Source organism: Aeromonas sp. BIGb0405 (assembly GCF_024807335.1).
GTDB classification, from domain to species: domain Bacteria; phylum Pseudomonadota; class Gammaproteobacteria; order Enterobacterales; family Aeromonadaceae; genus Aeromonas; species Aeromonas rivuli.
In genome coordinates, this window is record NZ_JANUEP010000005.1 from 170760 (window position 1) to 286102 (window position 115343).

Annotated in this window: 102 protein-coding genes and 2 pseudogenes (1 of these 104 only partly in view); 41 read left to right on the forward strand and 63 right to left on the reverse strand. The window is 61.4% G+C overall.

The window, feature by feature from the left end; genetic code table 11:
• The first annotated feature begins 270 nt into the window (after window positions 1-270).
• Window positions 271-2904, forward strand: a complete 2634-nt coding sequence (gene ppc / locus M2366_RS13755) for a phosphoenolpyruvate carboxylase (RefSeq protein WP_042044280.1) — start codon at window positions 271-273, stop codon at window positions 2902-2904.
• Between the two features lie 500 nt (window positions 2905-3404).
• On the forward strand, window positions 3405-3869 hold the full coding sequence (ybaK, locus tag M2366_RS13760) for a Cys-tRNA(Pro) deacylase (protein WP_042044281.1): 465 nt from the start codon (window positions 3405-3407) through the stop codon (window positions 3867-3869).
• A gap of 106 nt (window positions 3870-3975) precedes the next feature.
• Here the strand turns inward: ybaK and M2366_RS13765 are convergent, their stop codons facing one another.
• Genes M2366_RS13765 through M2366_RS13775 form a run of 3 tightly spaced genes read right to left on the reverse strand, consistent with a single transcriptional unit; the run spans window position 3976 to window position 5643 of the window.
• A complete protein-coding gene (locus M2366_RS13765) occupies window positions 3976-4725 on the reverse strand; it encodes a GNAT family N-acetyltransferase (protein WP_042044282.1) in 750 nt (249 codons plus the stop codon).
• A complete protein-coding gene (locus M2366_RS13770) occupies window positions 4715-5164 on the reverse strand; it encodes a rhodanese-like domain-containing protein (RefSeq protein WP_042044283.1) in 450 nt (149 codons plus the stop codon). The genes M2366_RS13765 and M2366_RS13770 overlap by 11 nt, the downstream gene beginning before the upstream one ends.
• Window positions 5161-5643 carry an OsmC family protein gene (locus tag M2366_RS13775; protein ID WP_259269977.1) on the reverse strand — a complete coding sequence of 161 codons (483 nt, stop codon included), beginning with the start codon at window positions 5641-5643 and terminating at the stop codon, window positions 5161-5163. The genes M2366_RS13770 and M2366_RS13775 overlap by 4 nt, the downstream gene beginning before the upstream one ends.
• Window positions 5644-5778: 135 nt before the next feature.
• Between M2366_RS13775 and M2366_RS13780 the strand changes: the two genes are divergently transcribed.
• Entirely contained in the window at window positions 5779-7245 is a 1467-nt protein-coding gene (locus tag M2366_RS13780) for a PLP-dependent aminotransferase family protein (RefSeq protein ID WP_259269978.1), read from the forward strand.
• A gap of 69 nt (window positions 7246-7314) precedes the next feature.
• Here the strand turns inward: M2366_RS13780 and M2366_RS13785 are convergent, their stop codons facing one another.
• Window positions 7315-8196, reverse strand: coding sequence for a LysR family transcriptional regulator (locus M2366_RS13785; protein WP_042044286.1), 882 nt, complete (start codon window positions 8194-8196; stop codon window positions 7315-7317).
• A 125-nt stretch (window positions 8197-8321) separates the two neighbouring features.
• Here M2366_RS13785 and M2366_RS13790 point away from each other — a divergent pair, with 125 nt between their 5' ends.
• Window positions 8322-8717, forward strand: a complete 396-nt coding sequence (locus M2366_RS13790) for a CidA/LrgA family protein (RefSeq protein ID WP_224431369.1) — start codon at window positions 8322-8324, stop codon at window positions 8715-8717.
• Entirely contained in the window at window positions 8710-9399 is a 690-nt protein-coding gene (locus tag M2366_RS13795; RefSeq protein WP_224431370.1) for an LrgB family protein, read from the forward strand. Before M2366_RS13790 ends, M2366_RS13795 begins: the two co-directional genes overlap by 8 nt.
• Window positions 9400-9601: 202 nt before the next feature.
• Here M2366_RS13795 and M2366_RS13800 read toward each other — a convergent pair whose 3' ends face one another.
• Together M2366_RS13800 and metB are read right to left on the reverse strand one after the other, a co-directional pair.
• The gene (locus tag M2366_RS13800) at window positions 9602-12049 is read right to left on the reverse strand and encodes a bifunctional aspartate kinase/homoserine dehydrogenase II (protein ID WP_259269979.1); all 2448 of its coding nucleotides are present in this window, start codon (window positions 12047-12049) and stop codon (window positions 9602-9604) included.
• 56 nt (window positions 12050-12105) lie between these two features.
• The gene (metB, locus tag M2366_RS13805) at window positions 12106-13272 is read right to left on the reverse strand and encodes a cystathionine gamma-synthase (RefSeq protein WP_259269980.1); all 1167 of its coding nucleotides are present in this window, start codon (window positions 13270-13272) and stop codon (window positions 12106-12108) included.
• A 172-nt stretch (window positions 13273-13444) separates the two neighbouring features.
• Between metB and metJ the strand changes: the two genes are divergently transcribed.
• Window positions 13445-13768, forward strand: a complete 324-nt coding sequence (gene metJ, locus M2366_RS13810) for a met regulon transcriptional regulator MetJ (protein ID WP_005891844.1) — start codon at window positions 13445-13447, stop codon at window positions 13766-13768.
• A gap of 378 nt (window positions 13769-14146) precedes the next feature.
• Here metJ and M2366_RS13815 read toward each other — a convergent pair whose 3' ends face one another.
• Complete coding sequence (locus M2366_RS13815) at window positions 14147-14569, reverse strand: DUF417 family protein (RefSeq protein ID WP_042044421.1); 423 nt, start codon at window positions 14567-14569, stop codon at window positions 14147-14149.
• Between the two features lie 29 nt (window positions 14570-14598).
• A complete protein-coding gene (locus tag M2366_RS13820; RefSeq protein WP_259237282.1) occupies window positions 14599-15138 on the reverse strand; it encodes a carboxymuconolactone decarboxylase family protein in 540 nt (179 codons plus the stop codon).
• A gap of 113 nt (window positions 15139-15251) precedes the next feature.
• On the opposite strand from M2366_RS13820, the gene M2366_RS13825 reads away from it, so the two are divergent.
• Window positions 15252-16091: an AraC family transcriptional regulator gene (locus tag M2366_RS13825; protein ID WP_259269981.1), complete on the forward strand. Its 840-nt coding sequence runs from the start codon at window positions 15252-15254 to the stop codon at window positions 16089-16091.
• Between the two features lie 86 nt (window positions 16092-16177).
• Here the strand turns inward: M2366_RS13825 and cysQ are convergent, their stop codons facing one another.
• Both cysQ and nudE read right to left on the reverse strand, forming a co-directional pair.
• Window positions 16178-16996, reverse strand: a complete 819-nt coding sequence (gene cysQ, locus M2366_RS13830) for a 3'(2'),5'-bisphosphate nucleotidase CysQ (RefSeq protein WP_259269982.1) — start codon at window positions 16994-16996, stop codon at window positions 16178-16180.
• A gap of 34 nt (window positions 16997-17030) precedes the next feature.
• Entirely contained in the window at window positions 17031-17615 is a 585-nt protein-coding gene (gene nudE / locus M2366_RS13835) for an ADP compounds hydrolase NudE (RefSeq protein ID WP_259269983.1), read from the reverse strand.
• Between the two features lie 106 nt (window positions 17616-17721).
• Between nudE and yrfG the strand changes: the two genes are divergently transcribed.
• The gene (yrfG, locus tag M2366_RS13840) at window positions 17722-18390 is read left to right on the forward strand and encodes a GMP/IMP nucleotidase (RefSeq protein ID WP_042044295.1); all 669 of its coding nucleotides are present in this window, start codon (window positions 17722-17724) and stop codon (window positions 18388-18390) included.
• A 128-nt stretch (window positions 18391-18518) separates the two neighbouring features.
• On the opposite strand, the gene tyrS is transcribed toward yrfG, so the two are convergent.
• Window positions 18519-19787 carry a tyrosine--tRNA ligase gene (gene tyrS, locus M2366_RS13845; RefSeq protein WP_259269984.1) on the reverse strand — a complete coding sequence of 423 codons (1269 nt, stop codon included), beginning with the start codon at window positions 19785-19787 and terminating at the stop codon, window positions 18519-18521.
• 142 nt (window positions 19788-19929) lie between these two features.
• Between tyrS and M2366_RS13850 the strand changes: the two genes are divergently transcribed.
• Complete coding sequence (locus M2366_RS13850) at window positions 19930-20739, forward strand: helix-turn-helix transcriptional regulator (RefSeq protein WP_259269985.1); 810 nt, start codon at window positions 19930-19932, stop codon at window positions 20737-20739.
• 60 nt (window positions 20740-20799) lie between these two features.
• Here M2366_RS13850 and exeN read toward each other — a convergent pair whose 3' ends face one another.
• From exeN to exeC, 12 genes are all read right to left on the reverse strand, one after another.
• On the reverse strand, window positions 20800-21555 hold the full coding sequence (gene exeN / locus M2366_RS13855) for a GspN family type II secretion system protein ExeN (RefSeq protein ID WP_259269986.1): 756 nt from the start codon (window positions 21553-21555) through the stop codon (window positions 20800-20802).
• Window positions 21552-22043, reverse strand: a complete 492-nt coding sequence (exeM, locus tag M2366_RS13860; protein WP_259269987.1) for a GspM family type II secretion system protein ExeM — start codon at window positions 22041-22043, stop codon at window positions 21552-21554. Before exeM ends, exeN begins: the two co-directional genes overlap by 4 nt.
• Window positions 22040-23224, reverse strand: a complete 1185-nt coding sequence (gene exeL, locus M2366_RS13865) for a GspL family type II secretion system protein ExeL (RefSeq protein WP_259237281.1) — start codon at window positions 23222-23224, stop codon at window positions 22040-22042. The genes exeM and exeL overlap by 4 nt, the downstream gene beginning before the upstream one ends.
• 88 nt (window positions 23225-23312) lie before the next feature.
• On the reverse strand, window positions 23313-24326 hold the full coding sequence (gene exeK / locus M2366_RS13870) for a GspK family T2SS minor pseudopilin variant ExeK (RefSeq protein WP_259237271.1): 1014 nt from the start codon (window positions 24324-24326) through the stop codon (window positions 23313-23315).
• The gene (exeJ, locus tag M2366_RS13875; protein WP_259269988.1) at window positions 24310-24975 is read right to left on the reverse strand and encodes a GspJ family T2SS minor pseudopilin variant ExeJ; all 666 of its coding nucleotides are present in this window, start codon (window positions 24973-24975) and stop codon (window positions 24310-24312) included. The genes exeK and exeJ overlap by 17 nt, the downstream gene beginning before the upstream one ends.
• A gap of 36 nt (window positions 24976-25011) precedes the next feature.
• The gene (gene exeI / locus M2366_RS13880) at window positions 25012-25395 is read right to left on the reverse strand and encodes a GspI family T2SS minor pseudopilin variant ExeI (RefSeq protein WP_259237280.1); all 384 of its coding nucleotides are present in this window, start codon (window positions 25393-25395) and stop codon (window positions 25012-25014) included.
• Between the two features lie 11 nt (window positions 25396-25406).
• Window positions 25407-25964: a GspH family T2SS minor pseudopilin variant ExeH gene (exeH, locus tag M2366_RS13885; RefSeq protein WP_259269989.1), complete on the reverse strand. Its 558-nt coding sequence runs from the start codon at window positions 25962-25964 to the stop codon at window positions 25407-25409.
• Between the two features lie 40 nt (window positions 25965-26004).
• Entirely contained in the window at window positions 26005-26436 is a 432-nt protein-coding gene (exeG, locus tag M2366_RS13890; RefSeq protein WP_259269990.1) for a GspG family T2SS major pseudopilin variant ExeG, read from the reverse strand.
• A 76-nt stretch (window positions 26437-26512) separates the two neighbouring features.
• Window positions 26513-27733 carry a GspF family T2SS innner membrane protein variant ExeF gene (gene exeF, locus M2366_RS13895; protein ID WP_042044305.1) on the reverse strand — a complete coding sequence of 407 codons (1221 nt, stop codon included), beginning with the start codon at window positions 27731-27733 and terminating at the stop codon, window positions 26513-26515.
• A 9-nt stretch (window positions 27734-27742) separates the two neighbouring features.
• The gene (gene gspE, locus M2366_RS13900) at window positions 27743-29251 is read right to left on the reverse strand and encodes a type II secretion system ATPase GspE (protein ID WP_042044306.1); all 1509 of its coding nucleotides are present in this window, start codon (window positions 29249-29251) and stop codon (window positions 27743-27745) included.
• Window positions 29251-31284, reverse strand: coding sequence for a GspD family T2SS secretin variant ExeD (gene exeD, locus M2366_RS13905; RefSeq protein WP_259269991.1), 2034 nt, complete (start codon window positions 31282-31284; stop codon window positions 29251-29253). The genes gspE and exeD overlap by 1 nt, the downstream gene beginning before the upstream one ends.
• 20 nt (window positions 31285-31304) lie before the next feature.
• Window positions 31305-32171 (reverse strand): GspC family type II secretion system variant ExeC, encoded by an 867-nt coding sequence (gene exeC, locus M2366_RS13910; protein WP_224431382.1) that lies wholly within the window; start codon window positions 32169-32171, stop codon window positions 31305-31307.
• Window positions 32172-32357: 186 nt separating this feature from the next.
• On the opposite strand from exeC, the gene hslR reads away from it, so the two are divergent.
• The 7 genes from hslR (at window position 32358) to M2366_RS13945 (ending at window position 39467) form a co-directional block, all read left to right on the forward strand.
• The gene (gene hslR, locus M2366_RS13915; protein WP_042044309.1) at window positions 32358-32756 is read left to right on the forward strand and encodes a ribosome-associated heat shock protein Hsp15; all 399 of its coding nucleotides are present in this window, start codon (window positions 32358-32360) and stop codon (window positions 32754-32756) included.
• Between the two features lie 102 nt (window positions 32757-32858).
• Window positions 32859-33743 carry an Hsp33 family molecular chaperone HslO gene (hslO, locus tag M2366_RS13920; RefSeq protein ID WP_042044310.1) on the forward strand — a complete coding sequence of 295 codons (885 nt, stop codon included), beginning with the start codon at window positions 32859-32861 and terminating at the stop codon, window positions 33741-33743.
• A 148-nt stretch (window positions 33744-33891) separates the two neighbouring features.
• Window positions 33892-35517, forward strand: a complete 1626-nt coding sequence (gene pckA, locus M2366_RS13925) for a phosphoenolpyruvate carboxykinase (ATP) (RefSeq protein ID WP_259237268.1) — start codon at window positions 33892-33894, stop codon at window positions 35515-35517.
• A gap of 165 nt (window positions 35518-35682) precedes the next feature.
• Window positions 35683-36348, forward strand: a complete 666-nt coding sequence (locus M2366_RS13930) for a GntR family transcriptional regulator (RefSeq protein ID WP_042044312.1) — start codon at window positions 35683-35685, stop codon at window positions 36346-36348.
• 34 nt (window positions 36349-36382) lie between these two features.
• Window positions 36383-38185 (forward strand): aminopeptidase P family protein, encoded by a 1803-nt coding sequence (locus M2366_RS13935; protein WP_259269992.1) that lies wholly within the window; start codon window positions 36383-36385, stop codon window positions 38183-38185.
• A gap of 173 nt (window positions 38186-38358) precedes the next feature.
• Window positions 38359-38820: a GNAT family N-acetyltransferase gene (locus tag M2366_RS13940; RefSeq protein ID WP_259269993.1), complete on the forward strand. Its 462-nt coding sequence runs from the start codon at window positions 38359-38361 to the stop codon at window positions 38818-38820.
• Between the two features lie 182 nt (window positions 38821-39002).
• The gene (locus M2366_RS13945; RefSeq protein WP_042044314.1) at window positions 39003-39467 is read left to right on the forward strand and encodes a glycine zipper 2TM domain-containing protein; all 465 of its coding nucleotides are present in this window, start codon (window positions 39003-39005) and stop codon (window positions 39465-39467) included.
• Between the two features lie 85 nt (window positions 39468-39552).
• On the opposite strand, the gene M2366_RS13950 is transcribed toward M2366_RS13945, so the two are convergent.
• The 3 genes from M2366_RS13950 to M2366_RS13960 form a co-directional block, all read right to left on the reverse strand.
• Window positions 39553-41544, reverse strand: a complete 1992-nt coding sequence (locus M2366_RS13950) for a bifunctional 2',3'-cyclic-nucleotide 2'-phosphodiesterase/3'-nucleotidase (protein WP_259269994.1) — start codon at window positions 41542-41544, stop codon at window positions 39553-39555.
• 114 nt (window positions 41545-41658) lie between these two features.
• Entirely contained in the window at window positions 41659-42279 is a 621-nt protein-coding gene (lysE, locus tag M2366_RS13955) for an L-lysine exporter (protein WP_224431387.1), read from the reverse strand.
• A gap of 242 nt (window positions 42280-42521) precedes the next feature.
• Window positions 42522-43304 (reverse strand): LuxR family transcriptional regulator, encoded by a 783-nt coding sequence (locus M2366_RS13960; protein ID WP_259237263.1) that lies wholly within the window; start codon window positions 43302-43304, stop codon window positions 42522-42524.
• 59 nt (window positions 43305-43363) lie between these two features.
• On the opposite strand from M2366_RS13960, the gene M2366_RS13965 reads away from it, so the two are divergent.
• From M2366_RS13965 to M2366_RS14000, 8 genes are all read left to right on the forward strand, one after another.
• Window positions 43364-44020 carry an acyl-homoserine-lactone synthase gene (locus tag M2366_RS13965; protein ID WP_259269995.1) on the forward strand — a complete coding sequence of 219 codons (657 nt, stop codon included), beginning with the start codon at window positions 43364-43366 and terminating at the stop codon, window positions 44018-44020.
• Window positions 44021-44225: 205 nt separating this feature from the next.
• Window positions 44226-45119, forward strand: a complete 894-nt coding sequence (locus tag M2366_RS13970; RefSeq protein ID WP_224431389.1) for a LysR family transcriptional regulator ArgP — start codon at window positions 44226-44228, stop codon at window positions 45117-45119.
• Window positions 45120-45233: 114 nt separating this feature from the next.
• Window positions 45234-47255, forward strand: a complete 2022-nt coding sequence (locus tag M2366_RS13975; protein ID WP_259269996.1) for an exoribonuclease II — start codon at window positions 45234-45236, stop codon at window positions 47253-47255.
• Window positions 47256-47942: 687 nt separating this feature from the next.
• Complete coding sequence (locus M2366_RS13980) at window positions 47943-49871, forward strand: PTS mannitol transporter subunit IICBA (protein WP_259269997.1); 1929 nt, start codon at window positions 47943-47945, stop codon at window positions 49869-49871.
• A 35-nt stretch (window positions 49872-49906) separates the two neighbouring features.
• Entirely contained in the window at window positions 49907-51049 is a 1143-nt protein-coding gene (locus M2366_RS13985) for a mannitol-1-phosphate 5-dehydrogenase (protein ID WP_259269998.1), read from the forward strand.
• A gap of 61 nt (window positions 51050-51110) precedes the next feature.
• On the forward strand, window positions 51111-51632 hold the full coding sequence (locus M2366_RS13990) for an MltR family transcriptional regulator (protein WP_259237259.1): 522 nt from the start codon (window positions 51111-51113) through the stop codon (window positions 51630-51632).
• Window positions 51633-51768: 136 nt separating this feature from the next.
• Entirely contained in the window at window positions 51769-53580 is a 1812-nt protein-coding gene (locus M2366_RS13995) for a sodium:proton antiporter (protein ID WP_259269999.1), read from the forward strand.
• 38 nt (window positions 53581-53618) lie between these two features.
• On the forward strand, window positions 53619-53867 hold the full coding sequence (locus M2366_RS14000) for a hypothetical protein (protein ID WP_042044327.1): 249 nt from the start codon (window positions 53619-53621) through the stop codon (window positions 53865-53867).
• A gap of 105 nt (window positions 53868-53972) precedes the next feature.
• On the opposite strand, the gene M2366_RS14005 is transcribed toward M2366_RS14000, so the two are convergent.
• Window positions 53973-54497, reverse strand: a complete 525-nt coding sequence (locus M2366_RS14005) for a mechanosensitive ion channel domain-containing protein (protein ID WP_042044328.1) — start codon at window positions 54495-54497, stop codon at window positions 53973-53975.
• 2 nt (window positions 54498-54499) lie between these two features.
• Window positions 54500-55465, reverse strand: a complete 966-nt coding sequence (gene zntB / locus M2366_RS14010; RefSeq protein ID WP_259270000.1) for a zinc transporter ZntB — start codon at window positions 55463-55465, stop codon at window positions 54500-54502.
• Between the two features lie 149 nt (window positions 55466-55614).
• Between zntB and M2366_RS14015 the strand changes: the two genes are divergently transcribed.
• The 9 genes and pseudogenes from M2366_RS14015 (at window position 55615) to M2366_RS14055 (ending at window position 66637) form a co-directional block, all read left to right on the forward strand.
• Window positions 55615-56067: a YaiI/YqxD family protein gene (locus tag M2366_RS14015; protein WP_042044330.1), complete on the forward strand. Its 453-nt coding sequence runs from the start codon at window positions 55615-55617 to the stop codon at window positions 56065-56067.
• Window positions 56068-56279: 212 nt separating this feature from the next.
• The gene (locus tag M2366_RS14020) at window positions 56280-56771 is read left to right on the forward strand and encodes a metal-dependent hydrolase (protein ID WP_259270001.1); all 492 of its coding nucleotides are present in this window, start codon (window positions 56280-56282) and stop codon (window positions 56769-56771) included.
• A 568-nt stretch (window positions 56772-57339) separates the two neighbouring features.
• Window positions 57340-57681: pseudogene (locus M2366_RS19915) on the forward strand (Ig-like domain-containing protein); the annotation flags it as partial.
• A 36-nt stretch (window positions 57682-57717) separates the two neighbouring features.
• On the forward strand, window positions 57718-60390 hold the full coding sequence (locus M2366_RS14025; RefSeq protein WP_259270002.1) for an S-layer family protein: 2673 nt from the start codon (window positions 57718-57720) through the stop codon (window positions 60388-60390).
• Window positions 60391-60576: 186 nt separating this feature from the next.
• The gene (gene dbpA, locus M2366_RS14030; protein WP_042044331.1) at window positions 60577-61956 is read left to right on the forward strand and encodes an ATP-dependent RNA helicase DbpA; all 1380 of its coding nucleotides are present in this window, start codon (window positions 60577-60579) and stop codon (window positions 61954-61956) included.
• A gap of 91 nt (window positions 61957-62047) precedes the next feature.
• Window positions 62048-62338 carry a YkgJ family cysteine cluster protein gene (locus M2366_RS14035; RefSeq protein WP_259237254.1) on the forward strand — a complete coding sequence of 97 codons (291 nt, stop codon included), beginning with the start codon at window positions 62048-62050 and terminating at the stop codon, window positions 62336-62338.
• Window positions 62339-62400: 62 nt separating this feature from the next.
• Window positions 62401-62481, forward strand: a pseudogene (locus tag M2366_RS14040) (YkgJ family cysteine cluster protein); the annotation flags it as partial.
• A gap of 380 nt (window positions 62482-62861) precedes the next feature.
• Window positions 62862-64289, forward strand: a complete 1428-nt coding sequence (locus M2366_RS14050; RefSeq protein ID WP_259270003.1) for a PepSY domain-containing protein — start codon at window positions 62862-62864, stop codon at window positions 64287-64289.
• 380 nt (window positions 64290-64669) lie between these two features.
• Window positions 64670-66637 carry an LTA synthase family protein gene (locus M2366_RS14055; RefSeq protein ID WP_259270004.1) on the forward strand — a complete coding sequence of 656 codons (1968 nt, stop codon included), beginning with the start codon at window positions 64670-64672 and terminating at the stop codon, window positions 66635-66637.
• Between the two features lie 73 nt (window positions 66638-66710).
• On the opposite strand, the gene M2366_RS14060 is transcribed toward M2366_RS14055, so the two are convergent.
• Window positions 66711-67181, reverse strand: a complete 471-nt coding sequence (locus tag M2366_RS14060; protein ID WP_042001133.1) for an Lrp/AsnC family transcriptional regulator — start codon at window positions 67179-67181, stop codon at window positions 66711-66713.
• 538 nt (window positions 67182-67719) lie between these two features.
• On the opposite strand from M2366_RS14060, the gene M2366_RS14065 reads away from it, so the two are divergent.
• Window positions 67720-67893: a hypothetical protein gene (locus M2366_RS14065; protein WP_198135319.1), complete on the forward strand. Its 174-nt coding sequence runs from the start codon at window positions 67720-67722 to the stop codon at window positions 67891-67893.
• A gap of 77 nt (window positions 67894-67970) precedes the next feature.
• Here M2366_RS14065 and M2366_RS14070 read toward each other — a convergent pair whose 3' ends face one another.
• Window positions 67971-68474: a GNAT family N-acetyltransferase gene (locus M2366_RS14070; protein ID WP_042044335.1), complete on the reverse strand. Its 504-nt coding sequence runs from the start codon at window positions 68472-68474 to the stop codon at window positions 67971-67973.
• A gap of 229 nt (window positions 68475-68703) precedes the next feature.
• On the opposite strand from M2366_RS14070, the gene M2366_RS14075 reads away from it, so the two are divergent.
• The gene (locus M2366_RS14075) at window positions 68704-68979 is read left to right on the forward strand and encodes a hypothetical protein (protein WP_042044336.1); all 276 of its coding nucleotides are present in this window, start codon (window positions 68704-68706) and stop codon (window positions 68977-68979) included.
• A 113-nt stretch (window positions 68980-69092) separates the two neighbouring features.
• Window positions 69093-69959: a neutral zinc metallopeptidase gene (locus M2366_RS14080; protein ID WP_259270005.1), complete on the forward strand. Its 867-nt coding sequence runs from the start codon at window positions 69093-69095 to the stop codon at window positions 69957-69959.
• 69 nt (window positions 69960-70028) lie between these two features.
• Here the strand turns inward: M2366_RS14080 and M2366_RS14085 are convergent, their stop codons facing one another.
• The gene (locus M2366_RS14085; protein ID WP_259270006.1) at window positions 70029-70736 is read right to left on the reverse strand and encodes an adenine nucleotide alpha hydrolase; all 708 of its coding nucleotides are present in this window, start codon (window positions 70734-70736) and stop codon (window positions 70029-70031) included.
• Window positions 70737-70889: 153 nt separating this feature from the next.
• Between M2366_RS14085 and M2366_RS14090 the strand changes: the two genes are divergently transcribed.
• Window positions 70890-72206 carry an MFS transporter gene (locus M2366_RS14090; protein WP_259270007.1) on the forward strand — a complete coding sequence of 439 codons (1317 nt, stop codon included), beginning with the start codon at window positions 70890-70892 and terminating at the stop codon, window positions 72204-72206.
• A 145-nt stretch (window positions 72207-72351) separates the two neighbouring features.
• The gene (locus M2366_RS14095) at window positions 72352-73047 is read left to right on the forward strand and encodes a MarC family NAAT transporter (protein ID WP_042044340.1); all 696 of its coding nucleotides are present in this window, start codon (window positions 72352-72354) and stop codon (window positions 73045-73047) included.
• Window positions 73048-73121: 74 nt separating this feature from the next.
• On the opposite strand, the gene tldD is transcribed toward M2366_RS14095, so the two are convergent.
• From tldD to M2366_RS14220, 25 genes are all read right to left on the reverse strand, one after another.
• A complete protein-coding gene (tldD, locus tag M2366_RS14100) occupies window positions 73122-74570 on the reverse strand; it encodes a metalloprotease TldD (RefSeq protein WP_259270008.1) in 1449 nt (482 codons plus the stop codon).
• A 234-nt stretch (window positions 74571-74804) separates the two neighbouring features.
• Complete coding sequence (locus M2366_RS14105; protein WP_259270009.1) at window positions 74805-75611, reverse strand: carbon-nitrogen hydrolase family protein; 807 nt, start codon at window positions 75609-75611, stop codon at window positions 74805-74807.
• A 33-nt stretch (window positions 75612-75644) separates the two neighbouring features.
• A complete protein-coding gene (locus M2366_RS14110; RefSeq protein WP_259270010.1) occupies window positions 75645-79541 on the reverse strand; it encodes a YhdP family protein in 3897 nt (1298 codons plus the stop codon).
• Window positions 79541-81010, reverse strand: a complete 1470-nt coding sequence (rng, locus tag M2366_RS14115) for a ribonuclease G (protein WP_042044344.1) — start codon at window positions 81008-81010, stop codon at window positions 79541-79543. The genes M2366_RS14110 and rng overlap by 1 nt, the downstream gene beginning before the upstream one ends.
• 86 nt (window positions 81011-81096) lie before the next feature.
• The gene (locus M2366_RS14120) at window positions 81097-81684 is read right to left on the reverse strand and encodes a nucleoside triphosphate pyrophosphatase (RefSeq protein WP_259270011.1); all 588 of its coding nucleotides are present in this window, start codon (window positions 81682-81684) and stop codon (window positions 81097-81099) included.
• Between the two features lie 2 nt (window positions 81685-81686).
• Window positions 81687-82172 carry a rod shape-determining protein MreD gene (gene mreD / locus M2366_RS14125; protein WP_042044346.1) on the reverse strand — a complete coding sequence of 162 codons (486 nt, stop codon included), beginning with the start codon at window positions 82170-82172 and terminating at the stop codon, window positions 81687-81689.
• Window positions 82172-83056, reverse strand: a complete 885-nt coding sequence (gene mreC / locus M2366_RS14130) for a rod shape-determining protein MreC (protein ID WP_042044347.1) — start codon at window positions 83054-83056, stop codon at window positions 82172-82174. The genes mreD and mreC overlap by 1 nt, the downstream gene beginning before the upstream one ends.
• A gap of 41 nt (window positions 83057-83097) precedes the next feature.
• Complete coding sequence (locus M2366_RS14135) at window positions 83098-84138, reverse strand: rod shape-determining protein (protein ID WP_005308111.1); 1041 nt, start codon at window positions 84136-84138, stop codon at window positions 83098-83100.
• A 216-nt stretch (window positions 84139-84354) separates the two neighbouring features.
• On the reverse strand, window positions 84355-88659 hold the full coding sequence (locus M2366_RS14140) for a DUF6701 domain-containing protein (RefSeq protein ID WP_259270012.1): 4305 nt from the start codon (window positions 88657-88659) through the stop codon (window positions 84355-84357).
• A 25-nt stretch (window positions 88660-88684) separates the two neighbouring features.
• Window positions 88685-89095, reverse strand: a complete 411-nt coding sequence (locus M2366_RS14145; protein WP_396021403.1) for an MSHA biogenesis protein MshP — start codon at window positions 89093-89095, stop codon at window positions 88685-88687.
• A 43-nt stretch (window positions 89096-89138) separates the two neighbouring features.
• Window positions 89139-90008 (reverse strand): type II secretion system protein, encoded by an 870-nt coding sequence (locus tag M2366_RS14150; RefSeq protein ID WP_310508874.1) that lies wholly within the window; start codon window positions 90006-90008, stop codon window positions 89139-89141.
• The gene (locus tag M2366_RS14155; RefSeq protein ID WP_259270013.1) at window positions 90008-90580 is read right to left on the reverse strand and encodes a type II secretion system protein; all 573 of its coding nucleotides are present in this window, start codon (window positions 90578-90580) and stop codon (window positions 90008-90010) included. The genes M2366_RS14150 and M2366_RS14155 overlap by 1 nt, the downstream gene beginning before the upstream one ends.
• Window positions 90567-91043, reverse strand: coding sequence for a prepilin-type N-terminal cleavage/methylation domain-containing protein (locus M2366_RS14160; RefSeq protein WP_259270014.1), 477 nt, complete (start codon window positions 91041-91043; stop codon window positions 90567-90569). The genes M2366_RS14155 and M2366_RS14160 overlap by 14 nt, the downstream gene beginning before the upstream one ends.
• A gap of 57 nt (window positions 91044-91100) precedes the next feature.
• A complete protein-coding gene (locus M2366_RS14165) occupies window positions 91101-91538 on the reverse strand; it encodes a prepilin-type N-terminal cleavage/methylation domain-containing protein (RefSeq protein ID WP_259270015.1) in 438 nt (145 codons plus the stop codon).
• A gap of 25 nt (window positions 91539-91563) precedes the next feature.
• Window positions 91564-92232: a type II secretion system protein gene (locus M2366_RS14170; protein WP_042044354.1), complete on the reverse strand. Its 669-nt coding sequence runs from the start codon at window positions 92230-92232 to the stop codon at window positions 91564-91566.
• A 67-nt stretch (window positions 92233-92299) separates the two neighbouring features.
• Entirely contained in the window at window positions 92300-92782 is a 483-nt protein-coding gene (locus tag M2366_RS14175) for a hypothetical protein (RefSeq protein WP_259270016.1), read from the reverse strand.
• Between the two features lie 148 nt (window positions 92783-92930).
• Window positions 92931-94154: a type II secretion system F family protein gene (locus M2366_RS14180; RefSeq protein WP_259270017.1), complete on the reverse strand. Its 1224-nt coding sequence runs from the start codon at window positions 94152-94154 to the stop codon at window positions 92931-92933.
• 3 nt (window positions 94155-94157) lie between these two features.
• Window positions 94158-95867 (reverse strand): MSHA fimbrial ATPase MshE, encoded by a 1710-nt coding sequence (mshE, locus tag M2366_RS14185; protein WP_259270018.1) that lies wholly within the window; start codon window positions 95865-95867, stop codon window positions 94158-94160.
• Window positions 95868-96079: 212 nt separating this feature from the next.
• A complete protein-coding gene (locus M2366_RS14190) occupies window positions 96080-97255 on the reverse strand; it encodes a tetratricopeptide repeat protein (RefSeq protein ID WP_259270019.1) in 1176 nt (391 codons plus the stop codon).
• Between the two features lie 94 nt (window positions 97256-97349).
• Window positions 97350-98240: an ExeA family protein gene (locus M2366_RS14195; RefSeq protein WP_259270020.1), complete on the reverse strand. Its 891-nt coding sequence runs from the start codon at window positions 98238-98240 to the stop codon at window positions 97350-97352.
• Window positions 98241-98293: 53 nt separating this feature from the next.
• Window positions 98294-99970, reverse strand: coding sequence for a pilus (MSHA type) biogenesis protein MshL (mshL, locus tag M2366_RS14200; protein WP_259270021.1), 1677 nt, complete (start codon window positions 99968-99970; stop codon window positions 98294-98296).
• A 121-nt stretch (window positions 99971-100091) separates the two neighbouring features.
• Window positions 100092-100388: an MSHA biogenesis protein MshK gene (locus M2366_RS14205; RefSeq protein ID WP_310508876.1), complete on the reverse strand. Its 297-nt coding sequence runs from the start codon at window positions 100386-100388 to the stop codon at window positions 100092-100094.
• Between the two features lie 7 nt (window positions 100389-100395).
• On the reverse strand, window positions 100396-101037 hold the full coding sequence (locus M2366_RS14210) for a type II secretion system protein M (RefSeq protein ID WP_259270023.1): 642 nt from the start codon (window positions 101035-101037) through the stop codon (window positions 100396-100398).
• A gap of 70 nt (window positions 101038-101107) precedes the next feature.
• Window positions 101108-101701, reverse strand: coding sequence for a PilN domain-containing protein (locus M2366_RS14215; RefSeq protein WP_042044431.1), 594 nt, complete (start codon window positions 101699-101701; stop codon window positions 101108-101110).
• A 227-nt stretch (window positions 101702-101928) separates the two neighbouring features.
• A complete protein-coding gene (locus M2366_RS14220; protein ID WP_224431420.1) occupies window positions 101929-102792 on the reverse strand; it encodes an MSHA biogenesis protein MshI in 864 nt (287 codons plus the stop codon).
• Between the two features lie 69 nt (window positions 102793-102861).
• On the opposite strand from M2366_RS14220, the gene M2366_RS14225 reads away from it, so the two are divergent.
• A complete protein-coding gene (locus M2366_RS14225) occupies window positions 102862-103764 on the forward strand; it encodes a 1-aminocyclopropane-1-carboxylate deaminase/D-cysteine desulfhydrase (protein ID WP_042044362.1) in 903 nt (300 codons plus the stop codon).
• 94 nt (window positions 103765-103858) lie between these two features.
• Here M2366_RS14225 and M2366_RS14230 read toward each other — a convergent pair whose 3' ends face one another.
• Window positions 103859-105781 (reverse strand): EAL domain-containing protein, encoded by a 1923-nt coding sequence (locus tag M2366_RS14230; RefSeq protein ID WP_259270024.1) that lies wholly within the window; start codon window positions 105779-105781, stop codon window positions 103859-103861.
• Between the two features lie 493 nt (window positions 105782-106274).
• On the opposite strand from M2366_RS14230, the gene M2366_RS14235 reads away from it, so the two are divergent.
• On the forward strand, window positions 106275-107798 hold the full coding sequence (locus tag M2366_RS14235; RefSeq protein WP_259270025.1) for an EAL domain-containing protein: 1524 nt from the start codon (window positions 106275-106277) through the stop codon (window positions 107796-107798).
• 126 nt (window positions 107799-107924) lie between these two features.
• Here the strand turns inward: M2366_RS14235 and M2366_RS14240 are convergent, their stop codons facing one another.
• From M2366_RS14240 to M2366_RS14250, 3 genes are all read right to left on the reverse strand, one after another.
• Window positions 107925-108935, reverse strand: a complete 1011-nt coding sequence (locus M2366_RS14240) for a sensor domain-containing diguanylate cyclase (RefSeq protein WP_259237229.1) — start codon at window positions 108933-108935, stop codon at window positions 107925-107927.
• Window positions 108936-109279: 344 nt separating this feature from the next.
• Window positions 109280-109993 (reverse strand): SIMPL domain-containing protein, encoded by a 714-nt coding sequence (locus M2366_RS14245; protein ID WP_042044366.1) that lies wholly within the window; start codon window positions 109991-109993, stop codon window positions 109280-109282.
• 185 nt (window positions 109994-110178) lie between these two features.
• Entirely contained in the window at window positions 110179-111123 is a 945-nt protein-coding gene (locus M2366_RS14250; RefSeq protein ID WP_259270026.1) for an AraC family transcriptional regulator, read from the reverse strand.
• Window positions 111124-111198: 75 nt separating this feature from the next.
• On the opposite strand from M2366_RS14250, the gene M2366_RS14255 reads away from it, so the two are divergent.
• Complete coding sequence (locus M2366_RS14255; RefSeq protein ID WP_259237227.1) at window positions 111199-111597, forward strand: VOC family protein; 399 nt, start codon at window positions 111199-111201, stop codon at window positions 111595-111597.
• Window positions 111598-111864: 267 nt separating this feature from the next.
• On the opposite strand, the gene M2366_RS14260 is transcribed toward M2366_RS14255, so the two are convergent.
• The 3 genes from M2366_RS14260 to recD all read right to left on the reverse strand — a co-directional run.
• Window positions 111865-112344, reverse strand: a complete 480-nt coding sequence (locus tag M2366_RS14260; RefSeq protein ID WP_259237226.1) for an N-acetyltransferase — start codon at window positions 112342-112344, stop codon at window positions 111865-111867.
• A gap of 410 nt (window positions 112345-112754) precedes the next feature.
• Window positions 112755-113588: a tetratricopeptide repeat protein gene (locus M2366_RS14265; protein ID WP_259237225.1), complete on the reverse strand. Its 834-nt coding sequence runs from the start codon at window positions 113586-113588 to the stop codon at window positions 112755-112757.
• A gap of 52 nt (window positions 113589-113640) precedes the next feature.
• Window positions 113641-115343, reverse strand: partial view of an exodeoxyribonuclease V subunit alpha gene (recD, locus tag M2366_RS14270; protein ID WP_259270027.1) — the 3' portion only. The gene runs 352 nt beyond the window's last position; only the last 1703 of its 2055 coding nucleotides appear in the window; its start codon lies off the right edge, out of view — the gene reads right to left on this strand; its stop codon occupies window positions 113641-113643.

Below are 115343 nucleotides of genomic sequence, written 5' to 3' on the forward strand. Positions count from 1 at the left end.
ATTCGCAACAGGTGCAACCGAGCGCAGGGAGGCGCAACCGGATATGTAGGAAAGTTACATGACAACGAGGGGGACGAAAGGAGTCGGCCATGCCAGGGAACTATCGAAAATACATGTTCTTAATTGGCTTGTTATTTGACCTTGCGCAGACAATCTGGGTAGATTGTCCCCCTAAGATGACGGAGCATATGTTGTAATCGCACAACAATAAGTGGGGCAGCCCCATGCCGAGGAGCGGCGGCCGGGCACCAACAAAAATAAGGATGTGGAATGAACGATACTTACGCAGCACTACGCGCCAACGTAGGCATGTTGGGCCAGTTGCTGGGCAAATCCATCAAGGACCATCAGGGCCAAGCCTTCCTCGACAAGATCGAGACCATTCGCCAACTGGCCAAGTCCTCTCGCAAGGGTAATGAAGCAGACCGTGAGCGGTTGCTCGACATCCTGCGCAATCTCTCGGACGACGAGTTGCTGCCCGTGGCACGCGCCTTCAGCCAATTCCTCAATCTGGCCAACGTGGCCGAACAGTTCCACACCATCTCCCGCCATTGCGAAGAGCATATTTGTACCCCGGATCCCCTGGAGGAGATGTTCGCCAAGCTCAAGGCGTCCAACCTCTCCCAGGAAGCCATCATCCAGGCCGTGCGCGAGCTGGATATCGACCTGGTGCTGACCGCTCACCCGACCGAGGTGACCCGTCGTACCCTGATCCACAAGCATGTGCAGCTCAACGACTGCCTGGAAGCCCTTGAGCTCTCCGATCTGTTGCCCCGCGAGCGGGACAAGATCCAGAGCCGCATCGAACAGCTGGTCAATCAGGCCTGGCACACCAACGAGATCCGGGTGCAGCGTCCGACCCCGGTCGATGAAGCCAAATGGGGCTTCGCCGTGGTGGAAAACAGCCTCTGGCCCGCCATCCCCGAATTCATGCGCAACCTGGACGAACGGCTGCAGCAGCACCTGGGGGTGCGCCTGCCCCTGGACGCCGCCCCGGTCAAGTTCACCTCCTGGATGGGGGGTGACCGTGACGGCAACCCCTTCGTCACCGCCAAGGTGACCGCCGAGGTACTGGAACTGGGCCGCTGGATGGCGGTGAGCCTGTTCTACAAAGACATCAAGGAGCTCACCTCTGAGCTCTCCATGTCTGACTGCACCCAGGCCGTGCGCGAGCGCGTGGGCGACAGCGCCGAACCCTACCGTGCCCTGATCCGTGAGCTGCGTGAGCAGTTGCGCGAGACCCAGGAGTTCCTCACCGCCAAGGTGCAGGATCAGGCGAGCGAGAGCCGGGATCTGGTCAAGACCACGGCCCAGCTGCGCGAGCCCCTGGAGCTCTGCTACCACTCCCTGCACGCCTGCGGCATGGGCAACATCGCCGACGGCATGCTGCTGGACGTGCTGCGCAAGCTGGCCTGTTTCGGCATCCATCTGGTCAAGCTCGATATCCGTCAGGATGGCGAGCGTCACGGTCAGGTCTTCTCCGAACTGACCCGTTATCTGGGCATGGGCGACTACGCCGAGTGGAGCGAGGACGACAAGCAGGCCTTCCTGCTCAATGAACTCAACTCGCGCCGCCCCCTGCTGCCCGTCGACTGGGAGCCGAGCGCAGAGACCAAGGAGACCATCGACACCTGCAAGGTGATCGCCGCCCATGATCCGGACGCCTTCGGCATCTACATCATCTCCATGGCCGGTGCCCCCTCGGACGTACTGGCGGTGCAACTCTTGCTCAAGGAAGCGGGTTGCAAGTTCCGCATGCCGGTTGCCCCCCTGTTCGAAACCCAGGAAGACCTGATGGCAGGCACCCAGGTGATGGATCGCCTGCTGTCGGTTGACTGGTATCGCGGTTACATCCAGGGTCGCCAGTACGTGATGATCGGCTACTCGGACTCTGCGAAAGATGCGGGCATGATGGCCGCCGGTTGGGCCCAGTACGCCGCCATGGAATCCCTGGTGGCCCTGGCCGAAACCAACAAGGTACGGCTCACCCTGTTCCATGGCCGTGGCGGTACCGTCGGTCGCGGTGGCGCCCCCGCCCATCAGGCTATCTTGTCTCAACCGCCAGGATCCCTGCGCGGCGGCCTGCGGGTCACCGAACAGGGCGAGATGATCCGCTTCAAGTTCGGCCTGCCGAAAGTCGCCATCAACAGCCTGAACCTCTACACCAGCGCCGTGCTGGAGGGCAACCTGCTGCCGCCGCCCAAGCCCAAAGAGAGCTGGCGCACCGTGATTGAACAGGTGGCCGAGGCCTCCTGCGAACACTACCGCAGCATAGTGCGCGGCCACCCGGACTTCGTGCCCTACTTCCGCGCCGCCACCCCCGAGATGGAGCTCGGCAAGCTGCCGCTCGGTTCCCGCCCCGCCAAGCGCAAGCCCAATGGCGGCGTCGAGAGCCTGCGCGCCATTCCCTGGATCTTCGCCTGGACCCAGAACCGCTTGATGCTGCCGGCCTGGCTCGGTGCCCATGAGGGCCTGAAGCAAGCCATCGACAGCGGTCACCAGTCCGTGCTGGAAGAGATGAGCCGTCAATGGCCCTTCTTCCGCACTCGCCTCGAGATGCTGGAGATGGTGTTCCTCAAGGCCGATACCTGGTTGGCGGAGTACTATGACACCCGTCTGGTACCCGAAAGCCTCTGGCCGCTGGGCAAGCAGCTGCGCGCCGAACTGGAAGCGGCCGCCGAACTGGTGCTGGCTCTGCGTCCCCAGGGAGACTTGCTCGACGATCAACCCTGGATCAAGGAGTCCATCAAGCTGCGCAACCCCTACACGGATCCCCTCAACGTGTTGCAAGCCGAGCTGCTCAACCGCTCGCGCAGCAACCCGGGATCCCTGCACGAGGAGATCGATCAGGCGCTGATGGTCACCATCGCCGGTATCGCCGCCGGTATGCGCAATACCGGTTGATAGACGGGGCTATCAAGCTCCCCGCAATGACAAAGGGCGCCACAGTGGCGCCCTTTTTATTTCCACGAATTGTCTCGCCTGATGCAGCCTCTCCTCTGGATGCATGTTGTCGTAGGAACATTGGTCGTTAGGCGTTGCCGTGCAATCGTAGGGTCGATTAGCCGTCAGGCGTAATCGTCCGTTCCGCGGGTTGGAATGGAATGGCACGGCGTCGCCGTGCAGGACACGAGGCCGCTGGCCTCGACTGGGTTTCGCCCGCCCTTAGAGCCGGGGCGAGTGACTTCTTGAAGGCCCAAGAAGCGCGTAGGGTGCAATAAGCGCAGCGCATTGCACCGCAAAAAAGATGAGGCTGCTGGCCTCGACAGGATTTCGCTGGCCTCGGCGAATCAGAGGGGGATCAATACCGTCCCCCTCCAGGAAACGACGAAAGCTGCGGAGCCTTGCATAGCCACTCGTCTGGGAGCAGACTGTTTGACCTTGCCAAGGCTCGAGGAAATCTGATGACCCCCGCTATCAACTTGCTGAAAAAGCTAAAGATCCCCCATAAGCTCTATCCCTACGAGTGCGAGGCCCACGACGATTTTGGCAAGCATGCCGCGACTCAACTTGGCCTGCCCGAAGCGCAAGTGTTCAAGACCCTGATCGCCCATCACGACAAGCAGGCGGTGGTGGCTATAGTGCCCTCATCGGGCCTGTGCAGCCTCAAGCAGCTCGCCAAGGCGGCGGGCCTCAAGAAGGTGGAGATGATGAAGCCTGCGGAGGCCGAGAAGCTGACCGGTTATAAGGTGGGGGGCATCAGCCCGCTGGCCCAGAAGAAGCTGTTGCCCACAGTGCTCGATGACTCCGCCCTGCAGTTTGATGAGATCCTGGTGAGCGGCGGCAAGCGCGGCCTCTCGGTCGGGGTGGCGCCCCGAGACATGCTTCGCCTTCTGAAATGGCTAGCCGCGCCCATAGGTGAACACTAAGGGACGAGCACCATGATGAGGTCGCAGAGGTGATAGCAAAGAGGCCCCGACATCCGGGGCCTCTTTGGTTTTATCGGGTGTTGCCAGCCAGGACGCCAACCGACGCTCAGGGCATTTTATCTGCCTGAGCGCGGCAGGCCGCCGTCAAGTCGGAGAGCCGCAGCCGCTGGCGCCCCTGCCCATCGAAGTTGTCATCGGCCAGCCAACCCTCGAAACTGGCCGCCAGTGCGGGCCACTCGCTGTCGATCACCGAGAACCAGGCGGTATCGCGGGAACGGCCCTTGTCGACCCTGGCCTGGCGGAAGGTGCCCTCGTAACTGAACCCGAGCCGCAGCGCCGCCTGGCGGGAGGGCAGGTTGAGCTCGTTGCACTTCCACTCGTAGCGACGATAGCCCAGGGCAAAGGCCCGCCCCATCATCAGTGCCATGGCGGCGGTCGAGAGGCGGGTGCGCTGCATGGCGGGGGAGAAGTGCAGCCAGCCCACTTCTATGCTGCCAGCGGCAGGATCGATACGCAGGTAGCTGGCGAGCCCCAGCGCCTTGCCGCTCGGCTCATCGACAATGACATAGAACTGGGGATCGACCTTGGCAGCGCACTGCTGCAACCAGGCCAGCATGGCCGACTCGTCCGCGAAGGGGCCGCTGGTGAGGTAGGTCCACATGGCCCCATCATCGGCACTGAACGCCTGCCACAGCGGGCCGCCGTGCAGCCCGGGGTCAAGGGGCTCCAACCGGCAGCCCCAGCCACTCATCAGCTGATGAGGGGGAAACTCGGCCCCCGTCCAATCCGGCACCACAGCGCCCAGGGGTTGATTGAATTCGTTAGTGATATGAGAGGTAACGTTGTTAGCAGCCACAGGCTATCCCTCCTTCTTGCAAGACACCGGCCTCGCTGCCGGTGGCGACGGCGAAACCGTCCTGACGCCACCAATGCAGGCCGCCGATCAGCTCCTTGACCTGAAAACCCAGCGCGGCCAGCTTATGGGCCCCCTGGGTCGAGCCGTTGCAGCCGATGCCATCGCAGTAGCAGACATAGACCTTGTCTCGCGCCAGCCCGGCCGTGGTGACCGGGCTCATGGTGCGATGGGGAAAAGAGACGGCCCCCGGAATATGGCCCTCGGCATAATGTTCAGGGGAGCGGGTGTCGATGACGACGATGCGCCCCTCCTCACCCGCCTCTGCGTTTAACAGATCGGCGGCGAGATCGGCCGGGTCGGTGCGAAATTTCAGCTGGGCCTCGAAGAAGGCGCTGGCCTCCTGCGGGCTGGCCACTCCCGTGCTCAATACATGACTCATACCGGCTCCTGATATAGCGCGACTTCTGTGGTGATCTCGGTTCTCACCGAGTTGGCGATAAAGCACTGCTCGTGGGCCTGATGGTGCAGCCGCTCCAGTTCGACCAGGCTCGGCTGGCGCTCACCAGCAAACAGTACCCGGGGGCGCAGGGTGACCCTGGTGATCGACTGGCGGCCCCGCTCGTCCGGCTCCATGACCCCGACCGCCTTATCGCGGTAGTCTTCCACCAGATAGCGCGCCTTGGCCGCCAGCCAGAGGAAGGTCAGCATGTGACAACTGGAGAGCGAGGCGACGAAGGCCTCCTCCGGATCGACATGCTCCGCCACCGAAAAGGGCAAGGGCACCACATGGGGGGAGGAGGAGGCGGGCACCCTGATGCCGCCGTCAAACTCCCACTCATGGGCCCGACTGTAACGCTGGTCGACGAAGGGCTCGCCAGCCCCCCGTTGCCAGCTGATGAGGGCACTGAACTCTGACATCCCGACTCCTTGTGGTGGTTACACTCCATTCTCTGACCCTCAATGTAGCGCCATAATGGCCTTGCCACGCCGACCAATTTTGCCAATATAAGCAGACCAATTTTGATGGGCTGACAGCCCTGTCCGGAGACTGCCATGACCGCCCTGCCCACCCTGTTTGCCGACCAGCAACAGAACGATCTGCCGCTGCATGAGCAGCTGGTGCGCACCCTGCGGGAAGCCATCCTGGCCGGTCACCTGCCCCAGCACAGTCGGCTGCCCGCCAGCCGCATGCTGGCGCGGGATCTCGGCATCTCCCGCAGTACGGTGGAGCTGGCCTATGGCCGACTGGAGGCCGAGGGCTATCTGGTGCGCAAGGTGGGGGCCGGCAGCTTCGTCGCCCTGGCGGCGGTGCGGCCCACTCCAAGGCCGCCCCAGTCGGCGGCCGGACTATCCCGTCGCGGTCAGGAGATGGCGGCAGGCGGTGCCTGTCACGATGCCCCCGAGGTCGGCGTCTCCTTTGCCTCCAGCCAGCCGGATCCGCGCATCTTTCCCCAGGCGCTCTGGGGCCGCTTGATGCAACAGCAGTGGCGCCAGCGCGCCAGCCAGTGGATGAACTACGGGGATCCGCAAGGCTTAGGGGAGCTGCGCGCCGCCATCAGCAGCTATCTGGTGCAGTCGCGCGGGGTGCAGTGCGAGCCGGAGCAGATCCTGATCCTCACCAGCTCCCAGCAGGGGATCTTGCTGGCAACCCAGCTGCTCATCGACGCCGGCGACACCGTCTGGGTCGAAGATCCCGGTTATCCGGGAGCCAGAACCGCACTGGAGAGCGCCGGCGCCCGCATTCACCCGGTGCCGGTGGACGAAGAGGGCCTCGACCCGGCGGGGGAACATCCGCAGCCCAGGCTCATCTACTGCACCCCGGCCCATCAGTATCCCCTCGGCGTACCCATGAGCCTGCCACGGCGGATGGCATTGCTGGCCGAGGCCGAGCGGCACGGCGCCTGGATTTTGGAAGACGATTACGATGGGGAGTATCAGTATGATCAGCGCCCGCTGCCCGCCTTGCAGGGACTCGACAGCCAGGGGCGGGTCATCTATGTGGGCACCTTCAGCAAGGTGCTGTTTGGCTCGTTGCGCCTCGCCTATCTGGTGCTGCCGCGCCCGCTGATGGAGGCCTTCAGCCGGGCCCGCGCCGCCTTCGATGGCCACAGCAACCAGTTGCAGCAGGCGGTCACCGCGGACTTTATCCGGGCCGGCCACTTCGCCACCCACCTGCGCCAGAGCCGCCTGCTCTACCAGAGTCGCCGGGATCTGCTGCTGAGCGAACTGGCCGAACACTGCCCCCAACTGACCCCTATCCACAGTGGCGCCGGCCTGCAGTGCGCCGTGCTGCTGCCCCCGGGCGGCGAGGCCCGCTGGACCCAGGCTGCCAATGCCCTGGGGCTGGGGCTGCGCCCCTTGCGTCAGTTCTATCTGGGGGAGCCCAGGCTGGAGGGCTGGCTGCTCGGCTTTGGCTGCCTCGACAATCAGACCCTGCGCCAACTCTGCCGACGACTCGGGGCCCTGATGCGCACTGCGTCATATGGATTGATGGACACAGCAGATCGGGACAAGTCCTGATGGATAGCGGCGTAGAAAGCGAAGTGGCCGAGCAAGAGAGCCTCAACCCTGCGGATCCAACACCCAGCCTTAGCCTGCCTGGAACTCACGGCAGAGCGCCAGCCAGGCTTCGGCACTGCGTGACAGATAGCGGCCCTGGGGCCAGATCACCCCGAGTTGCCAGCTCAGCTCCGGCAACAGGGGTCTGAGCAGCAGACCCTCCGGGTTCAGGCGACGGCAGACGGGCTCTGGCAGGAAGGCGACCCCCATGCCACTGCGCACCATGGCGGTGAGAAAGTCCCACTGACTGCTGCGGGCCGCCACCTGAGGGCTGAACCCTGCATCCAGACAGGCCTGCTCGATGCGATCGCTCAGGGTGAAAGCCTGGGTATAGAGCAGCAGCGGCTCGTCGCGCAGATCCGAGAAACGGACGCAGGCCCGCTCGCGCCAGCGCGGCTCGGCTGGCAGCACCACCTGGATCGGATAGCTGGCCAGTACCAGGGCGTTGAGTGCCCCCGTCTCCCGGGTCGGCAACATGGTGATGGCCAAGTCCAGCTCCCCCTCCAGCACCGCCTGTTCGATACGACGCCCGCCATATTCCACGATGGAGAGCTCTATGGCCGGGTAACGCTGGCGATAGGTACGGATCAAATCGGCATAGACATGCCCCACCATGGGGGGCATGCCCAGCGCCAGGCGCCCCCCCTTGAGACTCTGCAGATCCGCCAGTTCGGTCTCGAGCTGCTGCATCTGCGTCAATATCTCCTGGGCACGGGCGAACAGCACCTGGCCGCTGTCGGTCAGGGTGAAGCGGCGCCCCTCCCGGTTGAGCAGCGGCTGACCGAGCTCCTCTTCCAGGCTGCGGATCATCTTGCTGATGGTGGGCTGAGTGACGAACAGCTTCTCGGAGGCGCGGGTGAAGCTCTGCTCCCGCACCAGTTCGACGAAGTAACGCAAGGCACGGATATCCATGATTCCTCCTCCAGGGGCAAGGTCGTATCATGCCAATTTGGCATGAATTTTATAATTTAAATTCATTTTTTGCAGGTTTAGTCCGGCGGTAGACTGAAAGCCTTCTTACCGAATGGCCCTCTCTCATGGCTCTGCCCCTCTGGTTTATCACCCCCTTGCAGGTCGCCCTGCTGGCCGCCATCTGGTGGCTCGCCGATGCGGCAGTGCGCCTCTTTCATCTGCCTTTGCCCGCCAATCTCACCGGCATGCTGGTCCTGCTCGCCCTGATCCTGACCGGCATCGTCAAGACCCGCTGGTTTAGCGCAGGCTCGCGCTGGCTACTGGCCGAGATGCTGCTGTTCTTCGTGCCCGCCGTGGTGGCCGTGGTCAACTATCAGGATCTGCTGCTGCATCAGGGGCTGCGCATCCTGCTGGTGATAAGCCTCAGCACTGTGCTGGTGCTCGGCACCACGGCTCTGGTGGTCGACAGGGTCTACCGGCTCGAGCTCAAACTGGCTCGCAGGCAGCGCCGTCATGACTAACCAGACCCTGAGCCTGCTCTGCCTGGCCCTCACTCTGCTGTTCTATTACCTCAGCAAATGGCTCTATGGCCGCAAACGCATACTGCCGCTGATGCCCCTGCTGCTGGCCCCTGCTCTCCTGATCGCCCTGGTGCTGTCGTGCCACATCCCCTATGAGACCTATATGGCCGACAGTCACTGGCTGCTCTGGCTGCTGGGCCCGGCCACGATCGCCTTCGCCATCCCCGTGTATGAGAACAAGGCCCTGATGCGCAAACACTGGCTGTCCCTCTCCATCGGGGTTCTGGCCTCAGTGGTGATGGCGGTGGGCAGCTCAGTGCTGCTGGCTCGCTGGCTCGGGCTCTCGGATCTGCTGCAACGCAGCCTCGCCATGCGCTCCATCACCACCCCCTTCGCCGTCGAGGCGAGCAAGAGCGTAGGGGGTCAGAGCGACCTGACCGCGCTGTTCGTGGTACTGACCGGGGTGATAGGCATGGCGGTGGGGGATGGGGTGCTGCGCCGTCTCGCCATCCGCAGCAAGCTCGGCAAGGGGGCGGGTTTTGGCGCATCGGCCCACGGGGCAGGCACCGCCAAGGCCTATCAGCTGGGCAACGAGGAGGGAGTGGTGGCCAGCATGGTGATGATGATTGCGGGCATGGTCACCGTGCTGCTCGCTCCCCTGCTCGGCCAGCTGCTGTGGTGAGTCAGGCCAGCCGGTTAGCGCCATGCAAAGAGGCGCCCGAAGGCGCCTCTTTGGTGGTCAGTTGGCTGGTTGCAAGGGATCAGCTCGCCACCATCACCTTACAGGCTGACGCAGCGCTGTCGGAGATCTCACTGAGGTGTGGCTGCTGCCAGTTCACCGTTCACCGTTCACCGTTCACCGTTCACCGTTCACCGTCATAGGCTTACAGCTCGGCGCAGATCTGCCAGAGATCGTACTGGATGGCGCCGGCGGTCACTTCCCGCCCCGCCCCCGGCCCCTGAATGACCAGGGGGTTGCTGCGGTAGCTGTCGCTCTCGATGGCGAACACATTGTCGCAAGGGAGCAGATTGGCGAAGGGGTGGTGCGGCGCCAGGGCCTCCAGTCCGACGCGCGCCTTGCCGCCTCGTTCGAAACGGGCCACGAAACGCAGCACCTTGCCGACCCGATGCGCCCCCTCGAACGCCGCCTGCAGCGGGCCGTCCAGCTCGCCCAGCCTGTTCATGAACTCCTCGACCGACAGCTTGCGCAGGGCCGCTGGCACCAGATTTTCCAGCTCGATATCGGCAGAATCCAGCTCGAAGCCCGCTTCCCGCGCCAGAATGAGCAGCTTGCGACGCACATCCTGGCCGGAGAGATCCTCGCGCGGATCCGGCTCGGTCAACCCCTGCTGCCAGGCGTCGTCCACCAGCTCGGAGAAGGGACGACTGCCGTCATATTGCTGGAACAGCCAGCTCAGGGTGCCGGAGAAGATGCCGGACACGCCCTGGATGCGATCCCCGCTCTGGCGCAGCATCTGGATGCTGGACTGGATGGGCAGCCCGGCACCGACGGTGGCGTTGTAGCGCCATTGCACCTGATGATCCCGACAGCTCTGCTTGATGCGCTGATAGAACTCGCTCTCGGCGGCACCGGCGAACTTGTTGGCGGCGATGATGTGGCAGCCGAGCTGGGCAAAGTCGGGATAGTAGCGACTCACCGTCTCGCTGGCGGTCAGATCCAGGGCGATCAGACTGTCGAAACTGTGCTGTTCGAGCTGATTTAGCAGCTCTGGCCAGATGAGCGGGCTGGGCTCGAAGTGTTGCTGCACCTTGACGGGATCCAGCCCCTCCTCGTCCAGCAGCCCCCCCTGGGAGTTGAACACCCCATAGAGGGTGAGCGCCACGTTCAGTTCGCGCTCGAGACGAGCCTGCTCGCGGCCATAGAGGTTAAGCCACTGGCTGCCGATGTTGCCCTTGCCAAACAGCACCAGGCCGACCCGGGTCGGGCGGCTGAACAGGGCGCTGTGCAGGGCTATCATCAGCGGCTCCAGCACCACCTGACGCAGCACGGCCACCAGGCTCAGGCCATCTTTGGCGACCTGCACGAACTCCTGGGGCTGATCCGAGAGCAGTTGATAGAAGCGATGACACTGCTCGGCGTTGTCCGTCACCCCGGCTCCCACCAGGGCGACCAGGCTGTAACCCTCTTTCTGGATAAGGCCGGTGAAGCCCCCCTGCAGCTGGAAGTCCCGCAGCAGGTCGTAGGCGCCGACCGCCACTTCCAGGGTATAGGCGAGGCGCAGCACCCGCCTGTCCGGCTGACGTTGCAGGGTCAGCGGGCTGAGACGATGACGGTCCAGATGGGCCTCTATGGTCTTGACCGCCTGCTCGAAATCACCCTGAGGCAACACCTTGAGCTCGATCAGCGCAATCTGATCCACCGAGTTGACGATGCGGGCACCGTTGCTGCGCGGCGCGCGGCGCAAGATATGGGTGCAGCCCTCGTCGGGGTTGTAGCTGCAACGCAGGGTGAGCCGCTGGCGGCTGTCCGCCACCGGTTGCAGGGTACGCGAATGCAGCACGGAGGATCCCAGGCGAGCCAGTTCGTTGGCCTCGGCCAGACTGAGCCGCTCCAGCAGGCGCGCCTCCTTGACCCGGCGCGGATCCGCGCTGTAAACCCCGGCCACGTCGCTCCAGATGGTGGTGGAGTCGCCATCGGCCAGCAGGGCCAGCAGGCTGGCACTGTAGTCGGAACCATTGCGGCCAAGCAGCAGGGAGCGCCCCTCCATGTCGGCGGCGATAAAACCTGTCACCACGATGCGACCCGCATGCTCGGCGAGCCGCGCCTTGAGCAGCTCACGGGAGAGCACCTCGTCCACCTTGACCAGGGCGCCATCCTCTGCACGCAGGAAGCTGCGGGCATCGAGCCAGATGGCGGGTTCGCCACGGCTGCTGAGCAAGGCGGCCAGGAGGCGCGCCGACCAGACTTCCCCGAAGGCGAGCAGGCCGTTGCGCTCGAAGCGATCGAACTGCCCCTCCAGGATCAGGCCCAGACTGCTGATATCGCCGTTGAGCTGAGCGGTCAGGCTCTGGTGCAAATCCCCTTCCAGCAGGCCGTCGATCAACCCTTGCTGATAGGCACGCAGGGCGTTGAGCGCCTCACCGGCCGCCTCGTCCCCCGCCTCGGCCAGCTCCACCAGCTGGATCAGCCGGTTGGTGGTCTTGCCCGCGGCCGAGACCACGATCAGTTCGCTGCCGTTGCCCTGTTGCTCGACGATGGCCGCGACCCGGCGATAACAGACGGGATCCGCCAGGCTGCTGCCACCGAACTTGTGTACTTGCCGATGCTTAACGTTGACCGTCACCTCGGCCTCCTTGACCATTTCACTCATCTTGGTGCTATCCGTTGTGGCTTGGCCACCGAGGACGGCGGCTTGACTGCTCTGACTCATTGCGCGGCCACCTGCCCGGCGACCGCCAGGGCCTGGGCCAGATCCGCGACCAGATCCTCGCCGTGTTCTATGCCGACCGAGATCCGCAGTAATTGGGGACTGATCCCCGCCGCCTGCTGCGCCTCGGCGCTCATGGCCCTGTGGGTCATGCTGGCCGGGTGGGCCACCAGGCTCTCCACCCCCCCTAAAGACTCGGCCACCGAGAAGTGGTTGAGGGCGCCGAGGAAGGCGCGCAGACCCGCCTCGTCGCAATCGAGCTCGAAGCTCAGCATGGCACCGAAGCCGGACTGCTGGCGCAGCGCTATCTCGTGGCCGGGGTGAGTCGGCAGACTGGGGTGATAAATGGTTTTCACCAGGGGCTGGGTCTGCAGGAAGGCCAGAATGCTCTGGGTATTCTCCTGATGGGTGCGCAGACGGGGCCCCAGGGTACGCAGGCCGCGCAGGGTCAAATAGGAATCGAAGGCGCCACTGGTCAGCCCCAGGCAGTTGGCCCACCACAGCAGGCTATCGGCCAGCGCCTGCTCCTTGGCGATGGCCACCCCCCCCACCACGTCCGAGTGACCATTGATGTACTTGGTGGTGGAGTGCACCACCAGATCGGCGCCGAGGGCCAGGGGCTGTTGCAGCAGCGGAGAGAGGAAGGTGTTATCGACCGCGACCAGAGCGCCCACGGCATGGGAGGCATCACAGATGGCGGCCACATCCACTACCCGCAACAGCGGGTTGGAGGGGGTCTCGACCCAGACCAGCTTGGGCCCCTCGGCCAGGGCGGCGGCCAGGGCCTGCTCATTCCCCTGATCGACGAACTTGACCCTGTAGTTGCCCTTTGCGGCCAGGAATTCAAACAGGCGCCAGGTACCGCCGTAGCAATCATGGGGGGCAATCAGCAGATCCCCCACCTGCAACAGGGCCTGGGTCACCAAATGGATGGCCCCCATGCCGGTGCCGGTCACCACGGCGCCCGCTCCCCCTTCCAGGGCCGCCAGCGCGTCCGCCAGATTGCCACGGGTCGGGTTGCCGGAGCGGGCATAATCGTATTGACGGGGCACGCCGAAGTCGGCAAAGGTGTAGTTGCTGGAGAGATAGATGGGCGGCACTACGGCACCATGCTGAGTATCTGTCTCTATGCCGGTGCGTACCGTCAGGGTTGCCTTATGGGTCATCTCTCTCTCCTCATCCTTGTGCGAGTCCATCCTCGCCATTGCACAAGACATTACGCCACCCCAATAAAGCCGTCAACACTTCTAGACGTCTAAATGGCTTTGCTGTTGGATTGCCATTGATTTCCTTAAGGGTTAAAATCCGCGCTCAAGGCCAAATGAGAACAGGTGAATCATGGGTACAGAGTGGAACGGCGACTACGTCAGCCCTTATGCGGAACACGGTAAGAAGAGTGAACAGGTCAAGAAGATTACCGTCTCGATCCCGCTCAAGGTGTTGAAAGTGTTGACCGATGAGCGCACCCGTCGCCAGGTGAACAACCTGCGCCATGCGACAAACAGCGAACTGCTCTGCGAGGCCTTTCTCCATGCGTTCACCGGCCAGCCACTGCCCGGCGACGACGATTTGCGCAAGGATCACCCGGACAGCGTTCCGGCTGAAGCCCGAGCCATCATGGAAGCGCTCGGCAAAGAGATTGAAGATTACGACGCCGAGTGAGTTTTCACTCAATGGCTCAACAAAAACGCGGCTCTCAGGCCGCGTTTTTGTTGTCTGAATATCGAAGCCCGCGGCTCTCCGTCATGGCAGCGCTCGGCAAAGAGATTGAAGATTACGACGCCGAGTGAGTTTCCACTCAACGGCTCACGAAAACGCGGCTCTCAGGCCGCGTTTTTGTTGTCTGGATATCGAAGCCCGCGGCTCTCAGTCATGGCAGCGCTCGGCAAAGAGATTGAAGATTACGACGCCGAGTGAGTTTTCACTCAACGGCTCACAAAAACGCGGCTATCAGGCCGCGTTTTTTTATTGTCAGGCGCTGGCGACAACCATAAAAAAGCGCCTCATCCTGAGGCGCAAACAGTAGGTGAAAGCTTGAAATTACAAGGCCCGGCTACGGTTGATCACGGTCAGCGAGACCCCTAGCAGCACCAGATCCTTGAGCAGGAAGAAATCGACTATCGGCATGCCATCCACCCAACGCCAGGCGCCGGGCAGGGTAAAGATAAAGCTCAACGTCATCAGGAAGATGATGCAGGCGCCCAAACCGCCGTAAACACCCGCCAGGCGATAGCGCAGGGAGAGCAGCAGGGCCAGGGCGACCACCAACTCGGCGATCCCCACCAGATTGGAGACCCCCTGCACCGACCAGATGCCATAGAGCCAGCTCATCAGTGGATGGCTCGCTACCAGCGGCCTTATCGCCTCCGCCTCGGTGGGAGTGAACTTGAATATCCCGAGCCAGACGAGGATGAGCAGCACCCCCGCCAATCCCACCAGATAACCGCTCTCTTCCCGGGTCACGGGCTTGGCCCGTGCCAACCAGCCGTCCCTCATGGCTGCACCTCAACCAGGGGGAAGTCGATCTCGGTACCCGCCACATGGTTGCTGTAGTTGGTGAAGGTGTTGAGGGCGACCTGTCCCAACACTTCGATGAGCAGTTCATCGTCCACCCCGGCGGCTCTGGCCGCGGTCAGCTGGCCGTCATCGATGACGCCCCGCTGACGAACCAGCTGGATTGCCAGCGAGATCAGCCCCTGATCCAGCGGATCCTCGGCCTTACCCAGACGGGCTTGGCGGATCTGCGCCGGGGAAAAACCGGCCTTGTTGGCGCCCAGCACATGAGCGCTCAGGCAGTATTGGCAAGCATTTTCCTGGCCGATGGCCAGTGCCAGCAGCTCCCGTTGGCGGGCACTGAGTCGCCCTTGGCCCAGGGTCTCGGCAAAGGCCAGATAGGCCTTGAACACCGTGGGGGAGTTGGCCAGGGTGGAAAACAGGTTCGGCACCATGCCGAGTTTGCCCTTGATGGCGGTGAGGGTCGTGGCGGCGGCGGGTTTGGCCTGGGCTATGGTCAGGGGATGGATACGTACCATGGACATTGTCCTCTCGTGTTAATGGATTGGCTGGTCAACGAGAGGGAGTATTTCAAAAAGCATGATACGATTTATCACCAACAGTCCAAAAATAGTCACCTATCGTATCAATCATGGATTCCTTGTCGGTACTGCTTCATCAATACGCGCCCCGGGCCCGGCTCTTCTACGCAGGCAGCCTGTGTGGTCGGGCCGATTATCAGGGCTCGGACCCTGGTGGCCACCTGCACCTGCTTCGCGCGGGCACCCTCAGACTGAGCAGTGACGGGGAGGCTAGCGTCACCCTGGATGAGCCGACCCTGATCCTGTTTCCAGCGGGCTGCGGCCACCGCATGCAGAGTCGGCTCGACTGCGATCTGGTCTGCGCCAACGTCCACTTCGGCCGCACCCACAACAACCCCCTGGTTGCGGCGCTACCGAGCCGCCTGATCATTCCCCTGGCCAGCGCCCCCGGCCTGGCTCCCGTGTTGGAGCTGCTGTTTCAGGAGGCGGCTCAACCCGGCTATGGCCAGAGTCAGGCGATGGATCGCTTGCTGGATCTGCTGCTCATCCTGGTGTTGCGCCATGTGCTCGATGCCGGGCTCTACCGGGGGGGCGTGCTGGCGGGGCTGGCCGATCCGAGGCTGGGCAAGGCGATCATCGCCATGCAGCAACAACCCGAGCATCCCTGGACGCTGCAAGGGCTGGCTGCGCTGGCGGGCATGTCCCGCGCCCGCTTCGCCGCCCACTTCCATCAGCTGATAGGCAAGACGCCACTGCTCTATCTGACCGAGTGGCGGCTGACCCTGGCCCAGCAGCATCTGTTGGCGGGGGAGCCCCTCAAGCTGATTGCCCCGACGGTGGGCTATGGCAGCAGCGCCGCCCTGACCCGCGCCTTCGCCAAAGCCTGTGGCTTGACCCCTGGCCAGTGGCTGCGCCAGCAGCAAACCGTCGCAGAACCGCCTCTTGATTGATGGCAGGCGAGCTCCCCCACCCGCTGGCGATATCAACGAAAACGGCGACCCTGAGGTCGCCGTTTTTATGCCGATACAAGATACGGTCAGTCGCGGTGCAGCACTATCTGGGTCCAAGCCAGACGAGGATCCCCCATCACGATAAAGTCGGGATTGCCAAGGGATTCTGTCTCGTTATAGCTCAGCGGCTGCAGTGCCAGACTGAGAATACGCCCCCCAGCCGCCTCGACGATGCACTGAGCCGCTGCGGTGTCCCACTCGCCGGTAGGGCCGAGTCGCACATAACAGTCGGCCGCCCCCTCGGCCACCAGGCAGGATTTGAGGGAACTGGAACCCAGCGGCACCAGATCGTAATGGATGCTCGGGTTGAGACGACGCGTCAGACTCACCTGTTGCTGACGGCGGCTGATGGCGATCACCAGGGAACTGGGGAGATCATGTTCATGATGCTGGGCGCGAATGGGCTTGCTCTCGCCATTTGCCTCCTTGAAGGCACCATGACCACGCACCGCCCAGTAAAGCAGATCCGCCTCGGGGGCATAGATGACGCCGAGCACGGGCACATTGTCCCGCACCAGGGCTATCAGGGTGGCGAAGTCACCACTGCCGGCGATAAATTCCCCCGTGCCATCCAGAGGATCCACCAGCCAATACTGCCGCCAGTTTGATCGCTGGCTGAAGGGGACATCCGCCGCCTCCTCGGTCAACACAGGAATATGGGGGGTGAGCGCCGCGAGCGCCTGTTTCAGGTAGGCATCCGCGGCCAGATCGGCACTGGTGACCGGGGTCGCATCCTCCTTCAGCTCGCGCTCAAACTGGCCGCCTTGATAGATGTCGTGAAGGATACGCCCCGCTTCGCGGGCTATCTCCTTGACCCCGGGAACCCAGCTCAGTAGTTCCTGCATCTTGTCATCCTCTGTGTCACTCGCCGCTCTGGCGTTATTTTTCCTGCTCTGCCAACCACTTGATGGTCAATAGCAGGGCGCTGATGCTACGTGATTCGGTGAAGTCCTCCCGCTCGAGCAGTTCGTCGATGCGATTGAGTGGCCAGGGGATCACTTCCAGGGGCTCAGGCTCGTCACCGACCCGCTGTTCGGGGAAAAGATCCCGGGCCAGCAAGATGTCCATCTTGCTGGCGAAATAGCCAGGGGCCAGGGAGACCTGTTTGAGGGGGGTCAGGCGGTTGGCGCCAAAGCCCGCCTCCTCCATCAGCTCGCGGTTACCCGCGGTCAGGGCATCCTCACCGGGATCGATCAGCCCCTTGGGAAAGCCCAGCTCATAACTGTGGGTGCCAGCGGCATATTCACGGATCAGCAGCAGGGTGTCGGCATCGAGCATGGGCACCACCATGACGGCACCCCGGTTGCCGCCCCGCATCCGCTCATAGACCCGCTCCTCGCCGTTGGAGAACTTGAGATGCAGGGATTCCACCTTGAACAGGCGGCTTTCGGCCACGATGTCAGCCTTGATGATGTCGGGTTTGCGCTTGTTGGGATCCATAGCCGGGCCACTGGCGAGAGTCATGACTCAAGAGTAAACGAGTCGCAAGACGAACACCACGGGCCAAGGCCGGGAAAGCGACCCTAAAAATCCGTTATAATGGCGCGCCCTTTCAACACCGAGATACCCCATGCCGACCCCGCTTCCCTGGCACCAGATAGATACAGTCCTGCTCGACATGGATGGCACCCTGATCGATCTCCATTTTGACAGCTACCTCTGGCAACGGCGGGTGCCCGAGTGTTATGCCGAGCGGCGCGCGCTGTCGCTGGCCGAGGCCAGGGCGCAGATCGATGCCCACTATCAGGCGGTCGCCGGCACCCTCGACTGGTATTGCGTGGATTACTGGAGCCGGACCCTGGGGCTGGACATTCGCGCCCTCAAGCAGGAGCTCCTGGAGAAGATCCAGTGGCGGCCTCATGCTCTCCCCTTCCTGGCCGCCTTGCGGGCGGCGGGCAAGCAGCTGGTGCTGTTCACCAATGCCCACCCCGCCAGCCTCTCGGTCAAGGAGGCGCGACTCGGACTGGCCGACCATCTGGATCTGATGATAAGCACCCATGAACTGGGTTGGTCGAAGGAGAGCCAGCACTGCTGGCAGGCCCTGGCAGAGCGGCTGGCGTTCGATCCGGCCCGTACCCTGTTTGTCGATGACAGCGAGCGCATCTTGCAGGCCGCCGCCGATTTTGGCATCGGCTATCAGCTCGCCATCCAGACCCCGGACAGTCAGCAGCCCGCGCAGCGGATCACCGCCTTCCCGGCCATACACGACTATGCCGAGTTGTTGCCGCTAGCGGGCTGACTCAGCGCAAGATGGGGCAGAGTCCCTCCTCTCCATCATGGCGCGAGCTGCCCCATGAGTCGCGCTGGCGATTGAGGGTGACGGACGGTCAGCACCATGTCACCCCTGTGGCGTCTATCAGGGACGGCTCAGTCCAGCCACTCCACCAGCCGGTACTGCTTCTTGCCCCGGCGCAGCAGCAGGTAGCGGCCAAACAGCCGATCGCCAGGGGCCAGCCACTCATCCTGCGTCGACACACCATTGAGGGAGATGGCCCCCGCCCCTAGCAGCTCGCGGGCGATACGCTTTGAGGCCGCCAGGCCACATGCCACCAGCAGGCTCGGCAGATCCTGCTGCCCCTGCACTTGGCAGCTCGGCATGCCATCCTGGGCCAGTTGGGCCAGATCGCTCTCCCCAAGGCGAGCCGCATCGCCGCAAAACAGCAACTCACCGATGCGCCGCGCCGCCGCCAGCGCCCCCTTGCCATGCACCAACTCGGTCAACTCATCGGCCAGCACTTGCTGGGCCAGCTTGCGCCCCTGCCGGCTGGCGTCTTCTGCCTCCAGTGCATCAATCTCGGTCAGCGCCATAAAGCTGTAGTAGCGCAGCAAGCGATGGACATCCTCGTCCGCTGTGCCGAGCCAGAACTGATGGAAGGCATAGGGCGAGGTGAGCGCCGGATCCAGCCAGATGGCGCCCCCCTCGGTCTTGCCGAACTTGGTGCCGTCCGCCTTGGTGATAAGCGGCAGCGTCATGCCAAACACCTGGGCCTGATGGCGGCGGCGGGTGAGATCCATGCCGCTGAGGATATTGCCCCACTGATCGTTGCCGCCAATCTGCAAAGTGCAGCCGAGCCGCTGGTGCAACTCGGCGAAGTCCAGGGATTGCAACAGGGCATAAGAGAACTCGGTGAAGGAGATACCCTGATCCGGGCGGGCCAGCCGCTGGCGCACCGACTCGCGCGCCAGCATGGCATTGACCGAGAAGTGCTTGCCGACATCCCGCAAGAAATCCAGGGCCGACATCTGCCCCAGCCAGTCGCCGTTGTTGACCAGGGTGGCCGCCGCCAGCCCCTCAGCGGCAGGTAACAGGGCGGTTATCTGGGCCGACAGGCTGGCGACCCAGCCCTGTACGGTTTCATTGCTGTTGAGGCTGCGTTCGGTCGCCTTGAAGCTGGGATCGCCGATGAGGCCGGTGGCGCCGCCGACCAGGGCCACCGGGCGGTGCCCGGCGAGCTGGAAGCGGCGCAGCATCAACAGCGGCACCAGATGACCGATGTGCAGGCTGCCCGCGGTGGGGTCGAATCCGCAATAGAGGGTACGCGCCGTGGCGAGGTGATCGCGCAGGGCCGCCATGTCTGAGTGCTGGGCGATGAGGCCACGCTCGGTCAACTCATCGAGCAACCTGGGGTCTGTCATGGGATCTCCGAAACGGGGGAAAGGTCGCTATCCTCCCCCTCTGGCAGCCCGACGGCCATGTCCCTCAGGGGACAGTTTTCTCACCCCGTGCTAGCATCTCTGCTCAAGTGACTCAGCCCCTCCCCAGGAAGCCAAGCCCGTCATGACCCACGCCACCCTCACCCCCGATCTGACCGCCACCCTGGATGCCCTGCACACCAGTGCCTTCCCGGCCATGCTGGTGCGTCTCATCCAGCGGCAAGTGGCATTCGACTGCGCCCTGCTGCTCGGGATGGGGCAGCGGCCCGTCTACCTCTATGACAATCTGGAGCACCGGCGAGCCCTGTTGTTTGATCGCTACCTCACCAGCCACTTCGGTCAGGATCCCTTCATGCAGGCATTGGCCGCTGGGTTGCCCGCAGGGGTCTGGACCCTGGCACAAGTATCACAGGGCAAGCTGGATCCGGACTATCAGCAACGCTTCTATCAGGCCACCGGCTGGCAGGAGGAGGTGGGGCTGATCCTGCCCATCCATGCCGGGCTGACCCTGGTGCTCTTTCTCGGGCGTCTCGGCAAGCGCCACCCCCTGAGTCAGGGCGAACGAGTCAAGCTGGAAGAGCTGTTTCCGCTGGTGCACGCTCTGTGCCGCCAGCATTGGCCACAGGCCATGCCCTTGATGGCAACCAGCACCACATCGGCTGACGGCGCCACGGTCAAGGCCGCGGTGGAGCTGGCGATGGACACTGTCGGCGGGGATCAGCTCACCCCCAGGGAGCGCCAGGTTGCCCGCCTGCTGTTGCAAGGGCTGGATACCGAGGCCATCGCCACGGCGCTCGGGATTGGCAGCGGCACCGTGAAGAATCACCGTAAACATCTCTATGGCAAGCTGCGGCTCGGCTCGCGCGCCGAGCTGTTCAGCTTCTTTCTTAACCATCTCATCACGGCGCCCGGCGACGGCGAACCGACGGCCTGATCAGCCCCATAACGAAACACCCCGCCGAGGCGGGGTGTTGTCTATTCGTGCTGCTGCGGGTCAGATGCGGCCCTGATAACGCAGCGGGAAGCGACCCTGACTGTCTGGCTGACCGAGATAGGGCAGCCCCTGTTTCATCTGCTCCGGCAACTCGGGACCGGGCTTGAGACTGCCCTGGAACAGGTACTGGCGATTGGCCTGCAACTCCAGCTTGCCCAGTACCTGCACCGCCTCCGACCCCTGCTTGAGCTCGGCCACCAGCTTGGAGTCGAGACAGGTCAACTTGACCTCGGGATCCCCCAGTTTCAGCTTGCCCGCCGGGGTGTCGGCCTCGGCATCGTACCAGTGGAGGTTGCCATAGAGGCTATCGCACCAGGGCTGACCCTGACTGAATTCATCGATCTTGAGCTGTAACTGGCCCGTTGCCGTGATCGGGAAGGGCAGGCGCAGGGGCAGCCGGCTCAGCAACCAGGGGGCAGGAGCGTTGAGGGTCAGGTCACGGCCAAAGGCGGCGCTGCCCCAACCCACCACCCCTTGGCCATTGAGGCCATCCCGCTCGCCGAAACGCACCGCCAGCTCGGGAGCAAAGCGCAGCAGCGACCAGCCATTGAGATCCCAGCGCAGCCGGGTCACAGACTCGCTGGCATATTGCAGACGCGCCACTTCCCCCTGCCAGAGGGTGCCACTCACCCCTTCCAGTTTGACCATGGGCGGCAGCGGCAGATGGCGAGCCACCAGACTGGCGGGCACGCTGGTCAGCAAGAAGCCCAGCCAGGCCAGCATGAAGACGACGACTATCCAGATCTTGCGTTTCATTGCGGGCGACTCACCTGTAAGCGTCTCACCTTGACCATGCCGGCGGGCAACTGCTCGCGGGCCACCTCAATCACCTTGACCTGGACGCCGTATCTGTCCGACAGCTCGGCCAGCCACATCAGCAGCCCATCGAAGGGGACTGCGTCTATCCATACCTGCAGCTCCTGACCCTGGGGTTGCAGCCGGGTGATCTTGATCTTGTGGTTGAAGGCGGTGCGGTTGACGACCCCATCCAGGGTGCCCCCCAAATCGATGTTGCGACCGCTGCCCGCCTGGGCCGCCAAGACTCGCTCACCCTTCTCTTTCAGCCAGACCAGGGTCTGCTGCTGGTTCTTTACCTGTCGCTCCCGCTCCGCGATGCGATTGCCGAGGGGTTGCCACACCAGCCAATAGAAGAGACCGATGATCAGCAGAGTACCGCCAATGGCCACCAGTCGCTGCTCCCGGGCGCTGATGCCGCGCCACCAGAGTTCGAATCTTGTCATCATGATGATTTACCCTTGAGCACCAGTGCCCCCTCGACCCGACCTTCCGTGCTGCGCACCTCGCCCTGTTGCACCTCGAAACCCTTGCCCGCCAATTCGCGGAATCGCTCCATCTCGGTAAAGCCGGGGGCCGTGACTTGCAGCCTCAGCTCTCCCCGCTCCACATCAAAGCGCAGCACCTCGGGCTTGAGCCCCGGCACTTCGGCAAAGGTGGGGGCCAGTTCGGTCAAAAACAGCAAGACGCCACTCTGGGGCGCACCGCCCAGCAGCCTCAGATGCTGCTCCACCTGACTGCGTACATTCACTATCCGGGTCTCTCCCGGGAAGATACGGGTATAGACCTCCCGGATCTCGGCCTTGAGCGCCTTGTCCTGCTTATCGAGCTGATAGAGGGCCAGGCCGCGCTGCCCCAGGGTGACCAGCAACAAGGCCACCGCCACCACCACCACCTTGCGCCACTGCAACCAGTGACGACTGTACTCGGTCTGTGGCCGGAAGGGCCCCTGCAACAGGTTCACCTGACCGCGCAGCGCCTCCCGGGCCAGCAGCAGCATGGGCAGTTCGGGATCGGCCCCCTGCCAGTTCGCTCCCGCCAGGGCGGGGGGGGGGGTATGGCTGTGAATGGTGACAGGCTCGGGCTGCGCGCCCAGCAGCAGGCCGAGCAAGACTTCGTCCGCAACCAGTCCCTGGTGAGGCCCTTGGCGCAACAGCCAGACCTTGCCCAGCTGCAGCGCCGACCAGCCGTCGCTCGCCTGCGGCAAGGCCAGCACATCCGGCAGCAGTTGCAGGCTCTTGAGCCCCGCCGCCTCCAACCAGCCGAGCCAACGCAGCATCTGCTGCCGGTCCACCGCCATCAGATCCACCTCCTGGCCCTGATGAGACAGCACGACCAGATGCAGGGACTCCACATCGGAGGCGATCTGCTCCTCAAGCAGATAAGGCAGGGCCGCCGCCGACTGGCGGTTGTATTTGCCCGGCAGCCGCACTCGCCGGAAGATAACGGCGCTGCCCGGCACCAGAACGACCACGGGACGACCTCCGGCCCGTTCACGCAGCTCATGCAGTTCATGGGCCGAGGCCAGGGTCCCGGAGGCGATGATCTCCTCCTCCCCCTTCGACCAGACCAGCCACTCGACCGGCTCTTCCTGGGTCGTCCCCAGACGGATGACCAGACTCTCGTTCAACACACTCTCTCCTTGGCCTTGGCCGAATCCTGTCGACGGCTGACCCTTGATATGGACAGCGAGATGCCGTCGCGCGTCGAGGCGAGCTTCACTCAGCCCCCCCATTGACCCGCCGCAGCACCACCGCCTTGTTCTCTTTACTGCGCTGGAAGTAGGTCTCCAGCCTGGCCCGGGTGTCGGCCACCTCGGCCAGCAGATAAGCCACGAAGTAATCGCTCTTGACGTCTATCGCCTCATTCAACCCCTTGATGCCGGAGCCCGCCGCCAACGCAGGCAGGCTCGTCATCTCCGCCTTGCTTTGCCAGCCTTTCCTGGGGCGATCCTTGAGCACACCCTTGGCGTCATCCACACTGATTTTTCCCAGGTAGAGCGCCGCCAGCAGCTCGGGCTGATCCGGGGATATGGTATTGATATTCACCAGTAACTTGTCGTTTGGCAGGGCGCAGACATAGGGCGCCAGCCTGGCATATAGCTTGCCGCTGACCCCACGCACCGCCCGCAACTCATCCACCCCCAGCATCTTCTGATTGGCGGGCAGATAGGGCTGACCCAGCCCTTCATAATAAGCATCTTCGGCCCCATAGCTGGAGACCAGTACCGTATCGCTGTCGGTCCAGTCACGCACCGCATCCGTCAGCTGGGTTGCCTCGTATTCGTCGATCTCAAGCAGGGTCAACAGGGTGCGGAACACCTTGACGGGATAAGGCTGGTTGGCCAGATCGTCCCCACTGTCCCCCTGCTGCCCTACGCTCAGGCTGTTGAGGTTGAAGCAGCTTTGCAGGTCACGCACCTCTCCCTTGAGGGTGCCATCCTCGACCGGAAATATCACATCCTTGCGCGCCCAGTACTGGCTCAGGCTGACCACCTTGGGGTCATCCTTGAAGTCCTGGGCCAGTATCTTGCTGACCAGCGCCTCGGTGGAGATGGCATACCACCATGCCTGCTTGCCGGTGCTGAGGTTGGCGGTGCGCCTGAGCTCAAGCTGCAAGCGGCCACTCATGTTGCTGGCGATGATCACCATGACCGAGAGGATCAACAACACCACCAGCAGTGCCATGCCCCGGCTTCGTCCCGGCCCGGCGCCTCTATTGTGTCGGTGCATCTTCGAGCCTCTGGCCGCCGGCCCCAATCAGAAACTGGCGACGTATGGTGCCGTAATCGTCCAGATCCAGTTCCACCGCCAAGCCGTCAGGCAAGCGCTCCTCCTGGGTCCACTCCGACTTCCAGCCCCCCTCGCTGTAGAAGAAGAGGCGCAGCCCCGTCACCCGGTCGAGCAACGCTTGCACCCTGGGCTCGGTGCCTATCACTGGGTCCGGATAGAGATAGCTGAGCCGCTCCAGCTGGTGATCCTTGAGCCGCCAACCGACCCGCTGCAGGCCAGATCGCGGCAAGATGCCATCCGGGTTGAGCCAGCCCCCCCGGATGAAGGCCATGCCCCAATCATCACTCTGCTGGCCAAACTGGCTGGCAGCCAGCAACACCCGGTTATTTTCACCCTCGATGCGGCCGGTACGCGGCACCATCTGGCTCACGTCCCGCTCCAGCACATCGAAGGCGCGCTGTAATTGGGCCAGACGCACCTCTTTCTTCCTGGCCACCTCATCGCTGGTGAGCACCCCCTGCAACACCTGATAGGCGCCCAGACTCAGGCCGGCGAAGATGGCGATCGCCACCAGCATCTCCAGCAGGGTAAAGCCCCCCTGCTTGCTCAGATGCCGAACCTGCGGCCCTGACGCGGACGATGACCTCATTGGTGTCTCCAGCGGCAGGCACCGCGAGCGGGTCGTTTAGCGGCTGACATAGGTGCGCATCATGGCCACGGGACTCTCGGATTTGGGGGCGGTACGCACCTCCAGATCCAGTGCCTTGAAGTTGCTGTCGGCGGTAGCGACACCGCGATAACGCCAATACCAGCGCTGTCCCGCCATCTCTTCATCCCCCTCGACCCAGCTGTCGCTCGGCCAGGAACCTTCGAGTCGCTGCTGCACCAGCTGGTTCTGGACAACCCAGGTCGCCAGGGTCTTCTGTTCCAGATAGCTGAGCCCGGAGAGGTGTTCGCTCGCCGTCTTCATCACCGCCAGCCCGGCGATGGCAAACACCACCAGGGCCACCATCACCTCGAGCAGAGTCATGCCCCTGGCCTGGCGAAGCCCACCATGGCGCAGCGCCATGCGCGGCGTCCTCATTGCTCTTCCTCAGGCCGATCGCTATCCAGGGTGAGATTGCCAAACTCATCGGCCCACACCACACGGAAGTAGCGCTCCTCATCGACCTGCTGAGTGAAGGTCAGCACGAAGGGGGTCAGCTCGTCACCGGGAAAGATAAACACCTGGGGGCTGGCCACCTTGTCGTCCTCCCCTCGTTCGTCTTCATCCGGCTGCCAGGCCAAACCGCCCAGTTCGACGCCGAGCTGGATATCCTCCGGCAGCTGCACCGGCCCCAGCACCTTGTCATCACCCAGGGCCGTCCAGTTGCGATCCTTGCCTTGGCGCACCATGAATTGCCAGCCGTGATCCTCGAGGCGCAAGCCCAGCAGACGACCATCCATCACGGCCTGCTCCTGGGCTTGCTGCAGGACGGCCATGAAGCGACGCGCCTGCTTGTCCAGCTCGCGATCCCCCTTGGCGCCGCCCATGCTGAGGGTAACGGCGGTGGCCACCAGTCCCATCAACATGGCGACCAGCAACACTTCCAGCAGGGTGAAGCCGGCTTGGCGATGACGAGACGACGCGCCGATCACGCCAGCCTCATCCACAGCACCTGGATGGCAGTACAAGCACTTACTGGAAGTCCTTCAGATTCCAGTTGCCGATGTCGTCATCGGTGCCCGCTTCGCCATCTTGCCCCATGGAGAAGACGTCGAGCTTGCCGAATTGGCCTGGGCTGAGCAGCTGATAAGGATTGCTCCAGGGATCTTGCGGCAGGCGCTTGATATAGCCCCCTTCCCGGTAGCTGCGCGGCTCGGGGGCCGAGCTCGGTTTATTGACCAGGGCATCCAGACCCTGCTCGGTGGTCGGGTAGCGATTGTTGTCCAGCTTGTACATGTCGAGGGCGTTTTCCAGCGCCACTATGTCGGAGACCGCCTTCTGCTGATCGGCTTTTTCCTTGTTTCCCATCAGGTTGGGCACCACCAGGCTGGCCAGTATCCCCAGGATGACGATGACCACCATGACTTCCAGCAGGGTGAAACCCGATTGACGACGCTTATGCATGACTTACTCCCTCACAAAATAAGATGGTCTGTACCATCAGCGATTGACCATAGTGAGACCCGGCGGGCGGATCCCGTTACATATTGACCATGTTGTTCAATTCCAGGATGGGCTGCAGGATCGACATCACGATAAAGAGCACCACCCCGGCCATGGAGACCACCAGCATGGGTTCGAACACGCCAAGGGCGATGTTGACCTGGCTTTCAAACTCCCGATCCTGGTTGTCCGCCGCCCGCTCCAGCATGCTGTCGAGCTCGCCGCTCTGCTCGCCGGAGGCGATCATGTGCAGCATCATGGGCGGAAATATTTTGGTTTCATTCAGAGACTTGCGCAGACTGGTCCCCTCGCGCACCCGTTCGGTGGCCTCGAGGATGCGGGCCCGGGCGAAGTCATTGGAGAGCACTTCGCCGGAGATCTTCATCCCCTCGATGAGCGGCACGGCGCTGGCATTGAGGATGCTCAGGGTGCGGGCAAAACGGGCAGTATTGAGGCCGCGGCTGACCCGGCCAATCACCGGCAGACGCAGCAGGATCCCGTGCCAATGGCGACGGCGCAGCGCATCCCCCAGCCACCAACGCCAGACGAAACCACCCAGGAAGATCAACAGCAGGAACCAGAGGCCATAGTTCTGCATCAGTTCGCTGGTGCCGATCAGGAAGCGCGTGGTCGCGGGCAGCTGCTGCCCCATATGTTCAAACTGGGCAACCACCTTGGGCACCACGGCGGTCAGCAAGATGGAGATGACCCCCACCGCGACCAGGGTCAACACCATGGGGTAGATCATCGCCTGCATCAGCTTGGTGCGCATATGCTGGCGCTGTTCGGTGTAATCGGCGAGCCGGTTGAGCACCTTCTCCAGGTGGCCGGATTTCTCCCCGGCCGCCACCATGGAGCGGAACAGCTGATCGAACACATGGGGGAAGGCGCCAAGCGAATCGGCCAGACTGTAACCCTCCACCACCCGGCCACGCACTGTCGCCACCAGGCTGCTGAGATGGGCCTTCTCACACTGCTGGGAGACCGCCTTGAGCGCCTCCTCTATGGTGAGACCCGCCCCCACCAGGGTCGCCAGCTGGCGGGTGATCAGTGCCAGCTCGGCGGTACTGGCGCCACGGCGAAACAGTCGGAACTGGCCTGCCTCACGCTTGGCCTTCTCGGTGGTTTCACTCACCTCGAGCGGGGTCAGCCCCTGCTCGCGCAGTTGCTGACGCACCTGGCGCGCCGAGTCACCCTCGGTCACCCCCTGCTTCTGGCGCCCCTTGTCATCCAGGGCCTTATATTCGAATGCTGCCACGTCCTATCCTCAATCTTCCCGAGTCACACGCAGCACTTCTTCCAGGCTGGTCTGCCCCTGGAGCACTTTGTCGATACCGTCGCGGCGAATGCTGGGGGTGTGGGGGCGGATCAACCGCTCGATGGCGAGCTCACCGCTCGCACTGTGAACCGCCTCGCGCACCGCCTCATCGACCACCACCAGTTCATGGATGCCGGTCCGGCCACGGTAGCCGGTGTGGTTGCACTGTTCGCACCCCACCGGATGCCAGAGCTGACTGGCCCTGTCCAGGCCCTCGATGCGCATCAATGCCAGCTCTTGCTCCGTGACCGGACGCGCCTCCTTGCAGTCGGGACAGAGGGTACGTACCAATCGTTGCGCAAGCACCGCCAGCAGGGAGGAGGAGAGCAGGAAGGGCTCTATGCCCATGTCTCGCATCCGGGTGATGGCGCCAATGGCGGTATTGGTGTGCAGGGTCGACATCACCAGGTGGCCGGTGAGCGACGCCTGTACCGCTATCTGGGCGGTATCCAGATCCCGGATCTCCCCCACCATGACCACGTCCGGATCCTGACGCAAGATGGCGCGCAGGCCACGGGCGAAGGTCATGTCGACCTTGGCGTTGACCTGGGTCTGGCCGACCCCTTCCAGGTCATATTCGATGGGATCCTCAACAGTGAGGATGTTGCGATCCCGGGAGTTGATCTCCGAGAGCGCCGCATAGAGGGTGGTGGACTTGCCCGAACCGGTCGGCCCCGTCACCAGAATGATGCCGTGGGGTTTGCGAATGAGCTCGCTGATGATGTTGCGATTGGCCAGCGTCATGCCGAGCTGCTTGAGCTCGAGGCGAATGTTGTTCTTGTCGAGCAGTCGCAATACCACCCGCTCGCCGTAGCTGGACGGCATGGTCGAGACCCGCACGTCCACCGCCCGGCCACCGATGCGCAATGAGATGCGGCCATCCTGAGGCAGACGCTTCTCGGCGATGTCCATGCGCGACATGACCTTGATGCGCGACACCAGCAAGGAGGCCAGCTTGCGATGGGGGCGCAGGATCTCCCGCAGCACGCCATCGATGCGAAAACGGATCACCAGCACCCGCTCGAAGGTCTCGATGTGGATGTCGGACGCCTCCTCTTTTATCGCCTCGCTCAACATGGCGTTGATGAGGCGAATGATGGGCGCGTCGTCATCGGCGTCGAGCAAGTCCTCGCTCTGGGGCAGCTCTTCGGCCAGGGCGAAGAAGTCCATCTCGTTACCGAGATCTTCCATCAGCTGACGCGCCTCGGAGGAGTCGCGCTGGTAGTGGGCCATCAGCAACTGCTCGAACGCCTCGCCCTCTATCTGCTCGACAGCGAAAGTGGCACCCGCCACCCGCTGCACCTCGAGCAGGGTCTGGGGGCTGACCCCGGGCCGGCAGATCAGCACGGGGGCACCGGCCCGCTCGGTCAGGATCACCCCGAAGTTGCGGGCAAAGGCGAAGGGCAGCTCGGGCAGGGGGGCCGACAGTTCGCTGCCATCAAGCTGATAGGCCGCCATCAGGGCTTGCTCTGCACGAAGGGTTGCACGCTCGCTGCCGTGGCCTGCTGCTGGCTCTTCATGGCCTGGATCTGCCTCTGGACCTCGGGGGAGACCATGATGTCCTGGCCATATTCGGGTAACACCTGGCGCGGTGGCGAGGTGAGGTAGCCCTCTTGCGCCGCGCGATCCAGCTGCTCGGCCCGGAACAGGGTGTACTTGCTGCTGGAGATGCCGGAATAGACATTGGCATCGCGCAATATGGTCGGCCGGATGAAGATCATCAGGTTGCGTTTGGCCGTGGTGTTGGAGGTGGATCGGAACAGATAACCCAGCACTGGGATGTCGCCGAGGATGGGCACCTTGGAGACCTGCTCCTTGGTCTGCTCATCCATCAGACCACCCAGCACCACGGTTTCGCCACTCTTCACCAGCACGGCGTTCTTGACGGTACGGGTGTCGAAGGTGGGGCCAAGATCGGCCGTACCCGCAGCCTGAGCCTGGGCGACGCTGGAAACCTCCTGCTCGATGTTGAGCAGCACGGAGTCCCCTTCGTTGATCTGGGGAGTGACCACCAGCTTGGTGCCCACCGTCTTGCGCTCTATGGTGTTGAAGATGTTGTCTCCCGAGGTGGAACTCTGGGAGCCGGTCTGTACCGGCACCTCCTGACCCACGTTGAACGACGCCTCCTTGTTGTCCATGGTGACGATGCTCGGGGTCGAGAGGATATCGTTCTTGGTATTGGTGGAGAGCGCCGTCACCAGCATGGCCCAGTCCCCTTTGTAGAAACCGGCAGCCATGCCACTGAAGCCACCCAGCAGGTTCTCCAGCCCCTCGGTATTGCCGTTGTCCTTGTAATCCTTGCCCGCGATGATGGCAGGCCCTATCGGCAAGCCGGTATTGGTAAACTGGGTACCGCCGCCATTGGCATTGCCCCACTGCACCCCGAGATTGAGGCCATCGCCGTCCTGCACCTCGACGATGATGGCTTCGACCAGCACCTGAGCCCGGCGGATGTCGAGCTTAGCGATCACCTGCTCCAGCTCGGCCATGACGTCCGGTTGAGCGGTGATCACCAGGGCATTGGTGGTCTCATCCGCCGAGATGGCCAGCTGACCGCCGCCTATGCTGGTGCCAGCCGTGGCACCTGCGGCATTGCCCTTCTTGTCGGCCTCGATGCTGGAGCTGACGCCCTTGAGCACATCCACCAGATCCTTGGCCTTGCCATATTTCAGGTAGAAGACCCGGGTATTGCCCTGACTCTGCAGATCCCGATCGAGCTGATGCACCATCTGTATGATACGCGCCCGCGCCTTGGGCTCACCACTCACCACCACAGAGTTGGTGCGCTCATCCGCCACCACCTTGGGAGTGAGCTGGAAGCCGGCGTTGCCCCCCTGGGCCGCACCATCCTTGTTGAGGTTGCTCACCAGACGCACCATCTCGCCAGCGGAGGCATATCTCAACTTGATGATGTCCACATCCTGATTGCCCGCCTTGTCGACCCGGCGCACCACCTCGACCAGGCGGTTGACCACGGCGGCGCGGCCGGTGATCAGCAGCACGTTGGAGGGCTCGTAATGCACCACGTTACCGCCGCCCGCGTTGTCATTGAGCTGACGCAGCAGGGGAGCAAGCTCGCGCACCGAGACATTGTGCACCGGGACCACCCGGGTCACCATCTCGTCGCCAATCCCGGGGTTACGGTCGTCGACCACGGGAATGGCCGAGGTCTTGGCGTCCTTGGCACGCACCACCTTGAGCACCCCGTTGTTCATGGGCACCACGGCGAAACCGTACACATCCAGCACGCTCAGGAAGAATTGGTAGTACTGATCCTCGTTGAGCAGATCGTAGCTGCGCACATTGATCTTGCCGCGCACTGATGGCTCTATGATTATGGTTTTGTTGAGGTTTTTACCAACTGTGTTGATGAACTCTTCGATCTCTGCATTCTTGAAGCTGGCCGAATACTCGGTCGCCCAGACGGATCCCGTCATCAGCAAGGCCGCCGCCACAGACGCCAGGCGCCAGCCTTTCCCTTTATTTCTCATGCGTGCACTACTCCGGATCATTATTCTGACAAGCCGACATAGACGTCATACAGCTGTCCTTGCCGTTCGACTGTCACTGTCATCTCGGTGGCACTCGCCACCTGCTGCATTGCTTGCATCGCCTGAGCATTGTCGCGCAGGTCGAGCCCATTGATACTGACGGCCAGGTCATTGGCGACCAGGCCGAGCTGGTTAAAGAGTTCAGGATCCCGCCCAGGGTTGAGGCGATAGCCCGCCATGCGGCCATCAACCCGGACCGGGGATATATTGAGGTAATCGGTGAGTTTGCCCGGATTGCTCATCAGCTCGCCACGCACCTCGCCCAACTTGTCTGTCGCGTTGCCCTTGGCTGGCAACGGCTTGCCGTACTCTTCACCATCGAGCATCAGGGTCTCATCACGACTGTTGCGCGCTATGATGACGCGATCGGCAAAAATCTGTCGCAGCCGGGCCTGGGTACCATCTATGTAGTCACCAATACCGTAGGAGTTCTGGGTGCCGTTATGGGCGATGATGGCGATGGATTTGGCGGCATTGGAGCTCGCCAGTACCCCGTTGAGCTGGGCATTGAGCTGGGTCTTGGGGGCATCGGCCGCCACCTGGGCCTGGGCCTGGATTTGCTCCGCACGACCAAACAGACCCAGGCGAGTGAGAGGCGCCAGATCAGTGCCCTGACTCGCCGTCTCCGCCACGCCCGTGCGGGGTTGCCAGGCAGTCTGCGGCTCCGGACTCGCCAACGAGAACAGGCGCCAGGTCAAACCGGCGCACTGGTGAGCCAGCAGCAGCAAGAGTCCCCAGAACAACCAGTGGCTGAGACGGGCAAGGGGCAGCCGCTTGCCCTGGGCAAGCAAGGCAGACAGCAAGTCATCCCTGAACGGTAGCGTCATGTTTCTCAAAATAATTTTCTATCCAAATCGGTCCGCCATTGTGTACGGCAATGGCGCCTGAGACAACTGACCTAAAGCGCAAGATGGTCAAAAATGCTCGTGCCATCACTCCAATGCAGCCCGGATTCAATCCAGGGCCCCGGCTCTGGTATAATCGGTCACCATGTCACATCGTCGGAATCCGTCATGAGTAAAGCCGTTTCGCCCGAATCCTCCCTGCGTCTGGACAAGTGGCTATGGGCCGCCCGCTTCTACAAGAGCCGCAGTCTGGCACGGGAGCAGATCGAAGGGGGCAAGGTGCACTATAACGGCCAGCGCAGCAAACCCGGCAAGGCGGTCGAGCTCGGCGCCCTGATCCGTTTCTGGCAGGGTCAGGATGAGCGGGAGGTGCGAGTGCTCACCCTGAGCGAGCAGCGCAAATCGGCCCCCCTCGCCCAACTGATGTATGAAGAGACCCCCGAGAGCCTCAAACGCCGGGCCGATAATGCCGAGGCGCGCCGCTTCAACAGCCAGTTTGCGCCCAGCCCCGAGCGTCGCCCCGACAAGCAGGAGCGCCGCCAGCTGATCCGGGTAAAGCAATACTGACCTGAGTCCATGACCCCTGTATGACGACATGCACGCCAGAAAGTTCACACCCGACCCAAGATGCCGGGTGCCCAACCTATTACCACCCCGAAGGAAGATGAGATGAGTCACCAAGATCTGCTGTATCGCTATCTGTTTGAAGAGTACGAAGTGCGGGGTGAGCTGGTCCAGCTGGATAGCACCTATCGCCACGTGATCGAGGCGCAGAGCTATCCGGTTCAGGTACAACAGCTGCTGGGCGAACTGCTGGTCGCCACCAGCCTGCTCACTGCCACCCTCAAGTTCGAAGGCTCCATTACCGTGCAATTGCAAGGGGATGGCCCGGTGCGTCTGGCCGTCATCAATGGCGACAACAACCAGCAGCTGCGCGGTGTCGCCCGTCATGAAGGGGAGCTGCCCAGCGATGGCAAACTGCAGAGCCTGATAGGTAACGGCCAGCTGGTCATCACCATCACCCCCGAGCAGGGTGAGCGCTATCAAGGCATCGTTGCCCTGGAGGCCGATACCCTGGCCGGCTGCCTGGAGCAGTATTTCGCCCAATCCGAACAGCTCGCCACCAAGCTCTGGATCCGCACCGGACACCATGAGGGCCAACCCCGCGCCGCCGGCATACTGCTGCAGGAGCTGCCATCCCAGAGTGAGGATCACAGCATCGACTTCGACCACCTGACCCAGCTCACCAGCACCATCAAGGATGAAGAGCTGTTCGGTCTGGAGGCCGAAGAGATCCTCTATCGCCTCTATCACCAGGACAAGGTGCGCGTGTTCGATCCCCAGGCCGTCGCCTTCCGCTGCACCTGCTCGCGGGAGCGCTGCGAGGGTGCCCTGTTGCAGGTAGAGAAGGCAGAAGTGCTGGAGATGCTGCAGGAGCAGGGCAAGATCGAGATGCACTGCGACTATTGCGGCGCCCAGTATCCCTTTGATGCGATCGATGTCGAAACCCTGTTCAGCGGGGCTCCCGGTAATGATACAAACCAGTTACACTAAATGAAGGCGGGGAAACCCGCCTTTAACTTAAATAACAAAAAAATACCCTACTTTATAAAGTTTGATGAAGGTCGCTAAATTCTACCACCTAAGTGGTAGAGTTGATGCCAGATAGAACCCTACACACCTCTGAACCCAGGAGAATACAATGACAATAGTGGCAGAACCCACCCTGGCCCAACAGTTACAACTGGAGCAATATGGCATCCATAACGCCGTAGAAATCCTGCGTAACCCCTCCTATGAGCAGCTTTTCGCAGAAGAGACTCGCCCAGACCTGGAAGGATTCGAACGCGGTACAGTAACTGAATTGGGCGCCGTCAATGTCAATACCGGTATCTTTACCGGCCGCTCCCCGAAAGATAAATATATCGTCAAGGACGCCACTACCCAGAATACTGTGTGGTGGTCTGACCAGGGCAAGAACGATAACAAGGCACTGAGCCCGGAAGTCTGGTCACATCTAAAATCCCTGGTGACCAAACAGCTCAGTGGCAAGCGACTGTTTGTCATCGATGGCTACTGCGGTGCCAACCCGGACACCCGTCTGGCGGTGCGTGTCATCACAGAGGTGGCCTGGCAGGCCCACTTCGTCAAAAACATGTTCATCCGCCCCAGCGAGGCCGAGCTGAAGACGTTCAAGGCTGACTTCGTGGTGATGAACGGTGCCAAATGCACCAACCCGAACTGGCAGGAGCAGGGTCTCAACTCCGAGAACTTCGTCGCCTTCAACCTCACCGAGAAGATCCAGCTCATCGGCGGCACCTGGTACGGTGGCGAGATGAAGAAGGGCATGTTCTCCATGATGAACTACTTCCTGCCCCTGCGCGGCATCGCCTCCATGCACTGCTCCGCCAACGTGGGTCAGGAGGGCGACGTGGCCATCTTCTTCGGCCTCTCCGGCACCGGCAAGACCACCCTCTCCACCGATCCCAAGCGTGCGCTTATCGGCGATGACGAGCACGGCTGGGATGACGACGGCGTGTTCAACTTCGAAGGGGGTTGCTACGCCAAGACCATCAAGCTCTCCAAGGAGGCCGAGCCGGACATCTTCAACGCCATCCGTCGCGACGCCCTGCTGGAGAACGTGACCGTGGCCGAAGACGGCACCATCGACTTCGATGATGGTTCCCGCACCGAGAACACCCGGGTCTCCTACCCCCTCTATCACATCGAGAACATCGTCAAGCCGGTCTCCAAGGCCGGTCACGCCAACAAGGTGATCTTCCTGACGGCCGATGCCTTCGGCGTGCTGCCCCCGGTCTCCAAGCTGACCAAGGCACAGACCAAGTACCACTTCCTGTCCGGCTTCACCGCCAAACTGGCCGGTACCGAGCGTGGCATCACAGAACCGACCCCGACCTTCTCCTCCTGCTTCGGTGCGGCCTTCCTCAGCCTGCACCCGACCAAGTACGGTCAGGAACTGGTCAAGCGGATGGAAGCATCCGGCGCCGAGGCCTACCTGGTCAACACCGGCTGGAACGGCACCGGCAAACGCATCTCCATCAAGGACACCCGCGCCATCATCGACGCCATCCTGGATGGCTCCATCGAGCAGGCGCAGACCAAGATGCTGCCCATCTTCAACCTGGAAATCCCGACCGCCCTGCCCGGCGTCAACCCGGCCATACTGGATCCTCGCGATACCTATGCCGAGGTCGCCCAGTGGGATGAGAAGGCTCAGGACTTGGGGATGCGCTTCATCAAGAACTTTGAACGCTTCACCGATAACGACGAAGGCAAACAGCTGGTAGCCGCAGGCCCTCAGCTGTAACAGCCCCACCGCACTGCCATACCGGTCAGCTCTGCTGGCCGGTATTTTTTTGACCAACATCTGGCAATTGGTCCAGCGCCACCTTGCCTTGCCGGCGCGAGCGCGTTAGATTCAGCCAAACTTTATACAATATACAATTTTGCAACCTGCCCCCATGACACAACCATGACGCCTATCTACAAGACCCGCACCCAGATGGTGATGGACAACCTCAGAGCCAGGATACTGCGCGGAGACTTCCCGGCCGGCGCCCCCTTGCGCCAGGACGCCATCGCCAAGGAGCTGGCGGTCAGCCGCATTCCGGTGCGGGAGGCCCTGATGCAGCTGGAGGCTCAGGGGCTGGTCAAGTTCGAACCCCATCGCGGCGCCGTGGTCACCCGACTCGATAGCGAGTCCGTGGCCGAGCTCTTTTATTTGCGAGCCCTGCTGGAAGCCGATACCCTGTTTCACGCCGTCGATCTGATGACGGAGGAGACCTTCGTCAACGCCCAGGCCATTCTCGATCAGTTCGATGCCGCACTCGAGTCAGGGACCCGGGTCGAACATTGGGCCCAGCTCAATCACAGCTTCCATGCCACCCTCTATCAGGCCGCCAATCGCCCCCAGGCCATGGAGCTGATCGCCCAAATCAATCTGAGTTGCGACCGTTACGTGCGCTTCGAGCTGCTGTTTGCCCAAGGTGGTGTAGACAAGGCGGAGCGCGAACATGCCGAACTGCTGGCCCTGTGCCGGGCGAGGCGAAAACACGAGGCTGCCGTGCTGCTCAAGCAGCATATACAGGCGGCAGGCCTGTCCATCGGACAGATCCTCAGCCACGGTCAGCCCGGCTGAACCGCTCATCGAACAACTATCTGGCAATTACGACATGAACCATTTCGAGATCATTGAAACCCGCGTCGCCCAAATCAGGACCACCCTGGCCCAGCAGGAACTGGACGCGTTCATAGTGCCCCACGATGACGAACATCTGGGGGAGTACATTCCGGCCCACGCCGAGCGCCTGGACTGGCTGACCGGCTTCAATGGTTCGGCGGGTCTGGCCATCATCCTGGCCAAGCAGGCCGCACTCTTCGTCGATGGTCGCTACACTGTCCAGGCCCGGATGCAGACCCCGGCCCACCTCTTCAGCTTCTTGCACCTCAATGAGGATCCCCATGTCAGCTGGTTGGCGGATCAACTTGAGCCGGGCAACCGGGTCGGCTTCGATCCCCGTCTGCACAGCCTGACCTGGTACCAGCATGCCAATGCCCAACTGAGCGAGCGCGGCATCACCCTCGTCGCCATCACCGACAATCCCGTCGACCAGCACTGGCTGGACCGCCCCGCCCCCGGCAAGCACCCCGTCATGTTCTACAGCGAAGAGCTGGCCGGCCAATCCAGCCAGGCCAAGCGCGAGCTGCTGGCGAGCGACCTGCGCAAGCGTGGTCTGGACGCCGTGCTGCTGACCCAGGCCGAGCCCATCAACTGGCTGCTCAACCTGCGCGGTCGCGATGTCGAGCGTCTGCCCGTGGTACTGGGATTCGGTGTGCTCTATGCCAACGCCAGCATGGATTTCTTCGTCGATACCGACAAGCTCGACTGCATCGCCTTCAGCCAGCATGTGGGGCAGGATGTCTCCGTCTACCCCACCGACAAGTTGGGAGCCCTGCTCCAGCGCATCGGTGAAGATCAACAAAAAGTCCTGGCCGACCCCAACACCGCCAACGCCTGGGCCCAACTGACCATGGAAGAGGCGGGTGCCATCCTGGTCGCGGGTCAAGATCCCACCATGCTGCCCAAGGCCTGCAAGAACGAGACTGAGCTGACGGGCATGCGTGCCGCCCACCTGCGCGATGGGGTGGCCGTCACCCGTTTCCTCGCCTGGCTGGATCGCCTGATCGTCTCCGGTGAGTTCGACGGAGTCGATGAAGCCAGCCTGGCGGATCAGCTCGAAGGGTTTCGCAAGGAACAGCTGCACTATGTCGAACCCAGCTTCGACACCATTTCGGCGCTCGGTCCCAACGCCGCCATGTGCCACTACCGCCATACCAACGGGGTGCCACGCGGCTTCGGTCAGGACGCCATCTATCTGGTCGACTCGGGGGCTCAATATCTGGACGGCACCACCGACATCACCCGCACCGTCAAGGTGGGTGAGGTGACCGAGGAGCACAAGGCCATGTTCACCCGCGTGCTGCAGGGTCATATCGCCCTGGATCAGGCTCGCTTCCCGCGCGGCACCTCGGGCATCCAACTCGACGTGCTGGCCCGCATGCCGCTCTGGCAGGCCGGGTATAACTACGACCATGGTACCGGCCACGGTGTGGGCCACTTCCTGAGCGTGCACGAAGGCCCCCAGCGCATCGCGCCCAAGGGCAGTCTGGTACCGCTGATGCCGGGCATGGTGCTCTCCAACGAGCCCGGCTACTACCGGGAAGATGCGTTCGGCATTCGCTGCGAGAACCTGGAGATCGTGATCGAACTGCCCCGTCAGGGTGAGCTCGACATGCTGGGCTTCGAGCGACTGACCTATGTGCCGTTCGACATTCGCCTGATCGATCGCAGCCTGCTCAGCCAGGATGAGTTCCGCTGGATCAACGAGTATCATGCCGAGGTTTATCGTCGCTTGAGCCCCTTGCTGGAAGGCGAGGATCTCGCCTGGCTGGAGCAGGCCACCGACCTCATCTGATTGCAGTCAACCTCATAAAAGCAGGGCCTCATGGCCCTGTTTCGTTTCTTGCCCCCGGCAGCCACATAGACAACGCCACACTTACCGCCACCTCGCCGCCGCTTGAATCCCCTCTCGACTAGGGCTACCCTTGCCGACCATTTCTCGCGCACTCGCCAACCAGCGGAGCCTCAATGACCCCGACCCTCAGACTTGCCACCCCGGCCGACATGCATGCCATCTGGCAGATTGAATCCCAGGTATTCGGCGACGCCGTCTACCCCGACTTCTTCTTTCGCCAGGCCATGGATCTGTGGCCCGAACTGCTGCTGGTCGCCGAACGCGAGGGGCAGTTGCTCGGCTACGGCTTGGGGGGCGTGGGACAGCACAGAACCCAGGGCTGGCTGCTCTCCCTGGCGGTCCTGCCCCAGGCCCGCGGGCTCGGACTGGCCAAAGCCATCATCGACAATCTGGAGCAAGCACTGCTGGCGCAAGGTTGCCTGCAGGTGCGACTGACCGTCGATCCGGCCAATCCGGCCAGGCGCCTCTATGAGCGGCTCGGCTATCGCGAGCTGGCGCTGGAGCCCGCCTACTTCGGACCGGGGGAGGATAGGTGCCTGCTCGAGCACCAGCTAGTCCCATCCCCCTCCCCGTAACAGGCAGTAGAGCGCGATCCGACAGAGGCTGACGGAGCTATGCCAAAACCCCTGCCAAGACCTCGGAGTGAGCCAGCTTGGATACAACATACTTGGTTACACTTTGAGGGTGCCATCATGGTGAAGAGAGGGGTAGAGTGACCCAGGATGCCCAATTTGTAGTCAAATTCAGGAGAACCATTATGTTGCAACGACTGACCCTCATCGCCCTGCTGGCCACAGCCATCACCGGTTGTGCCAACAGCGATGTCTATTCTGGCGATGTCTACACCAAAGACAGGGCCAAGCAAGTGCAGACCGTCAACTACGGCACCATCGTCTCCACCCGTCCGGTCAAGATCCAGGCGGAGGAGAACTCCATCCTCGGCACCATAGGAGGCGGTGTGGTCGGCGGCCTGCTCGGCAGCACCATTGGGGGGGGCACCGGGCGTAGTATCGCTGCCGCAGGGGGGGCCATCGCGGGTGCCGCCGCGGGCAAGGCCGCCGGTGACAAGCTCAATCAGGTCGATGGTGTCGAGCTGGAGATCAAGCAAGATAACGGCGGTTCCATCGTCGTGGTGCAAAAGGCCGATCCCAGCTTCCAGCCTGGTGCCAAGGTGCGGCTGACCCAGGGCAACGGCAGCGTCAACGTGGCTGTGGTGCCCTGATGCAATCCGAGGAGCCGCCTGTGGCTCCAAAAGAAAAAGCCCTCGCATGCGAGGGCTTTTTTACGGGTCTGCGACCGCGCCTGAATTACTGGCGGATCAGCCGGTAGATGGCGTAACCGGGATGCTTGGCATCGTCCATCGGCAGGGTGGACTGGTACTCAAGATCCGCACCGGCCAGGGCCTTGGCCTCATCGCTCGGCGAGGAGTAGAGCCGCACGTCAACCCCCGCTGGTAACGCCTTCATGTGCCAGTTGTTGTTGGCTGCCGGGCTGAAGCCCGCCGGATTGGCAGCAGACTGGGACTTGAGGTACTGGGCGATGATCTCCCGCGTCTCGAAGGGATCTTCATGCACTATGTTGCTGCCATCGATCCCCGGGAAGTGACCGCCGCCGCTGGCGCGGTAGTTGTTGGTCACCACGTAGAACTTCTGGGCCGGATCCAACGGCTGGCCGTTGAAGGTGAGGCCGCTGATGCGCTGACCGTCACTCACCCTGGCGCCCTCCTTGCTGTAACGGGCCGGCTGGGTGATATCCACTTCGTAGTTCACACCATCGATCACGTCGAAGTTGTAGGTGGGGAAACTTTCGTTCACCAGCCACTGCACCCCGCTCTGGGCGGTGTCGATCCGGTTGAACTGGCCGGCACTCATCTCCAGCCACTCCTTGACCGTGGCCCCGTTCACCTCGACCACCTGCAGGGTGTTCGGGTAGATGTAGAGATCCGAGACGTTGCGCAGGGAGATGTCCCCCTGGGCCACATAGGTGAAGTCATTGATGCCGTTACGCCCGCCGCGGAAGGGGGCCGCCACCGACAGGATCGGGTAGGACTCCTTGAGCAGACCGTCTTGTTGCAACTGCTCGGCATGTTGGCGCTGGGCATCGCTCACCAGCTGCACCGAAGGATCGTCCTGCACCAGGGCGAAGAAGCTGTGAATGGGCGAGGTTATCTTGCCCAGCGGCTCGTCCAGCCACTGGTTGGTGGCATCGTGGTCTGTCTGCACCAGATCGACCACCCGCTGATCCACGGCGCTGTCTTCGCTGGAGTCAATCTTGCGTAGGCTGGCCTGGCTCTGCTTCACCTGCCACTTGCCGTTCACCTGCTCCAGCTTGAGATCGATGATGCCCAGATGATTGCCCCAATAGCCGGGCATCACGGTCGGGATGCCGCTCAGGGTACCGGCCTGGTTGTCCACCTCCGGCAAGTCCGGGAAGTCGCCCGGGAAGTTCTTGTGGGCATGACCCAGCATCAGGGCATCCACCCCCTTCACCTTGGCCAGATGCCAGGCGGAGTTCTCCATCATGGCCTCGTAGCTGCTGGCGTTGATACCGGTGTGGGCGACCACTACCACGATATCGGCGCCCTTGGCGCGCAGCTCGGGCACATAGTGGTTGGCGGTCTCGACCATGTCGGCCACCACCACCTTGCCTTCCAGATGACGCTTGTCCCACTGCAGCACCTGGGGTGGCGTCAGTCCGAGGATGCCGACCTTGATGGTCTGGGACTGACCCTTGTCATCGGTCACTTGGCGATCCAGCAGCAGATAGGGGGTGAACCTGTTGCCGCTCCAGTCGATTTGCCCCTTGGCATCGCGCTTGAAGGCACCCGCCTCGAACACGTTGGCGTTCACGTAAGGGAAGTTGGCCCCCGCCAACACCTTGCCGAGGTACTCCAGCCCGTAGTTGAACTCGTGGTTGCCGAGGTTGCCGGCGTCATAACCGAGCTCGTTCATGACCTTGAACACCGGGTGGGCCTGTTTCTCGAGGTAACCGGCGCCGGACTGCTCGAAGATATAATCCGCCAGCGGCGTACCCTGGATCAGGTCACCGTTGTCGAGCAGCAGGCTGTTGGGGTTTTCGGCGCGGGCGGCGCGGATCAGCAGCGCGGTACGGGAGAGGCCGAACTTGCGGTCTTCCTTGTTCTGGTAGTAGTCATACCCCAGCACGTTGGAGTGGATGTCGGAGGTCTGGATCAGGCGCAGGGAGACGGCTCCCGGCTGCGCCTTGCTGTCATTTTCATTGCTGCAGGCAGACAACAGCACAATGGCTGCGATAGCGCCCAGCTTCGTGGCTTTATTCACTGTTTTTCCCTTTTATTATGAGTATTGCTTTACCAGCAACGGGAATTTAACAGACGAATATGTCAGCAGATGGAACCTGGACTCATTTTTATGAAGCTCGACACAAAAATAGCCTTATGAGGCCGTCAGTGCGCCAATCGCCAGCTGCAGTGCCAGGGCAATCATGATTAAACCCACAACAACATCAATAGCTTGCTGTACCTTTCCCCGGGCAAGCCAAGGGGAAAGTGCCGCCGCGCCAAAGGCCAGACCATAGAACCAGACCAGGGATGCCAGCATGGCGCCCGCGGCGAAGGCCGGTCGCAGCTCCTCGGCAAACTGGCTGCCGAGGGAGCCGAGCAGCATCAGGGTATCCAGGTACACATGGGGGTTGAGCAGGGTGACGCCCAGGGTCATGGCCAGCACGCTCCTGACCCCCATCAGTTGGGCCGAATCCGCCAGGGCCGCCCCCTGCCCGCGCCAGGCGCTGCGCAGGGAGCGCACACCAAACCAGCTCAGGAATAACACGCCGCCCCAGGTCAGCAGCGCCAGTCCGAGTGGATTGGCCGCCAGCAAGCTGGCGCCGCCGAATACGCCAATCCCGATCAGCACGAGATCGCACAGGCAGCAGAGTGTCGCCGTCAGCAGGTGGTGGTTGCGGTGAATGCCCCGGCTCAGCACAAAGGCATTCTGGGCTCCGATTGGGATTATCATGGCAAGGCCTAATACAAAGCCCTGCAAGCTGGTCGCCATCATGGGTTCAAGGTCTCTCAGTGAAGATGGCGGCAGTATGCGAGATGGGGTTATTTAAGAGAAATTCATTAAATTTCTCATTGATTCGAAAATTTAATAAAAGGGCTCCGACCTGAACGTGACGGCGATCGGCTTCTGGCTGTCAATTGCCAGATCTGACAATGGTCGAGGGCGAGATCCCTCCCGATAATGCAGGCCGCCTGGGCCCTATGGAAGAGAAAGAGATGAGCTCTGCTGAATGCGGGTTATTGCAGCTGACGCGGAAAATTGGTGACCACGACCTCTTCCAGATTGGGCACCAGTATGCCGCTGCTCATGCCCTTGGCGATGGCCTGATAGCGATTGATGGAACCCGTCTTGCGGGTCACCTGATTGAGATGGTAATTCACGGTTCGCTCGGTGATGCCGAGGATGCTGGCGATTTCACCGGACGTTTTACCCTCGCTGGCCCAGGAGAGGCACTCGGTCTCGCGCCCCGTCAACACCTCCTGCTGGACCCCTGCCGGCAATCCGAGTCGCACGGTGCGCAGCGCCGCATCGAAGATGTAGGTCGACATCCAGGAGAGCACCGGGGAAGACTCCAACAACAGGTCACTGGAGGCTCGTTCCCGGGTGATGAAGGAGAGAATGCCGCTCTCACCGGTCGGGCCATGGAGCGGGAAAGAGATGCCGTTGCGCAGACCGAATTCGGCGGCCAGGCTCATCACATCCAGACTGCCCGCTTGCAGGAAGCTCGCCTTCTCGTCGAGTTGGTTCCAGTAGATGGGCAGAGTCTGATGGCGGGCGAGTTGGATGATGGGATCCCGAGCCAGCATATGGTGGGCCGTATAAGCCTGGATCCAGGAGTCGGGGCAGCGGTTGAACAGCACCACCTTGGGACGCTGCATCGACATCGGCAGTATCAGCGCGAAGCGATAATAGTCATACCCCATGCCGAGCGCGAAACGCCCAATCAGCTCAGACAGTTGATCTCCATCCATGACCCTGGTGAACAGTTCAAGGTATTCCAGCAGTTGAGCCTGTTTCATTTCAATCCCCTTCCCGAGTCCGTGAGTATAACGCCCTTCCTGGATATGGAGTGAGCAGAATGCGTGTTTTCAAGGGAAAACTGAGCAAACATCGAGATAAATCCGTAGAAAATTCCCTATATACCTTTAGAAACCGAGTTTTCAACGAAAGGCTTCAGTGGGATGTCGAATCCCATTCCGGCCTGGAGCGAGATAATTTCGATGGTCCTGACACTCACTGGGTTCTGATCGAAGATGAACAGGGTCTGTGCGGCTGCATCCGCCTGCTCAGCTGTGCCCAGGACTACATGCTGCCCACTATCTTCCCCGCCGCCCTCGCCGGTGAGGCCCCACCTCGTCATCAGGATGTCTGGGAGCTGACTCGGCTCGCCATCGATGCCAGCCGGGCGCCGCGACTCGACAATGGGGTGAGCGAACTCACCTGCGTCATCTTCCGTGAGGTGTATGCCTTCGCCCTCGCCCAGCAGATCCGTGAGCTGGTCGCCGTGGTCAGTCTGCCGGTGGAGCGCATCTTTCGTCGACTCGGCCTGCCGATTGAGCGGCTCGGCCACCGGCAAGCCGTTGATCTGGGTGCCGTGCGCGGCGTCGGTATCCGCTTCCTGCTCGACGAACGTTTCGCCGCTGCCGTCGCGCGTCCGCTACGCGGCCACTATGCAGACCAGGGCACGGCGGCCCATTCCGACCCCATAAAAAATCCCGGGAAGATCCCGGGATAAAGCACTCACGCTAGGTCCGATCCCACCCCACGCAGAAGCGGACACAAAGGAGTATCTTCTTTTGGATCCCTGACAGCTACTGTCACTTTTAACAGTGTTAAATGCGGCCATCATGGGGCAGGGCCGAACACCACAGTCTGCTTGCCTCCCCCTCGATGCCGATAGTAGAGTGACTTCTGAATCGTCATATTGATAAGGGATATTGATGAAGGCTCTGGACTACAAGTTGCTGCTGGCCCTGGATGCCGTGATGCAGGAGCAGAACTTCGATCGTGCCGCCCAGCGCCTGCACCTCACCCAATCCGCCATCTCCCAGCGCATCAAGCAGCTCGAACAGCAATTCGCCGAGCCCCTCATCATCCGCAGCCAGCCGCTACAGGCAACGCCACTGGGCCAGAAACTGCTGGCCCACTACCGTCAGGTACGTCAGCTCGAACAGGAGCTCAGCAGCGAACTGACCCCCGCCAGCCCCCAGGCCCCGATCCGCATCAGCATAGCGGTCAATGCCGACAGCCTGGCCACCTGGTTTTTACCGGCCCTGGCCCCCCTGCTGGAGCAGTTTCCCATCGAGCTTAACCTGCTGGTCGATGATGAGAGCCGCACCCTGGACAAGGTACGCGAAGGCCAGGCATTCGGTGCCGTCAGCCTGCATCCGCAGCCACTGCCTGGTTGCAGCGTCGATGCGCTCGGCCAGATGTGCTACGTCCTGACAGCCAGCCCGGCCTTCATGGCTCGCCACTTTCCAGAAGGCCTCACTCCTCAAGCTCTGGCCAAGGCCCCCGGGGTCGCCTTCGACCCCCGGGATGACATGCACATCAGTTTCTTGCGCCGCGAGTTTGGCCTCGAGCCCGGCGGCTACCCCTGCCACATAGTCCACTCCTCCGAAGCCTTCGTCGCCATGGCCGAGCAGGGGCTGGCCTACTGCCTCATCCCGGAGTTGCAGATCCGCGCCCAGCTCCAGTCCGGCCGCCTGCTGGATCTCTGCCCGGACCGTCACCTGATAGAGACCCTCTACTGGCATCGCTGGCTGCTGGAGCGAGGTCTGCACAAACAGATCTCCCAGCGTCTGATAAGCCAGGGGCAGGCCGCCCTGAATTGAGCACGGCTAACCCCTGACCATCCCGGGATCGGCCCAGTCACCTTGGCTTTGCGGGGTGAAAAACGTATAGTGCTGGGCGATTCTTCATCAGGTTTTCACTCAGGTTCCTCACATATGTTCCAAGACAATCCCTTGCTGGCCCAGCTCAAACAACAGATCCGCGAAAACATCCCCAAGAAAGAAGGGGTGATCCGCGCCTCCGATCGGGGATTTGGCTTCCTGGAGGTGGATGAGAAGACCAGCTACTTCGTGCCGCCCCCCTACATGAAGAAGGTGATGCACGGGGATCGCGTGAGTGCCCTGATCCGCACCGAGAAAGATAAGGAAGTGGCCGAGCCGGATGCCCTGCTGGAGCAGGCGGTGACCCGCTTCGTCGGCCGCGTCAAGATGTTCCGCGACCGCCTCAACGTGGTGGCAGATCATCCCCTCATCAAGGATGCCATCAAGGCGCGCACCAAGAAGGGACTGGACGAGAAATCCTTGAAGGAAGGGGACTGGGTGGTCGCCACCCTCAAGCGCCATGCCCTGGCCGACGGTAATTTCTCCGCCGAGATCACCGAACTCATCGCCGACAAGGACGATCACAATGTGCCCTGGTGGGTGGTACTGGCCCGTCACAATCTGGCCCAGATAGAGCCGGCTGATCTGCCCGAGTGGAAAGTCATTGAAGAGGAAGAGCTGCCGCGCACCGACCTGACTCAAGTGCCCTTCTTCACCATAGATGGCGCCAAGACCAAGGACATGGATGACGCCCTCTCCATCCGCAAACTGGACAACGGCTGGGAGCTGCTGGTCGCCATCGCCGATCCGACCGCCTACGTGGCCGAAGGCAGCGAGCTGGATAAGGAAGCCGCCCAGCGCGCCTTCACCGTCTATATGCCGGGCCGCAACGTGCCGATGATACCGCGCACCCTCTCCGATGAGCTCTGCTCCCTGAAAGAGGGCGAGGAGCGCAATACCCTGTGCGCCCGCCTGCTCATTGCCGAAGATGGCCTGCTGCTCGAAGAGACCGAGTTCTTCGCCGCCCGCATCAATTCCCACGCTCGCCTCAACTATGACGAGGTCTCCGACTGGGCCGAGCACGGCAAAGCACTGGACATAGACGCAGGCGTCATGGCCCAGCTGCCGCTGATGAAGGCGATGACCGAGGCGCGTATCGCCTGGCGTACCGAGCACGCCCTGGTGTTCCCGGACCGCCCAGACTACGACTTCGAGCTGGGTGAAAACGGCGCCGTGCTGGCCATCCACGTCGAACCGCGCCGCATCGCCAACCGGATGATCGAAGAGTCGATGATCGCCGCCAACATCTGTGCCGGTCGCGTGCTGGGCAAGCAGGTTGGCTACGGCATCTTCAACGTCCACACCGGTTTCGATGAGGAGTCCCTCGACGGTGCCATGGAGCTGCTCAAGACCGCCGAGGCGCCGTTCGAGAAGGAAGATATCGCCAGCCTCACCGGTTTCTGCGCCCTGCGCCGCTGGATAGACAACCTCGATACCCGCTGGCTGGATGGCAAGATCCGCCGCTTCCAGAGCTATGCACTGATGTCCGCCGAGCCAGGTGCCCACTACGGCCTGGGGCTGGATGCCTATGCCACCTGGACCTCGCCAATTCGCAAGTACGGCGACATGGTCAACCACCGTCTGCTCAAGGCCGTCATCGCAGGCAAGACCCCGGGCCCGCGCCCCAGTCTGGAGCTGACCGAGCACCTGACCGCCTGCCGCCGTCTGCACCGCATGGTGGAGCGCGGTATCGGCGACTGGCTCTATGTCCGCTTCCTGCAGAGCGCCGCGGGTACCGAGCAGATCTTCAATGCCGAGATCATCGATGTGATGCGGGCCGGGCTCAAGTTGCGGTTGCAGGAGAATGGCGCCGTGGTCTTCATGCCCGCCCGCCATATCCTCGACAACAAGGAGAGGTTGGAGTGCAGTTGGGACAACAGCCGCGTCTACCTCGACAAGACAGAGGTGATCTATGAGCTGGGCCAGGTCATCGAGGTCAAGCTGACCGAAGCCGTGGAAGAGACACGCTCCCTCATTGCCAAGCCCGCCGTGGCGCTGGTGCCAGGCCCGGCCCCGGTGGCTGTGGTCAGCGAGAGTACGGAAGCACCGGCAGAGACCGCCCCCAAGGCCGAATAAACTCGAAGCCAACAGCTCGATTTCCAAAGCCCGCAACCCTGCGGGCTTTTCTATGGCCGCCATAAATCCATCGCCGCGATGACGATGACCTCAACGCTCGGTGGCCAGCTGATGTATTCGGCATGCAGGGCCAGGGTGGGGCAATGCCCCCTTGAGCCCGTACTCGCTGACCGGGACTGAACGCCTCACCATGGACCCAAGTGGACTTCAAATATGCAACGAGTCTGGCGAAACGCCCGAGGGGAGAAACTGAAAGTGGGTTACAAAATAAGTGATTCATTGGTAATTAGCAGTCAATGCCGATCTATCCATCGGTGTGAGCACTAGATAATGCACCGCACACACTGTCTCGATTGAATACAAATAATGGATGTGTGACCACCATCACGTTGACATGAGGTTTTCGAAAACGAGATAAGGAGGCGTGGATCACATTAAAAAGCCACTCATGGCAGAAAAGATCGAAATGTAGTCAAGGCACAGTGAAGAGATGTGATCGACATCACTGCTGTGGGAGGGGGGTAGGCCAGGTATTTGAGAGGCGGGTCACAAGACACCCCGTTTTCAGCCCAATCAGAAAATGAAGTGGTAGATTGAAGTTGCTTAGACGACAGGGATGAGGGTTCGGCAAAACCCGTTATCCCGACTACCACTTTTAATCACACAGGCTCAAAACGGGGTGCCGTCATGTTATCACCGGATACCAAAGTCAAGATACAGAATTTTGGACGCTTCCTGTCCAATATGGTCATGCCCAACATAGGGGCATTCATCGCCTGGGGCTTCATCACCGCCCTCTTCATTCCCACCGGCTGGCTGCCCAGTGAGACACTGGCCAAGCTGGTTGGTCCCATGATCACCTACCTGCTGCCACTGCTGATTGGCTACACCGGCGGCAAGCTGATGGGCGGTGAACGGGGCGGCGTGGTCGGCGCCATCACCACCATGGGTGTCATCGTCGGTACCGACATCCCCATGTTCATGGGTGCCATGATGGTCGGCCCGCTGGGTGGCTGGGTCATCAAGCGTTTCGATAAGGCGATGGAAGGTCGGGTCAAGAGCGGCTTCGAGATGCTGGTCAACAACTTCTCCGCCGGCATCATCGGCATGTTGCTCGCCATCCTCGCCTTCTTCGTGATCGGCCCCTTCGTCAAGGTGCTCTCCGGCCTGCTGGCGGGTGGCGTGGGTTTCCTGGTGGAAAACCACATGTTGCCGCTCACCTCCATCTTCGTTGAACCGGCCAAGATCCTGTTCCTCAACAACGCCATCAACCACGGTATCTTCTCGCCGCTGGGCATTCAGCAGGCAACCGAGCATGGCCAGTCCATCTTCTTCCTGATCGAAGCAAACCCGGGCCCGGGCATGGGCGTGCTGCTGGCCTACATGGTGTTCGGCCGTGGCGCGGCCAAGCAGTCTGCTGCTGGCGCCTCCATCATTCACTTCTTCGGCGGCATCCACGAGATCTACTTCCCCTACGTGCTGATGAACCCGCGCCTCATCCTGGCGGTGATCGCCGGTGGCATGACCGGGGTATTCACCCTGACCCTGTTCAATGCGGGTCTGGTCTCCCCTGCCTCGCCGGGATCCATCTTCGCCGTGCTCTTGATGACGCCGAAAGCCTCCCTGATCGGGGTCGCCCTCTCCATCATCAGCGCCACCCTGGTCTCCTTCCTGGTTGCCGCCGTGTTCGTTCGCGCCCAGCAGCCAGAAGCCGACCAGGCCGACGCCCTGGGTGAAGCCACCCGTAAAATGAAAGCCATGAAGGGCGGTAAAACCGACACCGTCGCCGCCAAGCACCCGAGTGGCGAGCTGTTGACCGTACGCAATATCGTGGTCGCCTGCGATGCCGGCATGGGATCCAGCGCCATGGGCGCCGGCATGCTGCGCAAGCGGGTACAGGCCGCCGGCCTCGACATCAGTGTCACCAATCGTGCCATCGACCAGCTCGACGACCAGGTGGACTGGGTCATTACCCACCAGGATTTGACCGAGCGAGCTCGTCGCCACGCACCGAATGCGCGCCATATCTCCCTGACCAACTTCCTCGACAACGGCCTCTATCAGGCCATGGTGCAGGAGCTGAGCCAGACCCAGGCCGCCAACGACGATGTGGCCCACCCCACCTTGCTGGTTGCGGCCAACGACGACAACTATGAGCCGCAGGATGCCCAGGTGTTCACCCTGAGCCGCCAGGATATCCAGCTCGGTCTCATGGCCGACAGCAAAGAGGCTGCCATCAAGGCCGCCGGTGCCCTGCTGGCCGAGCGCGGCTATGTCGAGGCCAGCTATGTGGATGCCATGCTGGAGCGTGAGCAGTTGGTTTCCACCTATCTTGGCGAGTCCATCGCCGTGCCCCACGGCACCATAGCCGCCAAGGAGAAGGTGATCCGTACCGGCATCGTCATCTGCCAATATCCGGCTGGCGTCGCCTTCGGTGAAGCCGCGGACGAGGTGGCCCGCCTGGTGATTGGCATCGCCGCCCGCAACGATGAACACATTCAGGTGATAACCCGCCTGACCAATGCACTGGATGAGCCCGGTCTTATCGACCGGCTGGCCAGCACCCGGGATCCTCAGGAGTTCCTGGACCTGCTGGGTGGCGAACAAGCTGCCTGATCCTGCCCACATCATTGGTTCAAGAGGTTGATTTTATGAAAACATTGCATTTTGGTGCCGGTAACATAGGCCGTGGCTTCATCGGTAAACTGCTGGCCGACGCCAACCATCAGGTTACCTTCGCCGACGTCAACGAAACGCTGATAGATCAGCTAAACCACAGCCAGGAGTACAAGGTGCATGTGGTGGGAGCGGATCAGAAACTGGACACAGTGCGCAACGTCGCGGCGGTCAGCTCCTCAGGTCCGGAGGTGATCGCCCGTATCGTCACCGCCGACCTGGTCACCACCGCAGTGGGTCCCAATATACTGGACAAGATTGCCAGTACCCTGGCCAAGGGATTGGAGGCCCGCTTCGTGGCAGGCAATCTCAGCCCGCTCAACGTCATTGCCTGCGAGAACATGGTGCGCGGTACCACTCACCTCAAGCAGGAGGTACTCAAGTACCTGCCGCTCGCGTATCATGCCACCCTCGAATCCTGTGTCGGCTTCGTGGATTCGGCGGTGGATCGCATCGTGCCTCCCGCCGCCGCCAACGATGATCCGCTGGAGGTGACGGTGGAGAGCTTCAGCGAGTGGATTGTCGACCAGACCCAATTCAAGGGAGCACTGCCCCAGGTGGCGGGCATGGAGACCACGGACAACTTGATGGCCTTCGTCGAGCGTAAACTCTTTACCCTCAACACCGGTCACAGCATCACCGCCTACCTCGGCAAGCTGATGGGCTACCAGACCATTCGCGAGGCCATCGAGGATCCGGTGATCCGCAGCAAGGTGCGCCGTGCCATGGAGGAGAGCGGGGCCGTACTGGTCAAGCGCTACGGCTTCGATCCGCGCCTGCACGCCGCCTATATCGAGAAGATACTGGCCCGTTTCGCCAACCCCTATCTGGTGGACGAAGTGGACAGGGTCGGCCGCCAGCCCCTGCGCAAGCTGGGAGAGCACGACAGATTGATCAAGCCCCTGCTCGGTACCCTGGAATACGGCCTTCCCAATGAGGGATTGCAGGAAGGGATTGCGGCGGCGCTGCGTTATCACAATGACGAAGACCCGCAAGCCGTCGAACTGCAGGCCGCCATTATCGCCGATGGCGTTGCCGCCACCCTGGCCAGGGTGGCGGGATTGGACCCGCAGAGCCCATTGATCGCCGCCATCACGGCCCGCTACCAGGCACTCTAACCGGACTCGCAGAGAGGGAATCCTCCCTCTCTGCTCATGACTAGCTGGACCCTATCGATTTATGACCACACACCAGGAAGATGAGGTACTGGAACGACTCAACGAGCAGGATGGCCCACGGGGCTTCTTTCTCGAGGTCGTCACCCTCCTGGAAGAAGCGGTGGACTCTCTGATGCGCCGAGCCTTCCGTCAGGAAGAGTATGCCGTCAAATACGCCATCGAACCCCTGCTCAACCAGAGTGGCCCCCTCGGCCAGATAGAGGTGCGCCTCAAGCTCATTTTTGCCCTCGGTCTGGTCTCCCTCGAACTTTATCAGGACATAGACGTCTACCTGAAGATCCGCGATTTTCTGGTACGCGACCCCAAGGATTACCGTTTTAGCGACAAACCCGTTCGCGATCTGCTCGATAGACTGCACGGCATCAACCGCGCAGGCCTCCACGCGTTGGAGCCGCCCGCCTCGGAAGAGGATTGGACCTTCTATCAGATGCAACTCGCCCGTCAGGATCAGATGGTGCGATCTTCCCTGGTGCTGGCCGTCGCCCACTGCGTCGGCGAGCTCCACAAGGAGAGTCCGATCTAACCGCGTTGACACCCACTCCCCATCCCCAGGACTCCCTCCTCTTATCACGGATCTAGTTGTCTCATTCGAGTTAGGGTGTCAGGCTGACATATAGTCATCTTGTTATTCCTTTCTACTCCCTTTTTATGAGGTAACCATGACCGCACTCTCGTTAGCGGGGATCGCGCTGATCTCCCTGCTTGCCCAGTGGCTGGCCTGGGCCCTGCGGGTCCCCGCCATACTGTTTCTGCTGCTGACCGGCCTGGTGCTTGGCCCTGTGACCGGCGTGCTCAACCCGGACCTGCTGCTCGGCGAGCTGCTATTTCCCCTGGTCTCGCTCTCGGTGGCCATCATTCTGTTCGAGGGAGCCCTGACCCTGCATCTGGCCGAGCTCAAGGGCATAGGCAAGGTGGTGCGCAATCTCTGCTCCATCGGCATGCTGACCAGTTTCGCGGTGATAGGGGCGGCCAGCTACTTCCTGCTTGGTCTGGACTGGCGCGTCGCCATGGTGCTCGGTGCCGTGCTGGTGGTGACGGGACCGACCGTGGTCGCGCCCATGCTGAACGTGATCCGCCCGGTCAAGGAGGTGGACAAGATCTTGCGCTGGGAGGGGATCGTCATCGATCCCATCGGTGCCCTGTTCGCGGTATTGATCTTCGAGGCTGTACTGCTCGGCAGCCAGCAGGAGATGGTGACCCATACCCTCTGGGCCCTGGCCAAGACAGTCGGCATAGGTTCCTTCATCGGGGTGGCGGCAGGCTGGATCACCACTCTCATCATCCGCAAGGACTGGCTGCCGGTCACGCTGCACAAGTTCGGGGTGCTGGCGCTGGTACTCGCCACCTTCACCCTCTCCGACTGGCTCAGTCATGAGTCTGGCCTGCTGGCAGTGACGGTTTTTGGCATCTGGCTCGCCAACCAGGATGGTCTGGATCTGGAAGAGGTGCTGGCCTTCAAGGAGGATCTTGCCGTCATTCTGATCTCTACCCTGTTCATCCTGCTGGCCGCGCGCCTCGACCTGGGCCAGCTCTGGCAGCTCGGCCCCATGGTGCTGGTCTTGCTGTGCGTGGTGCAGTTCGTGGCCCGCCCGCTCTGTATCCTGGTCTCGACCCACGACTCAACCCTGCCCTGGCGAGCCCGCGCCCTGCTCAGCTGGATAGCGCCACGGGGCATAGTCGCCGCTGCGGTCAGCGCCTCTTTTGCCATCAGTCTCAGTGAAGCCGGGATCCCGGATGCGGGTAAGTTGGTACCTCTGGTATTCGCCGTCATCATCTCGACCGTGGTACTGCAGAGCCTCACCTCGGCGCCGCTGGCTGGCCTGCTCGGCATGCGCCAACCCACTCCCAACACCTGGCTGCTGATCGGCGCCAACTCGGTGGCGCGCGCCATCGGCAAGGCCCTGGCGGATCAAGGGGTGCCCGTCTACCTGTCGGACCCGGCCTGGGAGAACTGCAAGCTGGCCCGCATGAGCAACCTGCCCTGCTACTTCGGGAATCCCCAGTCGGAGCATGCTGAACTGCATCTGCCACTCACCAGCATCAGCACAGTGCTGGCGCTCTCCCCCAGCCGCCACAACAATGCCCTGGGGGTGCTGCACTTCTCCCACCAGTTTGGCGAAGAGACTATCTATTCACTGCGATCGAGCGATCAACATGGTAAAGCCAACCGGGAGAGTGCCACCTTCCGAGCACGCCAGGTGCTGTTTGGCAGCGACGTCAACTTTGCCCGACTGAGCGGCATGTTGGCCCGGGGTGGACAGATCAAGGCGACCCGACTCTCGGAGACCTTCGATTGGAGCGCGTACCAGACGGCCAACCCAGGCGCAGTCCCCATGTTCATTCTGGATGCCAAACAGCATCCGCGAGTGGTCATTGGCAACATAGCGCCCGTGCCGGGGGAGTTGGTCATCGCGCTGCAACCCCCCAAGGAAAATGGGGTGAAAAGCGAAGCCAATCCCGGCAGAGACTAGACTTGTCATGGTGGCGCGTCGCTCAGAAGGAGGTCGATATGACAGTCAGTGAACTACGCCAGCTTTATCGACAACAGGGCATACAGGAGGCAGAAATCGTACACGATGCCATGCTGCCTGGCTGGATTGTCGAGTTTCGCGGGGAGGGGGGACGCCTGTTCGAGTTGACCGACAGCTTCGGCCTGCCGCTCAGTTTCGGCACAGTGGACGAAGCGCGGGATCACATCCACAAGGTCGCCGACTGCCCGATCCAGGTCGAACATCTCTATCACTTCTTTGAGCGCTGAACCAAGGCACTCAGCCCCTCATGACCCAGACCCCGCCACGGCGGGGTCTTTTCGTTAGCCTCAGAGAGAAGACGAGGTTGCAGATAATGGATAAGGGCTCTGCCCCTATTCCGGTTGGTCAGGCACTTGGGGATGAGGTGAAGACTCCAGTCTGCGTACCGGTCTTTGCAGGAACAGATTGGCCGGATAGGTGACCAGATCACCCTGATCATCGCGCACCTGCACATAGAAGAGTCCTATCTCCAGGATAACCCCCGTAACGGAATCATCCTTGTCGAGAATGCGGATCCTGTCTCCGATCCGATATGGAAAGGCGAAGAAGATGGTGATGCTGGCGGTGATGTTGGAGAGGATCGACCACTGGGCCACCATGGCGACTCCGAGTACCGCGAAGAAGGAGGAAGCCAGTACCACCAACCGGGAAAAGTCGAGACCCCAGACCCCGGCCAGCACCAGCAGAGTGGCGCTGCCAAGCAGGAAGTGAAATACATGCTCAACGTAGCCGACCCGGCTCTCGCTCACCTGCTTGCTGCGCCCCAATACCAACAGACTGCGCCTGATGATGCGCCGGATCAGGCCATGAGCCAGCAATACCAGCAGGGTCAGCCCAAAAGATTGCCAAAGGGTCATGGTCACCACCAGCGTCGATGTTTGAGCCAGAGGGCGAGCACCACGGCCAGACTGGTCAGGGATGCGCAGAACACCCAGAAGGCGAGCGGACTCTCGGCACCCGGAATGCCCCCCAGGTTAATGCCGAACAGGCCCGTCAGGAAGCTGGCAGGGAGAAACAGCAGTGCCATGACCGACATCTGATAGGCGCGGCGATTTGTCGCCTCCGCCACCATGTTGTTGATCTCGTCCGCCAGCACACTGGTGCGGGCGACCCCTGCATCCAGATCGTCCAACCAGCGCCGCAAGCGGTCGGCAATATCGAGCAGACGGCGCCTGTCGTCCTCCTCGAACCAGCTGATCTTCTCGCTGGCGAGACGCGCGATGAGATCCCGTTGAGGGGAGAGGTAGCGGCGGATCATGATCAGCTGTTTGCGAATGCGGGCCAGCTTCCCCGTGGTCGGCAGATCTCGCTCCAGCACCTGCTCCTCAAGCTCCAGGATCTGATCGTGCAGCTCTTCGACGAACTCGCCGGCGCGATCGGTCAGGGCATCGCAGATCTCCACCAACCAGTCAGCCGGGTTATCCGGTCCGCCACCCAGCTGCAACTGTTCGAACACATCCTTTTCAGACAAGAGAGGGCGACGACGGCTGCTGATGATGAGATCCGGGGTAATGAAAATACGCAGGGCGACCATCTCTTCGGGTTTGTGATGCTGGTTGTGGTTGATGCCGCGCAGGATCAGCAGCACCGTTTCCCCCATCCGCACCAGCTTGGGCCTATTGCTCTGGCCGAGCAGCGCCTCGCGGGCCACATCCCCCAGCAAGGGAGTCTGCAGTAGCCAGCGGGCCGCCTCAGGGTTACCGTAATCCAGGTGCAACCAACTCGGTTGCTGGGCCGGTAACTCGGCGCCCGCCCCCAGCGGATGCTGGCCACCCTTACCGTCCAGGGCCAGACCATAGATAACATCATTGGGTACCAGATCCACGACACCTCCTCTCAATTGCGCCGGATGACATTGTTCGCCTCTGCCGTAGCATGGCGGCAGTCGCCCAGCTTACACCAAAGCGGGCCCCGACTCAGCTTTGCCCCAAGCCATGATAAGATGAGACATCTTCATATTCTGGATACCAAACCATGCCCATCTGGGTCGATGCCGATGCCTGCCCCACTCCGGTCAAGGAGATCCTCTACCGCGCCGCTCATCGCGCCAAGATGCTGACCACCCTGGTCGCCAATCAGGGACTGAGGGTCCCCCCCTCTCCCTACATCAAGACCCAGCAGGTAGAAAAGGGCTTTGATGTGGCGGATCACGTCATCGCCCAGCAAGTCGTGCCGGGGGATCTGGTGATCACCGGGGACATCCCCTTGGCTTCATGGGTAATCGACGCCGGTGGCGAGGCGCTCAATCCACGGGGCGAAATCTATACCAAGGAGACCATCAAGGCCCGGCTCGGCATGCGTAATCTGATGGAGGAGCTGCGATCTGCCGGGGTTCAGACCGGTGGCCCCGCACCTTTCAACCAAGCGGACAAGCAGAACTTCGCCAATGCCCTCGACCGTTGGTTGCAGAAGGGACGCCTCGGCTGACAGGGGCTTGAAGCCGGCAGCCATAAGAGTCATCGCCAGCCACGCTGGATTGATCACCCCATGACTGGCTAGATAGGAGGGCAGAAACCGGTCAGCGATGGTTCATGATTCGAGCACTCGATGATCCGAGCCGCACCTGGTTTCAAATAGTTGCCGACAAACACTGTTGAGCTGCTAATATGCGCCGCCTCTCACCTCGCACCCCGGTTACCATGACAGCCCAAGGGCACCTGATCTTCTCCGTCACCTGCGCCCTGCTCGCTCACAAACTACCGCTCACTCCAGCCCTGGCCGATGCAAATCTGGCCCAGACGGTGCTTGCCGCACTGGTGAGTTCGCTGCTGCCTGATCTGGATCACCCCAACTCGGTTCTGGGTCAGCGCCTGCGCTGGATCTCCATTCCCCTCTCCCGCCTGACGGGGCATAGGGGCTTCACTCACAGTTTGCTGGCGGTGGCATTATGCGTCTGGGGACTAAGCAGCGACCTGATGGCAGGCAAGGTGCCTGTCGCGGTTAAGGATGCGCTCATCATTGGCTATCTGAGCCACTTGCTTGGCGACTGGCTAACCCCTGCCGGCATCCCGCTGTTCTGGCCACTTAAACAGCGCTACCGCCTTCCAGGCTGGTCACTCCAGAGCGGTGGCGCCATTGAAACAAGCTTCTGTACCCTGAGCCTGCTGATCGCTGGTTATTGGGTCTACTGACTCTCATCTCCGTCGTGGCCCTCTGGTTGTTCTGATCGCTACCTCTGCCAGCAACGCTAGCCCTCCTCTGCAGCAAAACCGCACTCCCGTGCTCCCCGGGCAGCCTCACCATAATGCCTAAAAACCAGCACTGCCCCGAAGAGGGCACCCACCACTGATATAACTAATAACTGCACTTTTCTTAAAAAAACACTAGTTTTTATTCTATCAGTAATGCGTGGCAATATTTGAAGACCTCGCCTAAACATATAAAACAAATTAATGTTTTTAATATCAATAGATGGATATCGAACACCAAAACAGATCGATTTATTAATCAGCCCTCCCAGTTAAACCCTCCTGACAGATATGTTGGAACATGATGATAAATAACCACTCAAGGCATAAAAAACCAATGAAAGCATCATAAAAAACCAAAAATTATCATTGTAAATCATCGTCATAACCATAAAGAGTTATGTGCGGCATCACCAACCTTATTATACGGCTATTCACGTGTTACCAAACGCATATTAACCATTTAACCCATGCAAACGCAGGGTGTATAAGGGGAAATTCCATGAGCAGGATGCTTAATATTTTTCTTCCGCTACTGTTTACTCTGGCTTTATTCGCCTGTGGCGGAGGGGGTGGAGGCGGAGACGACAGTAACGCTCCCGATCCAGGCCCTGCCAAGAAATTAACCAGCCTCCAAATCACCACCAATCCCGTTGGCACCCAGGCTCGGGCCGAGGTAGATCCCAAGATACCCCTCGGTATCGACACCCAATATCAGGCGACAGGCGCCTACAGCGATGGCAGCACGGAGGATCTCACGACTAAAGTGAGCTGGAGCAGCTCTGTCCCCTCAGTGGCCACCATAGATGAGAGTGGGCTGGCTAAAGCGATGGCGTTGGGACAATCCACCATCACCGCCAGCTATCAAGGAGTCACGAGTAACAGCTCTATGTTTGAAGCCACCAGCGCCATCGTGACCAATATTCAGATCACAGCCCCCGCATCCAAGCTGGCCAAAGGGCTCAAACTGCAGCTAAAAGCCATGGCTACCTTCTCTGATGGCAGCAGCAAGGATATCTCTGCTCAAGCCAGCTGGATCAGCAATCAGCCGACCCTGCTGACAGTCGATGCCAAAGGAGAAGTCACCGGCAAGGCAAGCGGCACCGCCATTGTTACTGCCCACTTGCAAGAAGCGACGGGGCAGATAAGTCTCTCCATCACCAATGCCACCGTGAGTCAGATCCAGATCACCCCCGCCAGTCTGACCCTGGCCAAGGGGCTGACGAAAAAACTGACTGCCGTTGCCACCCTCAGCGACCAGAGCACTCAGGATGTCTCCAGCCAAGTCGCCTGGCTGAGCAGCAATACCAGCATCGCCACTATCAGCGCTCTGGGCCTTGTCAACGCCGTGGCGACTGGCAGTACCACTCTGTCCGCCAGCCTGCTCGGCGTCACAAAGAGTCTCAGTCTCACCGTCACCAACGCCACCCTCAATCAGGGCGGTCTGACCATTACCACCCCCCCCCTGACCCTCCCCGCTGGCCTGACAGCTCAGCTCGCCGCTACCGGCAGCTATAGCGATGGCACCACTGTGGATGTCACGGCCTCCGTCAGCTGGGTCAGCAGCGATCCCGCTGTCGCCACCGTCAGCCTGACCGGCCTGGTCACCGCCGTCGGCCCTGGCACAGCCACCATCACCGGGACGCTTGATGGACAAACCGTCACCCTGGTGGTCACCGTCACTAGCGCCACCCTCAACCAGAACGGTCTGTCGATCACGACGCCTCCCTTGACCCTGGCCGCTGGCCTGACAGCTCAACTCGCAGCAACGGGCAGCTACGATGATGGTAGCAACCGGGATGTGACTGCCAGTGTCAGCTGGAGCAGCAGCGATCCTGCTGTTGCCACCGTCAGTCCCTCTGGCCTGGTCACCGCCGTCGCCCCTGGCAGCGCCACCATCACAGGTGCCCTGGATGGCGAAACCGCGACTATCGCGGTGACTGTCACCAGCGCCGTACTCGTCAACAATGGTCTGGATCTCACCACTGGTGCCCTGCTCAATACCCTACCAATGGGTACTACTACCCAGCTGACCGTCACAGCCACCTTCACCGATGGTACCAGTAGCAATGTGACCACCTTGGCGGCACTTGTCAGTGACAACACAGGGGTCGCCACTGTCTCACCCAGCGGTCTCATTACCGCAGTGGCTGCCGGCACGGCAGGCATTACCGCCAACTATGGCGGCCAATCGAAGTTACTGACCATCACGGTCACCCCGACCCTGCTGACCGGCATACAGATCACACCACCCGTCATCAGTCTGGTTGAGACGCTGACCCAGCCTTTGGTAGCCATAGGACTGTTCGATAATGGCACCACCTCGGACATCACAGATCTGGTGACTTGGACTGTGGCACCGGTTGACGCGGCCGTAGTGGATGCCGATGGTCTGCTGACCGCCCTGCTACCAACAGTAGGAGGCACAGTCCAGGCCACGCTGAACGGCGTCAATAGTAACCTGGCTCAGCTGGATATCAGCTCGCCCACCCTGCTTAACCTCGAGATCCTGGATGTGCCCGTCAACCTGATTGCCGGACTGCTCTCCCAGCTCAAGGTGAATGCGGTCTATGACAATGGTCTGGTCGTGGATGTCACCAATCAAGTGACCTGGAGCAGCAGTAATCCGCTGCTGGCGACTGTGGTCAATGGTCTGGTCACCAGTCTGTTGCCGGGCTCCGTCACCCTGACGGCCCAGTTGGGGGTTATCGATGAAACGGTTACCCTCAATGTCAGCAATCCCACTCTGGATCAAATGACGGTACAGGGAGACCTGAGTGACTTGCCTTTCGGGATCCAGCGCCAGCTGAAAGCCTTTGCCAAGTACTCCAACTCGCCTACCCCGGTTGATGTCACCGATCAGGCCCAGTGGAGTAGCAGCAACCCAAGTGTGATTTCAGTAGGCAATCTGTTGAACAAGGGACGGATCGAGGCCAAGGCCAGCAGTGGCACGGCAACCATCAGTGCCAGTCTCAATGACGTCAACAGCCAGCCGACTGCGCCCATCACGGCAGCCCCCTCCACGGTGAACTCGGTCGCGATTCAAGGAGGCGCCTCCGGTACGCTGGTGACAGGCACCAGTGTGCAGCTCTCGGCACAGGCCAGCCTGAGCGGTGTGGTTTCGCCACAAGATGTCACCAATCTGACCAGCTGGACCAGTAGCAACACCGCTGTCGTGACCGTGACCCCACAAGGCCTGGTCACCGCCGTTGGCACGGGCACGGCCACCGTCACGGGTACTTACTCTGGCGTCAGTGGTAGCCAGGTATTTACCGTGTCGGCCGCCTCACTGAGTAGCCTAACGGTGACCTGCACCAAGGGGCTGGTCGTCGAGTTGCTGGGGATCCCGGTTGCCAATCTGATCACCCTGCGGGCCACGGGCACCTACAACAATGGCTCGACTCAGGATCTCACCAACGTGGCGGGCTGGACCGAGAATGGTACGCTCATCGGTATCAACCTTGGCTCGACCAGAACGGTGCTGTTGAGCGATAACATCATCTATGTCGCCAGTAAAGATGGTATGACTGGTACTGTTACCGCCCTCAGCGGTTGTAACTAACCGTCGTCCCTCCTCAAGCAAAGGGCTCCGTGATGGAGCCCTTTTTTTATCCTCATCGCCTCACTACCATGCCCTTCAGCATCGCCACTGAATGTTCAAAAATCCGCCACATTTCATGCCCACTTCTGGTACAATGCGCGCCCTTAGCGCCACGCGCCCCCCATTTTTCCGAAATAGAGTCCTTTTGTGAACAACAGCGAATTTAGCAGCCTCAACCTCTCTCCTGCCCTGCTTGAGAACCTCGCCAGCCTGGGCTATCTGCAGATGACCCCGATCCAGGCACAGAGCCTGCCCCTGGTGCTCGATGGCAAAGACCTGATCGCCAAGGCCAAAACCGGCAGCGGCAAGACAGCCGCCTTCGCCCTTGGCCTGCTCTCCCGACTTAATCCAAACCGTCTCGACGTGCAGGGGCTGGTGCTCTGCCCGACCCGCGAGTTGGCGGATCAGGTGGCTCAGGAGATCCGTCGACTGGCCCGTACCTTGCCCAATATCAAGCTGGTGACCCTGTGCGGCGGCACGCCGACCGCACCGCAATCCGCCACCCTGGGGTTTGGTGCCCACATCGCCGTCGGCACCCCTGGCCGCATTCTCAAGCATCTGGAGCAGGGCACTCTGGAACTCTCCAGCCTGGAAACCCTGGTGCTGGACGAAGCGGATCGCATGCTGGACATGGGCTTTGGCGAAGACATCAACAAAGTCATCAGCTATGCCCCCGAGCGCCGTCAGACCCTGCTCTTCTCCGCCACCTACCCGGAGGGGATCGCCCAGATGAGCCGCGGTGTGCAGCGCAATCCGGTCGAAGTCAGCGTGGAATCTCTCCACGAAGGCAGCGCCATCGAACAGAAGCTGTATGAAGTGCCCGCCGGTCAGCGACTCGAGGCCCTCAGCTGGCTGCTGAGCCACTACCAGCCAAGCTCCTGCGTGGTGTTCTGCAACACCAAGCGCGCCTGCAACGACGTGGCCGACCATCTGGCCGCCAAGGGATTCTCGGCACTGGCGCTGAATGGCGATCTGGAGCAGCGCGAGCGGGATCAGGTGCTGGTACGTTTCGCCAACGGCAGTACCTCCATCCTGGTTGCCACCGACGTGGCCGCCCGTGGCTTGGACATCAAGGAGCTGGGTGCGGTCATCAACTTCGAGCTGACCTATGACCCCGAGATCCACGTGCACCGCATCGGCCGTACTGGTCGCGCCGGTCAGCAAGGCCTGGCCCTGAGTCTCTATCAGGGGAACGAAGCCCAGCGCGTCAACTTCATCGAAGAGTACCAACAGGCCCCTATCCCCCATGGCGATCTAGCCAGCATTGGCCGCGAACTCAAGCCGATCGCGCCGCAGATGGTGACCCTCTCCATCGATGCGGGTCGCAAGAGCAAGGTGCGGGCCGGTGACATCCTGGGCGCCCTGACCGGTGAGGGCGGCATAGCCGGTAGTGACGTCGGCAAAATCCAGGTCTCCGAGCAGTATTCCTATGTGGCCGTCAAGCGCCAGGTGGCAAGCGCCGCCCTCAAGCAGCTGCAAGAGGGCAAGATTAAAGGCCGCACCTACCGTGCTCGCAAGCTGGGCTAAGGTTCAGGTTATCGTCAGCCCCATAGAACACAGGCGCCCGTTGCAGGCGCCTGTGTCATCTTCAACCAAGCCAGCCCCCATGAGATAACCCATGTCCCACGCTAATCCACCCGAAGTCAGCTGCCAGAACTGCGAGGCCTGCTGCTGTCGCCTCGAAGTGATGCTGTTTACCGACACCGGCGTGCCGGATCGCTATGTGGACGAGATAGAAGGACAGGTGCCCGTGATGCACCGCCTGGAAGATGGTTGGTGCGCGGCGCTGGATCGTAACACCATGATGTGCCGCATCTATGAAGTTCGCCCCCTTATCTGCCGCGAGTTCGAAATGGGCGAGCCCGACTGCATCGACGAACGGGACAAATGGTTTATCAAGCTGGAGTGAGCCCGCCCCGATCGCCGCTGGATCGCCCTCATCAATGAGGTGCCACCGCTACGAAGTACACCCCCCTCATCTGCCGCGAGTTCGAAATGGGCGAGCCCGACTGTATCGACGAACGGGACAAATGGTTTATCAAGCTGGAGTGAGCCCGCCCCGATCGCCGCTGGATCGCCCTCATCAATGAGGTGCCACAGCTACGAAGTACACCCCCCTCATCTGCCGCGAGTTCGAAATGGGCGAGCCCGACTGCATCGACGCACGAGATAAATGGTTTATCAAGCTGGCCTGATCTGCCAAACCATTGCTCCGCCAGATACCTGCCCCGAACTTCTTTGAAATTTTCCACTGTTGCCAGGCATCCCCGCAAATCAGTCCCTCCTTCAGAGCCTGAGGTAGAGCCTCGGCTCGCGGCCTGGACCCGGCGGTAATCTGTACAGTTGCGACTGACAAAATATTGCTGTTATCATGCGCGCGCCAAACCTTCCACTAGCAAGAAGGTTTATATTTTTTTGCCGAGGAGTGTCATGTGAATAATAAGGACGTGAGTCATTACCAAAGGATCTGGCGCTGGCACTTCTACGCAGGTCTGTTTGTTGCCCCCTTTCTGATCCTGCTCTCCCTGACCGGGATCATTTATCTGTTCCAGCCCCAGCTGGATAGACTCATGTATTCCGAGCAACTCGTTGTCGTGCCGGGCGAACCCCGTATGGATGCGGACTTTCTGGTCAACAAGGCCCATGGCTCCTTGCCTGATAGCCAGATAGTGAAGTACATCCCGGCCCCGGCTCCGGATCGCAGCGACCAATTGGTGGTACGCCAACAGGATCGGGAACTGACTGTCTTCATCGATCCCATTCGTGGCACCCTGCTCGGCACCCAAGACAATCACTATAACCTGCAGGCCATTGCCCGTGCTCTCCATGCCGAGCTCATGCTGGGCACCATAGGCGATCGACTGATCGAGCTGGCGGCGGGCTGGGGGCTGGTACTGCTTGGCACAGGTCTCTACCTGTGGTGGCCACGCAAGGGACCCGGCATGCAGGGGCTGCTCTGGCCGAGGCGGGATCAGCGAGGCCGTCTCTGGTGGCGGGATATGCACGCAGTCGTCGGCTTCTGGGGGGCAGGTTTCCTCGTGTTGCTGCTCTTGACCGGCATGACCTGGACAGGTTTTTGGGGAGCTAAGTTCGCCGGGGCATGGAATAGCTTCCCGGCCCAGATGTGGGATCAGGTACCAAGCTCAACCCCGCTGGCTCGCAGCCTGAATCACGCTCACGAACAGACGGTTCCCTGGGCGGTGGAAACCCAGCCGATGCCGACATCGGTTGCTCACGACCAGGATGCAAACCAGGCACAGAACGCCGCCACGCAGGAGTCTCCCGCCCACGATCATAGCGCCATGAGCCATGCGAGCGGCCCGGCCGAGCCCGGTCGCATCAGCTGGCAGCAGGTGCTGGCAACTGCCGAGGGCCGCCAGGTGCAACCCGGCTATAGCATCACGCCGCCTTCAGGTTCCAAGGGTGTCTTCACTCTGGCGCTGTTTGCCGATGATCCCCGTCACGATGCCACCCTCCACCTGGATCAATACAGTGGCAAGGTGCTGGCAGATGTACGCTGGCAGGACTACAACCTGATCGCCAAGACGGTGGAAACTGGCGTCATGCTGCACATGGGCAAGATGTATGGCTGGCCCCACCAGTTGGCCATGCTGCTCATCTGCCTGATGGTCTTGCTGAGCGCGGTCAGCGGCCTCTGGATCTGGTGGCGTCGCCGCCCGGCTGGCCGACTCGGGGCACCTCCCCTGCCGACTCCCCTGCCCTCCCTGCGCGGAGCCCTCCTCTTGCTGGCCTTGCTCGGTCTCGCCTTCCCTCTGGTCGGCGCTTCCATGCTGGTCATCTGGCTACTCGACAGCCTGTTGCTGAGTCGCCTCGGGGCTCCCCTGGCCAGGTTGCGATGACCCCAGGTTGAAACGGGCCCCTTATGGGGCCTTTTTTATCCCTCCAACGCCAGAATTTGTCCGCTTTCACACTGCGCCCGCACGGGCATATGCCGGCAACCGCCCCTGCATCCCGAGGATGCGAACCCGTTCACTCCTCTCGGTCACTTTATCCCCACCATGAACACTGGGCATGGAGGGTATTTTCCCCTATGGTGGCGAGCACGCAGGGATGTGTAACTGCAAGCCTGACCTGGAGGATGGGGGTAGCATGAAAATGCGAATAAACCACTGTTTCGCCTCCTCGATTGCAACCTTTGCCCTTCTGCAGTGTCTTACCGACGACAATAAAATAATGCCTGAGGAAACAGGCATATACAGGCTCATATCAGGAACCCTTAATGAAACAGCTCAAACAGTGGCTAGGCCCTTTCTGGCCTTTTGCCTGCTTCTCTTTACTCGCTCTCGCCATGCTCAGCCTCTCTCGAATGGGACTGGCCCTCTGGCAGGAGGATCGCGTCAATGCCGTCGCTGGCTGGGGTCCCATGCTGCTGCAGGGGATCCGGGTCGACTTCGCCACCCTCTGCTGGCTGTGGGGTGTCCCCGCCATGTTCACCATGCTGCTGGCAGGTCCCCATGGGATAGGTCGCGCCTGGCTCGGGCTGATGCGTGTCTGGCTGACTCTGGGATTGTGGTTGATGGTCTTTCTCGAGATCTCGACACCCTCCTTCATCACCGAATACGGTGTCAGACCCAACCGTCTCTACATCGAGTACCTCATCTATCCGAAAGAGGTGCTCTCCATGCTGTGGGCCGGCCGCAAGGCCGAGCTGCTGCTTTCTCTTTTGATCAGCCTGTTGACCCTCTGGGGAGGCTGGCGCCTGGCCGGGCATCTGCTCAAGGATCTGGCGCTGCCCCGCTGGTACCTGCGTCCTGCCTTCGCCTTGCTGATCCTGGCCATAGGTTTCCTTGGCGCTCGTTCCAGTCTGGGCCACCGCGCCCTCAATCCGGCCATGGTCGCCTTCGCTGACGACCCCCTGGTCAACGCCCTGACAGTCAACTCCTCCTACTCGCTGTTCTTCGCCATCAAGCAGTTAGGCAACGAGGAAGATGCGGCCAGCATGTATGGCAAGCTGCCGGATGAGCGGGTCATCGAGCTGGTCCGCGCCGAGAGTCGTCGCTCTGCTGCCGCCTTCGACTCGGCCAGTCTGCCGAGTCAGAGCTTCAACCCGGCCAGCCACCAGGGCAAACCGAAGAATCTGGTCATACTTCTGCAAGAGAGTCTGGGTGCCCAGTTCGTGGGTTCCCTCGGTGGTCTGCCGCTCACCCCCAATATCGATGCTCTAAGCAAAGAGGGTTGGGCCTTCAACCAGCTCTACGCCACCGGCACCCGCTCGGTACGCGGCATAGAGGCGGTGGTGACCGGCTTTACCCCTACCCCGGCTCAAGCCGTCGTCAAGCTGGGCAAGAGCCAGACCAACTTCTTCACCCTGGCGGATCTGCTCAAACAGCGTGGTTACAGCACCAGCTTCATCTATGGGGGTGAGAGTCATTTCGACAACATGCGCAGCTTCTTCCTCGGCAATGGCTTTAGTAAAATCGTCGAGCAGAAAGACTTCCTGAACCCCGTCTTTGAAGGTTCATGGGGCGCGTCGGATGAAGATCTGATGGCCAAGGCCAATGACACGTTCGAGGCCCTGCATAAGGAAGGAAAACCTTTCTTCAGCCTGGTATTCAGTTCCAGCAACCATGATCCCTTCGAGTTTCCGGACAACCGCATCGAGCTGTTTGAGCTGCCCAAGGCGACTCGCAACAACGCCGCCAAATATGCCGACTACGCTATCGGTGAGTTTTTCAAGCGAGCCAAGCAATCCGACTACTGGAAGGACACCCTGTTCCTTATCATCGCAGACCATGACAGCCGGGTCGGGGGCGCCAGCCTGGTCCCCATCCCTCGCTTCCATATTCCGGGCGTCATAGTGGGTGACGGCCTGATGCCCAAGCAAGATGCACGCATCGTCAGCCAGATAGACATGGCGCCGACCCTGCTCTCCCTGATGGGGGTCAGCGCCAGTTACCCCATGCTGGGGCAGGATCTGACCCGCACGCCAGACGACTGGCCCGGGCGAGCCATCATGCAATACGACAAAAACTTCGCCCTGATGCGGGGCAAGGACGTGGTGATTCTGCAACCGGAGCAACCGGCCGAGGGGTTCGTCTATGACGCAACCAGGCAGACCCTGACCCCGACGCCCCAACCCGATACCCTGAAAGAACAGGCACTGGGATTGGCGCTGTGGGGCAGCATGGCCTATCAGAAAGGACTCTATCGCACCGCACCTGAGGCTGAGACGACGCTCAAGAAATAGCAGTCAGGAGGGCCATGGCCCTCATCAATAAAAAACCCGCCAACTGGCGGGTTTTTTATTGATCCGAGCTGGCTCAGGTTGTCAGAAAGCAGGGTAAAGAGCGGCTGAACCTGTGTTCGAATACCAGGGATGTCTCGAGGTGCACCACCTCTTCCCGGGAAGTGAAGTGATCGAACACGAAGTTGCGCAGGTGTTCCGTATCGGCAACGCACAGATGCACCAGGAAATCATCCTTGCCTCCCATGTGAAACAGGCTGATCACCTCGGGCAACAGCAGGATGGCATCGCGAAACTCATCGATGATCTGGCGGCTGTGACGCGCCAGCTGCAAAGAGACCATGGCCTGGATATGCCCGCCAAGGGCCTGATGATCGACCTCGCAATGGGCCCCCTTGAGCACCCCATCTTGCTGCAATTTACGCACCCGCTCCAGACAGGTGGAGGGAGCCACCCCGACCAGGGCCGCCAAGTCCTTGTTGGTCATGCCAGCATCACGAAACAGGTGTGCCAGGATATCCAGATCCAGCTGATCCAGGTTTCTCATCTCTACTCCTTGAACCGATCAAATTGCTCCAACTCTGCCCGACAACCGAGCTAAACACAACGCAGAAGACACCTGATCACCCTTCAGGGTCGTGGCCATATGCAGGCGGCCGGTGTCAGGCTAGATGAAGGTAAATTCAGATTTATTCCTGAACCACCAAATAAATGTTTGCTTTTTGCACAAGTTAGCGACATAGTACGCGCCGGCTAGTTAATCAGCCCTGTTTATGTTTACCCTGCAATGCTTCACCTCACGATGAACCCTGTCAGTATCCGCATAACCTTCTTCTGATTTACTCGCCTTGAGAACCGTCAGGCTGTCTGCCTGCGTTGCCCGGCTCTCACGGTGCAGACCCGATCTGCCCACCCAAATGAACTATGCATCCGCATACTCTTTTGCGCATTCCTTGAAAAGTGCAGACGCCCCTCATCAGGGCTGGGTATTCCTGCGCGCTTGTCGACCACGCTGCCGACCGCGTCCATTAACCTGACATTTGCCAACACAAGGAGCAAACACTTAATTTATATAGAGAAATACCATGATGAAAGCCATACACACACACAAACCCCTGCGTCGTAGCAAGCCCATCAACTTGCCACCCATGGATCCGAGCCCCGGCTACCTGATCCAGTTCAATACCCGTTTCAGCGGTGGCTTTGCCATCCAGTGCGACGGCTTCCCTGCCGAGTTCTCCATCGAAGATCTCGACTAACCGGGTTCATATAGCCGCCAGCCGAAACAGACAGGCCACCCCCAGGGGTGGCCTGTTGCGTATCGAATCTGCTACTTTCAGCCGGCAGGCTCGAGCAGCAGGCACTCGTCAGCATCCTCGCTCAATCTGATCAGACCACGTTGCACCAATCCCAGCTTGGCCAGCAGTGCCAGTGAGCTCTGGTTGCCCGGCGTGACGATGGCGATGACTCGCACAATCCCCAACCTTTCCCGACCATCCTGCAGGGCCGCCTTCGCCGCTTCTATGCCATACCCCTGACCGCGATAGGCAGGCAGGAAGGCATAACCTATGTCTTCGCAGGGCAGGGTATCGCGTTTGACCAGCCCGCAGATGCCAAGCTTGGCCCCATCACTCTTGCGCGCCACCAGGTAGAGGCCAAAACCATGCTGGCCATAGCTCACCCTGGGCCCCTGCTGAATGTATTGCTCGGCCCCCGCCAGATCGCGCACACCGCGATCGCCGATGAAACGATGAAAGTCGGGATCATTGAGCAGTTCAAGAATGAAGGGGGCATCACTGGCATCGAGTTCGCGCAGGGACAGGCGATCGGTGTGGATCATGGTTCTCTCGTGGCTTGAAGGCAGAAATTGAGGCCCTCAAGCCTGCACCCGAGGGGGACAGATGACAAGCAGCACACCCTGAAATCCTGGCCTGGATCGGGTTTCCTGCTGGCCCAGTTCGCCCCTTGACCTGGGTTTCGCCACGCGGACCGGACTCGGCATCTCAGGCAGGCTATAATAGCGGCCCTTGTTTTCTACCCTGCCCACGCCGGGCGCCAAGAGCCAGACCATGACCGACCATAACCAAGATGCCACCGAATTTTTCGACGAACAGACCCTGCTGGAAACAGTGGAGAACCAGCTGGCCGAGGGCAATCCGCTCCAGGTCAAGGCGACCCTGATGCGCCTCACCATGAAGGGCATGGCCCGGGAAGAGGCGCTGCAATATATCGCCTGTGCCCTCGGTGCCGAGCTGATGGCGATGGATGCAGATCAGGGACCCTTTAACCTGGTTCGCTATGGCCAGTTCCTGGACAGCCTGCCCGAGATGCCCTGGGCCGAATAGACGCTTGCCTGGGCCAAGGGTCAGCCATGCCCAGGGGAGCATCCGCTCGGCAACCAGGTAGAATTCCCCCGCAACCATTATCATTACTCCCACCGGATTGAGGAGATGTGAACATGCGCTGGCAAAACCGTCGTGAGAGCAACAATGTCGAGGATCGCCGCCAACAGGGGGGCGGCAACGGAGGGGGGCTGCCCATCGGTGGCAAGGGACGCTTGATCCTGCTGGTGGTGGTCATGGTTGCCGGCTACTACGGGGTGGATCTCAGCCCGCTGCTCAATGGCACTGATCCCAGTCAGTCGGTGGCGCAGCAACCCGCTCCCAACAAGCAGGGTACAGCCCCCGCCAATGACGAGCTGGCGCGTTTCACCTCGGTGATGCTGGCCTCGACCGAAGATACCTGGGAGCAGATCTTCCAGGCATCCGGCAGCCAGTATCAGCCCCCCAAGCTGGTGCTCTATCGCGGCGCGACTCGCACCGGTTGCGGTCAGGGCCAGTCGGTGATGGGGCCTTTCTACTGCCCGGCTGACAAGTCCGTCTATATCGATCTCTCCTTCTATCAGGACATGAAGACCAAGCTGGGGGCCGATGGTGACTTCGCCCAGGGTTATGTGGTCGCTCATGAAGTGGGTCATCACGTCCAGAATCTGCTCGGTATCTCTACCAAGGTACGCAAACAGCAGCAGGGACTGAGCCAGGTTCAACAGAACCAGCTGTCGGTCAGGCTGGAGTTGCAGGCTGACTGCTTCGCCGGGGTCTGGGGACACCAGATGGAACGCGAGCAGATACTCGAGCTCGGTGATCTGGAAGAGGCGCTCAATGCCGCCCAGGCCATTGGGGACGATCGCCTGCAGCAGCAAGGCCAGGGGCGCGTGGTGCCAGACAGCTTCACCCATGGCAGCTCGGCCCAGCGCCTCGAGTGGTTCAAGCGCGGCTTTGACAGCGGCGATCCTGGTCGTTGCAACACCTTCGCCAATCGCTGACCGGATGGAAAAAAGGGCCGGATCCCGCCAGGATCCGGCCTTTTACCATCTCAAGCCCGCTCGGGCGAACTAGCCAGGCGGAGGGTTGGTGGCATCGGCGGGTAGCAGATCGGTGAACACGAAGCCGTCCCGGGTCACCGTCTCACCGACCAGGATCTCGAGGGGCCGCAGGAACATGGGGCCATCGACCGCCAGGGTGTGAAACTCCCCCCGCTCGCCGCAAGGATCCACATCCGCAGGCAGTGCCGCCAGCAGCGCCTCATCAAAGCCATGCCCCCCCAGGCTGGCTGGCAACTTGCCCGGATCCAGCGTGCTGATATGGGCCCTGAGCCCGGCCGCCATCATCTCCCTTGCCAGCAGACGGGTATCGCTGCCCCAGAGCGGGAACAGCGCCGTGATGCCCGTACTGGCCAGTTGTTGCTCACGATAGGCCCTGACGTCCTCCAAAAAGAGATCGCCAAACGCCATGTGGGTGATGCCCCGAGCCCGCACCCCGGCGACAAATTCCCCCATGATGCGGGCATACTCTTCGTTGCTGCACGGCCAGGGCAGCATGATCTCGGTGAGCGGCAGGCCGACGCACTGCGCCTGGCGCTGCAGCAATTCGCGCCGCACCCCATGCATGGCCACCCGTTCGAATGCCTGATTCAGGGTGCAGAACAGGCCCACCACCTCAAAGTCGGGATCCTGACGCAGTCGATGCAGGGCCCAGGCGCTGTCCTTGCCGCTGCTCCAGGAGAGCAGGACCTGCGTAGGGGGCCTATCCATTTCGTTCATTCGCTTCTCTCTTCATGGTCAACACGAGGTTGCAAGACTGTATTGCACATTGTGCGATTTACAGCTGGGGACACAAAAGCATACTCTCGACGCTGAGCGTATCCCCGTGAGCGGGGAACAATAACTAAAAAAATGATGGGGAAACATAAGGATATGACAACAGCCACACATACGGATGGCCACACCCGCCCACTGAACCGACAGGATTACAAGACCCTGAGCCTGGCGGCGCTGGGCGGCGCCCTCGAATTCTACGACTTTATCATCTTCGTCTTCTTCGCCGTGGTGATAGGCGAGCTCTTCTTCCCACCCGATATCCCCGAGTGGCTGCGCCAGTTCCAGACCTTCGGCATCTTCGCCGCTGGCTACCTGGCCCGCCCTCTCGGCGGCATCATCATGGCGCACTTTGGCGATCTCATCGGCCGCAAACGCATGTTCACCCTGAGCATACTGCTGATGGCCTTGCCGACCCTGTTGATCGGCTTGCTGCCTACCTATGCCACCCTCGGCATTGCAGCCCCGCTGCTGTTGCTGCTGCTGCGGATCCTGCAAGGGGCCGCCATCGGCGGCGAAGTGCCGGGGGCCTGGGTCTTCGTGGCCGAGCACGTGCCCGCCCGCCGGGTTGGCCTCGCCTGTGGCACCCTCACCGCCGGCCTGACCGCGGGCATACTGCTCGGTTCTCTGGTGGCCACCGCCATCAACCGCGGTATGAGCCCGAGCGATGTCAGCGACTGGGGTTGGCGCCTGGCCTTCATCCTTGGCGGTCTGTTCGGCATCGTCGCCATGTACCTGCGCCGCTGGCTGCACGAGACCCCGGTATTTGCCGAGATGCAGGCCAACAAGGCCCTGGCCGCCGAACTGCCGCTCAAGACGGTGCTGCGTGAGCACAAAGGCAGCGTGCTGATCTCCATGCTGCTGACCTGGCTGCTCTCCGCCGGCATAGTGGTAGTGATCCTGATGACCCCCTCCTATCTGCAGAAGCTGCATGGGGTCAGTCCGGCCGATGCGCTGTCAGCCAACTCCCTGGCCATCGTCGCCCTGACTCTAGGCTGCATCTGCTATGGCCGTCTCATCGACAGCCTGGGCAGCGGCCCCACCTTCATGCTGGGCTCCCTGCTGCTGGCGGTAGCCAGCTACAGCTTCTATCACGGTCTGCTGGGCGGGACTGAACAGCTGATCCCTCTCTACACCCTGGTCGGTTTCGCGGTTGGCATTGTCGGCGCTGTCCCCTATGTGATGGTGAATGCCTTCCCGGCCGTGGTGCGCTTCTCCGGGCTGTCGTTCTCCTACAACGTGGCCTACGCCATCTTCGGCGGCCTGACCCCCATGCTGGTCACCCTCTGGATGAAGGATGACGTGCTGGCTCCCTCCCACTATGTGGTGGCCCTGTCACTCCTGGGTTTCCTGCTCGGCCTCTTCCTCTGGCTGCGAGATCGTAGCGCGCGTCAGAGTGCGCCCCAGGTCGCATAAAGCCTCCTAGAGAACGGCAGAAGCCCCGCCATGGCGGGGCTTCTTTATACTGTGTCCATCGAGTGAAAGCGGCATAATATAAGCACTTCTGATGCCGGGGCAGGCCATTTCGTCCCGCGCCACCACCATCCTAACGAGGCTACTCATGTTTTTTCAGGTTGTACTGCTGACCCTGCTGGCCCTGTTGCCCATGGTAAACCCGCCGACCACGGCGACCCTGCTGCTGGGTCTGAGCAAGGGCATGTCCCGGGAGCATGTACGCCGCCAGATCAATCTCGCGGCCATCTATCTGTTTGCCACCCTCTGCGTCAGCTTCTTCATCGGCTCTTCCATCCTCGACTTGTTCGGTATCTCCATACCGGGACTGCGCCTGGCCGGCGGCCTCATCATCGGCTTCATCGGTTTTCGCATGCTGTTTCCGGCCCCGCCCCAGGCCGGTGAGACGGACACCAACCAGAGCATTGCCTTCGTGCCGCTTACCATGCCCAGCATGTGCGGCCCTGGCACCATGGCGCTGGTGATCAGTGGCGCCGCCCAGATTGCGGATCTCTCCACAGAGACTCCCCGCCTCCCCATCTACGGCGGGGTGGTGGTCGCCTTCGCCCTGATGAGTCTGTTCAGCTGGGCCGTGCTCAAGTTGGCGGATCCCGTCTGCAAGCTGCTGGGTGAGACAGGCATCGATGCCATGACCCGCATCATGGGCTTCTTGCTGGTTTGCATGGGGATGCAATTTTGCATCAACGGCATCAAGGAGGTCGCCCAGGATCCGGTATTCCACTCGGCACCCTCCGCCCAGCAGGCTCCCGCCCCCTTGTCGGAGCGGCTACCCGCCAAACCATGATCGTCAGTGTTACCCAATGCAAAACCCCGGCCTGAGCCGGGGTTTTTTATGGTCATGAACGCCAGCATCCAGGCTTACTGGGTACCGCCCACAGTGAGCTGATCCAGCTTGAGGGTCGGCTGACCGACCCCAACCGGCACACTCTGCCCCTCCTTGCCACAGACGCCAACCCCGCGATCCAGCGCGAGATCCCGGCCCACCATGGAGACCTGGCTCATGGCTTCCGGGCCATTGCCAATCAGGGTGGCCCCCTTGATGGGGGTGGTTATCCTGCCATCCTCGATGAGATAGGCCTCGGAGGCGGAGAAGACGAACTTGCCGGAGGTGATATCCACCTGGCCGCCGCCAAAGTTGGGGGCATAGATGCCCTTCTTGACCGAGGCGATGATCTCCGCCGGATCATACTGACCCGCCAGCATGTAGGTATTGGTCATGCGGGGCATCGGCAGGGCGGCATAGGATTCACGACGGCCATTGCCCGTCGGCGCGACCCCCATCAGGCGGGCATTCTGCTTGTCTTGCAGATAACCCTTGAGGATCCCGTTCTCGATCAGCATGTTGTAGCCGCCGGGAACCCCTTCATCATCGATGGTGACAGAGCCGCGACGCCCCTGCAGGGTGCCATCATCGACGATGGTGCAGTGTTTGGAGGCGACCTGCTCACCGATACGACCGGCGAAAGCGGAGGATCCCTTGCGGTTGAAGTCCCCTTCCAGGCCGTGGCCCACCGCCTCGTGCAGCAGCACACCGGGCCAACCGGAACCCAACACCACCGGCATGGTACCGGCCGGGGCATCGATGGCATCCAGATTGACCAGCGCCTGGCGTACCGCTTCGCGCACGAAGCCGAAAGCCCGGCTCTCAAGGCCATCGAGTTCCAGGAACCAGTCATAACCAAAGCGGCCACCACCCCCGGCGCTGCCCCGTTCGCGGCGCTCGCCCCGTTCCGCCAGCACGGTTACCGAGAGGCGCACCAGAGGGCGAATGTCGGCGGCCAGGGTGCCATCGGTGGCCGCCACCAGGATCTCTTCATAGACCCCATTGATGGAGGCCATCACCTGCGTCACTGTCGGATCCAGACTGCGGGCAAACTTGTCCATCTGCTCGAGCAGGGCAATCTTCTGGTGCTTGTCCAGGGTCTGCAAAGGATCCAGGGCGGGATAGAGCAGGTTGGCCGAGGTTCGGGCCCAGGCCTTCACCTTGCCCTGACTGCCTGCGGCGGCGATGCCACGGGCGGCGGTCACGGATTGCTCCAAAGCGCGCAGACTCAGCTCATCGGAGTAGGCGAAGCCGGTCTTCTCACCGCTGACGGCACGTACCCCGACCCCCTGGTCGATGTTGTAACTGCCGTCTTTGACGATGCCATCTTCCAGCATCCAGGACTCATGCCAGCTGCGCTGGAAATAGAGATCGCCAAACTCCACCTGGTGGCTCATCAGGCTGCCGAGCAGCTGTTGCAAGCGGCCTTCATCCAGCCCATTGGGCGCCAGCAGGGAGGCACTCACCTGATTCAATAGACTCAATCTTTCTCTCCACTCTCGATGCGAGACGTCGTAACGGTGAATTCATCCGGTGTGGCCCGGTGACAAGTTCGTATTCGTAGGGTGCAATGAACAAAGTGAACTGCATCGCCAACCCACACATAGACACAGGTGCAATGCGCTTCGCTTGTTGCACCCTACGTCAATCAAGCAACCGGGCGTGGTGCACTATCGGCAAACGGCTGCGTTTTAGTTCTTCACCTCTTCACCACACCATCAGAGCAAGCGGGCGTGTTGCAGCACGGGCATGGTGCGTTTCAATTCGTCGACAAGCCCGGGATCCATCTCCACCAACACTGTGGCGGGGCCCGAATCCTGGCAGGCCAACACCCGCCCCCAGGGATCGATGATCATGCTATGGCCCCAGGTCTGGCGGCCCGTCTCGTGGCTGCCGCCCTGATTGGCGGCCACCACATAACACTGGTTCTCGATGGCGCGGGCCCGCAGCAGCGGCTCCCAGTGCGCCTCGCCGGTCACGGCGGTAAAGGCGGCAGGCACCAGCAACACCCGGGCCCCCTGGGCACTCAGCCGACGATAGAGCTCGGGAAAGCGCAGATCATAACAGATAGAGAGGCCGAGGGGGCCAAAGGGCGAGTCAGTCAGGCTGACCTCCTGACCCGGGCTGAAGGTCTCGGACTCCCGGTAGCGGCCATGGTTGTCCGCCACATCCACATCGAACAGATGGATCTTGTGATAGTGACCTCGGCGGGCCCCCGCCGGATCGAACACCAGGGAGCTGGTGTGGATATGCTCCGAGCCGGGAATGGAGGTCGGCATGGCGCCAGCTACCAGCCAGATGCCATGCTCCCGAGCCCAGCTGGCCAACTGGGACTGAATGGGCCCCTCGCCAAGACATTCTGCCCCATCGAGATAACCCTGCCGCTCGCCAAACAGGGCGAAGTTCTCCGGCAGCAGCACCAGCAAGGGGCGCGCCGGGGGGAGCTCGGCCAGCAAGCGGGCAATCTGCGCCCTGTTATCGGCCCAGTGTCGTCCCGAGATCAACTGCATTGCGCATAGCCACATGACTCACTCCTTGTTCATCATCCGGATGGGGTCTCAACGCTGGGACGGGCCATCATGCTTGGGGTTGAGCAGGAAGGGGCTCACCTCGTTGGGGGGCAGGGTTGGCGCTACCTGCTCCACCGCCTGCTTCTGATCCTGATTGAGCTTGATCATGGCTCTGTCCCGTCCCGCCTCGATAAGCTTGGGATCGTCGATGGGACCTGAGACCCGAAAATCGATGCGGGTGATGACGTCCACCACGGGCTCGAGCAGCTTGGAGAGCGCCAACACGTAGAGCCCTGTGATGGGGGTCAACGAGAAGGCCGCCACCACCGGTAGGGTGCCCCCCAGGTTGGGGGAGAAACTCAGCTCATAATCGATGTGCCAACGGACCAGATCCAGCACCCCTTCGCCTCTGAGATTACCCGCGGCGCCCTTCATGTAGAAGTCATTGTTTTGCACTATGCCTTTGTCGATCTTGGCGGTGGCGGACATGGACTCAAAATAGAAGCCCTTGTCGAACACGTCGCGAAAATCGAGGCGCAGCTTGCGCAGGATCGAATCCAGACTGAGCAGAGAGAGCAGCCGGGCGCCCTTGTCGTTCACCTCACGCAGGGTGCCGCCTTCCAGCTGGTACTCGGCCGTGCCGTTCAGGCTTGCCAGGTTGAGTCGATAAGGGACATCCTGCCAGCTGAGGCTCGCCTTGGCCTTGGCGGGCGCATCGCCGATGGGGGAGGTGTAACCGAGCCGCTTGAGCAGCAGCTCGCTGTTTTTGCTGTTTATCTCCAGCCGGGCCTGGGTCTGCATGCCGCTGGCACTCGCTATCCAGTCGGCACTGCCGCTGAGCTGGCTGTTCGCCAGTCGCATGTCGAGCCCCTTGAGGCTTACCTTGCCGGGGGCTGGCACCAGCTCTCCCTTGACCGCTCCCAGGGGCAAGCTGCCAAAGCGGCAATCCAGGCAGCTGAACCTGAGCCAGGGCATGGCGTCCATGATGGCCCTGTCTTGACTGGCATCGGCACCGGGTCGCAAGTCCTGGCTATTGCCGGACCAGTGAATACGGGCAAACTGGGCATCGACCGGCTGACTGTCCGCCAGGGGGAGTCGCACTACCCCCATCACATCGGGGCTGTCGATCATCACCTCGGTCGCCCCGGCGACGGGGCCGACCGTGAAGTGCACGGCCTTGAGCAGGGCACTGCCCAGACTCGCCTGTGCCAGCTGGCTATCCACCCACCAATCTGACGGCAAGAAGGCTGGCCCCACCAGGGCCGGGCCCTGGTCTCCGTGCTCCGGTAACCAGCGATTGAGCTTGGCAATCCAGCCCGCCACATCGGCATTGGGTTGGTTGATGGCGATCAGCATGGGCTTGTCGCGCAGCGCCCTGCCACCGGCGCCGCCCACGTCCAGCCGCAAGCGGCTCAGATAGGGGCTGGCTTCGCCATAGACCAGGCTACTTTGCAGCGCAACATCTGTGCCCAGGGCGCCATGGATTTCGGCCACCCCGCTCTGCCCTCGTACCGTGACGTTAAGGGGTTGGCGCACCCCAGCCGCCTTGTTGAGGGGGGCAGGCAACTCCAGGGCCATGCCTTGCAGATCCGAATCGAGTCCGAGCTGGAAGTTAAAGGGTTTACCCCCTGGCAGGTTCAGCGCCAGCTTGCCGCGCCAGTTGCTGCGTCCTCGCAAGATGGCCAGGTCGCCTATCTGCTTTGGCTGGCGGGCGCTGTCCCAATTCCCTTTGAAATCAAGGTCAACCTTATAGACCCCAGGCTGCTGCCTGCCGTGATAATCCAGAGTCAGGGGCTGGTCCCAGAGTCTGGCCTTGAGCCCCTTGAAGCGGGTCTGGGCATTGTCATACTCGAGGCGGCCCTGCACCTGTTCCAGAGGCAGGTTCAGGGAGGCAACCCGCACCTTGTTGCCATCGAAATCTGCGTGGCCCTCGGCCTTGACCTCCCCCTTGCCATCCAGGGGAATGTCGAGCTTGACCGTCCCCTTGAGCGGGCCGCGCACTTCCAGTTCGCCCAGGGCCTGACCGACCGAGTCCTTCAGGGGCGAGGCTTGCAGGTAGTCGCTGATGGCCTTGCCTTCCCCCGCCACCTTGGCGTCTATGTAGAGATGGGCTCCGGGGTAGAGATCCGGGATCCAGGCATGGACATCGTCCGATCCCGCCTTGCCGAGCCGGGTAGCGTGGCTGCGCATATCCAGGCTGGCATTCTGGAACAGCAAGTCTATCTGCAAGTCGGTGAGAGGCTGCCAGCCGGGATCGAACTGGAAGCGCGCCCGCTCGAGGGGCACGGCCGCCTGGAAGATGCCCTCTCCCTTGGCATAAGGGAAGTCCTTGAACTCGCCGTACCAGAGCAGGTCGGCCCCCTTGGCCTGACCGCCCTGAATGGCAGCGCTCAGGTAATCGACCAGGCTCTTGCCCATCACGGCGAGGGGGAAGTAGCCATCGGCGTGGGCCGCATTCTTGACGTCAACATGGCCGGTCAGGGCCAGGAAGGGGTGTGCGAACAAATCGAGTCGAAAACGGCTGCTCAGACTCAAGTCAGGGTTATCGAGGAGAATATCCTGACCGTAGAGCACCCAACCCTCTGGATCGCGCCACCAGTCGAGGCGAGCCGAGAAATCATCGATTGGGATGACGCGCTTGAAGTGACGGGCCGGGTCCAGCTTGTCCTTGCTCATCCGCAGTCGGGCGCTGCCGCCGGTCGGAGTGAGCCAGAACTCGCCGTTCAGATCCTGCACGCCGGGCACATCCTGCCACGCCTTGAGCTTGAGGTGAGCGAGATCCCCCCGCAGCGAGAGTCCCTGCCAATCTCCGGCGGCCTGCAAAAACAGCTCCTTGATCTCCCCCTCGGGCTGGGTCTGCTTGAGGGTCTCGGTCAACGCGGGGTAGAGGCCAGAGACCAGCTGGCTCAGGCTGGCCGCCTGCTTGAGATCCACGGCGGGCACATAACCCTGGATCCGGTCGCCGATGCGCTCGAGTTGCAACCTGCTGCGCAGCCAGGGTTTGCCGTCGAGCTTGAAGGTCATTTCGTGGCTGGCCAGTTGCCAGTCATCCCCGTCCCGACGCAGCTGCACTTTACCGCCCTGCAGACCCAGATGGTGCGTCTCGCCCTGTTTGGGATCTTTCCAGATGAGGTAGTTGTTACCAAACGCGAGCAGGGAGTTGCCAATCTGGCCACCGGCGAAGCTGCTCCAGAGCTGGAAGTCGAGCTGGCCGTCAACCTTGGGCTCACCGGTATGGATGCGGGCCAGCAGCGGGCCCAGATCGAGCTGCTTGGCGCCAAGGTAGAGCTGCCCCTCCAGCCTGTCGAAGCTGCGTGCCGGGTTGGTGACATCCAGGATCAGATCCAGGGTGCTATCCCCCACCCCGTTGACCAGATACGCCTTGCCCACCCCCTGGTGGCGCTTGCCGCTGTTGCGCCAGCGCAAGTTGGCCACATCCAGCGCCCGCACCGCGCCCAGGGCAGTGGTGATGCTGACGCGGGTGTTGTGCACATCGAAGGTGTCGAGCTGGGTCAGCAAGAAACGCAGCAGGGCCCGCTGCTGGTCATGGGGCTTCTCTTTCTGCTCCACGGCAGGCTGGCTCAGATCAAGGTGGATATCGCCATCGCTCAGTTGCAACTCGCCAAACACGGGCCTCAGCCGCTGCAGAGATTGCCAGAAATCGAGGTGAGCCCAGACTTTGCCGAGGCGAATGGCAAAACGCCCCGAATCCGGGGCTATGGTGAAGTTGGTCAGGGCCAAGGCGGGGCCACTCTGGGTCCAGTCCAGGCCGACGGCGTCGACGCTGGCCTCCAGCTGGCTGCCCGCGAGCAGATGATCGAGCAGGGCCTGGCGATGCTGGTTGATCAGGGGGCCGCCAAGGCGTACCAGGCTGACCAGCAGCGCCAGCAGCACGAAGCAGACTCCGAGGGCCAGCCAGCCCCGACTCAACCAGCGGTGGATCACTACATCATCACCACATCAAACTGTTCCTGACCACAGAGCGGCTCGCTGATGAGTCGCACCTGCTTGCCGATGAACACCTCCAGCTCGGCCAGGCTGTGGGACTCCTCCCCGCGCAGATAGTCCGCCACGGCAGGGGCCGAATAGACGGTGAACTGATCCGCATCGTAGGCACGGTTGACGCGGATGATCTCCCGCAGGATCTCGAAGCAGACCGACTCCACCGTCTTGACCCGGCCGCGCCCCTTGCACTCGGGGCACTCGGAGCAGAGCACATGCTCCAGGCTCTCCCGGGTGCGCTTGCGGGTCATCTCCACCAGGCCGAGCTGGGAGAAGCCGTTGACGTTGGTCTTGGCCCTGTCCTTGGCCAGGGCCAGCTCCAGGCTGTGCAGCACCCGGCGCCTGTGATCCTCGGACTGCATATCGATGAAGTCGATGATGATGATGCCGCCGAGGTTGCGCAGCCGCAGATGACGGGCGATGGCGGCGGTGGCCTCGACGTTGGTGTTGAAGATGGTCTCTTCCAGATTGCGGTGGCCGACGAAGGCGCCGGTGTTGATGTCCACCGTGGTCATGGCTTCGGTCTGATCGATGATGAGGTAGCCGCCGGATTTCAGCTCCACCTTGCGCTCCAGGGCACGCTGGATCTCGTTCTCCACGTCGTAGAGATCAAAGATGGGCGACTCCCCCGCATAGGACTCCAGCTTGCTGGCAAGCTCGGGCACATACTCCTCGGTGAAGCGTTTGAGCGCCTCGAAGCTCTGCCTGGAATCGACCCGGATCTTGTCGAGCTCGGCACCGACGAAGTCACGCACCACCCGAAAGGCGAGGCTGGGATCTTCATAGAGGATCTTGCAGGGGGGGTACTTGTGTTTGCGCTCCAGGATCTTGCGCCACAGCCGTTTCAGGAAGGCGGCATCCTGCTCCAGCTCCTGCTCCCCCACCCCTTCGGCGGCGGTGCGGATGATGTAGCCGCCCAGATCGTCCACATAGCCGGCCACGGTGCGCTTGAGGCGCTCACGTTCGGCCTCGGATTCGATCCGCTGGGAGACACCGACGTGGGCGCTGCCCGGCATGAACACCAGATAACGGGACGGCAGGGTGATGTCGGTGGTGAGACGGGCGCCCTTGGTGCCCAGGGGATCTTTGACCACCTGCACCATGATGTCCTGCCCCTGACGGACCAGCTCGGCGATGTTGCCCGCCTGGAACTGCTCCTTCTCCTTGACCGCCACGCACTCGGTGTGGGGCACTATGTCGGAGGCGTGCAGGAAGGCGGCCTTGTCCATGCCGATGTCGACGAAGGCCGCCTGCATGCCAGGCAGCACCCGGCTGATCTTGCCCTTGTAGATGTTGCCCACTATGCCACGCTTGGCCTGGCGCTCTACGTGCACTTCTTGCAGCAGGCCATTCTCGACCAAGGCGACCCGGGTCTCTGAGGGAGTGACGTTTACCAGCAGTTCTACCGACATAAGTTACCTTGTCTGTTCTAGTTTTGAATTCTGGGCAGCCCATCCGGAACAGGGGCGGAGGTAACAGGGTAAACGCGGAGAGAGACTCAGCCCGCCTGTTCCAGATGTGCCTTGATCAACAGATCCGTCTCCAGCAAGGGCAGGCCGACCACGGCGCTGTAACTGCCCTCAATGCGGCTGACAAACTTGCCAGCTATCCCTTGGATACCATAAGCCCCGGCCTTGTCACAGGGCTCACCGGTGCGCCAGTAGGCCTCAATCTCGCTCTCATCCAGCTTGCGAAAGGCCACATTGGTGGTCACCAGTCGCACGTCACAACGCTCTTTCGTCGCCAGGGCTACCGCCGTCATCACCTGATGCACCCGACCGGAGAGTGCCTCCAGCATGTCTTTGGCATCGAGCAGATCGGAGGGCTTCTCCAGCACCCGATCCCCCAGCACCACTATGGTGTCGGCACCCAGCACCGGCAATGCGGTCGGGGCCGCGGCCACACCGGTCATCGCCTTGTCACGGGCGAGGCGGCAGACGTAATCCTGGGGCTTCTCACCCTCGAGACGCTGTTCCGGCACATCCAGCCTGAGTACCTCAAAGCGGTAAGCGAGTTGGGTCAGCAGTTCCCTGCGACGGGGAGAGCCAGAGGCGAGATAGAGTTGCAGTTCGTTATGTTTGCTCATAATCACTTGATATTAAAGCGGCGGCGCACTTTGCGCAGCACCAGAAACACCCAAGGCCATATTAACATCGTGGAGAGGGTGGACCAGAAATAGGCCAGATTGAGGCTGGCACGACCAAACAGATGCTCGGACCAGAAGATGGCGACCTTACCCACCAGGGAGAGCAGACCTATGATGAGGGCTTGCTGCCAGAGGGAGAAGTTGCGGATCTTCTGGAACTGGAAGGCAGCCAGATAGGTGGTGATGGCCATGGCCATGGCCCGCACACCCAGGGTGCTGCCCAGCAGCACATCCAGCAGCAGACCGGCCACCCAGGCGGTGCCGACATTGGCCCTGTGGGGCAAGGCCAGCGCCCAGTAAATGAGTACCATGGCGAGCCAGTCCGGCCGGAAGGGCTCGAACTGAAAAGGGAGCGGCATGATGGAGAGGCTCAGGGCCAACATGACCGAGACCCAGATCCAGAGTCGCCCGCTAGCGGGTTCCAGCATCAGCGGGTCGCCCCCGCGGCCGAGGTCGCGGGCGCAGCGGCCTCTTCATCGTGGACTTCGGGCTTCTTGTCAGTCCAGAGCAGCAAGAGGTAACGCAATCTGTCCAGCGCCACCAGGGGCTTGGCCTCTATCTGGGCGAAGGGCTTGCCCTCCACATAGTCAGATCGGGTCACAGTCGCCACCGGATAACCTTCCGGGAAGCGGCCACCCAGACCCGAGGTGACCAGCAGATCACCGACCTGGACGTCGGTATTGCGCGGCAGGTTGCGCAGCTCCAGCTTGTCCAGCTCGCCGCTGCCGGAGGCGATGGCGCGCAGATCATTGCGCAGCACCCGTACCGGAATACCGTGGCTGGTATCGGTGATGAGCAGCACCCGACTGGTGGTCGAGCCCACGTGCAGCACCTGACCTATCACCCCCTGATCGTTGATCACCGGCTGGCCGTTATAGACGCCATCCAGTGCCCCCTTGTTGATCAGCACCTGATGGCTGAAGGGGTCGGAATCCACCGACAGCAGCTCGGCCACCATCTTGCGGGACTCGTTATGCACGGGAGAGCCAAGCAATTCCCGCAGCCGCTGATTCTCATGCTCCAGATGATCCAGCTTGAGCAGACGGGAACGCAGGGTGAACAACTGCTGTTCTTGCTGCTTGGTCTGTTCGATGAGACTGGATCGGGTCTGCACCTGGGTCGACATGGTGTCGAGCAGGGAGCTGGGGGCATTGGCGATATATTGCAGCGGGCTGACGAGGGAGCTCAGATAGACGCGGACGTGCGTGAACACACCGAAGCGGGAATCCGCAACGATGGCAGCAACCGAGATGATGACGGCGAGAAACAACCGTAACTGAAGCGAAGGGCCTCTACCAAAAATGGGTTTCATGTGTCGTCAAAAAAGAGCCGGCGCTCGGCCGGCTTTGGGTCTTATTCGTAGTGGAACAGGTCGCCACCGTGCATGTCGATCAGCTCCAGCGCCTTGCCGCCGCCACGGGCGACACAGGTGAGGGGATCTTCAGCCACGACGACCGGAATGCCAGTCTCTTCCATCAGCAGACGGTCGATGTCCTTGAGCAGCGCGCCACCACCGGTCAGCACCATGCCGCGCTCGGAGATGTCGGACGCCAGTTCCGGCGGGGACTGCTCCAGGGCCACCATGACCGCGGAGACGATACCGGACAGCGGCTCTTGCAGCGCTTCCAGGATCTCGTTGGAGTTCAGGGTGAAGCTGCGCGGTACCCCTTCGGCCAGATTGCGACCGCGGACTTCGATCTCGCGCACCTCTTCGCCCGGGTAGGCGGAGCCTATCTCGTGCTTGATGCGCTCGGCGGTGGCTTCACCGATCAGGCTGCCGTAGTTGCGGCGCACGTAGCTGATGATGGCTTCGTCGAACTTGTCGCCGCCGATCCGCACGGACTGGGAGTAGACCACGCCGTTCAGGGAGATGATGGCCACTTCCGTGGTACCACCACCGATATCGACCACCATGGAGCCGGTCGCTTCGGAGACCGGCAAGCCGGCACCGATGGCGGCAGCCATGGGTTCATCGATCAGGTAAACCTCACGGGCGCCGGCGCCCAGTGCGGATTCCTTGATGGCACGACGCTCTACCTGAGTGGAGCCGCAGGGTACGCACACCAGCACACGGGGGCTGGGGCGGAAATAGTTGTTGTCATGCACTTGTTTGATGAAGTGCTGCAACATCTTCTCGGTCACGTAGAAGTCGGCGATGACGCCGTCTTTCATCGGACGGATGGCGGAGATGTTGCCTGGGGTACGGCCCAGCATCTGCTTGGCGGCATGACCGACGGCAGCGACCGATTTGGCGTTCCCGCGCTCTTGGCGAATGGCGACAACTGAGGGTTCGTTAAGGACGATCCCTTGATCTTTTACGTAGATCAGGGTGTTGGCAGTTCCCAAGTCGATCGACAGATCGTTGGAAAAGACGCCTCTGAGCTTTTTGAACATGGCTACGGGAAATCCTAAGAATTTGGAGGTGCGGAAAACCGGCTAACTTTACCAATGCCCACCCCAATCGGCAAGCGCTCAAACTGTCACCAATCAATCAAGCGCGACAAAAATGCGAGTCATCACTCACTGGCCCAAGCCGACAAACACTAAGAAACAAGGAGATAAGCCGCGCACTCATGCCAAACTGCCCCGATCCTCGCCCGCATATCCATTTCAGGGCATCACTTCCCGGCGATAAATAATTCTGTCATTACCGCGACCAATCCCGAAAATCGCCATGCCATCCAGACTGTCAGGGTCGGAAAGCCAGAGCGGCCGCCGTCCTGGCTGCAGTTCTGACTCGGGCTGCTGGCTCAGATCGATACGGAAAGGAATGCGCACCGCTCTCTCCGGGGCGGCAAACTGGAAACCTATCTCACCCTCGTGGGCCATCGCCGTCATGGCTCCCGGCGCCGTTTCGCCCAGTCCGAGCCGGATCTTGACGTTAGACCCCAGGTCAAGATCCCCGCTCCCTGCATCGAAGTGCTGACTGCTATCGGTAAACACGACCCCTTCATCCAGCAGAGAGAGCCGAGTGCATTGGTCAGCCCACTGCCTGTGCCAGTTGCCCGCTTCATGATATTGCAGCTCCAGCGGCACCGTCAGCGGCGCCGAAGCGACCCCCTGCACCGTACCGGCCTGTATCCGGCCGAAATAGGCCTCCATGGGCCGGTTATCTATCAGCCGGGCATTGCAGCCCGACCCGCTGCAGGGCCCTACCTGCTGGGCATTGAAATCCGGCGCCGCGATCAGGGTCCTTTCGCCATCGCCGTCCTGCATGTAGAGACCAAACAGCAGCGCGCGATAGGGGCCATCGGGCTGGGTATCGGACAGCCTCACAAACTCGGTCGGCCCGATGAAGTCGGCCTTCCCCGCCTCCCAGGGCAGATCCCCCAGGCTACGCAGCCGGGCAGAGAGCGAGACCCCATCGCTGTTGTTGGCCGTGGTCAGATAGGCATTCCCCTTGGCGAAGTCCCCCCAATAGTTTTGCGTCACGGCGCCCGCCTGATTGCGGGCCTGAATGTGCAACTCGGTATTGAAGGGTTGCCCCATATAGGAGAAATCACCGCAGGCAGGTAGGATGTCGCCGCTGACCAGATTGAAATCCACCGGAATAAAGCGCCCCACCGGCACGCTGCTGGCGGCGGGTATGGTGTAGTTGAAATAACCTGCTGCCGGTGGCGTCGCCACCATGCTGAATACCCCTACCTCGCTGACCGACTGACTGATGACGTTGAGGTTATTGCTGCCCTTCAGATTGGAATGGTCATAGCGGGGCGTACCTATCGCCGCCTCCACCCCGGGTTTGGGCGCCACCAACGTGCTGCCGAGGGCAATATTGGCCAGCACGAAGTTGGGGGTCGCCAGATTGTCGCGGCACAAGTCTTTGTCATCGTCCGCTTGCCAGGCCACCCCTTTGATATCCAGCTGGAACGCCTCACCGGTCTTCTTGAACACCGGGCAACTGGCGTAATCAGCATTGGTCGCATTGGCACTGGGGACGCATTCCCCTTGTGGAGCCTTGATGCAGAGCCCCACCGGACGGCTGACAAAGAGATCTGACCCTGTCATCACCAGTCCCGCAGTATCGCCACTGCCATCGTGGCGGGCGTTGAGCTGCATCTTGCCCGCATCCGGATAGTTGACCGTCAGAGTCGTCTCCCCTTGGGCATTGAAGGTCAGCGTCTGCGGGCTAGCCTGTCCGGCCGCCTGGCTAGTGGCGATGGCGCTGCCATTGACCGTCACCCTGCTGCCGAAGGCATTGCTCGCCGGGTTCACATAGTCACTCCAGAAGCTGACCGGCTTGCTCACATTGGCAAAACCGGGCACACACTGCTGGCTCGCATTGTCCCTCTTGACCGCCTTCATCACCACATCCTGCGGCTTGTTGGCCAGGGTGTCCTGCACATCGAACACAAAACCACTGTCGGCAAAATTGAGGGTGCAAGCGGCGGTACTGAGCGCCCCTGCCCCTGCCCGGCAGAGGGTGGTGCTGAGGGGTTTGGTGGATGGCGTCGAACCGCTCACCCCCACCGTCATGGCGCTCGCCAGGTTGTTGCGCAGTTGCATTGAGGTGCTGCCACCGCTGAAGCTCACCATGGCGCTGTTGCCGTTGTAGCTCACCTGGTTGCTGGCCACCCAGCCGTTGCTGCCACTCTTGAGAGGCGTCAGGGTGGCGCTCACCGGATCCGTGAACAACTGGCTACAGCTAGCATTGGCGCAGGCCCGTATGGTCAGGGTCTCCGGGTTGCAGGTCAGGGCATTGCCGCCGTGATCGAACTCGAAGTGATCGATCTGGGTGCCCACCGGGTTGGAGTTGATGGCACAGATCCGGACGTTATCTATCTGGTGAGCATTGGTCAGATCCCCTGTCGAACCTGTCAGTGACAACATCAGATCCTCCGGGATGGCCGCCTGACCACTCTGGGCAGCCGCATTGAAGCTGTCGATCAGTGTGCTGTAACCGCTCCCCGTGTCGCGCTCCACCTTGACCATGGACTGACCGCTGGTACGTGAATCTATGGTGAGTCGGTAACGATGGGATCGATTGCCATCCGAGCCGCTGTCCACGGTCGGCGCGAGGCAGTTGCCGCTGGCGTTGCTGCTGCCATCGTTGCAGGTGCCTTTCAGATAGTTGTAGCCGCTGGTACCTGACCCCGAACCTCGCACCACCACGGACTGCCTGCGCTGCCCCTTGTTGAGCGTTCCGCCCTCACCCGAGAAGTTGCCATATTCATCTATCCCCACCCCGAGCCAGCCGCCGGCGAAACCGTTCACGCCAGGCTTGAAGCCATAACCGAGGGGCCCACCGAAGGCGCCGGGTTGCGGGGTCACCTTGGCATCGGACAGCACCACGGCCATGCCGTCCGCCCCATTGCCGCCATAGGCATACTGATCGAACTCTATGGTCACCAGGTTGTTGGCCGCCGGGAACAGCCGCTGATAAGTGGCGGAGGTGGATTGCCTGGTGCTGGCCTGGGTCATGCCGAGCCGACCATTGACGATGGAGGGGGTAAAGTTGCCACTGCTGCGCGCCACCACCCAGTTGTTGCTGAGGGAGCTGGCGGAGAAGTCATCGCTGAAACAGGTCAAATCCTCTTCACAGATACCGGGCCAGTCGCCGACGAAAGGTTCATGGATGACCTTGCTGTTGTTCGTCATGGTGACATTGACCGCCGACACAGCCCCCGTCAACTGGGCCTGTCCGCTCATGGCCAGATCGCCCGCATTCACATAGAGGATGGCGTTGAGTTTCCCATTGTCGCTCATGGTGACTTTGCCAAAGTGGTAGAGCATCAGGTCGTTGGCCTTGCCCCCGGCATTGACCTCCATCTGGTCACTCAGGGTCAGGTCACTCTTGAGGTAAAGCTGGGCAGCGACACCGGTATCGAAGATCAGCTTGTCGTTGCGGCCAAGCTCCAGCTTCTCGATCCAGTGGCTGCCGCCACGAAAGTAGAGCTGGATGTCGGAGGAACTCTGATGTTTGAAGGTCCTGACATAAGGGGCCTGCAAGTAACCATTGATGACACCGTTGTCGCTCACGTCCAGAGTCTGATGCAGTTGGAGGGTCAGATCGCCGCGACTACCCGCCGCGCTGATCCTGCCCTGGCCTTTCATCTTGAGCCCATAGACGCCGAGGGTACTTTGCCCCTGCAGCGTCATGGCGCTGTTGTCCTCCACCGTCAGCTCCTTGATGGCCCAGTCCCCCGCCGCCATGGTCATCTGACTCTGCTCACTCAGGGTGACTCTGTCGACATAATGAGGTTGGAAACTGGCTGTGACATTGCCAATCGAGCTGGTCGAGAGCACCAGGTTGTCGTAGACGGTGACGTTCGCCCCGGACAGCTTGCCGTTGCCGGAGACCGTCAGCGCATTGACGTGCAGGTTACCACTGCCCTTGATGCCATCCGAGTACCCCGTGACTTGCACCGTCTTGGCATAGACGGTCGAGCCATTGAGGTTGAGCACGGCGCCACCAGACAGGGAGAGCGTCTCGAAATAGTACGTTTGTCCAGCACGCAGGGTAGCCTCGCAGTTCTGATTGCTCCAGTTGGCATCCCTGTATTGCCTGGCGGCGGGGGAGATGGCGTTGGTACACGCCAGGTCACGCTGGCTGCTGAAGGTGGGGAAGCCACCAGGGTCAGCCGGGAAATCATCGGGATCACTGATAAAGGCCACATCCTTGAGAGGACTGGCCAAGGCACCGCTGACGTTGCAGTTGGAGACCCAGGTTCCCCCGTTCCAATAGCCGCCATTGTTGCAGTTGGCGTTCGGCTGGATGGTTTTGCCCAGGAAGGGATAATTGGTATCCACGGTGGCGCTGGTGATCCGACTCTCGCCACTCATGGTGAGTCGACCGGGAGAGGCGTGGCTCTGAACCGGATAGGCGAAGGCCGCTGTACACTGGCTGGCGGCCTGCACAGAGGCGGAGCACCAGACCAGAGCCAGCCAGAGGGCGGAACTCAAGCGGGGCATCATGGGAGCTCACTCCTCACGGGCGTCATCACGGCATCACTCCATCAAAGGCTTGCGCCACCAGGGTGCGGCTGACGGCAAAATCCGGATTGGGACTGTTCACATCGCTATGGCCGCAGGCACCCGTGCTCTGGAAGCTGTAACCGGTCTGGGTGCCCCCTGCCGCACTGACCTCCACCGGCTTGCAGGTCAGTACCACCTTGCAATCCACCAGCCCCGGGACTGCAAAGGGGATAGCTGTCAGGGCGGCGCACTGTTGCGCGTCCCAGTGATCATTGGGGTAGAGGCGGTAGAGGCCTATCTCCAGGCCGCTCTGAGCTGCCATCAAGGCCCTGACACTGCGCACCTCAAGGGTGTTTTTCTCGCTGCTGTCGAGCAAGAAACGGCCCATGGCCGCGGCAAGCAGCCCCATGATGACGATGACAAACAGGGCTATCATGATGGCGCTGCCGCGCTGGGCCGCCATGGCAAGGGGCGGCGGCTTAGGGAACATTGAGCAGCTCCAGCTTGTGGTTGAAGATGACCTGCTCGCCGCTGCGCTCGAACCCCAGTCGCAGCCCCACCTCGCTCTGATTGAAGGCGGCGGGCTCCCGATAGAAGTAATAGGCCGCCGGGCGGATATGCTCGGCCATCAGGGCGGGAGTGTTCGTGCTGATATGGGTGCCTATCGCGCCGCTGACCCGGGTCAGGGTGGTGCCTGCCACGCAGTAGCGCACCTGTTGCCTGGCAAAATAGATGCGCTTGCCCGGGGAGTCCTTGGCAAAGCCATCATCGACGGTCAACGACAGGGCCCCCGAGGCGGATGTCCCCACCGAGGTCACGCTGGCGACACAATTGCCATGGAGACAGCCCTCGTCCAGCTGTTTAGCACTGGCCAAGGGATAAACGATAGCCTTGTCCCCCACCACAGGCAGCAGGGTCGGTGTCACTATGCTCACCCCGCCACTCCCGCTGAGACTCAGATAACGGCTGGCGGTGGCAATGGGCCAGAAACTCAGGCAAGTACCCTGTTCCATCAGGGCCTCAGCTTCATCTTCCACCCGCACCGAACCTGGCACCGCATCGCGCACTTCGCGATTGAGCCGCTCCAGGGCGAAGCGGGCATCGCTCATCAGCTGCTCACGGCGGCTGGCGTCCCCATAGATCTCGGTGCCTATGCCAATAAACTGGCTGGAGAAGGTCGCCATGATGCCGAGCAGCAATATCACCATCACCAGCTCGACCAGGGTGAAGCCCCGTCCCCGCCCAGGTTGGGCGCAGCTTCGATTAGCGAAGCCTAATCGGACCCGGTCACGGGTTGTGGTAACAGATGCATCATCGGACGCGGCATAACGGGAATGCGGCTTCTCCATCAGTAATTACCCCGGTAGAGTGCAAACTCGACTTCGCTGCGGTCCGGCAGCCGCACCGTCAACTCGATGCGCTTGCCAATGGACGCGGCGCCCTTGCCTGCACTGGCGAGCAGGTCATCCGCCGTGACCCGGATCCTCAGTTGATAGTTGCGATACTCCTCATCGCTGATACCGGCAGCCTGCTGGGTAAACAGGTTAGCGGCCACCCACTGACCCGCCGTATCGAAGTCATCCACATCGTTGAAGGTATAAGGGGCGCTCTCTCCCGCATCCTTGCCATAACTGGCAGCTGGGGTGCAGGCGGCATAGGTCACGGGCGGGGTACCGGCCGTCTCGCCGCAGCGAAAACGGCCGCCGTTATGATCCGAATGCTCATCGAAGGATTTTTGCAGCACTTCATTCAAGACCCGCTGGGCCAGCTGGGCGGCACGCACCTGCTGCACCGGGTCGACGGCTTGGGGTGCCTGATTGACCAGCAAGCCCAGAATGCCGGTCAACGCGACAGAGAGCAGCACTATGCCGACGACCAGCTCTATCAGGGTAAAACCACGGGAAGGGTTAAGGGAGGGCATGAATATAGCCCTCGGTCTCGATGCGCAGCCGGACAGACTCCCTGCCCTCAGTCACCGTCAGATCGCAACCGGCGCTGCAGGCTCCCAGGGGGCGGCCACTGCGTTTATCGAAACTGAGTGATGTCTGGGGGGAGAGGACAATAGTGCCGGAGGCCTGCACCGGGCGGCCCCGAGTCAGTTCCTTCGCACTCCAGTCGGCTATGGGGTGGGCACTGCAGGTGCCCGCCTGGGTGAGGTGAGCGAAGCGGTTCGCCTCCAGCACCAGCTGGCTGCAACGCTCCTCACCTTCGTTCATGTTCAGGGTCTGTACCAGCCGCAGCCGGGTGACCAGTTCGTCGCGCAGGGTATGGATTTCAAAGCCGCCTTTGCCCAGCCATTTAGGCATGGCAAAGGCGGCCAGAATCCCTATCAATATGATGACAATAACGAGTTCTATCAGCGTAAAACCCTTGCTTGAATACATGGCCATCGTCTTGAAAGGAAAGAAGCGAGGCACTAGGCCCCGCCCCTTAATATTCAATTACTGACCGCAGTCAGTGGATACTGCTATTGCAGGTAAACCACCAGCTGTAGTGATCGCATTCTCATAAGTAACAGCACACTTGCTGTTTGGCTCATTGCTCGGTTTGAAAGTACCCTCAGAACCAGAAACCTCGCTCCAACCGTCCAATGCAACAGTTTTAGAGGCATCTTCAGTGACCGGATAACCAAATGAGGTATCAATGGTTTCTCCCGCGATAGATACAGCCCCTGAAGTACTCTCGATACCTTGAATAGCAGCTTTGCTATAGACCAGCTGAGATGCGCTTTGCAGTGAGGCTTTAACCCCATTCGCGGCAGCCAGACGCGCATCATCCTGCAAATTCAGGAACTTGGGTGCGGCGGTGACCGCCAGAATGCCCAGGATGATGATCACGATCACCAGTTCTATCAGGGTAAAGCCTGCTTGCTTTTTCATCTCTTGTCCTCTGTCGATAATGAAATCAGTTGATATTGGTGGTTACCTGGCCGGAGGCCGGTCGGTAACTGAAACTCATGAACGCCTCAGTGCTCCCTTGCGGGTCCTGATACTGCCCATCACTACCCTTACTCAGACTATTGACCAGGTAGTAGCGACAGACGGAGTCGAGGCCATTACTGGATACGGTGGCATAGTATTTCAGGTCATTACCACTACTGCGCACCTCGGAGAAGCTGGCAGTAGCCTTGGGGGGATTTTGCAGTAATCCATCCCAAATTCGCAGACAGCGCTGGGCTGTCAAGTTGGCCGGATCGATGTCAGTCGCCCCGCCCGCCGTATCCATGGGATAGCCGGGAGAGAGCTCACCATTGTCGATCTGGCTGTCGGTGGGGGTGGTCAGATAGAAGCGGGTGCCATCATAGAGCACGGTATTTTGTGCATCCTGCTTGGCCCGTCCTTCGGCCTCCCACTGGGCCCGCACCAGAGAGACGGCGGTAGCATAGCCACCCGAGACCCCTTCCACGCTCGCCTTCTTCGCCTCGTCGGTCACATCGAGAAAACGCGGCAAGGCGGTGGCCGCCAGTATTCCCAGGATGACGATGACGATCACCAGCTCGATCAGCGAGAAGCCCGCAGCCCCGCGGGGCAGGCTCCTGCCTGTTGTGAACTCTCTGCGCTTGCTATATGCCATGGATCCTCCATCGGACGCGGTATTATTTCATGTAGATATAAAAAAATCATGGGAACGAGGTGAATAATTAGCCTCGCTCAGTCCCATCCTGCGGCATCCGCCAAGGCAGCACGCGGCCATCGGCGAAGCGATAATGCAGCCAGTGTGACTCGATGCCCATGAGACAACCCCCCGTCGTCCCCCTAAATTGCAACGCCAGATTGCCCGGCTGCAACGACCCCATGGCGCCTTGCCACAGTTGTTGGCAATCGGCGGAAGGGCTCATCAATGGCGCCATTCCCAGCGGCCAGCCGCGCTCATCGAACTGCCAGATTTGCCCCTCGGCGTGAAGCCGTGCAGGCCTGCGCTCATCGAGCCAGCGACCATGAAGGCGCTGCACCCGCTCGGCAAACTGCTCTCCCAGCAGGGTCAGACTGGTCGCCAGCGCCTGTTCGCGATGACGTTGATAACCGCCGACCAGAGTGGCGATGATCGCCAGCAGCACCAGGATGGCGGCCACCAATCGGTAGCCCGACAGCCAGCGGGCATCTTGTTCCCCCTGGCGGCTCATGACCTGCTCCAATGGCTACACATCAACCCCCGCCCCTGACCGCACTCATCATGTCCCACCATCCTATGAGGTGAAGATACCCAAATCATCCCCCACCCCTGACCGCGTTCATCATGTCCCACCATCTGATGAGGTGAAGATGCCCAAATCATCCCCCGCCCCTGACCGCACTCATCATGTCCCACATCGGCGTGAAGATACCCAGCGCCAGGATCAGCACCATGATGGCCACCAGGCCGATGAGGATGGGTTCGATGCGGGCGGTGAGGCTCTTGAGGTCGTAGTCCACCTCCCGTTCGTAGTACTCGGCCGCCTCGTGCAGCAACTCGTCGACCTGACCCGTCTCCTCCCCCACGGCGATCATCTGCATCACCAGGGGGGTAAACAGACCGCTGGCACCTGCGGTACGCAGCAGGCTCTCGCCACGCTCTATGCCACCGCGCATATCCCGGATCCGATCGCGCATGAAGGCGTTATCCACCGCATCGGCCACCAGCGCCAGCGCCTGGTTCAGGGGCACACCGGCCTTGAGCATCATGGAGAAGCTGCGCGCGAAGCGGGCCAACAGGGAGCGCTCAATGATGCTGCCGACTATGGGTAATTTAAGCTGCCATCTGTGCCAGCTCAGCTGGCCTGCCGGGGTGCGCACCCAGTGGCGCCAACCCAGCACGCTCGCAATCAACCCCGCCAGCAGCAACCACCAGTAGTGCACGAAGAAGTGGGAGGTGGCGAGCAGGATCCGGGTCGCCAGGGGCAGCTCGACCCCGAACTTGGCGAACATGTTGGCAAAGACCGGGATCACCATGATGTTGAGGATCACCATGGCGATGCCGATGGCGATCATCACGAAGCTGGGGTAACGCATGGCGGCCTTGATCCGCTTGCGGGTCTCCAGCTCCAGATCGAAATAGTTGGCAAGCTGTTGAAAGGCTTCCTCCAGCTGACCGGTGTTCTCCCCCACGTGGATGATGGCGATGAACAGGCTGCTGAACACCTTGGGATGGCTCTGCATGGCGCTCGACAGCGGGCGACCATTGCCCAGATCTTCCCCGAGCTGATGCAGGGCTCGCTTGAGGGGCTTGCTGTGGGCACTCTCTTCCAGGCCCGCAATGGCACGCAGTATGGGAATGCCGGCCCGGGTCAGGGCATACATCTGGCGACTGAACACCACCAGCTCTTCCAGTCGCACCTTGGATTCGAACAGCTGGGAGAGATTGATATCGCCGCCCCGGGCACGGCGCTCACGCAGTTCGGTCGGCAAGATGCCGCGCCGCATCAGGCTGTCGGCCGCGGCCAGTTCGCTGGCCGCCTCCAGGGTACCGCTGACCGCCTTGCCAAGCTTGTCACGGCCTTTGTAGGCAAAATGTCCCATGGTTTAACCCAGATCCTCGGCCAGACGCAGCACCTCATCCACCGAGGTCACGCCACTGCGGGCATAGTCGAGGGCGGTCAGGGCCAGGGGGCGATAGTGGGGATGCTGGCGGGCAGCCCGGGCAAAGCCCTCGGTATCGTCACGGCGCAGGGCGTCCATCATGGTCTGATCCAGTTCGAGCAGCTCGTAGACGCCGACCCGGCCACGATAGCCGGTGAAGTTGCAACTCTGGCAACCACGGCCCTTGTGATAATCGTGCTGGCCTGGCGTCTCCCCAGACAGGGTGGCAAGCCAGCTCCCTTGCCCCTCATCCGGCGCCTTGGGCTCGCTGCAGTGCTCGCACAGCCGACGCACCAAACGCTGGGCTACCACGGCGCGCAGGGCGCTGGCCACCAGATAGCTGGGGGCCCCCATGTCGATGAGGCGCAGGGCACTGCTGATGGCATCGTTGGTGTGCAGCGTGGTCAGTACCAGGTGGCCCGTGATGGCGCCGCGCAGCCCTATCTCCACCGTCTCGTTGTCGCGCATCTCCCCCACCAGCAGGATGTCGGGATCCTGACGCAGGGTGGATCGCAGCACCTGGGAGAACGTCAGCCCTATCTTGGGATTGACCTGCACCTGGTTGACCCGGGGTAATCGGTACTCTACCGGGTCTTCTACCGTGATGATCTTCTGACTCGGCTGGTTGAGCTCGGACAGCGCCCCGTAGAGGGTGGTGGTCTTGCCGCTACCGGTCGGCCCCGTCACCAGTATCATGCCGTGGGGGCGCTTGAGCTGACGGCGAAAGCGCGCCAGTATCTCGGGCGGCATACCGGTCTCCTCGAGGGAGAGGATGCCGGCACTCTGATCCAGCAGCCGCATCACCACGGACTCCCCATGCTGCACCGGCATGGTCGACAGTCGCACATCCACGTCCCGGCCCCGCACCTTCATGGCGAAACGGCCATCCTGGGGCAGTCGCTTCTCGGAGATATCGAGCCCCGCCACCAGCTTCAGGCGCAGCACCAGCGCCTGGGCGATGCGCACCTCGTTGAGCAGGTTCTCGTGCAGCACGCCATCGATACGCTGGCGAATGCGCAACACCTTCTCATCGGGCTCGATGTGGATATCCGACGCGCCGACCTGCACCGCATCCTCGAACAGGGAGCGCAGCAGCTTGGCCACCGTCGCCTCCCCCTCGTTGCCCCCTTCCAGATTGCTGGATCCCAGCTCGAAGCCGGCGTCCTGATACTCCTCATGCAACTGCTCGGCGAAGCTCTCTATCTCGCGGGTACGGCGATAGAGGCGGTCAAAATAGTCGAGCAGCTGCCCCTCCCGGGCCACGGCGAGTTTCATCTCCCGCGGGCGCAACAGATTGGCAATGGCATCCAGGGCACTCAGGTCGGCGGGATCCGACATGGCCACCGTCACCTCATGCTCGCTCTGATGCACCGCCAGGGCGCGGTAACGGCGCGCCTGCACCTCGGGCAAGAGGGTGACCGCCCTGGCATCTATGGTGAGATTATTGAGGTCGAAGAAGGGCACCCCCAGCTGACGGGCCAGGAACTGAAGTAACTGCACCTCGCTGATAAAGCCAAGGTCGATGAGGGTGGTACCCAGCTTGCGGCCGGTCTGACGCTGCTGTTGCAAGGCCAGTTGCAGCTGATCGTCAGAGACAATCTGCTCTTGAACCAGCAGATCGCCGAGGCGCATCTTCAGTCTCGGTTGTGCCATGAAAACTCCGGTGCTGTGGGTGCGCTGTGCGAGCGGCATCCCTGCTAGGTTGCTGGGCACCGCCCACCCGTGGGCAGTGCCATCTTACTGTTCATGTATGTCGGGCCAAGGCGGCCCAGGGAGCGCTCAGGGCCCCAGCTGCGCCATGCGCTGACTCAGCCAGACCTGGGAGGCTTCGCCCAGAGATACCGAGTGCAGCCTACGCACTTCATTCAGGGGCCGAGTTGAGCCATGCGCTGGCTCAGCCAGACCTGGGAGGCTTCGCCCAGCTCCCCGTGCAGCAGGGCATTGCGATAGGCATCTTTGGCGCGCTGGCTGTGGCCCTGACCATCTTCGGCTATTCCCAGCCCCAGCCACCAGCGCCCCTGATCCGGCTGGACCCGCAGCAGCTGGACATAGAGATCCGCCGCCTCGGCGTTCTGGCCCAGCTCCTGACGTAAACCGGCCCAGGTTGCGTAGTAATCGAGATTGCTGGCCAGGGGCGGTTTGGCGCCGCCGAGCCAGCCGAGGGCCCGCTGTTTGTCCCCTTCGGCCAACGCCAGACGGGCCAGCAGCAGCCTGAAGTCGGCCTGGGCCGGTTGGCGGCGAATGCCGTCCTCGAGCAGGGCACTGGCCTCGGCGAGGCGCCCCTGACCATAGAGCAGGCCCGCCAGCTGCTGACGAGCCTCTTCGTTATCCGGGGTTTGGCGCAACAAGGCGATGAACTGCGCCTCGGCCTCGCGCAGCTGTCCCTTGGCCAGGGCCGCGGTGGCTTTGCGCTCGCTCAGGGCAGCCAGCTCAGCCTGGCTCAGCTCCACCGTCTCTATCTTGAGGGAGGCGGGACGACGCGGCGCGGGAGCGACCGGCTGGGCGTCTGCCTCCCGGGCCGCATCCAGTTCGGCATAGAGATCCGGCTGCAACTGTGCATCGCTCGGCTCCGGTTCCGGCTCGGCCTCGGCATAGTCCGGCCCCAGTGTCTCAAGCTGTTGCGCCGGAACCGGATCGCCAAGATCCGCCGCCAGTGTCTCGCGCTGTTGAACCGGGGCGATATCGTCTGGCGATGGCGTCGGCTCGCTGCGGGCGAAACCGGAAGGGCTCTGCTGCTCGGGCAAGGCGTTGGCCACCGCCTGGGCGCTGGGAGTCGGCAGCGCCACCACCAGATCCACGGGCTCATCCTCGGCAACCGTCACCGGGGCGGCGGCCTGAGTGAGCGGTGGCATCTGTTGATGACTCTGCTGCCAATAGGCCCAACTGCGCCAACCCAATATGCCAAGGGCCAGGCCGCAGATCAGGGTGAGCAGCAGCATCCACCAGCCCTGGCCCCGCGCCGGTGCCACATAGATGGCGGCACCCTCGCTACCGCCCTGACGGCGTTCGAGATCGGTGAGCATCTTGTTGATCACGCTCACGACCCGACTCCCCCATGCAGGCCAAGGCGCATCCGCTCAGCACTGTCTGTAGCCTGCCCCCGGCCGCCGAGGCCGGGTACGCTGTCGATTCGGTTCATGGCCAGACTCCATAGGTCAGGGCGACGCCCAGCATGAGCAGCAGGCACCACCAGCCACCTCGCCAGGGGCGAGATGCATCTTCGGTATCCTGGATGGCGAGCCGCACCTGGGCAGGCAGAATACGAGAGGTGCCCTTGCCATAGCTGACCATCAGGCTCTTTTGGGCCAACACATTGATGAGGCGGGGAATGCCCCGCGAGGCGTGCCACAGCAGGCGCTGGGCCGCCTTGGAGAAGAGGGGGGCACCGCGATAACCGGAGATGTGCAATCTGTGCTCCAGGTAGGCGCGCGCCTCGTCCAGACGCAAGGGGCGCAGGCCATAGGAGAAACCGATGCGCTGGCGCAGTTGACGCAGATGGGGCATGGCGAGGCGCGCATCCAGCTCGGGCTGGCCGAACAGCACCACTTGCAGCAGCTTGCTCGACTCCGTCTCCAGGTTGCCAAACAGGCGGATCGCCTCCAGGGTTTCATCGGGTAATGCCTGGGCCTCGTCAATCAGCACCACCACCCGACATCCCTGCTGATGCAGGCTGATCAGATGACGATGGAGCCTGTCCGTGATGTCCAGCTCGCTGCCGTCCCGCAGCGCGAGTCCCAGCTCCAGGGCCAGGGCGATGCGCAGCTCGGCCGGATTCAGGTGCGGGTTGGGCAGCCAGGCGAGGCGCACCGGTTTCTGTTCGGAGCCAAGCTCCACCAGCAACTTGCGGCAGAGCAGCGTCTTGCCGGTGCCCACCTCGCCGGTCACCTTGATGAAGCCCTCCCCCTCGGCCAGGGCCCAGTGCAGCACCTGCAGCGCCTCCTCGTGGGGAGGCAGGCCATAGTAGAAGCCGGTGTTCGGGGTCAGGGCGAAAGGAGGCTCCTGCAGACCGAAGTGGTTCAGGTACATGGCACTGCCTTGCCGGATGGCGAGGGGCGCGGGACGCGAGCGCGCATCGCGGCTCACTGATCCCGGGACGGGTACCATTTATCCAGCAGCTCGGAGGAGCGTTGCAGCTCTTTTTGCCAGGTATCCTTGTCCACCACTGTCGGCTTGAGCAGGATGACCAGCTCCACCTTGCGGGTACTCTCGCTGCGGTTGGTGAAGGCTTCCCCCACCCAGGGGATGTCGCCGAGCAGGGGCACCTTGCTCACTATCTCCTGCTTCTTGGTCTCCATCAGACCGCCGATGACGATGATGTCACCGTCGTTGGCCTGCACCACGGTATCGGACTCACGGATCGAGCTCTTGGCCAGGGGCAGCACCAGCGGATTGGCGGTGCCGACACTGATGGTCTTCTGCTGCTCCTGGGTGTCGATCACCGAGGGGTGAACATGCAACAGCACCCGATTCTGTTCGTCGATCTGCGGGGTCACGTCCAGGGCAATGCCGGAGAAGAAGGGGGTCAGCTCCACGTTGGGATAGACCTGATCCTGATTGTTGCTGCTGGTGACAGTGGTGGAGGCATCGGTGACGAAGTATTCGTCGGTCCCGACCTTGATCACCGCCTTCTGGTTATTGGTGGCCGTCACCCTGGGGCTGGAGAGGGTATTCACATCCCCCTGGGTCTTGAGCAGGCTGACCGCCACATCGAAGTTGCCATCCGAGATGGTGAAACCGGCGCCGCCCCCCAACGCCTTGAAGATGGGGTTGGTGCTGGCGGCGACCGTATTGCCAACCAGACTGCCAATGCCGGTGATCCCCTTGTTGCCGTCCCAGGTGGCGGACAGACCATTCCAGTCCACCCCCTGCTCATAGCCTTCGTTCAAGGCTACCTCCAGGATCCGCGCCTCCAGCACCACCTGACGCTTGAGGTGCGACTCGGACTGGTTGAGGAATTCCCGCACCGCCTTGAGCTCATTGGGATAGGCGCGCAGGGTGACCAGTCCCGCCTGGGGGCTGGTGATCACGGCGCGCCCCTCTCCCTTGCCGATCAGGGTCTGCAGGGACTCCTTGAGATCTGTCCAGTAGTCGGTGTTGGTGTCCGTCTCTATCTGGGTGCCATTCTGACTATTGCTAGTAGAGGAGCTGCTGTTAATACCATTGTTGCTGATGCTGCTCTGGCTATCGTTGTTGAAATTATTATTACTGCCGCTATTGGGGTCATTGGCGGTCACCCCCCCGGTATTGATGGCGGTGCGGGACATGCCCCGGCGCGCCATCATCAGGTAGTTGACCGGAATGGTTTCGGTGCGCAGTCCGGCCGGATAGATGTGATAGACATACCCCTTGCGCTGCACGTCATAGCCATACATGTCCGCCGTCACCGCCAACACCTCGGGCAGGGTCACATCCTTGAGCTCCAGGGAGATGATCCCGGCGACACCGGGGTGTACCGCCACGCTGTAACGGGAGCCCTTGAACAGGGAGCCGAAGAAGTCGACCGCCTCCACATCCCGGGCGGCGATCCGCAGCCGCTTCTCGGGCATGGCGGTCGGCATGGCCGGACGACTGAGCGCCAGCAGCTCGCTTTGCACCGCGCTCGGCACTGCCAGCGCCTGAGCCTGGGCATTGCGCTGCTGTTCGAGCTGCGCGTCTCGCAACGCATCCTTGGCGGCGGTGGGCTCTGGGTGACGATAGCTGGTACAGCCTGCGACCAATACGGCGAGGGAGAGCAGGCAGAGTCGATGTCTTTTCATGAAATGAGGATGCCCTGACATAAAATGCGATTCGGATTGGCGCACGGCGCCGAGAGGATGACGGCCAGGCGAGCGGCGACACAGGACGTCATTGCCCTGTCCCTCGCGGCCCTGGCCCGGCTCACTGCAATACCCCGGCGGCGAACAGGGCCAGCCGCAGTCGCTTGCCGCCCTTGTCGAGGTGCACCGCATCGGCGTCTATGCCGACCAGTCGATAGCCGTTGACCCTGTCACCGATGCGGTAACTCTGCCCATCCAGCACGGCACGCGCCGGGCCATTGCCCAGCATGATGCTCTGCAGTCTGGGCAGACCGGTGCCCTGAACAGGGCTGGCATTGCCCGCCAGCCCGTCCAGCGGCTGGGTCGGATCCCGCAACACCTCAGCCTGGGCAAGTGGTGCCAACAACAATAAAAACATCAGCCACTTAGCCACGAATGAACTCCTTGCTGGTGCTCAGGGTGTAGATCTCCATCTCCACCACGGCACTGGGATGATCCTGCACCCGATAATCGAACAGCCGCCAGTAGAAGTGGCGGGGCAAGGCTTCCAGTGCGTTCAGATATTGATAAACGTCGAAATACCCCCCTTCCAGCTTGAGGCGGATACCGTGCTTGAACAGATTGTCGGCCTGATCCCCCGCCACCAGAGGGGTCGGCGCTATGGTGGTCAGGGCCAGCATGTGCAGACGAGAGGAGCTGGCCAGCAGGCTCTCCAGCACCGCGGCCATCTCGTCGGCCGGGATCAGATCCACCGTCTGAGCCTTGAGGTCAGCGTCGATGCGCACCAACTCTTGCGTGACGCTCGCCAGCTGACTGCGCACCCCGAGATTGGGATCCCGGTTGAGCTTGGCCTGCTTGCCCTGGTTCTCCAGTCCCATGATCTCGAGATCCCGCTGGGCCGTGACCAGCGCCTGCCTGTCCTGATCCAGCCGGGCAGCGGCCCCTTCCAGCCAGCCGTAATAGAAGAGGGCGAACACCAGGATCAGACCGGTCAGCAGGATCAGTACCCGCTCACGCTGACTCAGCGCCGCCACCCGCTCGCCATATTGTTGCCAATGGGCCTTCATGGGTTCCCCCCGCGTTGCCAGGTCACTTTGAGCGGCATGACACCCGCATCCATTTTCCACTGTGCGATCATCAGGGCTTCTCCCGGGCGATACCGCTCAACTGGAACTGCAGCCGCCCCGCCTTGTCACGGCTCAGGGTCAGCTCACCAAACTCTTTGCCCGCCAGGGTCGGCATCTGCTTGAAGCGATTGACCCAGGCCGGTACGTCCTGGCTGGCGCGCGCCACCCCGGCCAGATTGATGTGGCCCTCGTTGATCTCGATGCGCTCCAGTGCCAGCTTGTCGCTGGAGAGGCGGGCCAGATCCGACAGGATACCGGCATAGCCCTGGGATTTCTGCAAAGAGAGGCTGCCGAGCTGGCGCATCAGCCCCTGCTTGGCACTCAACTCGTCACGCTTGTCGGCCAGGGTGCGCTGCAATGCCTCATCGGCCTGATGACGAGCCAGGGCCGTGTCGAGCCGCTTGGCCTCATTGCGCTGCACATCGAGGGCCAGGCGCACCTGGGCCAGCTCACGGCTCACCCCTTGCTGCTGCCAGCCATGGAGGGCGCCGAGGCCGCTCATCAGCAGGGCCAGCAGGCCCCAAGCCAGCAGCATCTGCGGCAAACTGGCCCACTGGCGACGGGGGCGAAATTCGGCGCTGTAGAGGTTGATCTGATGCTTCATTTGCGCGCCCTGGCTCATGACAGACCTCCCGGAACCGCAGCAGAGGCCCCACGGCTTATCTGGTCATTTTTCATCGTGGTCTGGCTCATGACCGGCCTCCCGGAACCGCAGCAGAGGCCCCACGGCTTATCAGGTCATTTTTCATCGTGGTCTGGCTCATGACCGGCCTCCCGGAACCGCAGCAGAGGCCCAGCGGCTTATCTGGCAACTGTTCATCCTGAACGGGTTCATGCGCGGCCTCCCAGGGCGGCGCCATAGGCGGAGAGGTACTCGACCCCTGCCAGCACCGCTTTATTGGCCATCGCCGAGACGGGGAAGCCGAAAGTCTGCTCCATGTGGCGCACCAGGGTGCCAATGAAGGGAGAGGCAATGGCGAGCTGCAGGGCACTGATCTCGGGCAGCTTGAGCTGACCTGCCAGGTAATCGAGGGAACGCTGTATCTCCAGCATCAGGCTGTCGAGCTGCATGCTGTCTGGCTCCTGCTCCGCGGTCAGGGCGGAGAAACCGCGCAGCTGGCGGGAGAAGCAGAGTCCACCCTGACGAAATACCAGCAGTTGCAGATCCTGGCCCCTGGGTTGCCAGAGCAGCATGCGCACCTGAGGGTCGCGCTCATACAGGGCGGTGAGCACCAGTTCGTCGCTCTGTATCGCCTCCAGGTGGGCCACGGCGTTGACCGCATCGGCCACCAGCTGGATCCGGCTCTTGGGCACGCAGATCACATTGATGCGCGGCTGGCCCGCAGGCGGAGTGGGCAGGTCCACATAATCCATCGCCAGTTGCATTACCGGTTCATTGACGTAATCCTTGACGGCCCAGGGCAGGGCGCCGGCCATCTCGGCCTCGGGCACCGCGGGCTTGTCTATCTGCACCTGCTGGCAGAGATTGGCGGCCAGGGCGACCCGCACCCGCGACTTGGCGAGACCGTGACGCTGAAAGAGTTCGGCGATGGCAAGAGGCCACTCCTGCTGACTGTTGACCTTGCGGGTGACGAAGAGAGGGGATGCGCTGAGCGCTGCCAGCATGACCCTGTCCTGGGCCAGCAGCAGCCCCACCGGGCGCCCTTGGGGCTTTGCGGAAAAAAAGGATGTCATGCTCGCCGATACCTGGCCGCGAAAAACGAATCAAACCTTAACATATACAGTGGATTAGCCTCTAGATAAATGACGGATACCCAAGGCAGACTGCCCTCCCCCCTGCAAGCCATCAGCCACCCCTTACTGGACGAGTACGGGGTCACGCTCTGGTGCAAACGCGACGATCTCATCCACCCCCAGCTCTCGGGGAACAAGTGGCGCAAGCTCAAGTACCAGCTGACCCATGCCCGGGAACAGGGCAAGACCCACTTGCTCTCCTTTGGCGGTGCCTATTCCAACCATATCCATGCCTTGGCGGCGGCTGGGCGTCAATTTGGCCTGAAAACTACCGGCATCATACGTGGTGAGCCGAGTGCCGTCAGCAATCCCACCCTGATAGATGCCAGGGGCTGGGGCATGGATCTCATTTTTGTCGACCGGCAGAGCTATCGACGCCGCCAGGAACCCGGCTGGCTGGCGCAGTTCGAGGCTCCAGATACCCTGATTATTCCGGAGGGTGGCAGCGCCCCCCTGGCCCTGCCCGGGGTCGCGGAACTGGTCGATGAGCTGCCCTTCTCGCCGGATCTCTGGGTGCTGCCCTGCGCCAGCGGCGGTACCCTGGCGGGTCTGGTCTCGGGCAAGCGCACCGGGGAACAGATCCTCGCCATCGCCGTGCTCAAGGGGGGCGACTTCATCCGCGAGGAGGTCTGCCGCCTCTATCCGCCCGCCGAGCAGGATCCGCACTGGCGCATCGCCCTCGACCATCACGATGGGGGTTATGCCAAGTTCAGCCCGGCGCTCTGGCAGTGGCTGCAAGCCTTCAGCGCCGAGACGGGTCTGCCGCTGGAACCCATCTACAGCGGCAAGGCGATGTGGGGGCTGTTTCGCGAGCTGGCGGCCGGACGCATCCCCAGAGGCAGCCGCATCGTCTTCATCCACACCGGCGGCCTGCAGGGACTGGCCGGGTTGCGGGAGCAAGGCCGGATCTGAGTCTGGGCAGCGTCATCACCAATGACACAGGGCCGCCCAGGCCCTGTGTCACTGCTCATCGACCGGGATCCCCTAGGCGGGCTGACCCGGTGACTCAGGCCTGAGGCGAGGGGAGCGGCTCCGGCTCGGAGAACCAGGGCCCCTGACCACCATAGACCCCCAGGTGGCGCAGCATCTTCCACTCCTCCTGGCTCTCCACCCCGACGGCGATGACCCGCGCCTGGGTGTTGGCACAGCCCCCCACCAGGCTGCGTACCGCCATCTGATTGACCTGACGGCTCTGGATCTCCCGCACCAGACTGGGGTGCAGGCGCAGGAAGCTAATCTCGAACTCCTTGATGTACTGGGTGCTCACCACGTCCTGACCCGCATGATCGATGGCCAACTGGCAGCCCAACATGCGCAGAGATCGCAGCGGCCGCTTGAGGGCCTCATAATGGCGGGTCACCTGGGCCTCGGAGAACTGCAACACCAGCCGCTCATTGGTGCTGCGCGGCAATTGGAACAGGGCGAAGAAGAGCCAGCGCTGGAATTCGCGATTGAGCATGCTCTGGGCGCACAGACTGAGGGTCATCGGCGGGCTCGCCTCGCCACCGGCTCGCAGCAGCAGCAAGGTCTGCTCCGCCACCAGCCGATCCAGGGGCAGCAACAACCCGGTCTTCTCGGCCATGGGAATGTAGACACCGGCCTGCAGTGTGCGGCCTTGCTCATCCTGGATCCGGGTCAGTATCTCTTGTTGCAGCACCAGGGCGCCACGATCCTGCTGCACCGACTGGCGATAGAAGTCGATGCCCCCCTCTTCCAGTCTGCGGCTGAGCAGGGTGCGCCAGCGTACCGTGCCCTTGCTGCTCGGCTCGAGATCCAGCTGCTTCTCGTAGAGGAACCAGCCGCTGTGATCCTGGAGTCTGGCGCTCTTGAGGGCCAGCTCGGCCTCCTCCTGAACCTTGAGCAGGGAGTCGCTGGCCTGATAGCAGACCGCACCGATGAAGACGGCCGTTTCCGGGTTGACCTGCGCGGGCCAGTGCAACCGTTGCAGGCTCTTGAGCAACTGACTGGCCCCGTCCACCATCTCGTTTTCGGCCATGTTGGGCAGCAGCACCGCAAAGACCTGAGCGGCGTAGCGGGCCTGCAAGGCACCATTGTGCTTGCGCACGAAGGTGGCGATGGAGCCGCTCGTCTCCTGCAGCAACTCCCGCACCTGATGAGCCTGCTCCTCGATGTCCAGCTCTTCCAGGCAGGCCAGTTCGATGAGCAGCATGCCGCCGCTCATCACGTTCGCCTCCATGATGGCGCTCTCCAACCTGTTGTCGAAGAAGAGTCGGTTACCGATGCCGATGTCCTTGTCGACAAAGGCATTGCTGCGAATGAAATTATCGAAGCGGCTGCGCTCCTTGCGGGCATCGGTCAGCTCGGCGATCAGCTTGTCGAGGGCATTGCTGGCCGAAATGGGCCACTCCTCGGCCGGATCATGAGCCAGCTTGGCCAGCTTGCCATCGAGGATCAGCTGACCCCGCAGGGCCAGCAGCTCGGCGCCCCGCAGTTGCAGACGCAGCCAGCGGATCGAGTACCAGAGCCCGAACACCACTATCAATATGCCAAGGGAGATGCCGGACATGGCCTGCATCGAGTACTCGAACTCTTTGAAGGGGCGTTCCAGTTTAAAGTCGGCGACCAGACCCGGCTGGCGGTCAAGCTGCCGGCGGTAGGGGATCAACAGACTCTCGTCTTCCTGAAACTGCACGTCGCGAAACCAGTAGATACGCTGCTTTCCCTGGCGTACCTCCAGCTCGACCACCCGTGCCGAGCGCAGCAGGGTCGGCAGCCAGCGGGTGAGATCCTGATGGTCGTCGGCCACCTCCAGCTGCTTGTCGATCACCTCGACCAGGGCATTGATCTTGTTCTCCTGCATCTCAAACCCGAGCTGGCGAAAGCTGAATACCCCGCCCAGCAGCACCATGGTCATGGCCGCTATTACGCACAAGGTGATGAAGGAGACGAGTTGTGTCGTGAGTTTCATGGGCCTTCCGTTGCACCAACGTCCGTGTGGACTCATGGTAACAGCCGGATCCGAGCCCGCCTATGGACGAGGATCCCACTGCTGAGATTAAGGGCGCGAGCATAATCAATAGCGTCGCCAATACCAAGGTGATTCGGGAAGGTAAAAATGAGGGGGAGCAGAAAGAAAAGTGGTCCCGCAGAGGGGACCAAAACACTCATATCAAAACTAACACTCTGTGCTACTGACAAAACATACAGATACAGGAGTATTGAACACACGGTGAGTCAAACCGCAGGGCTACTCTACCGAGTTCGGATAAGCTGGACAATTGTCATTTCTGACAGGTCATCGATTGAATCTTGTGCTAGCGTAGATAAAAACTCAACTATTATCAGCAAGTTACTTTCTTAGTTTGAAAACGCAAACTGCGTCACTCAAATTGATACAGCTAATCGCTATGCTGTTCAAAACTCAATCGAGCCTGACGGTTCGACAATGGCAAGGGTTACTCATGTCTCGACTCACCTCTTTGTGGATTAGCCTGGGGTTGTTGTGTGCCCCTGCTCTGCTGCTATTGCTGCTCAGTCCGCTACTGACCGGCCCGATCACCCATCAGCTGCTCAAGGCCAAGGAGCGAGAGCTGCTCGCCTATCAGGAGGAGCTGAATAAAGTACTCGAACACGGCATAGAGAGCCAATTGGCCCACTTCAAGTTCGACTGTGGCGCAGAAGACATGGCGCTGCTGCGCGCCCCAAACTATTACAGTCGCCTTATCCGCCTCGCGGGGCTTCAGTCCGCAGATGGCAAGAGCTGTTCGACTCTTGGTGCGGGACTCCCCCAGCTGACAGGCATCGAAGGCAAGCCACTGCCCTCAGGCTTCGGGCTCACCGCCACCGAAAGTGTATTTGGCACAGAGCAAGAGTTGATGGTCTACATCAAACGCTCAGGCAACCTGGCCTATTGGGTGCTCAGCAACAGCTGGACCCATGAACTGCTACGCACCCCTTGCGAGGCGTGTTTCTATCTGGAATTAACCCATCATGACCCGGCCCTGGCTCACCTCTATTTCCCGCGAGGCAACGCCGACATCATGAGTCAGCCCCATGCAATAAAGCTCAGCCACCTGTATGAACGCCAACAGGTGCAACAGACCCTGTGGGCTGGCACGGCCCTGCGTCAGCATGCAGCCGAGCGAATCCGTCATATCGGACTGCTCATTACCCTTCCCCTGGGTCTGCTGCTGGCCGCGGGTTACTGGTTGCTGCGCAACTACCGCAACTCCCTGGACGGCCTGCTCAAGCTGGGTCTGCAACGGGGGGAGTTTCTGCCCTTCTACCAACCCATTGTCGACAGCCGTACCCATGAAGTCGTCGGCCATGAGGCTCTGATCCGCTGGCGACGGGGCGGAGATTTCATCTCCCCTGGTGCCTTCATCGATTATGCGGAGCGTCAGGGGCTGATCATCCCCATGACGGAGCAGCTGGTCCGCCAGGTGGTGGCAGATCTCAAGCAACTGGCCGCCCCCCAATGGGTCAGTGTCAATCTGGTCGCAGATCATGTCGAGCGCCCCTATCTGCAAGAGCTGCTGACCCGCTTGCACTGGCCGGATCCCGACCGGCTCACCTTCGAGTTGACCGAGCGTATCCCCATCTCGGACATGAAGACGGCGGCCCGCGAGATGGCCAATCTTGGCCTGCGAGGCTACCACTTCAAGATCGATGATTTTGGTACCGGCTACGGCGGCTTCTCCTATCTGCAGCGGCTCGGCATCAGCCGCATAAAAATAGACAAGATGTTTATCGACACCATAGGCACCCAGGATCTGAAACGTAACGTGCTCGATGCCATCATCGCCTTCGGCCATAAATCCCGAATGGAGATGATAGCGGAAGGGGTCGAGAGCCAGGCCCAGCTGGATTATCTCGCCGAACGCGGCGTCTACCTGATCCAGGGCTATGTGTTCGCCAGGCCCATGGCCTTGATGGATGTCATCCATTGGCGCCCGCCGGTCAAGGTGTCCCGCTCCGCAGAGTAGAAGAGGTTAAACGCGAGACCACAGGCTTTAACCTGTCGCCAAAGAACGCACCTTGGCGCACGCTTTCACAGCAGAGCGGGCGGCATGGCTGCCGCGGTCAGATATGGGCATGAGAGTCTGGGGGCACTACTCGCTGATCAGGTTCTTGCCGAGCCGCTTGGCCCGATAGAGGGCGCCATCAGCCCGATTGAGCAACTGATGGGAACCCTCTCCCGGCAAGTATTCCGCCAGGCCGAAACTGAGGGTGATGGGCAGCGGCGTCTGTAGCCCCACCTCGGCAATGTGAGCCCGGATCTTCTCGGCAACCCGGTGCGCATCCTGTAATGAGGTGCTCGGCAAGATCAGGATGAACTCATCCCCTCCCCAGCGCGCCAGGGTGTCTATCTCCCGCAACTGGTGTTTTACCTGATTCGCCAGCTCGACCAGGGTCTGATCTCCGGCGCAATGGCCATACAAGTCATTGATCTGTTTGAACTCATCGATATCGAGCGTCACTATGCTCAAGGCATGGTTGAAGCGTTTGGCCCGTTCACATTCGTGGCGCAGGGTCTGCTCCAGTCGATAGCGATTGGCGACCTGGGTCAGGGAGTCCGTCTCGGCCAGGCGCCGATTCTCCTCCACCTGGCGGTGCAACTCCTCGTTGGTGTGGCGCAACTCCTGAGTACACTCGTCCACCAGCAGCGCGAGGGACTTGTTGGTTGATACCAGGGTCTCAAAATAGAGTTTCTTGTCATGAATATCGCGGTGCGCCCCTATCATGCGGGCCGGGGCGCCATCAGGCAGGCGAGTGACAATATGGGCGCAATCCTCTATCCAGAGATAATCCCCGCCACTGGTGCGGCAGCGGTACTCGATGCGATAGCAGGATGAACGTCCGCTCAGATAGTCATCGAAGTGGAGCATGACCCGGGTCAGATCCTCGGGGTGGATCAGGGACTCCCAGGTCAATACGTCATTGTCCAGACTGTGGGGTTCATAGCCCAGCATCCGGTACCAACCCGAGTTGCGATAGACATAGCCTGTGTCTATGTGCCAATCCCAGATGCCATCACTGACCAGATCGATGATGGCTTGCACCACATCGTCCGTCACATCAGGCAGTTGTTGGTACTGCTGTCGATAGCTGTCCTCATTCATGATGCCATCCTTGCTCACACTCATGGGGCCACTTAGTGGGATCAAGTGTAGGGGCATCAGGGTGAAAAATACCTGCGCTGGCGCCCCGAATACTCAAAATCACACTTTTTTGGGACGGTGTGATTCGAACGGCACAGCGCGTGGAAAGCGGCTTCCCGGCCATCGACACCGGGATGCGAGCAGCGAGATGACGCTGGACAGACAACTGGCGTCATGATGGCTCCCGGCGCTCGCCATGGCCATGCATCCACTGAATCAATTCAAGACTTCAACCCCATGCTTCAAGCCAGGGCGTCGGCTAGTCGAACATGAGCCAGCCACGGCTGGCTGGCGCCGGGCCGGGATCAGTCAGAGAGGTAGTATTCGACCGTCGAGACCACTCGCACCTTCTTGATATAGGGGGTGCTGGAGTCACGATTCTCCACGGTGAACTGGCCCTGATTGGCGGTACGGATCTTGCCGAGCCGGCTGTCGGAGTCCTTGGCAAACTTGTCGGCGACTTCCCGTGCCGAACGAGTCGCCTCCTCCACCATCAGTGGCTTGAGTTCGTTGAGCTTGGTGAAGATAAACTCGGTCTGCTGGTAATCCTGCCCCCCGAAGACGATGCCCTGCTGACCCAGCTCGGCGATGCCGTTCATCAATTGACGAACGCGTTCCACCTGAGCGGATCGCACCGTGATGGTCTGGGCCGCGGTGTAACGGAAGGCGCCCGACTCGGCGCCACCATAGGGCTGAGCCAGCTTGTCGGTGACCGCGGGGGGCGCAATCAGTATCTCCTCCTCCGCCACCCCGTTGAGCTTGAGGTAGGCCAGCACGGCGGCGGCGCTCTTGCCCATCTCACTATAAAGCGCAGGCAACTCGTTGCTGGCCCCGGAGAAGCGGATCGGCCAGACCACGATATCGGCCTGCACCTCTTTCTCCGACAAGCCCTTCACCGACACCCGCCGCTCAAGTTCCTTGGCCTTGAGCAGACTGTTGCCACCTATCCAGGCCATGCCAAGCAGCCCGACCAGCAGCAGGCTGCCGAGGGCGAGGGAAGATTTCACGCTCTGTTCCATAACAAACTCCGCATCAGTGGTACCCAGAGGCACCTGACTCTATCTGGGGCATATCCAGCAGTTGTATCAGAGACGGCGCCAATGACCAGTCCCCAACGCGAAAGCGGGTCGGCTCGCGGCCAGAAAGGAGTCATACGCGACGCCTTGTGGCGCCTGTCTATGGCATCCGACATCTCAAAGAGAGCTTAGGATGCTGACCGGGCCTTGAATCCGGGGTGATGCAACCGGCGATAGTGGCTCGGGGCCAGCCCGTGCTGGCGCTTGAAGGCGGTGGAGAAGTGGTATTCGTTCTTGAAGCCGCATTGGGCGGCCAGCAGCTTCACCGAGTCGGCCCGGCTCGCCAGCAGAAGCGCCGCCCGCTGCAAGCGCAGCCGTTGCAGCAGTGCCATGGGGGCCAGCGCGAAGTGCTGCTGACTGAGCCGATGGAGCTGGCGCTCCGAGAGATGCAGGGCGGCGGCCATGCGGGCGATGTCCCAGCACTCGGTCAGGGAATCTTTGAGCATCAATTCGAGGCGCAGGGCCAGCCGCTCGCCGCGACTCTGCCCCTCCCCCTTTTGCAGCAGGCGGCGCAGGTAGAAACCGAGCTGCTCCACCAGCAGCGCGCTGAGCAGCGGGTCCTGATGGCGCTCCTGCTCCGCATAGAGGTTCTCCAGGGTGCGCAGCAGGGTCCCCTGCTGGGAGGTGCACCCCAGACGAGGGCGGCTGGCGAAGGCATCCCAGGGGGAGTCCTTGTGCAGCAGCAGCCACACCAGATCCCAGTCGCCCTTTGCCGTCGGCTGTTGCTGCTCCGGCGCTGGCAACTGCGTCTCTGCTAGCCCCGTCTCCGCTAACTGCATCTCTGGCAACCGATAGCAGAGCGGCTCCCCCGCCGGGATCAGGGCCCACTCCCCGACCGGCAGCCGCGCGAAGCCATCCCCCAACCGCACCTCCCCCTCGCCCCCCAGGGTGAGCAGGAAGCAGTGCACCTCCCCCAGGCGGCGCTCGATGCGATAGCGGGTACGCAGGCGGGAGTAGCCCGCCAGCCAGACCCGCTCCTGGCCGAGGGCGGGCAGCAGGCTGTCGCAGCAGATCTGCTCGCGGCAGTCCGGGGAGACATCGATGAGATCGGGGTTGGCAGTGTCAGACATCATCAGGACGGGCTCAGCCATGTCGAAGGATTAGGCCAGAGCATAACATCAAGGGCATGGAGTCACAGGAGACAAGCCATGCACATACATCACGTCGCCATCTGGGCACAGGATCTGGAGGCACTCAAGGCATTCTACTGCACCCTGTTTGGCGGGCAGGCCAATGAGCGCTACCACAACCCGACCAAACAGTTCTCGTCCTACTTCGTGCGCTTCGAGGGGGGCGCCAGTCTGGAGCTGATGCACAGCCCCACCCTGCTCCCGGCGGATCTCGGCCTGCCGCATCCACTGCAAGGGCTGGCCCATCTTGCCTTCTCCCTCGGCAGCGTGGAGGCGGTGGATCAGATGACGGCCCGCCTCAAACTGCTGAAAAGCGCCGAGGTCAAACACCTGGACGGCCCCCGCTGGACCGGCGACGGCTATTACGAGAGCACCTTCCTCGATCCCGAAGGCAACCGGCTGGAGTTGACCATCTAGCCGAGGGGCGAGCCCCTATCACCCTCTCGCAGGTTCGTCGTAGGTTCGATTAGCGAAGCGTAATCGGACGGCGGTAACGTTATTTCCCCCTTCTCCCGCTTAATTAAAAAAGAGGAGATGTAGTGGGGTAAGGGGGTGGCGGCTCCCTTCTCCCCTTGCGGGAGAAGGGCTGGGGATGAGGGGCGGTAATATCATTTCCGTAGCAAACGAACACCCAATAAGTGGTGCAATGCTTCGCTTATTGCACCCTACCGCTAGGGGTTATTGTTAGACAACCAGTCCAAGTCGATAAAAATCCGTCTCTGCGTGTTTGGGATTGGGACGGAGGAACTGCCAGCCAAAGCGTCGGTAGTGATTGAGAGCCCGTTGATTGGTGCGGCTAACCGACAGTAGCGCCCATCTGCAACCCGCGCTTAACAACTGGTGACGGATATACGCCTGCAATTCTGCCGCCAGGCCGGTGCCACGATACTCGGGGAACAGATAGATAAGCTGCACATAGCCGGTCTCTGGCTCATCGGAAAAGCTGCGAAATTCCAGCTGCCCCACCAGTTGTTCACCCGCCCAGACATGGAGGTAGTGCCATTGCGCTTGCCCCAGCCTTTCGCGGATCCGCTCCCGATAGCCGCAGATAAAGTCGGCAAAGCCATTATGGGTATGAAAGCTGCAAAAATAGGCATCCCTGCGCGCCAACACACAGTGTTCATAATCCCGATCCAGATCGATGGTGTTAAATTCGAGTCGCAATCAATAACGTCCTGTCGTGGTAGGGTGTAATAAGCGAAGCGCATTACACCTTTTTGGCAGATAAATAGCAGCGGTGCAATTCACCTTGTTCATTGCACCCTACCCGATTGTACGAAGTGGGTATTCTACCAACCCGCAGCCCTCACCTGAGCGCCTATGTAGGGTGTAATAAGCGAAGCGCATTGCACCTTTTTGGCAGATAAATAGCAGCGGTGCAATTCACGTTGTTCATTGCACCCTACCCGATTGTTTATAAAGAATGAGGAGAAGGGTTGGGGATGAGGGGAAGGAAAAAATAGATTACGCGGTAAACGTTGGGCTTCGCTCAGCCACAACCTACACAATCGGTAGGTTGGTGCTAAGCCTGCGAAGCCCAACATACGAGATTAACGAAAGAAACACGTTCGTACTCAGTAACCGATATCAAATGGTGTAGGTTTTTTCGACACTCTAATAAAATCACCGTACGCATATACATTGTGGCCAAAACCACACTCTTTTCTGTCGGGATTTGTATCAACCTTCAGGATACCATTATCTTTATCTATAAATTTTATTGAAATCTCACAATTACCTTCTTCACCGGTAAGTTGTATCAACCCCTCATCGCCCTTCATAGTCACAATCTGAGAGATTTCCCCCATGTTAGGACCATAGGCCATCCCTCTTAACCCGAAGTAGAGCAGATTCAAGGATATCAAGTAGTCATTACCTTGCTTCTCTACAGAGGCTACATTCCAGCTTCCTAAACCAGCATATCGCCAATAGGTCCCCACCATATCAGGTCCAATGGAGACAGGCATGTCTTTAAGCAGACCGTAGTTGAATTTAGATTTTTTATCGTTCGGAGCCAATGACAACCATGCCAGCGCCTTAAGCTTATCCCCTTCTTTTATGTAAGAAAGCGCAACATTGTTATATGCAGTGATAATCGCAGCTTTATCTGGCTTGCCATTGATATATCCACACCCCTCACTTAACGATACTTGCTCAGTGAAGTGCTCTCTTGCTTCGGCATACTGCCCCGCCCTATATGATTCATTACCCTTTTTAATAATGGCAGGCAGTTTTGCACACATCTCTTTCTCGATATCATCGCCAGACTCTGTTGCATAGGAAAAGAATGGTACACCAACATAGGCGGCCAACATTATCGGCATTAGTATTAGTTTTATATTTATACGATTCACTATTATTAGTTCCTCAACGTTATCTGCTGACTCTGAGCTGCTCCGTTTATTCATAATATGCTCCTGTTACAGTCAGATAAAAATTACAGTTCATCATTCATTGTTGTTAGTTCCCCAACCTCTCCGCCAATCCGGAATAACGCTCGGTCTTTTTCCGCACGGCCTGTGCCAGCAGGGCGCGGTCGCCGTAGAGATCGAGTCGCGCCTTGGCGCGAGTGATGCCGGTGTAGACCAGCTCACGGGTTAACAGCGGGCTGGGGCTGTCGGGCAGCACCAGCACGGTATGGGTAAACTCCGAGCCCTGGGATTTGTGGATTGTCATGGCGTAGACAGTCTCGTGGGGCGGCAATCGGCTGGGTAGAAGCGCACGCAAGGTGCCGTCCGGCTGCTCGAACCACACCTTGAGGCGGCCGGTTTCATCGGGCAGGCAGAGCCCCATGTCGCCGTTGTAGAGGCCGATGCCGTGGTCGTTGCGCACCACCATCACGGGGCGGCCCGCATACCAGTCGCCATCCCGGGCGATCAGGCCAGCCCGTGACAGTGCCAGTTCCAGCCGCTCGTTAAGCCCCAGCACCCCGAAGGGGCCGTCCCGCAGGGCGCAGAGGATCTGGAAGCCGTTGAACGCCTTGAACACGGCGGACGCCTCTTCTCCCGCGCGGGCGGCCTTCAGATAGCTGCCGTAGCCGGCCACCCCCTGGGCAATCAGGGCCTCGTAGGCCTCTCCCGCCCAAGGGTGCAGGCTGATGTCCTTGAATCCCGCACTCCAGACCGATTCCACCGCGGCGGCATCGCCGTCGTTGCAGGCCCGCGCCAGCTGGCCTATGCCGGAGTGCTGATCGAAGCGCCAGCTCTTGGAAAGCAAACAGAGGCTGTCGCGCACCGGTGCACCGGCAGGCGAACCCTGCAGCCGGTAGCCGGTCTGGCGGGAGAGCCAATCCGCCTGAGCGGGGCTGATGCCTTGTTCGATAAAGCTGCAGATATCCCCGAGCACGGCCCCCGCCTCCACCGAGGCGAGCTGATCCTTGTCGCCGAGCAGGATGAGGCGGGCGTGGCTCGGCAGTGCATCGAGCAGGCGTGCCATCATGGGCAAGTCGACCATGGAGGCTTCATCCACCACCAGCAAGTCGAGGTGCAGCGGGTTGCCCGCGTGGTGGCGGAACTGGCTGCGCCCCGGGATCACCCCGAGCAGCCGGTGCAAGGTGCCCGCCTCTGTGGGGATGGCCTGGGCCCACTCCGGGGGCAAGTCCAGCGCCTGCAGGGCGGAGCCGATACTCTCGGTGAGGCGCGCCGCCGCCTTGCCGGTGGGGGCCACCAGCCGGATCGCCGGTGCCTTGCCTGCTTGCAGGCCTGTCTCCACCAGGATGGCCAGGAGCTTGGCGACAGTGGTGGTCTTGCCGGTGCCGGGGCCGCCTGAGATCACTGCAAAGGGGCGCGCCGCCGCCGTGGCCGCCGCCAGCTTCTGGCCGTTGCAGCAGAGCGCTTCGGGCACCAGCGCATCCAGCTTGCTCAAGTCGCTCGCAGCCTGAGCGCTCCCCAGCAGCGCCTCTATGGCGGGCCAATCCACTTCATTGGGGAACACCAGATCCAGATACTTCTCGACGAAGTGGCGGGCCGAGAAATCGGGGGCGAGGCGGGCCTTGAGCAGCGCCCCGAACACCAGACCGTGGTCGCGGGCAAAGAGGCGCGACAGGGCCGGGGCTATCTCCGGCCATTCGGCACGTTCACTTAACGCGCGCAGATGGCGGGCCACCCCCAGCTCAAAATCGTGGTAGCGGGTGAGGTAGAGGCGCCCGTGCCAGAGCCGCAGCG

Bases quoted from the DNA above. Each gene is read 5' to 3' on its own strand.
- ppc (WP_042044280.1), top strand. From the start codon at position 271: ATGAACGATACTTACGCAGCACTACGCGCCAACGTAGGCATGTTGGGC.
- ybaK (WP_042044281.1), top strand. From the start codon at position 3,405: ATGACCCCCGCTATCAACTTGCTGAAAAAGCTAAAGATCCCCCATAAG.
- M2366_RS13770 (WP_042044283.1), bottom strand. From the start codon at position 5,164: ATGAGTCATGTATTGAGCACGGGAGTGGCCAGCCCGCAGGAGGCCAGC.
- M2366_RS13775 (WP_259269977.1), bottom strand. From the start codon at position 5,643: ATGTCAGAGTTCAGTGCCCTCATCAGCTGGCAACGGGGGGCTGGCGAG.
- M2366_RS13780 (WP_259269978.1), top strand. From the start codon at position 5,779: ATGACCGCCCTGCCCACCCTGTTTGCCGACCAGCAACAGAACGATCTG.
- M2366_RS13785 (WP_042044286.1), bottom strand. From the start codon at position 8,196: ATGGATATCCGTGCCTTGCGTTACTTCGTCGAACTGGTGCGGGAGCAG.
- M2366_RS13790 (WP_224431369.1), top strand. From the start codon at position 8,322: ATGGCTCTGCCCCTCTGGTTTATCACCCCCTTGCAGGTCGCCCTGCTG.
- M2366_RS13795 (WP_224431370.1), top strand. From the start codon at position 8,710: ATGACTAACCAGACCCTGAGCCTGCTCTGCCTGGCCCTCACTCTGCTG.
- M2366_RS13800 (WP_259269979.1), bottom strand. From the start codon at position 12,049: ATGAGTGAAATGGTCAAGGAGGCCGAGGTGACGGTCAACGTTAAGCAT.
- metB (WP_259269980.1), bottom strand. From the start codon at position 13,272: ATGACCCATAAGGCAACCCTGACGGTACGCACCGGCATAGAGACAGAT.
- metJ (WP_005891844.1), top strand. From the start codon at position 13,445: ATGGGTACAGAGTGGAACGGCGACTACGTCAGCCCTTATGCGGAACAC.
- M2366_RS13820 (WP_259237282.1), bottom strand. From the start codon at position 15,138: ATGGTACGTATCCATCCCCTGACCATAGCCCAGGCCAAACCCGCCGCC.
- M2366_RS13825 (WP_259269981.1), top strand. From the start codon at position 15,252: ATGGATTCCTTGTCGGTACTGCTTCATCAATACGCGCCCCGGGCCCGG.
- cysQ (WP_259269982.1), bottom strand. From the start codon at position 16,996: ATGCAGGAACTACTGAGCTGGGTTCCCGGGGTCAAGGAGATAGCCCGC.
- nudE (WP_259269983.1), bottom strand. From the start codon at position 17,615: ATGACTCTCGCCAGTGGCCCGGCTATGGATCCCAACAAGCGCAAACCC.
- yrfG (WP_042044295.1), top strand. From the start codon at position 17,722: ATGCCGACCCCGCTTCCCTGGCACCAGATAGATACAGTCCTGCTCGAC.
- tyrS (WP_259269984.1), bottom strand. From the start codon at position 19,787: ATGACAGACCCCAGGTTGCTCGATGAGTTGACCGAGCGTGGCCTCATC.
- M2366_RS13850 (WP_259269985.1), top strand. From the start codon at position 19,930: ATGACCCACGCCACCCTCACCCCCGATCTGACCGCCACCCTGGATGCC.
- exeN (WP_259269986.1), bottom strand. From the start codon at position 21,555: ATGAAACGCAAGATCTGGATAGTCGTCGTCTTCATGCTGGCCTGGCTG.
- exeM (WP_259269987.1), bottom strand. From the start codon at position 22,043: ATGATGACAAGATTCGAACTCTGGTGGCGCGGCATCAGCGCCCGGGAG.
- exeK (WP_259237271.1), bottom strand. From the start codon at position 24,326: ATGCACCGACACAATAGAGGCGCCGGGCCGGGACGAAGCCGGGGCATG.
- exeJ (WP_259269988.1), bottom strand. From the start codon at position 24,975: ATGAGGTCATCGTCCGCGTCAGGGCCGCAGGTTCGGCATCTGAGCAAG.
- exeI (WP_259237280.1), bottom strand. From the start codon at position 25,395: ATGGCGCTGCGCCATGGTGGGCTTCGCCAGGCCAGGGGCATGACTCTG.
- exeG (WP_259269990.1), bottom strand. From the start codon at position 26,436: ATGCATAAGCGTCGTCAATCGGGTTTCACCCTGCTGGAAGTCATGGTG.
- gspE (WP_042044306.1), bottom strand. From the start codon at position 29,251: ATGGCGGCCTATCAGCTTGATGGCAGCGAACTGTCGGCCCCCCTGCCC.
- exeD (WP_259269991.1), bottom strand. From the start codon at position 31,284: ATGAGAAATAAAGGGAAAGGCTGGCGCCTGGCGTCTGTGGCGGCGGCC.
- exeC (WP_224431382.1), bottom strand. From the start codon at position 32,171: ATGACGCTACCGTTCAGGGATGACTTGCTGTCTGCCTTGCTTGCCCAG.
- hslR (WP_042044309.1), top strand. From the start codon at position 32,358: ATGAGTAAAGCCGTTTCGCCCGAATCCTCCCTGCGTCTGGACAAGTGG.
- hslO (WP_042044310.1), top strand. From the start codon at position 32,859: ATGAGTCACCAAGATCTGCTGTATCGCTATCTGTTTGAAGAGTACGAA.
- pckA (WP_259237268.1), top strand. From the start codon at position 33,892: ATGACAATAGTGGCAGAACCCACCCTGGCCCAACAGTTACAACTGGAG.
- M2366_RS13930 (WP_042044312.1), top strand. From the start codon at position 35,683: ATGACGCCTATCTACAAGACCCGCACCCAGATGGTGATGGACAACCTC.
- M2366_RS13935 (WP_259269992.1), top strand. From the start codon at position 36,383: ATGAACCATTTCGAGATCATTGAAACCCGCGTCGCCCAAATCAGGACC.
- M2366_RS13940 (WP_259269993.1), top strand. From the start codon at position 38,359: ATGACCCCGACCCTCAGACTTGCCACCCCGGCCGACATGCATGCCATC.
- M2366_RS13945 (WP_042044314.1), top strand. From the start codon at position 39,003: ATGTTGCAACGACTGACCCTCATCGCCCTGCTGGCCACAGCCATCACC.
- lysE (WP_224431387.1), bottom strand. From the start codon at position 42,279: ATGATGGCGACCAGCTTGCAGGGCTTTGTATTAGGCCTTGCCATGATA.
- M2366_RS13960 (WP_259237263.1), bottom strand. From the start codon at position 43,304: ATGAAACAGGCTCAACTGCTGGAATACCTTGAACTGTTCACCAGGGTC.
- M2366_RS13965 (WP_259269995.1), top strand. From the start codon at position 43,364: ATGCGTGTTTTCAAGGGAAAACTGAGCAAACATCGAGATAAATCCGTA.
- M2366_RS13970 (WP_224431389.1), top strand. From the start codon at position 44,226: ATGAAGGCTCTGGACTACAAGTTGCTGCTGGCCCTGGATGCCGTGATG.
- M2366_RS13975 (WP_259269996.1), top strand. From the start codon at position 45,234: ATGTTCCAAGACAATCCCTTGCTGGCCCAGCTCAAACAACAGATCCGC.
- M2366_RS13980 (WP_259269997.1), top strand. From the start codon at position 47,943: ATGTTATCACCGGATACCAAAGTCAAGATACAGAATTTTGGACGCTTC.
- M2366_RS13985 (WP_259269998.1), top strand. From the start codon at position 49,907: ATGAAAACATTGCATTTTGGTGCCGGTAACATAGGCCGTGGCTTCATC.
- M2366_RS13990 (WP_259237259.1), top strand. From the start codon at position 51,111: ATGACCACACACCAGGAAGATGAGGTACTGGAACGACTCAACGAGCAG.
- M2366_RS13995 (WP_259269999.1), top strand. From the start codon at position 51,769: ATGACCGCACTCTCGTTAGCGGGGATCGCGCTGATCTCCCTGCTTGCC.
- M2366_RS14000 (WP_042044327.1), top strand. From the start codon at position 53,619: ATGACAGTCAGTGAACTACGCCAGCTTTATCGACAACAGGGCATACAG.
- M2366_RS14005 (WP_042044328.1), bottom strand. From the start codon at position 54,497: ATGACCCTTTGGCAATCTTTTGGGCTGACCCTGCTGGTATTGCTGGCT.
- M2366_RS14015 (WP_042044330.1), top strand. From the start codon at position 55,615: ATGCCCATCTGGGTCGATGCCGATGCCTGCCCCACTCCGGTCAAGGAG.
- M2366_RS14020 (WP_259270001.1), top strand. From the start codon at position 56,280: ATGACAGCCCAAGGGCACCTGATCTTCTCCGTCACCTGCGCCCTGCTC.
- M2366_RS14025 (WP_259270002.1), top strand. From the start codon at position 57,718: ATGTTTGAAGCCACCAGCGCCATCGTGACCAATATTCAGATCACAGCC.
- M2366_RS14035 (WP_259237254.1), top strand. From the start codon at position 62,048: ATGTCCCACGCTAATCCACCCGAAGTCAGCTGCCAGAACTGCGAGGCC.
- M2366_RS14055 (WP_259270004.1), top strand. From the start codon at position 64,670: ATGAAACAGCTCAAACAGTGGCTAGGCCCTTTCTGGCCTTTTGCCTGC.
- M2366_RS14060 (WP_042001133.1), bottom strand. From the start codon at position 67,181: ATGAGAAACCTGGATCAGCTGGATCTGGATATCCTGGCACACCTGTTT.
- M2366_RS14065 (WP_198135319.1), top strand. From the start codon at position 67,720: ATGATGAAAGCCATACACACACACAAACCCCTGCGTCGTAGCAAGCCC.
- M2366_RS14070 (WP_042044335.1), bottom strand. From the start codon at position 68,474: ATGATCCACACCGATCGCCTGTCCCTGCGCGAACTCGATGCCAGTGAT.
- M2366_RS14075 (WP_042044336.1), top strand. From the start codon at position 68,704: ATGACCGACCATAACCAAGATGCCACCGAATTTTTCGACGAACAGACC.
- M2366_RS14080 (WP_259270005.1), top strand. From the start codon at position 69,093: ATGCGCTGGCAAAACCGTCGTGAGAGCAACAATGTCGAGGATCGCCGC.
- M2366_RS14085 (WP_259270006.1), bottom strand. From the start codon at position 70,736: ATGAACGAAATGGATAGGCCCCCTACGCAGGTCCTGCTCTCCTGGAGC.
- M2366_RS14090 (WP_259270007.1), top strand. From the start codon at position 70,890: ATGACAACAGCCACACATACGGATGGCCACACCCGCCCACTGAACCGA.
- M2366_RS14095 (WP_042044340.1), top strand. From the start codon at position 72,352: ATGTTTTTTCAGGTTGTACTGCTGACCCTGCTGGCCCTGTTGCCCATG.
- M2366_RS14105 (WP_259270009.1), bottom strand. From the start codon at position 75,611: ATGTGGCTATGCGCAATGCAGTTGATCTCGGGACGACACTGGGCCGAT.
- rng (WP_042044344.1), bottom strand. From the start codon at position 81,010: ATGTCGGTAGAACTGCTGGTAAACGTCACTCCCTCAGAGACCCGGGTC.
- M2366_RS14120 (WP_259270011.1), bottom strand. From the start codon at position 81,684: ATGAGCAAACATAACGAACTGCAACTCTATCTCGCCTCTGGCTCTCCC.
- mreD (WP_042044346.1), bottom strand. From the start codon at position 82,172: ATGCTGGAACCCGCTAGCGGGCGACTCTGGATCTGGGTCTCGGTCATG.
- mreC (WP_042044347.1), bottom strand. From the start codon at position 83,056: ATGAAACCCATTTTTGGTAGAGGCCCTTCGCTTCAGTTACGGTTGTTT.
- M2366_RS14135 (WP_005308111.1), bottom strand. From the start codon at position 84,138: ATGTTCAAAAAGCTCAGAGGCGTCTTTTCCAACGATCTGTCGATCGAC.
- M2366_RS14140 (WP_259270012.1), bottom strand. From the start codon at position 88,659: ATGATGCCCCGCTTGAGTTCCGCCCTCTGGCTGGCTCTGGTCTGGTGC.
- M2366_RS14145 (WP_396021403.1), bottom strand. From the start codon at position 89,095: ATGATAGCCCTGTTTGTCATCGTCATCATGGGGCTGCTTGCCGCGGCC.
- M2366_RS14150 (WP_310508874.1), bottom strand. From the start codon at position 90,008: ATGGAGAAGCCGCATTCCCGTTATGCCGCGTCCGATGATGCATCTGTT.
- M2366_RS14155 (WP_259270013.1), bottom strand. From the start codon at position 90,580: ATGCCCTCCCTTAACCCTTCCCGTGGTTTTACCCTGATAGAGCTGGTC.
- M2366_RS14160 (WP_259270014.1), bottom strand. From the start codon at position 91,043: ATGTATTCAAGCAAGGGTTTTACGCTGATAGAACTCGTTATTGTCATC.
- M2366_RS14165 (WP_259270015.1), bottom strand. From the start codon at position 91,538: ATGAAAAAGCAAGCAGGCTTTACCCTGATAGAACTGGTGATCGTGATC.
- M2366_RS14170 (WP_042044354.1), bottom strand. From the start codon at position 92,232: ATGGCATATAGCAAGCGCAGAGAGTTCACAACAGGCAGGAGCCTGCCC.
- M2366_RS14175 (WP_259270016.1), bottom strand. From the start codon at position 92,782: ATGAGCCGCCAGGGGGAACAAGATGCCCGCTGGCTGTCGGGCTACCGA.
- M2366_RS14180 (WP_259270017.1), bottom strand. From the start codon at position 94,154: ATGGGACATTTTGCCTACAAAGGCCGTGACAAGCTTGGCAAGGCGGTC.
- mshE (WP_259270018.1), bottom strand. From the start codon at position 95,867: ATGGCACAACCGAGACTGAAGATGCGCCTCGGCGATCTGCTGGTTCAA.
- M2366_RS14195 (WP_259270020.1), bottom strand. From the start codon at position 98,240: ATGTACCTGAACCACTTCGGTCTGCAGGAGCCTCCTTTCGCCCTGACC.
- mshL (WP_259270021.1), bottom strand. From the start codon at position 99,970: ATGAAAAGACATCGACTCTGCCTGCTCTCCCTCGCCGTATTGGTCGCA.
- M2366_RS14205 (WP_310508876.1), bottom strand. From the start codon at position 100,388: ATGTTTTTATTGTTGTTGGCACCACTTGCCCAGGCTGAGGTGTTGCGG.
- M2366_RS14210 (WP_259270023.1), bottom strand. From the start codon at position 101,037: ATGAAGGCCCATTGGCAACAATATGGCGAGCGGGTGGCGGCGCTGAGT.
- M2366_RS14215 (WP_042044431.1), bottom strand. From the start codon at position 101,701: ATGAAGCATCAGATCAACCTCTACAGCGCCGAATTTCGCCCCCGTCGC.
- M2366_RS14220 (WP_224431420.1), bottom strand. From the start codon at position 102,792: ATGACATCCTTTTTTTCCGCAAAGCCCCAAGGGCGCCCGGTGGGGCTG.
- M2366_RS14225 (WP_042044362.1), top strand. From the start codon at position 102,862: ATGACGGATACCCAAGGCAGACTGCCCTCCCCCCTGCAAGCCATCAGC.
- M2366_RS14230 (WP_259270024.1), bottom strand. From the start codon at position 105,781: ATGAAACTCACGACACAACTCGTCTCCTTCATCACCTTGTGCGTAATA.
- M2366_RS14235 (WP_259270025.1), top strand. From the start codon at position 106,275: ATGTCTCGACTCACCTCTTTGTGGATTAGCCTGGGGTTGTTGTGTGCC.
- M2366_RS14240 (WP_259237229.1), bottom strand. From the start codon at position 108,935: ATGAATGAGGACAGCTATCGACAGCAGTACCAACAACTGCCTGATGTG.
- M2366_RS14245 (WP_042044366.1), bottom strand. From the start codon at position 109,993: ATGGAACAGAGCGTGAAATCTTCCCTCGCCCTCGGCAGCCTGCTGCTG.
- M2366_RS14250 (WP_259270026.1), bottom strand. From the start codon at position 111,123: ATGATGTCTGACACTGCCAACCCCGATCTCATCGATGTCTCCCCGGAC.
- M2366_RS14255 (WP_259237227.1), top strand. From the start codon at position 111,199: ATGCACATACATCACGTCGCCATCTGGGCACAGGATCTGGAGGCACTC.
- M2366_RS14265 (WP_259237225.1), bottom strand. From the start codon at position 113,588: ATGAATAAACGGAGCAGCTCAGAGTCAGCAGATAACGTTGAGGAACTA.